Below are 115,343 nucleotides of genomic sequence, written 5' to 3'. Positions count from 1 at the left end.
CCCGGACCTGGCCGTGGCGGCTTTCGACGCCCTGTCCGAGGGTGTCGTGGTGCAAGCGGCGACGGGCGAGATCGTCGCCTGCAACCCGGCGGCGGAGAGGATCCTCGGCCTCACCCGCGACCAGATGGCCGGTCGCACCTCGCTCGATCCCGGGTGGAGGTCCATCAGAGAGAACGGTTCTCCGTTTCCGGGCGAGGCCCACCCCGCGATGGAGACGCTCCGGACCGGCGCGGCCCTTCGGGACGTGGTCATGGGGGTCCACAGGCCGGACGGGACGCTCCGGTGGATCTCGATCAGCTCGACACCGATTCCAGGAGCGGCCGGGAGGCCCGTCGCGGCGGTCGTGACGTTCGTGGACATCACGGACCGGGCCCGGGAGAAGCAGGTCCTCGCGGAGGAGAACGAGATTTTCCGCAGGAGCTACGTGAACAGCGGCGAGGCGATCTTCCTGACCGATCCGGGAGGCGACATCATCGCCGCCAACCCGGCGGCGTGCCGGATGCTCGGGCGGACCGAGGAGGAGATCCGCCGGATCGGGCGCGCGGGCGTGGTGGACAGGACAGATCCGCGCCTTCCCGAGGCTCTCGCCGAACGGGAACGAACCGGAGAATTCCGGGGAGAGCTGAACTGCGTCAGGGCCGACGGTTCCGTCTTCGCGGGAGGCGTGACTTCGGTTCACTTTCTCGACCCCTCGGGGGGGAGACGAACCAGCACGAGCATCCGCGACCTCACGGAGCAGAAGGCGGCGGAAGCGGCCCTCCTCGCATCCCGCGAGGCATTGCGCAAGAGCGAAGAGACCTATCGCGGCCTCTTCGACGCCATGCTGAACGGGTTCGCCTATTGCCGGATGCTCTTCGACGGCGATCGGCCCGTCGACTGGGTCTACCTGAACGTCAACCGGGCATTCGAGGCGCAGACGGGCCTCGTCGGCGTGGCGGGCCGCCGGGTGTCCGAAGTGATTCCGGGGATCCGGGAGACCAGCCCGGACCTCTTCGAGGTCTACGGCCGGGTTGCCCTGACGGGCAGGCCCGAAAAGCTGGAGACCTACGTGAAAGGGGTCGAGGACTGGTATTCCATCGCGGTCTACAGCCCGGAACGGGAGCACTTCGTCGCGGTCTTCGACGTCATCACCGAACGGAAGGCGGCCGAACGGGCGGTCCAGGAAGCGAACGAGCTGCTGGAGCTGCGCATCGCGCAGAGGACCGCCGAGCTCCGGGAGGCGACGTCCTACAACCGGTCCCTGATCGAAGCGGGCATCGACCCGCTGATGACGATCGGCCGGGAAGGACGGATCCTCGACGTGAACGAAGCCACGGTCCGCGCAACGGGCGTCCCTCGCGAAGACCTCGTCGGGAGCGATTTTCTGGACTACTTCACCGAGCCGGAGCGGGCGAGGGAGGGGTATTCGCAGGTGTTCCGCGAGGGGACCGTCCGGGACTTCGAGCTCCAGCTCAGGCACCGCAGCGGCAGGACGACGCCGGTGGAGGTCAATGCTTCCGTCTATCGCGACCCCGACGGGAAGGTCCTTGGAGGGGTCGCTGCCGCCCGGGACATCTCGGCCCGGAAGCAGTTCGAGGCCAGGCTCGGGGAGGCGAACCGGGAGCTGGAGGCGTTCTCGTATTCGGTCTCGCACGAGCTCCGGGCCCCCCTGCGGGCGATCGACGGGTTCTCGGCCCTGATCGGCGAGGCGCATGTAGGCCAGCTGGACGAGGAGGGGCGGCGGCTCTTCGAGCGGATGAGGTGGAACGCCCAGAGGATGGGGCAGCTGATCGACGACCTCCTCACCTTCGCCAGGACGGGGCGGACCGACCTCGTGTTCCAGGCGGAGGACATGGCGCACGCCGCGAGAACGGCGTTCGTCCAGGTCGTGCCGGAATCCGGGGCTCGCTCCCGGATTTCCTTCTCGGTGGGCCGCCTGCCGGAGGCTTTCGGGGACGCCGCGCTCCTCAGGAGGGTCTGGGAGAACCTCCTCTCGAACGCGGTGAAGTTCTCCTCGACCCGGGACCGGCCCGAGATCCGGGTCGAGGGACGCGTCGAACGGAACGAAGCGGTCTACTGCGTGCGGGACAACGGGGTCGGGTTCGACATGGAGCACGCCGGCAAGCTGTTCGGGGTCTTCCACCGCCTGCACCGCACGAACGAGTTCGAGGGGACCGGCGTCGGTCTCGCCCTCGTCCGCCGGATCGTCCTCCGCCACGGAGGGCGCGTGTGGGCCGAGGGAGAGCTGGACCAGGGCGCGACGTTCTCCTTCGCGCTGCCCGTCAGGGGCGCGTAGTCGGGGCTCTATTTCCCCGGCCGTCTCCCGATCGCCAGGAGGTTGTTCCCGCGCGCCGCGGCCTCGACGGGCATGCAGAGCTCCGTTTCCAGCGGGACGAGCCGCCGGAGGAGCCGGGGGTCGTCGAGGAACGCGGGGAGATCCTCTCCGGGCCCCTCGGGGTGGACGGAGACGGGAAAGCCGTGGACGGTCACATCCCGGCATCCGGCCCCTTCCAGGCAGCGGCGCGCGACGGACGGCGTGAAGACGAGAACCTCCGGAACGCCGTCGCCGTAGCGGACGGCGCTCCGGGCCGCCAGGCGGCCGAGCTCGGAGGGGCGGCCGTCGCGCAGGCTCTTGGCCGCCGCCTGCCAGAGGTTCGGCAGGACGAGGGCGACGCGGCCCCCGGGCGCGGTGGCGTGGACGAGCCGCCTCATCAGAGCAGCCGGATCGGCGACGAGGCCCGCGACGTTGTGGAAGCAGAGGACGACGTCGAAGCGCCCGAGGCCGCGGGGAAGCGGCGCGTTGAGATCGAGCTCGAGGAGCGAGAGACGGTCGCGCGCTCCCGTGCGGGCGGCCTTGCGGCGGGCGACCTCGAGCATCCCGGGCGAGACGTCGGCGAGGAGGGCGGTCGCGCGCGGCAGCTCGCCCAGGAGGCGGAGCGCCCAGCGCCCGGTGCCGCCGCCGGCATCGAGGATGCGGAGGTCTTCACCTTCGCCGAGGCCCGCGAGGAGCGTGCGTCGCAGGAGCGCGAGGAGGACCCGGTCGGAGAAGGCCCAGTAGGGCCGGTCGGCGACGGGGTCGTAGACGGCGGCCCGCCGGTCGAAGTAGGCGCGCACCTCGGCGCTCCGGCGCGCCGGGTCGAGCTTCGGCCACGGGGCGACGCGGCGATCGTCGGAACGCATGAGGGAAGGGAGAATAGCGCCCGTCCCCCGCTGGAGCCGCAGATGAAGAGAGCGCGACCGTACGGCACGCACCCCGATGTCCCCGACCACCGCGACCTGCAGTACGCGGCGCCGCGCCACGTGCGGCGGGCGCTTCCCCGCGAGGTCGACCTGCGGTCTCTCTGCCCGCCGGTCGAGGACCAGCGCCCGCTGAACGCCTGCTCGGCGCACGCCATCGGCGCGGCCCTCTGGTTCGACGAGAAGCGGCAGGGAGAGGCGGCGCCCCTTCCGTCGCGGCTCTTCCTCTACTGGGTCGAGCGGGCGAAGGAGCACACCATCGGGACGAACGCCCCCGTCTCCCTCCGCGACGGCTACAAGGCGGCGGCGAAGAACGGGGTCTGTCCCGAGAGTCTCTGGCCGTGGAAGCCCGAGCGGTTCGCCGAGCGGCCGTCGAAGAGCTGCTTCAGCGAGGCGAGGAAGAGGCGGGCCGTTGCCTATCACCGGATCCCGCGCGACCTCGACCACCTCCGTGGCTGCCTCGCGGAGGGGTTCCCGTTCACCCTGGGCATCTCCGTCCACGAGAGCTTCGAGAGCCGCGCGGTCCGCGAGACGGGGCGGGTCCCGATACCGACGCGCGGCGAGAAGACGCTCGGCGGCCACGCCGTCCTCGTCGTCGGGTACGACGATCGGAGTTGCCGATTCCTGGTGCGCAACTCGTGGGGGCGTCGCTGGGGGGACAAGGGCTACTTCACGCTTCCCTGGGCCTACCTCCTGCATCCGGACCTCGCCTGGGACTTCTGGACGGTGCGGCGCGTTCTCTGACGGCGCCGCGATAACATCCGGGGTTCGATGGCGCTGACGGCCGGCGAGAAACTCGGACCCTACGAGATCCTGGCCAGGATCGGGGCGGGAGGCATGGGCGAGGTCTGGAGCGCCCGCGACACCCGCCTCGGCCGCGACGTCGCCATCAAGATCCTGACGAGGACCGGCTCCTCCGACGCCGACCGGATCCGGCGGTTCGAGGTCGAGATGAAGGCGGTGGGGCGGCTGAGCCACCCCAACGTCCTCGCGGTCTACGATGTCGGGAGCCACGAGGGCGTCCCCTATCTCGTCTCCGAGCTCCTCGACGGAGAGACGCTCCGGGACCGGCTCGACCGCGGTCCGCTGCCGATCAAGGCCGTCGCCTCGACGGCGGTCGAGATCGCGCAGGGCCTGGCGGCCGCGCACACCGCCGGGGTCATCCACCGCGACCTGAAGCCCGAGAACGTCTTCCTGACCCGCGACGGCAGGGTGAAGCTCCTGGACTTCGGCCTCGCCAAGCTCGTGGAGCCGCGGGAGCCGATCACCTTCGAGGGCCTCGGGGAGGCCGAGACCGCCGCCCGCCTCACGGTCTCCGGCATCGTCGTCGGGACGGTGCGATACATGTCGCCGGAGCAGATTCGCGGCGCTCCGATCGACCACCGCTCCGACGTCTTCGCCTTCGGGGCGCTCCTCTACGAAATGCTGACGGGGCAGGTGGCCTTCCGCAGGCCGTCGGCGATCGAGTCGCTCAGCGCGACGCTCGCCGAGGACCCGCTCAGCCGGCTCGAGGATCCCTCGCCGATTCCGGAGGAGATCGAGCCGATCCTGAAGCGCTGCCTCGAGAAGAGCCCCGAGGACCGGTTCCAGTCGGCGGCGGATCTCGCGTTCCAGCTTCGCGAGTACGCGGAGGGCTTCTCGCGGCCGTCGAGCGTTCGGCGGCGCCCGCGCCTCGGAGCCCGGGCGCGCGTCGTCCGGGCCGCCGTGGCCGCGGCCCTGGCTCTCGCCGCGCTCGGCGTCGCCGGGCTCGCCTGGCGCGCGGGTCACGGCTCGGCGGGGCCGGGAGTTCCGTCCTACAAGCAGCTCACGTTCCGCCGGGGGCTCGTCCTGTCGGCGCGCTTCTCGACGGACGGCAGGACGATCGTCTACGGGGCGGGCTGGGACGGCGAGCCTTTCCGCCTTCACTCGATGCGCACCGAGAGCCCCGAGTCGCGCCCGCTCGACCTGCCGCCCAGGGGACGTCCTCTCCGTGTCGTCGACGGGAGAGCTCGCGATCTCGCTCGACAGGAAGTTCACCTACGGTTTCCAGACGGGTGGAATCCTCGCGCGCGTTCCACTCGTGGGAGGCGCGCCGCGGAGGATCCTCACCGACGTGGAGGACGCCGATTTTTCCCCGGACGGCCGGAACCTCGCGGTGAGCCGCGTGGTCGAGGGCCGGTACCGCCTCGAGTACCCGATCGAGAAGATCCTGCACCAGGCCGCGGGATGGATCAGCAACGTCCGTGTCTCGCCCGACGGGAGCCGCGTCGCTTTCATCGACCACCCGATCGCCGGCGACGACCGGGGCGCGATCTGCGTCGTGGACAGGACGGGGAAAGTGGACGTCCTCTCGAAGGACTGGGCGAGCGCGCTCGGCCTCGACTGGGCTCCCGGCGGCGACGAGGTCTGGTTCACGGCGACGGAGGTCTCTCCGAACAGCGCCCTCTGGGCCGTCGACCTGAAGGGTGAACGGCGCCTCATCGCGCGAAGCCCGGGCCGCCTCGCCCTGCACGACGTGAGCCCCTCCGGCGAGCTCCTGATGACGGAAGGGCGCGTGCGGCTCGGCATGGGGCTCGGTACGTCGGACCGTCGCGTCGGACGGGACCTTTCCTGGCTCGACGCGACCGTCGTCTCGGACCTCTCGCGCGACGGGAAGACGGTCCTCTTCGGCGAGCAGGGGGCCGGTGGCGGCGTCGGCACCTACTCGGTCTACACGCGGAACGCGGACGGCGCCGCCGCGGCGCGTCTCGGAGAGGGGACTGCGGGTCCGCTTTCGCCCGACGGCCAGTGGGCCGTCGCGATCGTTCCCTCGACGCCGCCGAGCCTCACGCTCCTGCCGACGGGCCCCGGGCAGGTGAAGACGCTCGAGCGCGGTCCGATCGTCAGCTACCAGGCGGTGGCGTTCTTCCCGGACGGCGAGAGGCTCCTCGTCGCCGCGAACGAGGAAGGCAAGCCGGTGCGGCTCTACGTGCAGAGCATCGAGTCGGGTGCGCCGCGCGCCGTTTCGGGCGCGGGCTTCCGCATCACGCCGAGCAGCGATGCCGTTTCCCCCGACGGAAGAGTCGCCGCGGTCCTCGACGCGAACGACAGGGTCGTTCTCTTCCCGCTCGACGGCGCGGACCCGTCGCTCGCCGAGGGGCTCGAGCCCGGGGACGTCCCCATGCGCTGGAGCCTCGACGGACGGTCGCTCTACGTCTTCCGCTTCGACGAGCTGCCCGCGCGGATCCGCAGGGTGGACCTCGACACGCGCCGTCGCGAGGTGATCGCGGAGATCACGCCAGCCGACCCCGCCGGCGTCGAGTCGTTCGTCGCCGCGCAGGTGACGCCGGACGGTCGCTCCTGGGCGTACAGCTACTTCCAGTACCGCGCCGACCTGTACCTCGTCACCGGCCTGAAGTAGGGGGACGGAGGCGCGCGGCGCGGGGTGCCGCGCGGAGCCGGCCCCGAAATGGACCGGCTCCCGCGCGACGGGCGATCAGATCAGCCCGACGTCCTTCTTCTTGGCGACGGCCTTCTTCGGGGCGGCCTTCTTCGGAGCGGCCTTCTTGACCGCCTTCTTCGCCGGGGCCTTCTTGGCGGCGGCCTTCGGGGCCACGGCCTTCTTGACGGCCTTGACGACCTTCTTCACGGCCTTCTTCACGGACTTCTTCGCTGCCTTCTTCGTTGCCATCGGAACTCCTTGCTGTAGTCCGCCCTCGAGGACGGGGGTTCAGGTAATGGCCAGCTTCCCGCGACGATTCACGGAGAAGCGGGCCGAAAAGAGCCTGTCGTGCGCGTGCGTTGTTTCGGTCGCGGCCGGAGACTTCTGCCTCTCGCGCGCGCGGAGTGTACGAAACGTCACCGCATCATTGTGAACGGGAATCGTGATTCCGTCACCTTTCTTCTCTCCCATCGCGTTCGCGACACGGAAGAAGTGATCGAGCGCACGGCCCTCGGGAGAGTAGGTCCCGAGCGAAACGGCGAGCGCGAGATGCCTCTCGCCGTCGCGGAGGAGGAGGCGATCTGTGACGAGCGTGTCGAGCGCGGTGGCGACCTCTTCGCGCGTGGAGCCGCATGCAGAGCGGCCCGCGTCCACCAGAGCGCGTAGGGTCGCCGACGCGTCGCACGCCTCGTGCAGCACGCGCGCGAGGCCGCGGAGGACGGTGAGCGGGCGGCGCGCGACGGGGCGCAGGTCCCACACGAGGAGCGCGTCGCCGGCCGGGACGCTGAAGAGAGAGCTCGTCCTCTGGGCACGCTTCCATCGCGCCACCTCGCGAAGAAGCGGCGCGACGTACGCGCCTGCGTCCCCGTGGCCGCGGGCCCGAAACGAGAAGGAGTACGCGAGGTTCGCCACGGCCTCGGGTCCGAGCGGATAGACGGCGGCAGTGGACGGCATCGGCGTGACGTCGAGGAAGCCGAGCCGGTCTGCGTCGTCGAAACCGGGGCTGAAGCGGTCGAGCCTGAGGCCCGAGACGCCCGAGGGCCCAGCGAGGTGGGAGAGGAGCGGAACGAGGCGCGCCATCCGCGCGTATTCCTCCGGCGCCTCGTCGGGAAAGCCCCAGAGGAGGTTCCAGTAGGGCGTGACGCCGAGCTCGCGGCACCACTTCAGGAGCTGGACGTTCTGGAAGGCGGTGACGCCCTTCCTCATCAGCTTCAGCACCGCGTCGCTGAGGCTCTCGATGCCGGGCTGGATCCGCGTGACGCCCGCCGCGGCGAGGAGGCGGACCTGGCTCTTCTTCAGGCTCGACTTCGTCTCCCAGAAGACGGGCGAGGGCGGAGGAGACTTCGCGAGCTCGGGGAGGAGGCTCTCGAAGTAGCGCGCGTCGAGGATGTTGTCGACGACCTGCAGGTCGCTCCGGGGGTGCCGCGCGACGAGAGCGCGGAGCTCGCCGAGCGCGCGGTCGGGGGACTTGCTCCGGAAGGCCATGGTCGTTCCGTTGAGGCCGCAGAACGTGCAGTGGCTCTTCTCGCCCCACGAGCAGCCGCGCGCCGTCTCCAGGAAGAGGCCCGGCGTCCACTTCCCGGCGAAGCGGCTCCGCGCGAACTGGTCGAAGTAGTCCGCGTCGTCGGGGACCGGCAGGTCGTCCATCCGCGTCACCGATGGCGCGTTCGGGAATCGGCCCTGGGCGAATCGCGCGGCGACGTTCGCCCGCGTCGTGACACCGGGGAGATCGTCGAACGAGCGCGCGGCGAGCACGCGGCGGACGAGCTCGGGGAAGACGAGGTCGCCCTCTCCCGAGACGGCCGCGTCGACGAACGGGAAGCTCCTCACGGTCTCGGCCCCCATCACCCCCTCGCAGTTCGCGCCGCCGAAGACGACGACGGTGCCGGGGGCGACGTCCGCGATGCGCCGGGCCAGGGCGAGCGAAGCGGCGTGCTGCTGGAAGACGCTCGTGAAGCCGACGAGCCGCGGCCGACGCGCCAGGACCTCGGAGAGACACCGCTCGACGAACCCGGCGGCCCGGGTCCGCGCGCGGCGAAGCCCCGCGACGAAGGAGGCGGGAACGGGCCGCGCGAGCTCGCGCGCGCCCCAGCAGGCGCGGCCGAGGAGGACCTCGCGCTCCCACCGCTCGTCCGCGGCGGGGTCGGGCCCGAAGAGCGCCTCGCGGAAGACCCACTCGCCCGCGAGCTCGCGGATCGACCGGGTGCCGTCGGTGGCGATCTTCGTGTAGAGCCTCTCGCCGAGGAGCTCGGCGAAGGCGAGCGTGAAGTAGAGGACTCCCACGGACGTGCCGCCCGGCGCCAGCGACGCTTTCAGCAGGGACAGACCGAGAGACGGCGACATCTCGGGGCCGAACGGCATCGAGACGAGGAGGACGTCGGTTGCGTCCGCAGGTGGCGGGCTCGGGCGCTTTCGGATGAGGCCGCGAGCGTGCCGGGCCCGGAGGCGGACGTCAAGGCGCCCGCCCGACGGGCGTCCGCCCGGAACCGCTTGAACGATCGTCGTCGCGGAGGCGCTCCGGGCGTCAGAGAGGGCCGAGGGCGACGTCGCGGACGATCGCGATCATCCCGGCGAGCGCGTCGGCTCCGGGTCGCGTCCCGCCGGCGGTCAGCCGAAGGGTCGCCTCCTTCAGCGCGCCGTCCTCGACCTCCGGATTGCCGAGGAGCTCGACGAGCGCGGCGACCGGAGCCGGGAATCCGCCCCGCACCGCGTCGTCGAGCGTCCTCGAGGCCGACTTCGGCGCCCCCGACCCGGAGAGGCCGACGAGCGACGCCTGGAAGGACGCGATCGCGGGCTCGGGCACGAGACGCCACGTCGCGAGCCTCCGGGCCGCGGCGGCGAGGCCGACGAGCATCTCCTCGCCAGCGGGTGCCGGGTCGGGGCCGAGGGCGGCGAGGCCGGCCGCCTCCTGCCGGAAGACGCTGCCCGAGGTCTCGCCGGCGATGAGGTGCGAAGAGAGCGACCGCAGCCGGACGGCGACCCAGCGCACGAGGACCGCGTCGGCCGGCAGCTCCCCGGGGGCGTTTCCGGTGACGAGCGCCAGGGTGCGGGCCGGGAGCGGAAGGACGGCGAGGTGATGGGCGAGCGTCGCGCGGTCGGCCGGCCTTCCGGGAACGGCGAGCTTTCGCGAGCCGATGGCGAACGCCGGCGCGGCGACGGTGGTGGAGGGGGAGGGCAGCGAGAGGACGCTCACGTGAGGCTCCTGTGGACAGGGCCGTTCCGCCGTCCCGAGCGCGGGGGAAGGGACCGCCGCCGCGGGAATGTTACGCGGATTCTGCGTTGCAGCAAGCGCATCCCTCCCGGCGCCGTTACGATTCGCACCCGATGACTTCCGCCCCCCCGGCTCCCCCGGCCGCCGTCCGTCTCGCCGTCGGGAGCGTCACGTTCTTCCTGTTCGCCGCCAACACCGTCGTCCTCTGCTCCGTCCTGTACCTCGTGGCGCTCCTCAGGCTCGCGGTGCCGGTCGCCTCCTGGCGGCGCCGCGTCTCGCGGCTCCTCGTCGCCATCGGCGAAGCCTGGATCGCGGTCAACACCTTCTTCCTTCGCCTCACGCAGCCGACGGTCTACGACGTCCGGGGTCTCGAGGGGCTGCGCCGCGACGTTTCGTACCTCGTCGTGTCGAACCACCAGTCGTGGGTCGACATTCCGGTCCTGCAGGGGGTGTTCCTGAGGAGGCTTCCATTCCTGCGCTTCTTCCTCAAGCAGCAGCTGATCCGGGTGCCGGTGCTCGGCCTGGCCTGGCGGGCGCTCGACTTCCCGTTCATGAAGCGGCACCCGCGCGAGGCGCTCGAGAAGAACCCCGCCCTGAGATTCGAGGACCTCGAGGCGACGCGCCGCGCGTGCGAGAAGTTCCGCCACGCCCCGGCCGCGATCCTGAACTTCATCGAGGGCACGCGCTTCACGCCGGCCAAGCACGCCCGGGGCGGCGCGGAGTACCGACACCTCCTCTCGCCGAAGGCGGGCGGGCTCGCCTTCGCGGCGAGCGCCATGGGGGAGCAGCTGAAGGGGCTCGTCGACGTGACGATCGTCTACCCGCACGGGTCGCCGACCTTCTGGGACGCGATCTCCCGCGGCCTTCCCGAGGTGGTCGTCCGGGTGCGCGAGCGGCCGATTCCCGTCGCGTGGTTCACGGGCGACTACGCGGACGACGCCGCGTTCCGCGAGGGGGTCCAGGCGTGGGTGAGAAGGCTCTTCCGGGAAAAGGACGAGGAAATCGCCTCGATCCTCGCCTCCCGGGCCCCCGCCGCCGGCCCGCCCGCACGCTGACGGGCGGCCTGCATTAGACTTCGGCCGCGTTGAAGACGGATTCCGGCGAGTCCACGGGCTCGCACCCCCCATCGCCTTCGCCCTCCGGGGCATACGAAGCCGTCTCGGCCGGCACGGAGAAGACCCACCTTCCGGCGGCCCCGCAGGGGAAGTACCTCGCCATTCTCACCGTCGGCGCCCTCGGGGTCGTTTTCGGCGACATCGGGACGAGCCCCCTCTACGCTCTTCGCGAGTGCTTCACGGGCCACCATCCGATTCCGCCGTCGCCCGCGAACGTCCTCGGCATCCTCTCCCTGATCTTCTGGGCGCTCGTCCTGACGATCTCGATCAAGTACCTCGGCATCGTCCTCAGGGCCGACAACCGGGGGGAGGGCGGCATCCTCGCCCTCATGGCGCTCCTCAAACCGCCGTCGGGATCGGGCGCCTCGCGCCACGTCGTCCTCGTCGCCCTCGGTCTCTTCGGGGCGGCGCTCCTCTACGGCGACAGCATCATCACGCCGGCCATCACGGTCCTCTCGGCCGTCGAGGGGCTCGAGATCGTCACGCCCGCGTTCAAGCCCTACATCCAGCCGATCGTCGTCGTCATCCTCATCGTCCTCTTCCTCATCCAGAAGAAGGGGACAGCGGGTGTCGGCGCCGTCTTCGGCCCGGTCATGGTTCTCTGGTTCATCGTCCTGGCCGTCCTCGGCGTCGTCCACATCTTCGACGCGCCACGGGTCGTGGCGGCCGTGAACCCGGCCTACGGCTTCCGTTTCTTCGTCGAGAACGGGATGACCGGCTTTCTCCTGCTCGGGTCGGTCTTCCTCGTCGTCACCGGCGGCGAGGCGCTCTACGCCGACATGGGCCACTTCGGGGCGAAGCCGATCCGCGTCGGGTGGTTCGCGTTCGTCCTCCCGTCGCTCCTCCTCAACTACTTCGGCCAGGGAGCGCTCCTCCTGACGAACCCGGCCGCCGCCGCGAATCCGCTCTTCGGCCTCGCGCCGAAGTGGGGCCTGCTGCCGCTCGTCCTGCTCGCGACGGCGGCCTCCGTCATCGCCTCGCAGGCCGTGATCTCGGGCGCCTTCTCGCTGACGCGACAGGCGATCCAGCTCGGCTACATGCCGCGCCTGAGGATCGACCACACCTCCGAGAAGGAGATCGGGCAGATCTACCTCCCCTCGATCAACTGGGCGCTGGCCCTTTCCTGCATCTGGCTCGTCCTCTCGTTCCGGACCTCGGGCGCCCTCGCGGCCGCGTACGGCGTCGCCGTGACGACGACGATGGGGATCACGACGGTTCTCCTGTACGTCTACGCCCGCGAGACGTGGAAGGTCTCCCGCGCCGTCGCGGCGCCGATCGCCGCCGCGCTCCTCGTCGTGGACCTCGCGTTCTTCGGCGCGAACATCGTGAAGATCGGGCACGGCGGCTGGGTCCCTCTCGCCATCGCCTTCTTCGTCTACACGGTCATGACGACCTGGAAGAAGGGCCGGATCATCCTCGCGGACCGCCTGCGGGAGGCCTCGCTCCCGGTCGACGTCTTCCTTCAGGACGTCGAGAAGAGGTCGCCGACGCGCGTGAGGGGGACCGCGGTCTTCATGGACCGGACCCCGGAAGGAATTCCGCCGCCGCTCCTGCACAACCTCAAGCACAACAAGATCCTCCACGACAGGATCGTCTTCCTGACCGTCGTCACCGACGAGGTGCCGCGGCTGAAGGAGAAGGAGCGGAGCCGGGTGCAGTTCCTCGGGCCGTGCTTCTGGCGCGTCACGCTCCACTACGGCTTCATGGAGAACCCCGACGTGCCGCGGGCGCTGCGCAAGCTCAAGCTCGACGGCAAGGGGTTCGAGCCGATGGAGACGACGTTCTTCCTCGGCCGCGAGACCCTCATCGCGAGCAAGCGCCCCGGGATGGCCCTGTGGCGCGAGCACGTCTTCGCCTGGATGGCCCGCTCCGAGGGCCGCGCGACGGCGTTCTTCAACATCCCGCCGGGGCGCGTCGTCGAGCTGGGCCTCCAGGTCGAGCTCTGACGCTCCGGCGTCAGCGCAGCTCCTCCCGCCGCCTCTTCGCCTCCTTCTCGTCGACCCTCCAGAGGAGGACGAGCCCCGCGACGAAGAGGACGGCCACCGAGAGGATGGCCGGTCGCGACGTCCCCGTCGCCTGCCGCACGGTCGCGAAGAGGAACGTGCCGAGGATCCCGGCGAGCTTGTTGAAGACGGAGAAGAAGCCGAAGAGCTCCGCCGACGCCTCCCGCGGGATCATGGCGGCGAAGAGAGATCGGGACAGCGCCTGCACGGCACCGAGGACGAGGCCGGCGAGCGCGGCGAGGCCGACGAACCCCGCCGGCGTCGTCAGGACGTAGGCCCACGCCACGGCCACGAGCCAGAGGGAGACCGCCAGCAGGAGGACGCGTTTCGTTCCCCAGATCCCGGCGAGCCGGGCGAAGACGAGGGCGCCCACCATCGCGAGGAGCTGGATGCCGAGGAGCGTTCCCATCATGAGCGGCATCCCGACGCCGACCTCCTCCGTGCCGTAGAGGGAGGCCATCTTGATGACGGTCTGGACACCGTCGTTGTAGAGGATGAAAGCGAGGAGGAAGAGCAGGACCGGCTTCACCTTCGCCACCCTCCGCGTGGTGGCGAGCGTGTCGGCGACACCTTCCCGAACGGCCCGAAGCACGCCCGGGCGCGTGCCGCCGTGTTCCGGCTCCTCCAGCCCGAGGAACGTGATTGCCCCGAAACCGGCCCACCAGAGTCCCGCCGAGGAGAGCGCGACCCGCGCGGCCGCCTCGGCCGAGAGGCCCCACCGGGCGTGCGTCGCCATCAGGACGAGCGCCAGGACGAAGTGGAGCGAGCCCCCGACGTACCCCACGGCGAACCCGCGCGCCGAGAGGCGGTCGAGCTCTTCGTCCTTCGCCAGGTGCGGCAGGAAGGAGTCGTAGAAGACGTTCGCCGAGACGAACGCGAACTGCGACAGGGCGTAGATCAGAAGGGTCGTGAAGACGTCCCCCGCCCCGCAGAGGCCGAGGAGCGCCGTGAGCAGGCCCCCGGCGATCCCGAACGCCGAAAGCAGGGCCCGCCGCGCCCCGAGCCGGTCGGCGATCGCGCCCAGGATCGGCGCGGTGAGGAAGACCGCGAGCGTCGACGCGCTGTTGACGTATCCCCAGAGCACGGTGGCGTCGAGCCGCATCCCCAGGACCTCGACGCCCCCCTTCGGCACGACCGTGCCCGCGAAGTAGACGGGCAACACCGCGACCGCGACCGTCATCGCCCAGGCCGAGTTGGCCCAGTCGTACGCGAGCCACGCCCGCACCTGCCGCCGGTCCGACGCCATGGCGCGGGAGTCTGCCACGGGGCCCGTGAAGGAAAGGGCCGGCCCTTTCGGACCGGCCCTCGGGTTCCGTTGTTTCAGCCGCTCGGGCGGCCCGTCCTCCCGTCAGGTCCCCGCGAACTGGACGCCCTCGAAGACGAGGGTCGGGGTCTTCATGGAGGAGTAGGGGTAGGGGTCGTTGCCCACGGCGGCGAGCTTCTTCCAGAGGTCGAGGTGGTTGCCTGCGATGTTCATCTCGCCGACGGGCTCGGCGATCCTGCCGCCGCGGACGCGGAAGCCCTGGACGCCGAGGGAGAAGTCGCCGGTGAGGCCGTTGGAGTTGCCGCCGAGGAAGCCGGTGACGAGGATGCCGTCCTTCATCGCGGCGAGGAGGGCCGCCTGGTCCTTGTCGCCGAGGGTCCAGACGAGGTTCGACGGCCCGGCGGTGGTCGGGGCCATCTGGAGCTTCTTCCCGTAGTAGGTGTCGATGAAGTAGGTCTTCAGGACGCCGGCCTCGAGGACCGGCATCCGCTTCGCGGCGATCCCCTCGCCGTCGAAGAGGCGCGAGCCGAACCCCTTGGGGACGAGAGGGTCGTCGACGAGGGTGAGGAGGGGGCTCGCGATCGGCTGGCCGAGCTTGCCCTCGAGGAACGAGCGCTTCTGCTGGAGGGCGCCGCCCGAGAGGGGGCCGAGGAGGTAGGAGGGAAGGCGGCCCGCCGCGCGGTTCTCGATGGCCATCGTCAGCACCGCCGACTCGCCCTTCTTCGCTCCGAGGCGGGAGATGGCGCGCTCTGCGGCCTCGCGGCCGACCTGGTCGGCCTTCGGGACCTCCGCGACGAACCGCGAGCCGCCGTAGGCGTAGTCCTCCGGCTTGCGGCCGTCGGGGTCCTTCACGCTCACCTCGGCCGAGATGAAGAACGACGTGTCGCGCCGCGCGCCGGAGAAGCCGTTCGAGGTGACGCGCCAGGTCTCGGCGAGCGTGTCGCTGAAGTTCGAGGTGACGGAGAGGATCGCTTCGGCCCCCTTGACGGAGCGGGCCGCGGCCTCGATCTCCTTCGCGACGGACCGCCGCTGCTCGGGGGTCACCGTGGAGTACTTCGGGTCCTCGAGCAGGAGGTCGACCTTCGCCTGGCCCTCGTAGAGCTTCGGGTCGGGCAGGGCCCGGAAGGGGTCCTTCGCGAGGGCCCGGGTCAGGACGACGGAGTCGCCGATGAACGTGTCGAGCGCCTCGGGACGGAGGTCGCTCGTCGAGACGCTCGAGTAGCGGCCGTCGACGTAGAGCGAGAGGCCGAGTCCGCGGGTCGTCGCCTCGTCGATCTGCTCCAGCTTCCCGTCGCGCCACTTCACGTTGACCTCGCGGACGCGGTAGGTGCGCGCGGAGGCCTCCTGCGCCCCCTTGCCGAGCGCGGTCTTCACGGCGGCGTGGGCGGCGGCGAGCATGTCCTGCTGTGCCATGGTGCTCACCTCACGCCTTCCCGCGTCCGCCGACGGTGATCGACGCGACGCGCACGGTGGGAATGCCCTGCGACACCGGGACCGACTGGCCGTCCTTGCCGCACGTCCAGCCCCCCTCGTCGACGGCGAGGTCGTCGGCGACCATGTCGATCTTCTCGAGGACCTTCGGGCCGTTGCCGATGATGTTGACGTCCTTGATCGGGGTCGTCAGCTTGCCGTCCTCGATGAGGAACCCGTTCTTGACGTAGAAGGTGAAGTCTCCCGCGCCGATCTGGACCTGCCCGTTCGTGAAGTTCGTGCAGTAGATCCCCTTCTTCACCGAAGCGATGATCTCGTCCTTCTTGTGCGGGCCCGGGAGCATGTAGGTCGCGCGCATGCGCGGCAGGGGCGCGTAGCGGTAGCTCTCGCGGCGTCCGTTGCCGGTCGGCTTGACCTTGTAGTGCCTGGCGGAGATCGCGTCGTGGAGGTAGGTCGTGAGGATGCCGTTCTCCACGAGCATCGTCTTGCCGACCGGGTTCCCCTCGTCGTCGACGTTGATGGCCCCTCGGGCGGCGGGCAGCGTCCCCTCGTCGACGATGTTCACGAACTTCGCGGCGACCGGCTTGCCGATCCGGTCGGAGAAGATGGAGACCCCCTTGCGGTTGAAGTCGGCCTCCATGCCGTGGCCGATCGCCTCGTGGAGGAGGATCCCCGACGCTCCGGCGGCGAGGACGACCGGCATCTCTCCGGCCGGCGGGGTGACGGCGTCGAAGAGGACGACCGTTCTGGAGACCGCCTCCTTCACCATGCGGTCGAGCCTCTCGGGCGAGTAGAAGCCGATGTCGGCGCGTCCGGCGACGTTGTAGCCGTTCGTCTCCTTCTTGCCGTCCTGCTCGGCGACACAAGAAAGGTACAGTCGCGTCATCGGCTGCAGGTCCTCGACGATCCGTCCGTTCGAGTCGGCGATCAGGATGGCGCCCGCCTCGTCGCCGAAGCTGACGTTCACCTTGCGGATCCGCTTGTCGGCCGCGAGGACCTTCTCGTTGAGGCCGGAGAGGAGCGGCAGCTTCTGCTGCGGGCGCACGTCTTCCCAGCGGGTCTTCACGGGATAGCGGGCGGGGAGGGCGGCACCCACCTTCAGCCCCTTCGGACCGGCCTTCGCCGGTCCGTCGGCGATCGCGGCGGCCGTCTTCGCGGCCTGGACGAGCGCTTCGAGGGTGAGGTCTTCGGTGTAGGCGTACCCGGTCTGGTCCCCCTTGACGGCGCGGACGCCGACACCGAGCTCGACCGAGGTGGAGGCCCTGTTCACCTCGCCGTCCTCGAGCCCGAGGCCGTTGGCGACGCGGTGCTGGAAGAAGAGGTCGGCGTAGTCGGCCCCGCGGGACAGCGCGGCGGAGAGGCCGTCGCGGAGCATCTTCTCCGTCACGCCGAAGCGGGCGAAGTAGCCGATGCCCTCGGTGGGGCCGACGGCCGCCGCGGCCGCCGAGGAGAGGTGGAAGAGTGCGTCGGGCAGGGCGGCCCCGGCGAGTGTCGCCGCCCCGAGACCGATCAGCTTTCGTCTCGACATTCCGGGATTGTCAGTCATCCGGCAAGTCCTCCTCGATCCAGAGTGTGACAGGCCGCCACAGAAGCGCTTCACGACGTCCCGCGACGCTCCTCCGGCTACGCGGCATCGGAAGGAAGGTTTCAATCAGGACCCTTTCGAGCCCTGTTCTGCGACTTCATCCCATCTGCCGCGGAACGTGGTAGCGTCCCTTTCAACCTCCTCCGGCGTTGCCGGATCACACCCTCCACCCTCCGACGAGACCCACCTGCAGTCCCGGGTCGAACCCGGATACCCGTTTTCCCCGCCAGGGCGGGGAATCCATTGCGAGAGGCCTGAGAGATGACGATCCGACCCGTGCTCCGCATCGCCCTTGCGGCGTTCCTCGGTACAGCCACACTCGCCGCCGCCGAAACGACCTACCTGCCGGGCGCGGCGGAGGTGACGGGTCTCGCGGGCGCCCGCTTCTCCTCCACGCTCGAGGTCTCGAACCCGGGCGACACCGGGACGATTGTCGCCATCGGGCTCGTCGCCATGGCCGGGAAGGTCGCGCCCGCCCCGGTGACGCGGACGCTCGCGGCGGGCGAGAGCCTGAGGATTCCGGAAGCGCTGAAAACGCTGTTCGGCCTGACCGGCGACGCGGCGGGCACGCTGACGGTGACGTCGGACGAGCCGCTCCTGGCGAACCTCTCCACGCGCAACGTGGCGGCGCCAGAGGGTGCCTACGGACTCGGGCTGCTCCCCGTGCCGGCGTCGGACCTCCTCGGTTCCGGCGAGACGGGGCACTCGATCTGGGTCAGCCAGTCGGCCGACCCGGCCACCGGCTACCGCACGAACCTCTCCGTCACGCTCGCCGATCCCGGCACCGTCGTCGAGGTCCGCATCTTCGACGCCGAGGGCCGCGTGGCCGGAACCGTGACCGTGACGGCCGCGACGCCGGAGGTCTGGCAGCAGCCGGCGACGGCGCTGATCGGGGCCGGGACCGACCTGCCGGTCGGCCGGGCGGAGTTCGCGGTGAAGGCGGGCCGGGCGACGGCGTACGCCGTCGTGAACGACAACGTCACGTCCGACGCGATCGCGCTCCAGGCCGAGCGGGTCGTTCCCGGGGCGTCCGACAGGCTCATCTCCGGCGCGGCCCTCTCCCCGGGCCACCTCGGCTCGTTCTGGAGCACCGACCTGCGGCTCTTCAACCCCGGCTCGGCGGCCCTCGACGCGACGATCCAGTCCGTCGGCGCCTCTCGCGCGGCGAGCGCCGTCGTGCCGCTTCCGGCCAAAGGTGTCGTCGAGGTGGCGAGGGTGCTCGCCCTTCTCGGCCTCCCGGAGGGGACCGCGTGCGCCCTGCGCGTGACGGGGAGTGATGCGCTCCTCGTCGCCGCGCGGACGAACAACGTCGACCCCGCGGGCGTGAGAAAGGGGACCTTCTCGGCCCAGCAGTTCGTCACGTCGTGGCCGTCCGGGCTCCTCGGCGCGGGTGGCGTCGGGTTCTTCAACGGCATCGACCAGACGTTGAACGTCCCCGGAGCCCGCACCAACCTCACGATCGTGGGCGGTCCGGACGGCGCCGCCGGAGAGCTCGTCCTGCGCGACGCCGCGGGGGTCGAGCACGGCCGGACCGGCTTCCTGCGCGGCCCGGGAGAGTGGGGCCAGCTGGGCGTGGCGGACTGGTTCGCGACGGCGGAAGGCGCTGGAGCGCGCGTCGGCGGGCTCGCCCCGGCGACGGTCCCGGAGAACGCGCGGATCGACGTCTCCGTCGCGACCGGCGCTCTCGACGCCTTCGTCAGCCGCATCGACAACGGCTCGGGGGACGCGGTCACGCGTCCCGTCGCACAGCCGGGAGGGGGCGACTGCTCGAAGGTCGCCGTGACCGCCTTCGGCGCGGCGCCGCAGCCGGTCCAGCCCGGCGTCGAGACGACTTTCTCCTGGACGATCGACGTCGACCCGCCGACGGCCCAGCTGACGTCCCAGTCGATTCGTTTCGACGGGGAGCCCGAGGTCGAGCTCGACGAGGACGTCCGGTCGTATTCGCGCAGCTTCGCCTCGTCCGGAGCCCGGTCGGCGACCCTCGTCATTCGCAAGGGGAGCTGCGTGAAGACGCGTGCGCTGTCCTTTTTCGTCTGCGGCCCGCTGAGTCTCGAGCCGTCCGCGCTTCCGGACGGCGTCGCCTTCGCGGTCTACCCGTTCCGGACGCTGACGGCTCCGGGCGCGACCGCACCGACGACCTTCACGATCGTGGCGGGAGCGCTCCCCGAGGGGCTGACGCTCTCGGCGGAAGGAGAGATCTCCGGCAGCGCGGAAGGGGCCGGCCTCTTCGCCTTCACGGCGAAGGCGGTCGACGCGAACGGCTGCACCGGCACGCGCGATTACACGATTCGCGTCTTCTGCCCCACGCTCCGCATCGCTCCCCCCAGCCTCCCGGCCGGCACGGTCGCGGCGCCTTACCCGCCGGTGCGGCTCACCGTCGCGGGAGGGTCGGGCGCGGGCACCTGGAGCGCCACGGGTCTGCCTCCGGGCCTCGCCCTGTCGACGGGCGGACAGCTCGCCGGAACGCCGACGGCGGCGGGGAGCTACGCCGTCTCCGTTCGGTTCAGCGACTCCTCGGGCTGCGAGGGGACGGCCACGTACACGATCCTCGTCTGCAATACCCTCGTCGTCACCCCGGGAACGCTTCCAGCGGGGACGGCCGGCTCGGCCTACGGGCCGATCGGCTTCACTGCCGCGGGGGCGACGGGCGGCGCGACCTGGGCCGTGACCTCGGGCGTCCTCCCGGCGGGCGTCACGCTCGACGCGGGCACCGGAGTCCTCTCGGGGACCCCGACCGTCGTCGGGACGTTCCCGTTCACCGTCACCGCCACGGACACGCTCGGCTGCAGCGGCAGTGTCGCGGTGACGCTCGTCGTGAGCTGCCCGGTGATCACGGTGAACCCGGCCGCGCTCGCCGCGGCCTTCGAGGACACGCCGTACACGGTCACCCTGACGCAGACCGGCGGGAACGCCGGGACGACTTTCTCCATCGCGAGCGGAACGCTCCCGACGGGCCTCACGCTCAACCCGGCCACCGGAGTCCTCGCCGGCGCCGTCGCCGTTCCGGGCGACACCACGTTCACGGTTCGGGCGACCGACCCCGTGACCGCCTGCTTCGGTGAGCGCACCTACACGCTCACCGTGACGCCCGTGAACGACGCGCCGTCGTTCGTGAAGGGGCCCGACGTCGCCATCCTCGAGGACTCCGGCCCCTACACCGCAGGCTGGGCGACGGCGATCTCGGCCGGACCGGTCGACGAGGCGGGTCAGGTCCTCACGTTCAACGTGACGGGTAACACGAACCCGGCGCTCTTCTCGGTCGCGCCGACCGTCTCGCCGGCCGGCGTCATCGGCTTCACCCCCGCGGCGAACGCGAGCGGGGCGGCGACGATCACGCTCACGCTGTCCGACGACGGGGGGACGGCCAACGGAGGCGTCGACACGTCGGCCGCCCAGACGTTCGTCATCACGGTCACCGACGTCAACGACGCGCCCTCGTTCACGAAGGGCCCGGACCTGACGGTGAACGAGGACTCGGGCGCGCAGACGGTCAACCCGTGGGCGACGGGCCTTTCGACCGGCCCGGCTCCGGAGGCGGGCCAGGCCCTCACCTTCAATGTCACCGGGAACACGAACACGGCCCTCTTCTCGACAGCTCCCACGGTTTCGCCGGCGGGAGCCCTCTCGTTCACGCCGGCCGCGGACGCGAACGGCACGGCGACGATCACGCTGACCCTCTCCGACGACGGCGGGACGGCCAGTGGCGGCGTCGACACCTCGGCAGCCCAGACCTTCGTCATCAACGTGACGGCCGTGAACGACGCGCCTTCCTTCACCAAGGGCGCGGACGTGACGGTCCTCGAGGACTCCGCCGCGCACACGACCGCCACGTGGGCCACGGCAATCCTGACCGGGCCGGCCGACGAGTCGGCCCAGACCGTCTCCTTCGCAGTCACCGGGAACACGAACGCGGCGCTCTTCGCGGTCGCTCCCGCGGTTTCGCCGGCGGGCGCGCTCTCCTTCACGCCGGCGGCGAATGCCTCGGGCACGGCGACGATCACCCTCACGTTGTCGGACGACGGCGGGACGGCGGACGGCGGCATCGACACCTCGGCGGCGCAGACCTTCGTCATCAACGTGACCGACGTGAACGACGCCCCGTCGTTCACCAAGGGGGCGGACCAGACCGTCCTCGAGGATTCCGGCGCCCAGACGGTCAACCCGTGGGCCACGGCGATCTCGCCCGGTCCCGGGTCCGAGTCGGGGCAGACGGTCTCCTTCAACGTCACCGGGAACACGAACGCCGGCCTCTTCTCGGCAGGGCCGTCGATCTCGCCGGCGGGCGTCCTGACCTACACGCCGGCCGCCAATGCGAACGGGACGGCGACGATCACCCTCACGATCTCGGACAACGGCGGGACGGCCGACGGCGGAGTGAACGTCTCGGCGGCGCAGACCTTCGTCATCAACGTCACGGCCGTGAACGACGTCCCCGCCTTCACGAAGGGCCCGGACCAGACGGTCTTCGACAACGCCCCCGCGCAGACGGTGCCGGGCTGGGCCACGGCGATCTCGAAGGGGCCGGCAGACGAGTCGGGGCAGACGGTCACGTTCAACGTCACAGGGAACACGAACCCGTCCCTCTTCGCGGCCGGCCCGGCCGTCGACGCGACCGGAACGCTGACCTACACGCCGACTCCGTCGAGCGGGGGCACGGCGACGATCACGATCACCCTGAGCGACAACGGAGGGACGGCGAACGGCGGCGTCGACACGTCGGCGGCGCAGACCTTCACGATCACGTTCAACCACGTCAACGTCGCGCCGTCCTTCACGAAGGGGGCGGACCAGGCTGCTTTCGAGGACGCGGGCGCCCAGACGGTGGCCGGCTGGGCGACGGCGATCTCGCCCGGGCCGCCGGTCGAGTCGGGGCAGACGGTCACGTTCAACGTCACGGGGAACACGAACGCGGCGCTCTTCGCGGCCGGGCCGGCGATCTCGCCGACGGGCGTCCTGACCTACACGCCGGCGGCGAACGCGAACGGGACGGCGACGATCACGATCACGCTCTCGGACAGCGGCGGGACGGCCAACGGCGGCGCGGACACTTCGGCCCCGCAGACCTTCGTCATCGCCGTGACGGCGGTGAACGACGTCCCGTCCTTCGCCAAGGGATCCGACGTGACGGTCCTCGAGGACTCCGGCGCTCACACGACCGCCACGTGGGCGACTGCCATCCTGCCGGGACCTGCGGACGAGTCGGGGCAGACGGTCTCGTTCGGCGTCACGGGGAACACCAATGCAGCGCTGTTCACCGTCGCCCCGGCGGTGTCGCCGACGGGCGTCCTGACCTTCACGCCGGCCCCGAACGCCTCGGGCACGGCGACGATCACGTTGACCCTCTCCGACAGCGGCGGAACGGCCAACGGCGGCGTCGACACCTCGGCGGCTCAGATCTTCGTCGTCACGGTCACCGACGTGAACGACGCCCCGTCGTTCACGAAGGGGACGGACCAGGCCGTTCTCGAGGATGCGGGCGCCCAGACGGTGGCCGGCTGGGCGACGGCGATCTCGCCCGGGCCGCCGGCCGAGTCGGGGCAGACCGTCGTCTTCAGCGTCACGAACAACACGAACGCGGCGCTCTTCTCGGCCGGGCCGGCGATCTCCGCGGCGGGCGTCCTCACCTACACGCCGGCGCTGAACGCGAACGGCACGGCGACGATCACGATCACGCTCCAGGACAACGGCGGGACGGCGAACGGCGGTATCGACACGTCGCCGACGCAGAGCTTCGTCATCTCGGTCACGGCGGTGAACGATCCGCCGGTGGCCACCGTCCGCGCGAACCTTCCGGCGCAGGCCGGTATCCCCATAACGTACCCGGCCGGAACGCTCGGCGGCACGGACGTCGCGAACGAGGTGGCTGCCGGCTCGGTCGTCTCCATCGTCACGACCCCGGACACGCTGTGCACGGGTTGCCAGTTGACGATCAACGCGGACGGGAGCTTCGTATTCACGCCACCGCCGTTCGCGGCCGGCACGACGGTGAGCTTCTCCTACCACGTCGCGGACACCGGGTTCCCTGGCCCCGGCGTCAGCGGCGCCGCGGCCACCGTCTCCTTCGCCGTGGCGGGACCGGCGATCTACTTCGTGAAGAACCCGGCCGTGGGGTCTGCGAACTGCACTCTGGGGAACGAGTGCAGCCTCACCGCGGCGCTGACGGCGATCGGCGCCTCGACGAACGCCCGGATCTTCATCGGGGACGCCAGCACGCACTCCCCGGGCGTCGGTGTCGTCCTGAACTCCGGCGGCTGGATCATCGGCCAGGGAGTGCCGGGCGCCAGCTTCGACGCGCTCTTCGGGATCTCTCTGCCCGCGCAGGGGGTTCTCGCGACGCGCCCGCCCATCAACCAGGCGCGTCCCACGGTCAGCGGCGCGCCGGCCACGGTGACGGCCCATGCGAGCTCCGCCATCCGTGGCTTCAACCTGAACGTCAGCGGCGGAGGCAACAAGGGGATCACCGCGAACGGCCGGAGCGGGGTCGTCGTCAGCGACGTGAACGTGACCTCGGCCGCCGGGGACGCCATCGACCTCGCGAACACGAGCGCCAGCTTCGACAACATCGTCGTCGTCGCGACGTCGGGTTCGGGCTTCAAGGCGACCGGCGGAGGGACGGTCACGGTCACGGGGTCCGCGAGCACGATCACGACGACGACGGGCACGGCCCTCCACGTCGCGAACACGACGATCGGAGCGGGCAACCTGGTGTTCCGGAGCATCTCGTCGAACGGCGGGTCGAGCACCGGGATCATCCTCGACACGACCGGCTCGGGCGGCGGCCTGAAGGTCACGGGGACGGGAAGCGCCGGATCGGGAGGGACGATCGCGAACAAGACCGGGACGGACGGGCAGACCGCGACCGGAATCGGCATCTTCCTGAACGCCACGTCGAACGTCTCCCTCGAGCGGATGCAGCTGAACGGATTCGGCAACTTCGCGATCCGCGGCTTCGACGTCGCCGGCCTCGCGATGACGAACGTCGTCGTGAGCGGGACGAACGGGAACAGCGCGGCGGAGAACGAGGGCTCGGTCGTCTTCGGCGCCGAGGTCGGAGAGACCGGAGGCGCGCGGAACGGCCTGACCGGGACCGTCACCATCACGAGTTGCGAGATCAGCGGCGGCCACGAGGACAACCTCAAGATCCGGAACCAGTCCGGGACCCTCACCCAGCTGACGATGACCTCCACGACGATCCGCGACAACACGACGGTCTCGCCCGGCAACAACGGCGTCCTCTTCCAGGCGGACGGGACGGCGGTCATGAACGTCGACGTCGTCGGCGGGAGCTTCCTGAGGAACCGCGCGAACGGGATCCAGGTGATCACGAACGGCGGCGGGACGATGGACTTCTCGACGACCGGCGGGACGTTTACCGACAACAACATCGGGGTCAACGCCGCGCACAACTCGACGGGGACCTTCCTCTTCGCCATCGGGAACGGGACCTACTCGGCGCCGACGAAACCGGGGACCGCCTCGCCGATCAACGTCAACCTCGCGAGCCAGGCGACCGGGGCCATGACCGGCACGGTCTCGGGGAACACCATCACGAACGCGAACTCGACGACGGGCCCGGGCATCCGCGTCACCACGAACGGCTCCAACGGGACGGCCCTGACGATCCAGGTCGAGGGCAACGACGTTTCGCAGATCGGGAACCGGGGCATCGAGATGATCAACCGCGACGGGAACTCCGTACTCAACGCGACGGTGCGCAGCAACACCGTGACCCTGACGAGCCCGCTCGCGGCCGACGGGATCCGGATCGACGCGGGCGCGACGTCGGGCCCGCCCGCCGACAGCGGGACCGTCTGCGCGGACGTCGCGCAGAACACGTCGACCACGGTCGGCGGGGTCTTCGGGATCCGCGTCCGCCAGAGGTTCTCGACGACGTACCGGCTCGAGTCCTACGGCGGGTCGGCAACCGACATGACCGCGGTCCAGACCTTCCTTTCGAACCAGAACAACAGCGCCAGCGTCCTCGCGGACTTCGCCGGGAGCGGCTTCCAGAACTCTGGCGCCTGCCCGGCCCCCTGACACAGGAGACGACAATGGCCGAACCCTTCCTCTCCGAAATCCGGCTCATGAGCTTCGTGTTCGCCCCCAGGGGGTGGGCCCTCTGCAACGGCCAGCTCCTTCCGATCAACGAGAACCAGGCACTTTTTTCACTCCTCGGGACGACGTACGGCGGGGACGGCCGCGTGAACTTCGCCCTCCCGGACCTGCGCGGCCGGACCCCGATCCACGTCGGGAGCGGGCACACGCTCGGGGAAAGAGGGGGCGAGCAGGCCCACACCCTCTCGATCGCCGAGCTGCCGACCCACGTCCACGTCGCGCAGGCGACGACCCTCGAGGGCGACACGCCGCTCCCCGTCGGCAACGTCCTCGCGGACTCGCCGAGCCAGCTCTACGCGGCGGCCTCGGGCCTGACGGCGCTCGGGGCCAGTACGGTCACGAACACAGGGGGGAGCCAGGCTCACCTGAACATGCAGCCCTTCCTGACGCTCAGCTTCTGCATCGCGCTGCAGGGCATCTTCCCGAGCCAGAACTGAGGAGACGCGGATGGCACAACCCTATGTCGGCGAGATCCGGATGTTCGCGGGGAACTTCGCCCCCGCGGGCTGGCAGTTCTGCGAAGGCCAGCTCCTGCCGGTCTCCGAGAACGAAACGCTCTTCAACCTCATCGGAACGACGTACGGGGGCGACGGGCAGTCGACCTTCGCCCTGCCCGACCTGCGCGGCCGGATTCCGATCCACCAGGGCAACAGCTTCATCCTCGCGGAATCGGGGGGAGCCGAGGAGATCACCCTGACGGTGAACCAGATCCCCGCGCACTCCCACGCCTTTCTCGCCTCGACGAACGTCGCGAACTCGAGCTCGCCGGCCGGGGCCCTGCCGGCGCAGTCGGCCGCGGCGGACCTCTACATCGAGGATACGGCGTCGGCGAGCCTCAGCGCTTCGTCCGTGACGTCCGTCGGCGGAAGCCAGCCCCACACGAACTTCCAGCCCTACCTCTGCGTCGACTTCATCATCAGCCTCTTCGGGATCTTCCCGTCCCCGACCTGATCCGGGAGAGAAGGAGCCGCTCATGGCAGACCCGTTCGTCGCCGAGATCCGGATCTTTCCGTTCAACTTCGCCCCGAGGGGCTGGGCCTGGTGTGACGGCCAGATCCTCCCCCTCTCCCAGAACACGGCCCTCTTCTCGCTCCTCGGGACGACGTACGGCGGGAACGGCAAGAGCAACTTCGCCCTGCCGGACCTGCAGGGGCGCGCCCCGATGCACCCGGGCCAGGGACCGGGTCTCTCGCTCCACGACCTCGGGGAGACGGGCGGGAGCGAGACGGTCACGCTTCTCGAGAGCGAGATCCCCGCCCACGCGCACAGCCTCAGGGCGGCCACGGACATCGCGGACCTCCAGACGCCGTCGGCGGCACGAGTCCTCGCGCGGTCCCAGAACGCGAACGCCTACCGGAACACGAGCCAGAATCTGACGCCGCTCGCTCCCGAGGCCCTGACCCCCGCGGGCGGCGACCAGCCGCACAACAACCTTCAGCCCTACCTCACGTTCTACTTCAACATCGCCCTGCAGGGCGTCTTCCCGCCGCGGACGTGACGGGGGCGTGACGGGCGTGGAGGCGGCGTTGAGCGAGGGAGCTCCGAAGACGGCGGCAGGCGGCGCGCGCGAGGTCTCCCTCCGCCCCGCGACGCCCGCAGACCGCGACCTCCTCTTTCGCGTCTACGCCTCGACCCGCGAGGAGGAGCTGGCGCCCGTGCCGTGGCCTGCCGAGGCGAAGGAAGCGTTCCTCCGCCAGCAGTTCGACGCGCAGGACGCCTGGTGGAGGACGCACTACGTCGGAGCGACGTTCGAGGTGGCCGTCGTCGACGGCCGCGACGCCGGGCGGCTCTACCTCTGGGAAGGGCCGTCCGAGATCCGGATCGTCGACGTCGCGCTCCTTCCCGAGGCGCGCGGCGGCGGCGCCGGGAGGAGGCTGATCCGCGACGTGCAGCGCCGCGCGATGGCCGCGGGGAAGTCCGTCACGATCCACGTCGAGCGGATGAACCCCGCGCTCGCCCTGTACGAGAGGCTCGGGTTCCGCCTCGTCGAGGACAAAGGGGTCTACCTCTTCCTCTCGTGGAGCGGCGATGCGGTCAGTTGAAGACCGCCTCGTAGCGCATCCGGCCGTCCATCGGGCCGATCGGCACGAGAAAGATGGCGAGCACGCCGAGAACGGGGTGCGCGAGGTCCCAGGTCCGTTGCGGCAGGACGGGATGGAGCGGGCCGAGGAAGAGCAGGGAGAACGGCTCCGTGCGCAGGTCCGGAACGTCGGGCCGGGGCGCGCGCGTGCCGGAGGATGCGACGGAGGCGAGAGTCAGCCCGAGGGTTCCGTCGGTGAACGTGATCTCGAAGACCGTCCCGACGTGGGGCGTGTACGTGGCCGGGGTGGGCGATTCGGGCAAGGGAACCTCCGCGAGCGGGAAGGATGCCCGCGCGGGGACCGTTCGACAAGACCGTGGGGGCACCCGGCTCGCTGCGACGGCATGGATGCGGCGCCGGCGCGCGCCGCGTGAGGAGTGACATGGACATCACACGGAAGTCGTTTCTCTCGGCCGCCACGTACGGCCTCGCCGGCCTGGCCTTTCTCCGTGCGGAGGTGTTGTCGGCCCGGCCCGTCGGCCAGGAGGAGGGGGCCGTCGACCTGCGGCGCTCCGTTGGCGAGACGTTCCGCGCCCGAAGCTCGAGCGGCACGCTCGTGGCGCTCCGGCTCGAGCGCGTGGACGAACTGCGTTCGAACGCGACCGTGGAACAGTTCCGACTGGTCTTCTCGGGGGACGAGGGGTTCGCGCTGAACGAAGGGACCTGGCGGCTGGTGACGGCGGACGGACGTCGCGCCGGCGACGTGTTCCTCGTCCCGGCGGGATCGAACGCCGCGGGAGCCCCCCTCTACCGTGCCGACTTCTGCCTGCTCGCGAGCCTCGCGCCCGCGAACCCTCCGCGCTGACGGCGCCTCAGAACGGGCGGACCGCGAAGACCGAACCGTCCTCGAGGAGGACGGTGAGCCCGCGGTCGGCCCCGGGGGCGAGGTCGACGATCGCAGGCACGGCGGCCCCTTCCTCCTTGCCGAGGAGGAGCCCGAGGGCGAGTCGGGAGAGCGCGACGAGCGGGGTCCCGTCCGCGAGGAAACGCGCGAGGACCGTCCCCTCGGGCGCGCCGGAGACCGCCGAGACCCACAGCGTTCCCTCGCCGTCGAAGCGGCACGCGGACGGGGCGTCGAGAGCGTCGCTCCCCGGGCCCTTCCTCGCGGAGAAGGGTGCAGGGCCGCTCGCCCCCGACACGGCGACGCGGCGACCGACCCCATCGGCCACGACGGCATGGACGACGCCGCGCGCGTCCGCGTCGAACGAGACGACCTCGGCCCCTTCCGGGCCCAGGGCCCGAGCTGGTCCTGCCTTGGCCTCGTCGAATGCGAGGACGGCGTTGCCGGAGGCCGCGCGCAGGACGTGCTTTCCGTCGATCCGGAGCGTCTTCACGGGTCGGCCCGCGTCGAGCGTCGCGGGCCGCGGACGGCCGGGCCTGTGGACCTGGATGATCCGGTCTCCCGTGGACACGAAGAGGTCGCCGTTCCTGCGGCGCAGGGCGATGCCCGTCGGGGGGGGCGAGGGGCGGGCGGCCTCGGCCGGAGACGCCGCGGCCGACGCGTTGGCCGCCGACAGGCGCAGGACGCGCCCGACGCCTCCGGTCGCCACGTAGAGCCGCCCGTATCGGTCCGTGTCGAGGGCCACGGGCTGGACGGCCCCGGCGACGGCGAAGCTCGGTTCGACGGCGAGCCCCCGGACCGCTCCGAGAAGGGTCGCCAGGGCGACCTCGTGGCCGAGGGGGACCGGGGCGACCTCGAACGAAAGGCGCGGCGTCGTCTCCCCGGCGAGGAGCTCGCCGAAAAGGAGAGGCTCTTCGAGGGAGACGGCGACCGGCGTCGCGGTGTGGGGCTCCGTCGCTCCCGCAGGCGTGGTCAGGGCCGATTCGAAGTCCAGCGCCAGACCCGCGAGGAGGACACCCGTGTCGTTCCTGAGCCGGGCTTCCCCTCGAAGCCGGGCCCCCTCGACGGCGAGTCGGGACAGCTCGAGACGAAGAGTGCCCTTCGCGCCGGGGACTCGGAGGAGGAACGGGCCGGAGGCGAGCAGCTCGCCGCTTCCCTCGAGGGTGACCGCGAACGCGAGACCGGGTGCGGGAACCGGAGGGGTCGCCGCCGCGCGCGTCGCGCCCGCGGCCGTCGAAGGCCCGAAGACGTGAGCCAGGGCGAGGAGCACGGCGAGCCGGTTCACGAGCCGATGGTAGCCGCCCCCGCGTCCCTGACGTGGGATGATCTCGGTCCCACCGCGATGACGACCCCTCATCAGGAGAGTCTCCCCATGAAGCAGATTCCGACGGACCTCGTTCCGGCCTTCCTCCTCGCCTGCGCGCTCGCCGCCGTCCTCGTTCCGCGGGGCGCCTCCGCAGAAAGCCGGCTCGCCTATCCGCCGACGAGGGCCGTCGACGTGAAGGACGTCCTGCACGGGGTGACGGTCCCCGATCCGTACCGCTGGCTCGAGGACGCCTCCTCCCCCGAGGTGAAATCGTGGATGGCGGCGCAGGACGACCTCGCCCGCGGGGAGCTCGGAAGGCTCCCGGTTCGCGGCAAGCTCCTCGCGCGGCTGAAGGAGCTGGCCTACCTCGATTCCGTCTCCGCTCCGATCCGGCGAGGCGCATTCACCTTCCTCCAGAGGCGCTACGCGACGAGGGAGAAGTCGGTCGTCACCTGGAAGGACGGCAAGAGCGGCGAGGAGAAGGTCCTCTTCGACCCGAACACCTGGTCGAAGGACGGGAGCGCCTCCCTCGGCGACTGGCAGCCCACCTGGGACGGCACCCGCGTCGCCTACCAGGTGAAGGCGAACAACTCCGACGAGGCGACGCTGCGGGTCGTCGAGGTGGAGACGGGGAAGGTCTCGGAGGTCGACGTCATCGAGGGGGGCAAGTACGCGAGCGCCTCCTGGACGCCCGACGGGAGCGGCTTCTACTACACCTGGCTCCCGACCGACCCGAAGATCCCGGTCGACGAGCGGCCCGGCTACCAGGAGGTCCGCTTCCACCGGCTCGGGGAGGACCCGAACACGGACCGGGTCGTTCACGGACGTCTCGGCGACCCGACGGCGTTCGTCTCCGCGTCCCTCTCGCGCGACGGGCGCTGGCTCGTCCTCTCCGTCCAGCACGGGTGGTCGTCGACCGACGTGTCCTTCCGCGACCTGTCGGACCCGAAGCAGGCGGACCGGTGGACCCCGCTCGTCGTCGGGACGGCGGCGCACTGGAGCGTCGAGGCCTTTCGCGACCGGTTCTACGTGATGACGGACGACGGCGCCCCGCGGGGGCGTGTCTACGAGGTCGACCCCGCGAGGCCCGCCCGGAAAGCCTGGCGCGAGGTCGTCCCCCAGCGCCCCGACGCGACGATCGCGGGAGTGGCGGTCCTCGGGGGCCGGCTGGCCCTGAACTACCTGAAGGACGCCTCCTCGCTCCTGGAGGTCCGCGAGCTGGACGGCACGTTCGTCCGCGAGATGAAGCTGGCCGGCCTCGGGACCGTCGGGGGGCCGTCGGGCCTGGCCGACGACGACGAGGCGTTCTTCACGTTCGAGTCGTACACGACGCCGCGCGAGATCTACTCGATGTCGATGAAGAACGGGCGGCTCGGTGTCTTCGCGAAGCTGAAGGTCCCGGTCGACCCCAGTCCCTACGTCGTCGAGCAGGTCTCCTTTCCGTCGAAGGACGGGACGAAGGTGTCCATGTTCCTCGTCCACCGCAGGGACCTGAAGCGGGACGGGAAGTCCCGCGCGATCCTGTACGGCTACGGCGGCTTCCAGGTGAGCGAGACGCCGTACTTCTCCGCGATGCTCTACCCCTGGCTCGAGGCCGGCGGCGTCTGGGCCGCCGTGAACCTCCGGGGTGGAGGCGAGTACGGCGAGGAGTGGCACAGGGACGGGATGCTCCTGAAGAAGCAGAACACCTTCGACGACTTCCTCGCCGCAGCCCGCTGGCTCTCGACGGAGAAGGTGACGAGCCCCGACCGTCTCGCGATCTACGGGGGCTCGAACGGCGGCCTCCTCGTGGGCGCGGCGATGACGCAGGACCCGAAGCCCTTCTCGGCGGTCCTCTGCGCGGTACCGCTCCTCGACATGGTCCGCTACCACCTCTTCGGGTCCGGCCGGACCTGGATCAGCGAGTACGGTTCGGCGGAGGACCCGAGGCAGTTCGAGGCCCTGCACGCCTACTCGCCCTACCACGCCGTGAAGAAGGGGACCGCCTACCCCGCGACGCTCCTCCTCTCGGCCGACAGCGACGACCGCGTCGACCCGATGCACGCGCGCAAGTTCGCGGCCGCGCTGCAGGCGGCGACGACGGGCGGGCCCGTCCTCCTGCGCATCGAGCGCAACGCCGGCCACGGCGGCGCCGACATGGTGAAGGCGTCCGTCGAGGCCCGCGCCGACGAGTACGCCTTCGTCCTCGCCCACACGAAAGGGAACTGAAACATCATGAGCACGCGCTCCACCCTCCTCGCCCTCGCTGTCGCCGTCTCCCTCGCCGCTGGGGGAACCGTCTCCGCCGAGGAGAAGGTCCCTGCGAAGGCCCCGTCCGGAGTCCGGTCCGCTGCCACGAAGCCCGGCAAGGCGGACGCGGATGCGGACAGGAAGAAGGAGCCGTTCTCGGCCGAGACGTTCGCCGGACTGACCCTGCGCGACCTCGGACCGGCCATCACCTCGGGGCGCATCGGCGACCTCGCCGTCGACCCGCTGCGCAAGGGCACCTACTACGTCGCCGTCGCCTCGGGCGGCGTCTGGAAGACGACGAACTGGGGGACGACCTTCGAGCCGGTCTTCGACTTCGAGGGCTCTTTCTCCATCGGCTGCGTGACGCTCGACCCGACGAATCCGCTCGTCGTCTGGGTCGGTACGGGCGAGAACAACAGCCAGCGCAGCGTCGGCTACGGCGACGGCGTCTACCGCTCGCGCGACGGCGGCAAGACGTGGGAGAAGGTCGGACTCGAGGCCTCCGAGCACGTCGGGAAGATCCTCGTCCACCCGAAGGACGGGAAGACCGTCTACGTCGCCGCGCAGGGGCCGCTCTGGGCCGACGGCGGCGACCGCGGTCTCTACAAGACGACGGACGGCGGCAAGACCTGGAAGGCCGTCCTGACGATCTCGCCGAAGACGGGCGTCAGCGACGTCTGGATGGACCCGCGCGACCCCGAGGTCCTCTACGCGGCGGCCTACCAGCGCCGGCGGCACGTCTTCACGCTCATCAACGGCGGACCGGAGAGCGGCATCCACAAGTCGACGGACGGCGGGGCGACCTGGACGAAGCTGTCGAACGGCCTCCCGAAGGGGGACGTCGGCCGGATCGGCCTCGCGATCCCGCCGGCCGCGCCCGACACGGTCTACGCCCTCGTCGAGGCCCGCGGCAAGGACGGCGGCTTCTACCGCTCGCTCGACGCCGGGATGAGCTGGGAGAAGCGCGCCGACTACGGCTCCGGCTCGCCGCAGTACTACCAGGAGCTCGTCCCCGACCCGAAGAACGCCGACCGCGTCTACTCGATGGACGTCTACATGAAGGTGACGGACGACGGCGGGAAGACGTGGCGCAACGCCGGCGAGAAGGCCAAGCACGTCGACAACCACGCCCTCTGGATCGACCCGGAGAACCCCGACCACCTCCTGAACGGCAACGACGGCGGCATCTACGAGACGTGGGACCGCTGCGCGACGTGGCAGTTCAAGGCGAACCTTCCCGTCACCCAGTTCTACCGCGTCGCCGTCGACGACGCGAAACCCTTCTACAACGTCTACGGCGGAACGCAGGACAACTTCACGCTCGGCGGCCCCTCGCGGACCGACAACGCTCACGGCATCCGGAACGAGGACTGGTTCGTCACGCAGCAGGGGGACGGCTTCTTCGCGGCCATCGAGCCGGGGAACCCGGACATCGTCTACTCCGAGGCGCAGCACGGCGCCCTCGTGAGGTTCGACCGCAGGACGGGCGAGCAGGTCGACATCCAGCCGCAGGCCGGGCCCGGCGAGGCGCCTCTGCGCTGGAACTGGGACTCGCCCCTCCTCATCTCGCCCCACGCGCCGACGCGCCTCTGGTTCGCGGCGCAGCGCGTCTTCCGGAGCGACGACCGCGGCAACAGCTGGAAGGCGGTCAGCCCCGACCTGACGCGGCAGGTCGACCGGAACCGGCTGCCCGTCATGGGGCGCGTCTGGAGCGTCGACGCGGTCGCCAAGAACACCTCGACGTCGTTCTGGGGGAACATCGTCTCCCTCGCCGAGAGCCCGAAGAAGGCCGACCTCGTCTACGCGGGGACCGACGACGGTCTCGTCCAGGTGACCGAGGACGGAGGCGGGAGCTGGCGGAAAGTCGCGGCCTTCCCCGGCGTTCCCGAGATGACCTACGTCGCCGACCTCGCCCCCTCGCCGCACGAGGCGGATTCCGTCTACGCGGCGTTCGACAACCACAAGCGGGGCGACTTCAAGCCCTACGTCCTGAAGAGCGCGGACCGCGGCAGGACCTGGGTTCCCATCTCGGGCGACCTCCCGGCGCGCGGGACGGTCTACACGGTGGCCGAGGACCCGAAGAAGCCCGGCCTCCTCTACTGCGGCACCGAGTTCGGCCTCTTCTTCACGCACGACGGCGGGAAGAAGTGGATCCAGCTCAAGGGCGGCATGCCGGTGATCAACGTCCGCGACCTCGCCATCCAGGAGCGCGAGGACGCGCTCGTCGCCGCGACGTTCGGGCGCGGCTTCCGGGTCCTCGACGACCTGGCGCCGCTGCGCCTCGCGACGCCCGAGACGCTCGCGAGAGAGGCGGTCCTCTTCCCGGTGCGCGACGCGTGGGCCTTCGTTCCGCGCGTGCCGTACGGCCTCAAGGGGAAGGCGTTCCTGGGCGAGTCGTTCTACGCAGCCGACAACCCGCCGTACGGCGCGGTCTTCACGACGTACCTGAAGGAAGACCTGAAGAGCCGGAAGAAGGCGCGCCAGGAGGCCGAGAAGGAGAAGGCGAAGAAGGGCGAGGACGTCCTCTACCCGACGTGGGACGCCCTGCGCGCCGAGGACCGCGAGGAGGAGCCGACGCTCCTCCTGACCGTCTCCGACGACACGGGCAACGTCGTGCGCCGGCTGACCGCCCCCGCGAAGGCGGGCTTTGCGCGCGTCGCCTGGGACCTGCGTCACCCGGCGCCGAACCCGACGGAGCTGAAGGAGCGGGAGGAGAGCCCCTGGAGCCCCGGCCCGCGCGGCCCGATGGTCGCGCCGGGGACCTATCGCGTGTCGCTCGCGAAGAGGGTCGACGGTGTCGTCACGGCGCTCGGCGAGCCGCAGCCCTTCGCGGTCGTGCCGCTCGGGGCCTCTTCGCTCGGGCCCGTCGACCGGGCCGCGGTCCTGGCGTTCTCGAAGAAGACGGCCCGCGTCCACCGCGCGGCTCTCGGCGCCGTCGAGGCGGCGAAGGAGGCGACGTCGCGTGTCGATCACCTGTCGAAGGCGCTCCTCGACACACCGTCCGCCGGCACCGAGCTCCTCGCCGAGGTGAAGAGGCTCGGCGTCGTTCTCGCCGACCTCGACGTCGCCCTGAACGGCGATCCGACTCTCGCCAGGCGCAGCGAGCCGGCGCTCCCGGGCCTCGTCGACCGCGTGCAGAACGTCGTCTACGGGCACTGGTCGACGACGACGGCGCCGACGGCGACGCAGGAGCGCGAGGTCGAGACCTCCGCAAGGGAGCTGGAGACGGCGCTCGCGACGCTCCGGTCCGTCGTGAAGGACCTCTCGGCCCTCGAGGCGAAGGCCGAGGCGCTCGGCGCGCCCTGGACACCCGGGAGGATTCCGGAGCTGAGGTAGAAAAAAGGGGGGGCCTCGCACGAGGCCCCCGCGGAGGATGGAGAGGCAGGAGAGGCTCTCTGAATCCCTCCTTGGTCTCAGGGAGAAGTTGGGGCCGGCTCGTCCCGCGGGAAACGCCCACGGGACGAAGCGACCGAAAAGCGGGACGAAGAGGGCGGTCTCACCGGACCGCCCCTTCGACGTCCGGGCGCGGCCCGCCCGACGAGGCCTCGGCGACGAGAGCGCGCTCCGTGGAGACCGCGAGCAATCGCCTGGCGACGGTCCAGTCGATCGTCGGCGTCCAGCAGGGTGACGCGACGGGCGAGACCGTCCCGTCGGGGTCGGCCCGGTAGATCGCCCAGCGGCTGATTGCATAGACGGGCATGCGGATGCGGCGGGCCACGTCGCGATCGCGTACCGAAGGGCGAGGGTTCTCCGAAGCGGGGTGGGTGTGAAGGAGCGCGGCGGCGCCCGCGGGCAGCGGCCGCTTCCAGGCGTGACTCTTCCTCTGGCTGGCGGGCGGCCACGGGAGGAGCGTCTCGCGGCCGTCAGGCCCCCTCACGAGCCACGCGGCCGTCTCGATCTCGCCGAGGCCGGCGCCCGCCGCCGCGAGGAGCGCGACGTAGAAGACGTCCCGTGACGGCCTCTCCGCGCTCGCGTCGGGCGCGAGGAGAAGCGCGGCGGTGAGGAGTGCGCCGGGTGAGCTTCTCATGATGAAGGAAAGCTGCGGTGTCCCCGATCCGGCTTCCACCCCCCGGGGACGAAGCGGGCTTTCCCGAAGATGAAGCCGGCGGTGTGGCGCGTCGCCCTCTCGCGTCCAGCTCGTACGGCGGGACGGGGCGCCTCCGGCCGTCGTGACGAGCGCCCGGTTTCCGGGTTTCGTCCCGCGAATCGGGGCTTTCGGCCCCTTTCTCTTTCGCCGCGGGCGTTCCGGCCCGAAGGTTTGGGAGTCCTTCTCCGGGTCCCTGCCCGGGAAGGCGGGAGATGAGCATGCGTTTCTTCGAACGGCCTCGACCACCGTGCACCCGATGCCCCGCCGAGCGAGAGGCGCGAGGCGGTGTCCCGGCCCCGTCCCGGTGGACGGGGTTTCGATATCGATCGGATTTCATCGTCCGGCCCGGAGGAATCGCGGCCGGACAGGCTGGAGGAACGTGTATGAACAGATACGGGAAATGGCTCGTCCTGCTCGTCCTGCCGATTCTCGTCGGGACGCTCGCCCAGGCGCAGGGCCTGCCGACCGGAACCCTGAACGGGCGGGTCTCCGAGACCGAGGGTCTCGTTCTGCCCGGAGTGACCGTCACGGCGAAGTCGCCGGCGCTCCAGGGGACCCGCACCGCGGTCACGAACGTGAACGGTGACTTCGCCATCCCGAACCTGCCCCCGGGCGACTACGTCGTCTCGTTCGTGATGCCGGGCTTCCAGCCCGTGACGCGCAACGTCAAGGTCTCGGCGAGCCAGCAGGTCGCCGTGAACACGAAGCTCTCCATCTCGTCGGTCGCCGCCGAGGCGACGGTCGTCGCCCAGAGCGAGTCGGTCTCACAGACGGCCCAGGCCGCCACGACCTTCTCCGCCGAGACGACGAAGAAGCTCCCGGTCGCCCGGACGCTGCTCGCATCGGTCGTCCTGAGCCCCGGCGTCAACGCGAACGGGCCGAGCGCCGCCGTCACGGTCTCGGGCGCCCAGTCGTTCGACAACGTCATGACGATCAACGGGGTGAACATCCAGGACAACCTCCGGGGAACCCCGAACAACCTCTTCATCGAGGACGCCATCCAGGAGACGACGACGATGACGTCGGGCGTCTCGGCGGAGTACGGCCGGTTCACGGGAGGCGTCATCAACGCGGTGACGAAGCAGGGCGGGAACGCCTTCAGCGGGTCCGTCCGCGTGAACCTGAACAACGACGACTGGCAGTCGCAGTCGCCGATCCCGGTCGTCTACGCCGACACGGTCTCGCCGACCTACGAGGCCACGCTCGGCGGACCGATCTGGAAGGACCGTGCCTGGTTCTTCGCCGCGGGGCGATACAACGAGAACGAGTTCTCGGGCCAGACGGCGGCCCCGACGAACATCTCCTTCCCGCGCACCAACACCGACACCCGGTACGAGGCGAAGCTGACGATCACCCCCTTCCAGAACCACACCCTCACCGGTTCGTACACGAACAGCACGCTCGAGCAGGACGGCTACTACTTCACGACCCTGCCGCTCCTCGACCTCGAACCGATCCACACGCGTCAGCTTCCGAACGACCTCCTCTCCCTGAACTACAACGGCGTCCTCACGTCGAACCTCTTCGTGGAGGCGCAGTACTCCAACAAGAACTTCAAGTTCGAGAACTCTGGGAGCCGCGTCAACGAGCTGATCGGTGGCACGGCGGTCCTGATCCAGGACCAGGGGCTGGCCCAGATGTACGCCCCCCTCTTCTGCGCCGTCTGCCCCGGCGCGGGTGAAGAGCGCAACAACGACAACTACCTCCTCAAGGGCACGTGGTTCCTCTCCACGAAGAGCCTCGGCTCGCACAACATCGCCTTCGGGTACGACAACTTCGGCAGCCAGCGCCTGTCCAACAACTGGCAGTCCGGGAGCTCCTGGCTCCTCTACCCGTCCTCCGTCCAGTACAGCGGCGGAGCCCTGTACCCCGTGATCGACTCGAGCTCCTACCTCGTCTTCGCGCCGATCCCGTCGATCAGCCAGGGGAGCGACATCCGGACGAACTCGCTCTTCGTGAACGACTCGTGGCGGCTCAACGACCGCTTCTCGTTCAACATCGGCCTCCGGTGGGACAAGAACGACGCCACCGACGCCGCCGGCATGACGACGGCCAAGGACAGCGCGTTCAGCCCCCGGCTCTCGGCGAGCTACGACGTGAAGGGAGACGGGAAGCTGCGCGTCTCGGCGAGCTACGCCCGCTACGTGGGGCAGGTCCAGGAAGGCTTCGCCGGGAGCGGCGCCACCGGGGCGGGTGCGCCGGCCTCGTACTACTACTACTGGACGGGCGCTCCGATCAACGACGGCGCGACCGGACCGTACGTCACGACCGACCAGGTCCTCCGGACGATGTTCGGGGCGCTCGGAGTCACCGGCCTGAACCAGTTCCCGAACGTCCCCGCCGACACGGCGTCCGTTCCGGGCGTGAACCTCCTGATCCGCGACAGCCTCGACTCGCCCTATGCCGACGAGTTCGTCCTCGGCGTCGGCGGGTCCTTCGGGCCGAACCTCGTCTACCGGGTCGACGGCGTCCACCGCAAGTTCACGAACTTCTACTCGACCCGGCGCGACACGTCGACGGGCCAGGTGGAGGACTCGGTCGGGAACGTCTACGACCTCGGCCTCTACGAGAACTCGACCGAGCCGGAGCGCGAGTACACGGGCCTGCACTCCTCCGTCGGGTGGCGCATGGAAGGCCTCAACCTCTCCGCGAACTGGACCTGGTCCCGGATGCGCGGGAACTTCGTCGGCGAGAACGCCGGCAGCGGTCCGCTCGCCGCGACCTTCGACAACTACCCGGAGTACTTCGACGTCGCGTGGAACGCGCCCCGCGGCGACCTCTCGCAGGACCAGCGCCACCGCGTCCGTCTCCTGGCGAGCTACGACTTCCGGCTCGGGATGCTCGGGATCACGCCGGGCCTCGTCCAGTCCTACGACAGCGGGACGCCGTACGGCGCCGTCGGCAACGTCAACAGCGGAGCCTACGTGACGAACCCCGGCTACTCGGCGCCCCCGGCCACCGTTCAGTACTACTTCACGTCGCGCGACGCCTACCGCACGGACGACGTGTGGGCCACGAACCTCTCGCTCAACCTGAGCGCGAACATCGGGCCGGTCGAGGTCTTCGTCCAGCCGCAGATCCTGAACCTCTTCAACAACGACGCCGTCATGTACCCGAACACGTCGGTGTCCGTGGGGACCGGAGCGACGCCGAACGCGGCGGGTCTCGTCCGCTTCGACCCCTTCACGACGACCCCGGTCGAGTGCCCCCAGACCGCATCCGCGGCCGAGTGCCGGGCGATGGGAGCGAACTGGAAGAAGGGCGCCAACTTCGGCCGGCCCACGACGGGCGCGGCGAACGCCTTCTCCCGCTCGGGCTCCTTCCAGGGAACGCGTCTCTGGTTCGTGTCGATGGGAGTCCGCTTCTAGTCCGGCGACCTCTCCCGTGATCTCCCGGCGCCCCCCGGCCTTCGGGCAGGGGGGCGCCTTCGTTCGTCGGACCGCCGGGTCAGGACTCGAGCGGGACGGCCTGCTCCCCGGCGGGACCGCCGGGGAGGACGCGCCCTTCGGCGCCGGGGACCGTCGGCCTGCGGAACGACTTCAGGGCCCAGCGGTAGGTCGCGCTCAGGGTGAGCTTCGTCCCGTCGCGGAGCGCGACGACGTAGTCGCCGTTGAACCACGGCTCCAGCTCCTTCACCCGCTCGATGTTGACGATCGTGGAGCGGTGGATCCGCAGGAAGCGCCGGCCGTCGAGCTTGCCCTCGATCCCCTGCATCGTGTCGTGGTAGGCGTGGGTGGCTTTCCCGACGTGGAGGAGCACGTTGTTGCGCGCGGCCTCGACCCAGTCGATGTCGGCGACCCTCACGAAGAAGCTCCGGCCGTCCTGCCGGACGAGGAGCCAGACCGGGTACGAGCGCAGGGCCCGCAGCTCGTCGACGAGGGTGGAGAGGCTCTCGAGCGCCTCTCCCGCCTGGCGGTCCCTGAGGCGCGCGCGCACCCGCTCGAGGGTGGCGTGGAGGCGCTCCTGCCCGAACGGCTTGAGGATGTAGTCGAGGGCGTGGACGTCGAACGCGCGAACGGCGTACTGGTCGAACGCGGAGACGAAGACGAGGGCGGGAAGCTCGCGCGGGCCCAGCGTCTCGAGGACGCCGAAGCCGTCGAGACCCGGCATCTGGACATCCAGGAAGACGACGTCCGGTCTGGTTTCCTGGATCGCGAGGACGGCCCGAAAGCCGTCCTCCGCCTCGCCGACGACCTCGACGCCGTCCTCGCGGGACAGGAGATTGCGCAGCCACTCGCGGGCGAGCGGCTCATCGTCGACGACGAGCGTGCGGATTCTCATGGCGGACTCCGATCGCGAGTTCACTTGGGACCGGATACGCGAAGCCCGTGCCCGGGGTTTCGGAGAAGGGGGCGCCGGGATGAGGATCGGGACGAATGGTCCCGCTCAGTGCTCCTCGGGGACGGCGTGCGAACGGCCGTCGGGGCTCTCGGCACGGGGCTCAGGGGGGAGCGGAGGCTTGCGGAGCGCCTTCAGTACCGAGCGGTAGGAGGCGCTCAGCGTCAGCTTCGTGCCGTCGCGCAGGGTGACGGCGTAGTCGCCGTTGAACCAGGGCTCGAGCTCCTTCACCCGCTCGATGTTCACGATCGTGGAGCGGTGGATCCGCAGGAAGCGGCGTCTGTCGAGCCGGGACTCGATCCCCTGCATCGTGTCGTGGTAGGTGTGCGCGGCCTTGCCGACGTGGAGGACGACGTTGTTGCGGGACGCCTCGACCCAGTCGATGTCGGCGGACTTCACGAAGAAGCTCCTTCCGTCCTCGCGGACGAGGAGCCAGAGAGGCGCCGCGCGCAGGGAGCGGAGCTCTTCGACGAGCGACGAGAGGCTCTCGATCGCGTCGCCCGCGGCCGCCGTCCGGAGGCGGGCGCGGATGCGCTCGAGCGTGGCCCGGAGCCTCTCCTGCCCGAACGGCTTCAGGATGTAGTCGAGGGCGTGCACGTCGAAGGCGCGCAGGGCGTACTGGTCGTAGGCGGTGACGAAGACGAGCGCAGGGACATCCCGCGGACCGAGCATCTCGAGGACGCCGAACCCGTCGAGGCCCGGCATCTGCACGTCCAGGAAGACGACGTCGGGCTTCAAGTCCTGGATCGCGACGACCGCGCGAAACCCGTCCCCGACCTCGCCGACGACCTCGACGTCGGGCTCGAGAGAGAGGAGGTTTCGAAGCCACTCGCGGGCGAGCGGTTCGTCGTCCGCGACCAGGGTCCGAAGTCTCATGGCGTCCTTTTCCGCGTGGCGGTCTCCTCCGGATACGCACCGAACAGGCCGCGGGTTTCGCCCGGGCGGGCGAAGGGAACGAGCAGGAGCGCCCGGAAGCCGTGCTCGCCCGCCGGGCCGGTCTCGAGCGAGGCCGCGTCCCCGCAGAGCTGCACGAGCCGGTTGCGCGCGTTCGAGAGGCCGACGCCGTCCGAGGGAGGGAGAGCCCCCCCGTCGGCGCCGGGGGCCTCGTCGCGAACCTCGACGGCCAGGGAAGGCCCGTCGCGCCACGCCGACACGGCGAGGGTCCCGGGTCCCGGGCACCTCGAGATGCCGTGCTTGACGGCGTTCTCGACGAGCGGCTGGAGGACGAAGGTCGGCACAGCGGCGCCGAGGGCCTCCTCGGTGACGTCGAAGGTCACGGTGAGCCGGTCCCGGAATCGGGTCTTCTCGATCTCGAGGTATCTCTTCAGGAAGTCGATCTCGCTCGAGAGCGGGGCGACGTGCGTCGCGTCGCTGGCGAGGCTCGCCCTGAGGAGGTCTCCGAGCTGAACGAGAGTCCGGGCCGCGGCCGCCGGATCGAGCCGGATCAGCGGCAGGATTCCGTTGAGCGTGTTGAACAGGAAGTGCGGGTGCAGCTGGGTCCTCAGCGCCGCGAGGCGGGCTTCCGCCAGCTGCGCCTCGAGGCGCGCCGATCGCAGCTCGGAGGCGCGGGCTCGCCGCGCCAGATCGAGGACGAGGAGGACCGACGCGAGGAGGAGGTAAGTGCCCGCCTCCGCGGGGAGCTCGCGCACGAGGCGGGAGGACAGGGCACCGGGCGCGAGGGTCCCTTCGAAGCGGACGCGCGAGAGAAGGGGCTGCGCGAGGACGACGACGAGGCCGGCGGTCGCCGCCGCGGCGGAGAGATGCACGGCAACGGCGACGAACGGCCTGCGGGAGAGAGGATGCCGCCGGTAGAGGAGGAGGATCGCCGGCGTCAGGAGCGCCCAGACCGTGGAGCGGACGAGCGAGGGGACGTAGAAGGCCACCGCGGAGGCGGCCGCCGGGGGTCTCCCGGCGATCGACCGCAGGTGCTCCTGGGAGCCGTAATAGAGGCCGGTGGCCAGCCAGAAGCCCGCGGCGAGCAGGGCGAACCGGACGGGCCGGTCGAGCAGGGGGGCCGATCGCGCGTGGAAGGGCCCCGCGGCCGAGGGCGCCCGGGCGGGGGCCCCGCCGGCGTGCGGCGCCGGTTCGGGAGCCGGGGAGGGCGGGACGGGCAGGTGTGGAAACCGAAGCAGGGCGTCGAGGTCTCCCGACGCGCTCCACGTCACCTGCACGGAATGCCGCGGGCCGAAGGCGCGCTCGAGCCGCTGCCTGGCGGCGGAGATCGCGGCGTCGTCGACCACGAACGACCCGGCGCCGGAAGAGGTGGGCGCCGAGCTCCGGACCCGGAGGACGACGTCCCCGCTCTCCATTCGGCCCGTCACCTCGAGGAAGGCCGCTCCGGGCCGCCGGAAGACGCCCGCCGCCAGCGCGGCCTCGACGAAGGGCTTCAGGACGAGCGCGGGGACCGCGGCGTCGAGGACACCGGGCGCGACGTCGATGAGGACCGACAGGCGGTCGGAGACGCGCATCTCCTCCAGGACGAGGAAGCAGCGGATGTACTCGGCCTCGTCGCGGACGGGGACGAGGCCGGACGCGCCGCGGCGGAACCCGAGCCTGAGAAGCGTGCCGAGGCGGACCACGGCGTCGCAGGCCGCGTCCGGGCGCGTCGCGACGAGCGGCAGGAGCGCGTTCAGCGTGTTGAAGAGGAAGTGGGGGTCCACGCGGACCCGCAGCGCCTCCAGGTGCGCCGCCGTCAGCTCGCGGCCGAGCGCGACCGCCGCCAGGCCGCGCCGCCTCTCGCGCCGGAAGAGCGCGAGCGCGGCCGCGGAGCAGACGAGGAGCGCGTAGATGAAGAGGATGTCGTGCAGGTTGTAGCGAAACGTCCGGCCGGTCCTGAGGAACACCGCCTCGAACGATTCGAGCGGTCGCACCGTGACGTGGAGGCCGATCTGCATGACGAGGACGGCCACGCCGCCGAGCGCGAAGGCCGTGGCCGCGTGCCAGAGGGCGGCGCGAAGCACCGTCCCCCTGCGGAAGGGGTGCCGTTCGAGGACGTGGAGGAGGATGGGCGCGAGCGCGGCGTACGAGACGTGGGCGAGGACGTTCGAGGCGGCGAGGATCCTGCGCGAGGAGAGCGTGACGCCCGTGGCGAGGAGGATCTCGGCGACGCCGAACAACGTCAGGACCAGAAGCACCCCGCAGAGCGTGACCCAGGCCATCCGGGGATGGTCGAGCCACGCGAGGAAGCGCTTTCCCCCGGTACCAGGTCCTCTCTCCGGGTGTCGGTCCACGTCATCTCCCCGGCGCGGACGCCTCAGGGGAGGAGTCTGGCGTCAGGGCGTGGCCGCGGGACCAGATACGGGACGAAAGGCACGATTCGGAGGACGAGAGGCCCGAAACGAAGGACGGATTGGTGAGCCCCTCGGGTGCCGCCCTGTTCCCTTGACCCCTTCAGGCGCCTCGGAGCCGGTTCCCGACCTTGCGCAGGGCGCCGGTCAGGAGCTGGGCTTCGCGCGGCGTGAGCCGGGCGCGCAGCAGCGGGGAGAAGAGCTCGAGGAGAACGGCGTCGTCGTCGCGTCCGAGGAATCCCGACGCGGAGAGGGTGGCCGCCAGCTCCTCGCGGAGCCGACGCAGGGAGGAGGCCCCGGCCGGGGCCGGGACCGCGGAAGCTCCGGCACGCGGCGCAGCGCCCCCGGCCGCCAGGAGCGCGAGGGAGCTCGCCACGGCCTGCGCCAGGTTCAGGACCGGGAAGCCAGGGCGCGTGGGGATGGCGAGCCGCCCCGCGGCGCGGCGCACCTCCTCCGTCGTCAGGCCCGAACGCTCGGGGCCGAAGGCGAGGACGACGCGGCCCTCCCGCGCCGCCCGTCGCGCCGACGCCCAGGTCCAGGCGGGAGGGAGGCCCCGGACGTTCCTCCCCCGAAGCGACGAGAGCGCCAGGAGCGCGGAGGTCCCCTCCTCGGCCTCGTCCCACGAGCTGAGTCGAGGTGCCGTTTCGAGGAGGTCCTCGGCTCCGGAAGCGAAGGCCCGGGCGTCCTCGTGGGCGGCGTCGGTCCGCGGCTCCAGGAGGAGTAGCCCCGCGCCGAACGCCTTGCAGGCGCGTGCGGCCGAGCCGAGGTTCCCGGGGCTGTGGGTCCGCGCGAGGAGGACGTCGACGCTCACGCCTGCATCATCTTCCAAAGGAGAGGGCGGCTCGTCCAGAATGCCCGCCATGGCACGTGAAAGAACCGAAGGGGAGCAGAAGGCGGTCGAGACGATTCTCAGGGCCCTCGCCCACAACCTCCAACGCCTCCAGGAAGAGGCGGAAATGCAGGCGCTCAGGGGCGAGGTCGACGCCGGCGTGCAGAAGGGCCTCGCGATGGCCCTGCGCGAGACGAACAACATGCTCCCGCGGCGCAAGAGGGTGAAGTGAGCGGAGCGGGCGGGCCATGAGCGAGGTGACGAGGAAGATCGACGCGGCGGTTGCGGATCCGGACGTCCCCCACGCCGGGGGCGTGGAGGAGCTCGTCCCGCTCGACCCGGACCACCCGGGCTTCAAGGACGAGGTCTACCGGGCGCGGCGTAACGCCATCGCGCGCCTCGCTCTCGAGTACCGTGAAGGGGACCCGCTGCCGCACGCGGAATACACCGGGGAGGAGCACGCCGTCTGGCGGACGGTCTGGGCGCACCTCGCCCCGCTCCACGAGAAAGCCGCGTGCCGGGAATGGAAGGAGAGCTCCGCCGCGCTCGCGCTCGATCGCGAGCGGGTGCCGCAGCTGGCCGAGGTGAACGCGTCGCTGAAGCGGGGAGCGGGCTTCCGGATGCTCCCGGTGGCCGGCCTCGTCTCGGGTCGGATGTTCCTCGGAATGATGGGAAAGGGGGTCTTCCTCTCGACCCAGTACATGAGGCACCACTCCGTGCCGCTCTACACGCCGGAGCCCGACGTCGTCCACGAGCTCGTGGGGCACGCCGCGAGCCTGTTCCACCCCGGGATCGTGAAGCTCTCCCGCCGCTTCGGCGAGGCGGCGTGGCGCGTCGACGACGCCGCGCTGAAGCGTCTCGAGTACCTCTACTGGTACACGCTCGAGTTCGGCCTCGTGGAGGAGGACGGAGTGCGCAAGGCGGTCGGGGCGGGGCTCCTGTCGTCGTTCGGCGAGCTCGGGGACTTCGAGACGCACGCAGAGATCCGGCCGCTCGACTGCGACGAGGCGGCGTCGATCCCCTACGACCCGACGAGGTACCAGAAGGTCCTCTTCGTCTCGCCCTCCTTCGAGCGGATGGTGGAGGACGTCTCCACCTGGCTCGAGCGGCAGTGACGCCCGCGATGCCGCGCCTGATCGACCTCTCGCCGCCGCTCTCGTCGCGCCTCGCCGTCTGGCCGGGGGACGTGGCGTTCTCGAGGGCCGTGACGTCTCACCCGGACGGGACGACGTTCTCCTCGATCGCCACGACGCTCCACGTCGGCTCCCACGCCGACGCCCCGCTCCACATGGTGCCCGGGGCGCCGTCGATCGACGCGGTCGCGCTCGAGACCTGGATCGGCCCGTGCCAGGTCGTCGAGGCGCGCGTCGGGCCGCGAGGGCGCGTCCGTCTCGAAGACCTCGCCGCGCCTCCGGCGGCGCCGCGGCTTCTCGTGAAGACGGGGACGTTCCCCGATCGCGAGCGGTTCTCGGGCGACTTCGCGGGGCTGGCCGCGTCTCTCGCCGGGGAGCTGGCCGACCGGGGCGTCGTTCTCGTCGGAATCGACACGCCGTCCGTCGACCCGTGCGAGGACGAGACGTTCGAGGCCCATCGGGCGCTCGTGGGTGCCGGCATCGCCTGGCTCGAGGGGCTCGTTCTCGCACACGTCTCGCCGGGCCTTTACGACCTCGTCGCGCTGCCGCTCCGGATCGAGGGGGGCGACGGCTCCCCGGTGCGCGCGGTTCTCGTCGCGCCCTGAGGCTCCCGGGTCTTTCCGCCGCGACGCCGAAAAGCTGCGAAGATAAGGGGTTGGGCATGCGACGTGTCGACAGCCTGAAGCGCCAGATGCTGCGCGACGCCGTCCGGGAGAACCTGGAGGTGATCGAGGGCCGTGCCCCGGCGGGCCTTCGCAGGGGGGGGCGGTGGGCGCGGGCCGGCGTTCGCGCCGTGGCGCTGGTGGGAGTCCCCCTCGCCCTGTTCGCCTCGATCAACGCCTTCTCCGGTGGAGGGGCCTCCTCGCCGGAGGTCGTCGTCGTCCCGCAGCGGACGATCGTCCCGTCTCCGGCGGAACCCGGCCTGGAAGCCGTCTCCTGGCCCGCACCGAAGTCGATCGACCCGACGCTCTTCCACCTCGACGTGAAGACGATCGTCCTCGATGCCGGGCACGGCGGGACGGACCCCGGCGCCTTGACCGCCGACGGCCTGCCCGAGAAGGAGATCGCACTCGACGTCGCCGAGCGGTTGCGGGGCAAGCTGGGCGGCGGCCTGTTCCGCGTCGTCATGACGCGGGAGGGCGACGAGACCGTCTCGCTCCGGGAGCGCGCCCGGCGGGCCCGGGACGCGGGGGGGGACGTGCTCGTCTCGATCCACCTGAACTCGATCCCGCGCGCCGGCGAGGGCGGCATCGAGACGTACTTCCTCGGCCCGACCGACGACCCGGTGATCCGGCAGCTCGCGAGTACCGAGAATCGCTCGTCGGGCTATTCTCTTTCCGATTTCAGGGGACTTCTGGAAGGGGTCTACGTGGACGTGCGCCAGGCGGAGTCGAGAAAGCTCGCGGAGTCGGTCCAGGGCGAGCTGGTCGCCTCGCTCCGGAAGATCTCACCCGGGGTCGGGGACCGGGGCGTCAAGAGCGCCCCGTTCGTCGTCCTCATCGCTTCCGAGATGCCGGGAATCCTCGCGGAGGTCTCCTGCGTCTCGCACGCGGAGGAGGCGCGCCTCCTGCGGGACGAGGCGTTCCGGGAGACCATTGCCGATGCGCTCGCGCGGGGGGTGCGCGCCTGGGCGGACGCACGAAACCTCGCGGGAGCGGGAAGGAGCGGGAACGGATGAGCGGGAAGAAGGACGTCTTCCACGTCGGGATCGACCTCGGCACGTCGCGCAGCGCGATCGCCGCCTCGAACGGGGAGCACCACGTGGTGGAGAGCTACGTCGGCTGGCCGGTGGACATGGTCGCGCGAAAGGTCGTCAAGAAGGCGGTCCTCTTCGGGCACGAGGCTCTCGAGAACCGGCCGATGCTCGACCTCCACCGCCCGCTGGAGCGGGGCCTCATCAAGGAAGGCTCCCCCAAGGCCGAGGCGGCCGTGCGGGAGCTCCTCGCACACCTCATCGAGAGGGCGGGCGGGGCCGGCAAGACCGTCCACGCGGTCGTCGGGGTCCCGGCCGAGGCGATGCGCGTCTCGCGGCAGCACCTTCGCAACGCCGTGAAGGGGGTGGCCGACAGCCTGCTCCTCGTCTCGGAGCCCTTCGCCGTGGCCTACGGAATGGACGCGCTGCTGCACACGATGATCATCGACATCGGCGCCGGGACGAGCGACTTCTGCGTGATGAACGGCCGCTACCCGACCGACGACGACCAGCGGACCCTCACCCACGCCGGCGACTCGGTCGACGAGCAGCTCGTCCTCCAGATCCGCGCCCGCCACCCCGAGGCGAATTTCTCGATCCACATGGTGCGCGACTGGAAGGAGAAGCACAGCTTCGTCGGCGAGCCGAAGGGGCCCGTCGTCGTCGAGGCGCCGGTCCGCGGAAAGCCGACGAGCCTCGAGATCACGGCCGAGATGAGGAAGGCGTGCGAGAGCCTCGTGGGGCCGCTCTCGGAGACGATGCTCGACCTCCTTTCGCGCGTCGACCCGGAGTACCAGCAGCGCGTGAGGAACAACATCGTTCTCGCCGGGGGCGGGTCGCAGATCCCCGGGCTCGCCGCGGCCCTCGAGCGGACGCTCGAGGACGTGGGGGGCGGAAAGGTCCGGGCCGTGGAAGACCCGGTCTTCGCCGGCGCCAACGGGTCCCTGGCCATCGCGGCGGACGCCCCCGAGGGCGACTGGGAGCGCCTCGCGGGATGAGCGGAGAAGACCTCACCGCCTCGCGCGTGAGGCGCATGCTGCCGTCGGTCTCCGAGGTCCTGAAGGAGCTGACGGCCCGTGCGCCGATCGAGCCGGAGATCGCCTTCCGCGCGGCCCGGGAGATCTGCGCCGAGGAGCTGAAGCGGATCCGGGACGCGGGAGGCGAGAGCATTCCGCTGGAGGACCTCGTCCAGCGCGCCTTCCTTCGGGCGACGGGCGCCGACGCGAACACCCCCCCGGCCCCGGCGCCGCCGTCCCCGTTCGTAGCCCCGCCTCCTCCGATCCCCGGGCCGGTGGCCCACGCGCCGGTCCCGGAGGCCCCGCAGGACGTGGAGGACCCCTTCAGCGAGACGACGGGCGCCATGGACCTGCGCTGGGATCGCGACGCGCGAGAGCCTTTCACCGAGTCGGCGGTCCCCGGCGCGCCCCTCACGAGCGGGCTTCCTGAAGCATTCCAGCCGACCGAAGTGGTCCCGCCGATCTCCTTCGCGGTCGAAACGGAGCCGTATCGGGAGGAGCGCCCGGAGATGCCGGTCCCGTTCGCGCTGCCCGCCGAAGACGCCCAGGGATCCACCGGACAGGAACCGGCGCCGGCGTCGATGGTGGACGCGATGATGGAGCCGGAGCCGGAGCCGGAGCCGGCGATGCCGGCGTTTTCCACCATAGAAGGCGGCGCCCAGGACGGTCCCGGAAACGAGACCCTCGCGCGCCTGTCGCGGGAGGCGAAGGCGATCGACCTCAATGCCGTATTCCCGAAAGGCCCCGTACCCGGCGCCGTCCCGTTCGCCCTTCCGCCGACGGAGCCGGAAGAGAGCCGGGCGGAAAGCCAGGAGCCGAAGCCATTCGAGGACGACGAAGACACCGTTCTGACGATTCCGCGCACGGGCCGGTCCGGCCGGCGCGAGGATGGGGGCGGGCTGCGCGTCGGGCTCGTCCTCGGGATCGTCGCGGGTCTCGTCGCGCTGGCCGGCCTCGGCTACCTCCTCGTCGGGCTCTGGGTCGAGAGGGACGCGACGCCGCCGCCGGTGGCGGAGGCGACCTCGTCGCCCGTTCCCGGGCCGGCAGGGCCGTTCGTCGGGGTGGCCGGCGGGAGCGAAGCGCCCGCCGCCTCTCCCGTCGTCGAGGGGGCGGTCCCCGCCACGACCGAGCCTGCTGTTCCCTCTGCCCCTGCGGACCCGACGGGAACGGGTGCCGCTGCGGGGGGAGCGGTCTTCGCGACGCCGAGCCCCTCACCCGCGTCGGCGGTCGTGCCGACCGTCGTCCCCGTCCCGGTCGCGCGGATCGCCCCGACCCCCGTCCAGGGTGTCGCTCCCGCCCCGGCTCCGGTCTCGACTGCTCCGATCCCGCCGGCGTCCGCGGCGGCTCGACAGAGCCGGGACGGGCTCGTCGTGACGAAGGACCGGGCCGGGCAGCCGCAGGTCTTCTCGATCCACTTCACCTCGTACAGGGACCGTGCGTCCGCGGAGCGCGACCTGAAGCGAGTCCAGGGCCTCGTCGGGCGCGAGGGCTACGTCGCCGAGGTCGACCTCGGAGAGAAGGGCGTGTGGCAGAGGGTCATGATCGGCGCCTTCGCGACGGCCCAGGACGCCAAGGCGGTGCGCGAGGAGCTCGTGGCGAAGGGGACGCGCGACATGGGATGGGTCTATCGGGTGGTCGGGCCCGAAGGTTCCCAGCGCCGCTGAGGACGGTGCGGGTGCGGCGTCTCCCGTGACGCGCAGCCGGACGGGGCCGCAGGGCGCTACGGGTTCGTCTGCCAGAGCTCGAGCGACGTCGGCAGGACGCGAACGTCGAGCTTCAGGAGGCCGACGATCGCCTGCGCGACGTCCTCGGGGTGGATCGCTTTCGCCGCGTCCTTCAGGAAATCTCCCCGGCGGGCCATGTCGGTGGCGACGGTCGAGGGGAGGATGCAGGTGACGCGGACGTCGTACCCGCGGACGTCCTGCAGCATCGCCTCGCTCAGGCCGGCGAGGCCGAACTTGGAAGCGCAGTAGGCGGCTCCCCCGGCGAAGCCCCGGCGGGCGGCGGTCGACGCGACGTTGACGACGTGGCCCCGGCGGCGGTGCTTCATTCCGGGCAGGATCGCGCGGGCCAGGAGAAACGGCCCCCGCAGGTTCACGGCGATCGTGTGGTCGAAGACGAGGGCGTCGAGCCGGTCGACCGGGCCGTGCGTGTAGACGCCGGCGTTGTTGACGAGGACGTCGATCGGGCCGAGCTGCTGCTCGGCGGCCGCCACACAGCGCGAGACGCTTCCTTCGTCGGAGACGTCGCCCGCCAGGACGGCGCTCTTCACGCCGAGGGCGTTCACTTCCTTCTCGACGGCGACGAGGTGGGCACCCGTCAGCCCCATGAGCGCGACGTGGGCCCCTTCACGGGCGAGCGCGAGGGCGACGGCCCGGCCGATGCCGCGGCCGGCGCCGGTGACGAGGGCGACGGAATCCCTGAGCTCCATCGGATTCCTCCGCGGACGATCTTATCCGGTCGCCGGACCGCGCGACGCAAGGCCGAGGAGGCGAGGTCGTTGCGACCGGGCCTGACCTGAGCCATGCTGCCTCCAGATGGCCCGGCGGCTGAGCGCGTTCGTTTTCGTGGCCCTCGCGGCGGCCCTCGTCGTCCTGCCGGCCCGCGGACAGATGGTGGACGTGCTTCGGGTCGAACGGTTGCCGGCGAGTCTCGCCGGGACCTGGGAGTTCGCGCTCGGGGACCCGCCGGGTGGCGTCGCCGAGCTGGACGCGCTGCCGTTCCGGCCCATTCCGGTTCCCGGTACCTGGCAGAGGGGGGGCGTCCCGGGTCACGGCACCGGCTGGTATCGGGTGACGTTCGATCTGGACCCTTCACTGGCGATCGTCCCGCTCGCCTTCGCCTGCCCCCAGATCCGGGACGCGGACGAAGTGTTTCTCGACGGTCAGCCGATCGGGCGGACGGGGGAGTTTCCGCCCGACTACGACAAGGGGACCGTCGTCGAGCGGATCTACGAGCTTCCCCCGTCGAGGACGGCGATTCCCGGCCGCCACACGCTCGCGGTGAGGATCTTCAACGCGGGCCCGCGGGGAGGCGGGATCACCGGCGAGCCGCGCATCGACTCCGTCTCGAGGGCCTTCCACGGCCGGGCGTTTCGCGAAGCGCCCCGGGCCTTCCTCGCGGCGGCCTTTGCAGCGCTCGGCCTCTTCTCGCTCTTCTTCTTCCTGCGCGACCGCGGGCAGGCCGACTTCCTCTACTTCTTCCTCACGACGACGGGGACGGCCGTCTTCATCGTCTCCTGGCTCTCTTTCTGGGCGATCTCCGGGCTGCCGCTCACGTTCCTGTTCCGCGTCGGGCACGCCGGAATGTTCGCCGTCCCCGCCATGACGCTCCTCTTGTACCTGAAGTTCTTCGAGCGGCCGCTCGCGCGACGCCACGTCGCCCTCCTCTCCGCGCAGGGAGCGGGAGCCGCGGCGTGTCTCCTCTGGCCCCGTGCCGACGACCTCTACTACCTCCTCCCGCTGGCCTTCGCTCTCGGCGCGACCGCCGCTGCCGACGTCGTCACCCACCTCGCCGTCGCAGCCCGGCGGCGTGCCCCGCACGCGCGGCTCGTCCTCGCCGCGACCGTCCCGGCCGCCGCCGCGGCCGCTTTCGACGGCGCGGGCGTCCTGGGCCTCGGAATCGGCGGCTCGGTGGAGTTCGCGCTCTCGGGGCCGGCCAGCTTCGTCCTGATGAGCTGTTTCCTCGCCGCGATGGCCGACCGGCTGGCGCGGCTGCGCCTGGCCGCCTCGACGGACCCGCTCACCGGGCTCGCGAACCGCGCCGTACTGTTCGACCGGCTCAGCCTCGAGATCGCGCGCGCCCGCCGGCACGCGCACCCTGTGGCGCTCGGCATCCTCGATCTCGACTCCTTCAAGCTCTTCAACGACCGCTACGGCCACGTGGCCGGGGATCGCCTCCTCGTCGCCGTCAGCCGGGCTCTCCTGGAGTCGATCCGCGACACCGACCTGGCCGCCCGCTTCGGCGGGGACGAGTTCGTCGTCCTCCTCCCGGAGGCCGACGCGACCCAGGCCGTGACCTGCCTGGAGCGGATCCGGCTTCGCATCGAGCGGGCGAGGGTCGCGGGAGCGGAGGAGGGCGACACCGCGTCGGCCGGAATCTCCGTTTTCGATCCCACCGTCCGGTCGAGCGTCTCGGTTTCGGCCTGGCTGCGGCAGGCCGATGCCGCCCTCTACGCGGCGAAGGCCGCCGGGCGCAACCGCGTCCTCGTCGCGCACGGAGCCCCTCCGGCCGCCTCGTCCGTGGGCAGCTCGGAGATCCGCGCCGCACCGGTGCGGCGCGCGCCCGGCACCTCCGACTGAGGCCGAGCGTGCCGCCCGCCGACTCCCGCCCCCCCCTCGGAGACGGAGCGCGTCTCCCGCGACTCCTGCTCGACGACGGAGCGGTCCTCGCCCTCGACAAGCCCTCTGGCGTCTCGATGGCGACCTCGAGCCGGCCCGGCAGGTCCGAGCCGGACGTCGTGGCCCGTCTCCTCGAGGCGTGCGGTCTCGCGGTCCCGCAGGTCCTTCCGCTCCTCGTCCACCGGCTCGACGAGGGAACGTCGGGCGTCGTCCTGCTCGCCAGGGACGCCGCGACGCACCGGCACCTCTCGAAGGCCTTCCAGGAGCGCGCTGCACGCAAGACGTACCGCGCGCTCGTCTGGGGGCACCCCGTTCCCTCGCGGGGCCTCGCCGACGCGCCGCTCGGGCGCGACCCCAGGGATGGCCGAAAGATGGCGGTGCGTGAAGGCGGAAAGCCGGCGGTCACCCGATGGACGACGCTGCGGCGCTACCCGTCGGTCGCCGACCTCGAGCTGACGCCGGAGACGGGGAGGACCCATCAGATCCGCGTCCACCTCGCGGCGAAGGGCCACCCGATCGTCGGCGACGACTTCTACGGAGGAGGGACCCGGTGGCGCGGGGTGCGCGATCCGGTCGCGCGCGGCGCCTTCGCCGCGGTCGCGCACCCGCTGCTTCACGCCGCCCGCGTCGTCGTCGCCTCACTGGGCCTGGACGTCGAGGCGCCGCTTCCCGCCGAGTACTCCGGGCTCCTGGCGCTCCTGGCGGGCTGAGACCGAACGCGGGCCGCTGCGGCTACTCGTACCGGAGCGCCTCGATCGGGTCGATCGAGGCGGCGCGCAGGGCAGGGTAGAAGCCCGAGAGGAGGCCGACGGCGCCGGAGACCCCGGTCGAGAGGAGAAGCGACCAGGCGGTGACGACGGTCGGCCAGCCCGCGGAGGCTGCGACGATTTTCGCGATCGCAACGCCCAGGACCACGCCGAGGATTCCTCCGAGGGCGCTCAGGGTGAACGCCTCGACGACGAACTGGACGAGGACGTCCCTGCGCCGCGCTCCGATCGCGCGCCGGATCCCGATCTCGCGCGTCCGCTCCAGGACCGTGGCGAGCATGATGTTCATGATCCCGATGCCGCCGACGAGAAGCGAGATCCCGGCGATGCACCCCATGACGACGTTGAAGAGCCGCTGAGTTCTCTGGCTCTGCGCGAGGAGCGCCTCCGGGACGACGATCTCGAAGTCGGCCGCGCCGCCGTGGAGGCGGTCGAGGAGGGCGGACGCGAGCCGTGCGGCCTCGGACGGAGACGTCCCGTCCTCGAGCTTCACGACGAGCTCGGAGAGGGGCGACTCGAGAGGGTCGCGGTCCAGCTTGCGAAGAACCGTCGTGTAGGGGACGAGGATCTCGTGGGCGGTGGAGCCGACGGGGACCCCCTGGAACGAGTCGCCACCGGACCCTGAGGGCTCGAGGACCCCGACGACGGTGAACCAGACGTCGTTCACCTTCAGCTCACGGCCGAGGGCGGGCTCCCAGCCGAAGAGGTCCCGCCGCGCGCCGTCGCCGAGGACGCAGACCTGGGCGTGGCGCTCCTCGTCCGCCTTCGCCAGGAACCGCCCGGCGGCCAGCGGGAGGGAGACGAGGTCGGCGTGCCGGAAGGAGACGCCGGAGACTTTCGCCTCGCTCTTCCCGCCGCGAGCCCTCACGCTCCAGGGATTCACCTTCACGCGCGGGCCGGTGAAGGCGACCCCGGGAACCGCCTCCTCGATCCCCGCCGCGTCCCTGAGGGACACGCCGATCGACTTCTTCCGGACTTCCTGCAGCTCGTCGGTCCGGTACTCCTTCGCCCTCACGAGGAGGTTCGAGATTCCCATTCGGCGGATCATCTCGAGCGCCTGGCGCTCGGCGCCCGCGCCGATGGAGAGCATCGCGATGACCGCGCCGACGCCGAAGATCATCCCGAGCATCGTCAGGATCGAGCGGAGCTTGTGGGCGGCGAGGCTCTCGAGGGCCCGCAGCAGCGATTCACGGAAGCTCACGAGCCTCCTCCGACGGGGCCGGCGGCCGCCGGCGGCGACGCCGGGGCCTCCGGGCGCGCCTCCGGGTCGACGAGGGCGATGACGTCCCCTTCCGCCAGTCCAGAGGCGACGGCGACCCGCCCGAGGGCGGAGGTGCCGAGCGTGACCGGCACGGCGGAGAGCTTTCCGCGCACGCGCCGGAAGACGACGGTCTTTCCTCCCCGCTCGAAGACCGCGTGACGCGGGACGACCAGCGCGTCCTTCTCGCTGCCCAGGTCGAGGATCGCGACGACGCGCTCTCCCGGCTTCATCCGGGCGGGGTCGGTCGAGGCGAGCGAGAGGACGGCGCCGAAGTACTGGATCGGGACGTTTCTGAGGCGCGGACGGGCCAGGGCGTCGACCGACGTCACCGTCGCCGCGACGGGCGCCCCGGTGTGAGCCTCCTGAGCGATGGTCGCGGCGCGACCGGGAGCGAGCCCCCCGGCGTCGGCCTCGAGGACCCAGATCTCGGCCTCGAGCTTCGTCAGGTCCGGGATCTCCGCGAGCGTCTGCCCGCTCCAGACGACCTGTCCGACCTGGGGCAGGTCTCCGCGCCAGTTCCGCTTCAGAACCGCGATGCCGTCGTGAGGGGCCTTCAGCTCGAGGGCCGCCAGCTCGCGCTCGGCCTTGTCGATCTTCAGCTGCGCCTTCCTGCCGTCGAGGGCCGTCAGCTCGCCACTCGTCTTCGCGAGTCCCTCGCGTTCGCGTCGGGAGGCGACCGCGTGGCGCTCCTTCTGCGTCGCGAGGCCCACGTCGATGTCCGCCTCGATGATCTCGTGCCGGGAGAAGAGCTCGGGGTCGCGGCTCTGGAACGTCTCGGCCGTCGTGCGCTCGCGGCGCGCCTGCTCCTCATCACGCCAGAGGTTCGCGACGAGCGCCCCCGATTCGGCATCGTTCTTCTCTCCCAGACGATCTGCGGTGGCCCTTTCCGCCCGGCCGTCGGCGAGGAGCTTCACGGTCTGCGAGGGGTCCAGCCTGACGACGACGTCACCCGTCTTGACGGCGGTCCCGTCCTCGATCATCCAGCCGACCTTGAGGCTCACGTCGTTGCCGGGGACGCGTACGGGCGTGGCCTCCACCGCCTTCAGGATGCCCTCGGCCCGGACGGTCCGGCCGAGCGAGGCCTTCTTCACGACGAAAAGCGGCACGGCGGCCTCCGTGCCCGGGCGCAGGGCGGCGGCACCGAGGGCGAGGGCGACAAGGCCCCCGACGGCGAGGCCCGCGAGGAGCCGGCGCTTCACGAGGAAGCTTCCTTCGGCGAGGACGGCGCGACCCTGAGGATGGCGGAGCCCTCGGCGAGGCCCGAGCGGATCTCGACCCACTCGTCGTTTCGGCGGCCGACGGTGACCTGGACCCGGCGGGCGCCGCTCCCCTTCGGGACCCAGACGAACGGGCCCGCTTCGGTCGGGACGACGGCGTCGGACGGGACGACGAGGGCGCGTGGGACTCGTCCCGTCTCGACGCGGCCCCGGATCCGCATCCCGGGCTTCATCTTCTCGGGATCGACCTTCTCCAGGGCGACGGAAAGCCGCGCGACCTTCAGGGGCACCTGGGGCGAGGCGCGCTGGACCGTCCGCTGGACCGTGCGGATCCTCCCGCGGAACTCGGTATCCGGGTGCGCATCGAGCCGGAGCGAGACGGCGGCCCCTTCCGCGACGAGCCCGGCGTCGGCCTCGTCCACGTCGCCCTGGACTCCGAGGCGGGCGAGGTCGGGGACCTCCAGGACCTTTTCGCCGAACCAGCAGCCGTCCCCGACCTTCTTCTTTTCGCCGTTCCAGTTCGGAACGTGGAGGACCGTGCCGGCCCGAGGGGAGAGGATCGTCATCCTCTCGATCGTGACCGCGAGCTCTCCGGCACGAAGCGCGGCCCGGCGCCGTCTCCCCTCGAGGATCGACAGCTCGGCCCGGGCGGCGCGCTCGGCGGCCTCGAGACGCCGGTTCACCGACGCGACCTCGGCCGAGGCGAGGTCGCGGTCGAATCGTGACTTCCGGAGCTCGTTCGCGCCTGCGACCTCCGCCGGCACGTCGACCTTCAGCGTGGCCTTCGCGTGTCGTGCCTGGGCCTGGGCTCGCTGCAGCTCGAGGTCGCCGCGAGAGAGGGCGAGGCCGCGCCTGCGCCGCTCGATCTCCTTGCCAGCGGACTCGGACTCGGCCTTCTTCTCTTCGAGCTGCTGCCTCAGATTCGTCGTGTCGAAGCCGAGGACCGGCTGGCCCTTCTTCACCGGCACCCCCTCGGGGGCGAGGAAGGAGATCCGGTAGTCCCAGACCTCGGGGAGCTTCACGGGGCCGATCGCCTCGGCGTCGAGGGCGGCGAGCTCGCCCTTGAGCTCGACCGTCAGGACGAGGTCTCGCCTTTCGGCCTTCGACCGGCGGGCGGCCGTGAGGTCGGGAGCGGCGAAGGGGGTCGGACGGGCCTGGGAAGGGGCGGTCGCGCCGCCGGGAGGGACCTCGGCGCGAACGGACATTCCCGGGCGGAGACCCGAGAGATCGCCGCCCGTCACCTCGACGAGGACGCGGAAGGCCATGCGGGGCGATCCGCGGCCGACCGGCTGGGCGACCGGGGCGATCGACGCGACCCGGGCCGGAAGGCGGCGATCCGGGAAGGTGTCGGGTACGACGGCGGCCCTGTCCCCGACGCGGATGCGTCCGTCGTCGACGTCGAAGAGGAGGGCTTCGACCCGGAGCGCATCGAGGTCTGGAATGCGCGCGAGGGTCATCCCGGGCCAGAGCGTGTCGCCCGTCAGGAGCTTCTTGCGCTCCCTCGGGTTCTCTCCCACGACGAAGACCCCGTCCTTGGGGGCTCGCAGCGTGAGCGCAGCGACGCCCGTCTCCAGCTTGTCGCGCTCGCTCCGGGCCCGTTCGAGGGCGATGAGCTTCGCGGCGCGGTCGGCCGACGCAGCCGTCCGGTAGGACGCGAGGTCCTCCGCGGCCTTGGCGAGCTCGGTCTCGGCCCGCTTCAGCGCGAGCTGCTTCTCCTCGTGGTCCCGGCGCGACCGGAGCTGGGCCGGGATCTCCGCGTCGATGCGGGCCTTCTCGACGTCGGTGCGGCGCGCGAGGACCGCCTGCTCCTTCGCGAGCGTCGTCCCTTCGCGGTCGGCGTCGAACCGGACGAGCTCGGTCTCGGCCTCTACGGCGGCGATCCGCTTCTGCTCGAGGTCCGACGTCAGCCCGGTGGCGTCGAACTCCGCGACCCTGTCGCCCTGCTTCACCACGGCCCCGTCCTCGGCGAGGAACCGGAGCTGGAGGGCCCAGAGGGGGGTCTCCGGCACGAAGAGGTCGGCCGAGCGGACCGCGGCGAGCTCTCCCGTCAGGAGGAGGCGATCGACCGGCGGGCTCGCTGGCGGAGCGGCCGGGGCGCCCCGGGCAGCGGACGCCTTCCGGCACCCGGGAAAAACGCTCGCGGCGGCCAGCAGGAGAACCGCCGCGAGCGCAAGCCGGGAGAGGTCGGCGCGTTTCACGTCTCGGAGGTTTATACGGGACAGGGCCCCGCAGCGTTGCGCCGCTCCGGTACGATTGCCCGGATGAGAGAACGCGCTGCAGGGCTCCTCCTCCACCCGACGTCCCTTCCGGGCCGCTACGGCATCGGCGACCTCGGGCCGGAGTGCGACGCCTTCCTCGACTGGGCGGCCTCGGCCGGGCAGACCGTCTGGCAGGTCCTGCCGCTCGGGCCGACGGGCTACGGGAACTCGCCTTACGGCACGCTCTCGGCCTTCGCGGGCAACCCGATGCTCCTCTCGCCCGAGCTTCTCGTCGCCGACGGGCTCCTCCCGGGCTCGGCGCTCGAGCACGTTCCGGGCTTTCCGGAGCACCAGGTCGACTTCGAGCGGGTGTTCGCGTGGAAGGACGGGCTTCTGCGCGAGGCGTGGAGGCGCTTCCGCGCCGACGGGCCCGGCCACCTGAGGGCCGAGCTCCAGGGGTTCGGCGAGGCGCCGGCCCAGAAGTACTGGCTGCCCGACTGGGCCCTCTTCATGGCGCTGAAGGCGCGATACGGCGGAGCGGCGTTCCGGGAGTGGCCCGAGGAGCTGCGCCGCCGCGAGCCCGCGGCCCTGGCGCGCGCCGAGCGCGAGCTGGCCGACGACGTCGCCTGGCACGTCTTCCTGCAGTTCCTCTTCTTCCGGCAGTGGGACCGCGTAAAGGAGGCGGCGCACGCACGGGGGATCCGGGTCCTCGGCGACATCCCGATCTACGTCTCTCCCGACAGCGCCGACGTCTGGTCGCACCCCGAGATCTTCGAGCTGGACGAGGCGGGCGACCCGGTGCGCGTGGCGGGGGTCCCGCCCGACTACTTCAGCAAGACGGGGCAGCTCTGGGGGAACCCGCTCTACCGCTGGGACGTCCTCGAGCGGGACGGCTTCCGCTGGTGGGTCGAACGCCTCCGGGCGAACCTGCGCCTGACGGAGCTCCTCCGGCTCGACCACTTCCGCGGGTTCGCGGGCTACTGGGCCGTGGCGGCGGGGGAGGAAACGGCCATCGGCGGGATCTGGGAGCCGGGGCCGGGACGGAAGCTCTTCGACGCCCTCTCGGCCGAGCTCGGAGAGCTCGACCTCGTCGCGGAGGACCTCGGTGAGATCACGCCCGACGTGACGGCGCTCGTCCAGGATCTCGACCTCCCGGGAATGAAGATCCTCCAGTTCGCCTTCGACGGGAACGACCAGGACTACCAGCCGCACAACCACGTTCCGAACGGCGTCGTCTACACCGGGACCCACGACAACGACACGACGCGGGGCTGGTGGGAGAAGGTCGACGACGCGACCCGCCACCGCGTCCGGGCCTACCTCGGCGGCGACGGCACCGACCCGATCGGCCTCCTCGTCCGGGCGGCCTACGCCTCCGTGGCCTTCCTCGCCGTCCTCCCCGTGCAGGACGTCTTCGGACTCGGGAGCGAGGCGCGGATGAACACGCCGGGACAGGGGGCGGACAACTGGGGCTGGCGGGCGCGCGCGTGGGACTTCAACGCCGATCGCGCCGGCTGGCTGCGCGAGCTGGCAACGCTGACGGGGCGCTTCCGGCCGCGGGAGAACGAGAGCGGAAGCGAGAACGGAAACGGCGATCGGGGCTGACGCGCGGCGCTTCAGCCCCCGCCCGCGCCGCTCCCGCCGCCTCCGTCCCGGGGGACCTCGCCCGCTCCCTCGATCCGCTTCCGCGCCCGCGACCGCACGGAGGGCCTCTTCTTCGCCCGCAGGCGGGTCTGCAGCCGGAAGTGCTCGACCGCCCGCCCGGGCTTGACGTCGTCTCCCCACCTCTTGCGCAGGTCGTGGAGGTGCCGCGCCGTGAAGAGGTAGAGGTCGGCCTCGGTCCTCCCCGCGAAGTCGGCGAGGATGCCGCTGGCCCGGATCGTCCTCGTCATCGGCGCGAACAGCGTCTCGTACCAGGACCGGACCGCCTCTTCCCAGGAGACGTCGCGCGCGAGGTCGAGCCCGAGGAAGTAGCGGTGGACCGCGACGTGGTCGAGCATCTCGGCGTAGTCGCCCGGGTGCGTCACGCGGAACTCGTCGGGCGACGAGGGGACGAGGCCGGTCGTCTCGAGGAAGTCGCCGAGCCCCTCCTTCTGCAGGACGTCCTCGGGAGAGGCGTCGGCGGAAAGCGGGACGGGAGTGAGGAACTCCAGGACGTGCGCCTCGATCGACGGTGCTCCGAGGGAGCGCGCCACCGAGATCCGGTGGTGGCCGTCGACCGCGAAGTAGGCGTCGCCCACCTGGTAGAGCTCGACGAGAGGGAATCCCGCCGCCCCGACGGCGAGGTCGCGGACGTCTTCCCAGCGCTCCCGCAGCGACTCGGACCTGGGGAGGAACGCCCGGTTGAACTCTCCGCGCCGGCCGAACGTCCCGACGATCTGCCCGAGAGGGACGTCCCGGGTCCCCCGGTCGACGACGCGCCGGAGCTTCAGCCGGTCGCGGACGTCCTCGAACGGCAGGAGGTCCCGCGGCCTCTGGCGGACGAGGGCCAGGAGGTCCTGCATGACGGCGCCGAGCCGCGCGGCGTCGAAGCCGCTCACGAGGCCCCCCGTTCGATATCCTTCCCCCGGGCCGTGGCCCGGAGGTCTCCATGCGTTCTCTTCGACTCCTGCTCGCTCTCCCGATGGCCCTGGCGGCGCTCACCTGCGGGCACCGGTCGACGGCCGAGCGCGACACCGTACCGGTTCCGGCACGGTCCCAGGCAACCGCGTGGAACCACGCCTGGGCGCACGGCGCCGTGTTCTACGAGGTCTTCGTCAGGAGCTTCCAGGACTCGGACGGGGACGGAAAAGGCGACATCAACGGACTGATCTCCCGCCTCGATTTCCTCAACGACGGCAAGCCGGAGACGACGACGGACCTGGGCGTCGACGCCCTCTGGCTCATGCCGGTCTTCGAGTCCCCCAGCTATCACGGCTACGACACCACCGACTACGGAAGAATCAACCCGGACTATGGCACGAACGCCGACTTCCTGAGGCTCCTCGACGAGGCGCACCGGCGAGGGATCCGGGTCATCGTCGACTTCGTCGTCAACCACAGCGGTTCCGGGCACCCGTGGTTCGTCTCCGCCGCCTCGTCGCCGGAGTCGCCCACTCGGGACTTCTACGTCTGGAGCCCGACGGACCCGGGCTGGAAGCAGCCGTGGGGCGGCAACACCGGGACCTGGCATCGCAGCGGTGACGCGTACTACTACGGGGTCTTCTGGGGTGGCATGCCCGACCTCAACTGGCGCTCTCCGGCGCTTCGCGAGGAGGTGAAGAAGCTCGCCTCCCTCTGGCTCGAGCGGGGCGTCGACGGCTTCCGCCTCGACGCGACGCGGTATCTCGTCGAGACCGGCGGCGGTCCGGGGCAGGCCGACACGCCCGAGACGCACGCGGCACTGAAGGAGCTCTCCGCGCACGTGCGGCGGGTCAAGCCCGGGGCGCTCCTCGTCGGCGAGAACTGGGCCGACACGAAGGTCATCGCGAGCTACTACGGCGCTCCTTCCGTTCCCGGCGGGGACGAGCTGCCGGCGAGCTTCAACTTCCCGCTGTCCGACCGGATCCTGCGCGCCGTGGCGGAGGGCAACTCCACGCTGATCGCCGGCAAGCTCGACGAGGTTCAGAAGGTCTATCCGAAGGGCGTCCTCGACGCGCCCTTCCTGACGAACCACGACCAGGTCCGCCTCGCCACGCAGCTCGGGAGAAACCCGGGCCGTCTCCGCAACGCGGCGGCGATCCTCCTGACGCTCCCGGGCGCGCCGTTCCTCTACTACGGCGAGGAGGTCGGGATCGAGAACGGCCCGACCGGCGGCGACGAGTCGAAGCGGACGCCGATGCCGTGGGACGCGACCCCCGGCGGGGGATTCACGACGGGGGCGCCGTGGTTCGGATTCGCTCCCGGCCGCGAGGCGGCGAACGTCGCGTCGCAGTCCGGCGATCCGGCCTCGCTCTTCTCTCACTACCGGAACCTGATCCGGGCGCGGAAGGCGGCCCCGGCGCTCGCGAAGGGAGAGCTCGTCCTGCTCTCCCCGGTGACGGGTGCGTCGTCCGCCCTGGCCTTCCTCCGCCAGAGCCCAGAGGAGACCGTCCTCGTCGTTCACAACCTCTCGGACGGATTCGTCTCGGCGGGGCCGTACGCGGTGGAGGGGACCTCGTTCGAGAGGGTCTTCGCGGACGGTGCCGCCGGTGATCCGAGCGGAGGTCCGGGGGCTGTCAGGGTGAATCTCCTCGCTCGCGGGACGGGAATCTGGCGGGTGCGATGAAGGGACTGAGAGAGACTGTGCGCGCATGGCGCGCATCGTCATCGGCGTCGGGAACGACCTTCGCGGGGACGACGCGGCTGGCTGGGAAACGGTCCGCCGCCTCGCCCCCTCTCCTTCCCTCGTCCTTCACGAGCACGGAGGCGACGCTCCCGGCCTGATCGGGCTCTGGGGTCCCGACGACGACGTCGTGGTCGTCGACGCCGTCGTCTCGAGCGACCCGTCAGGCACGATCGTCGAAACCGACGCCGTCGCCGCGTCGCTCCCCGCCCACCTGAACTGGGCGACGACGCACGGCGCGGGAGTGGCCGAGGGGATCGAGCTCGCGCGGGCGCTCGGCCTGCTTCCCCGGAGCCTCGTCGTCGTGGGGATCTCGGCCAGGCAGTTCGAGCTCGGGGCGCCGATGTCCGCGGAAGTCGAGCGGGCCGTCCAGGACGTCGTCCGCAAGCTCTCGGAGTGAGAAAGGGGCTAACCTTCTCTTCGGGCAGACGGGGTCCTGTGAGCGGCAATCCCGCGGAGGTGCGCAGATGACCGACCTTCAGCTGACCTGGTTCCTCCTGGTTGGCGTTCTCTTCGTCGGTCATTCGATTCTCGACGGGATCGACTGCGGCGTCGGAACGCTGCTGCTGGGGCCCGGGAGAAGCGAGGAGGAACGGCGCCGCGCTCTCGGCTCCATCGGTCCCGCGACGTTCGGGAACGAGTTCTGGCTCGTCGCCGGAGCGGCGGCTCTCTTCACGGCGTTTCCGCCGGTACGAACGACCGTGCTCGCGGCCTTCGCGCCGCTCCTGGCGGCATTCGTCGTCGTCCTCGTCCTGCGCGCCGCGGCCCTCGGTTCGGGGCGGGCTTCCGAGGACGCCGAGCGGCCGAAGTCCCGGGACGTCGCGTTCGGCGTCCTGAGTGTTCTCGCCGCGTTCTTCCCCGGGCTCATTCTGGGCAACGTCCTTCGCGGCCTGCCTCTCGACGCGCAGGGGGGCTACGCCGGCTCACCCGGAGGTTTCCTGAACCCCTTCGCTCTCGTCCTCGGACTCGACGTCGTCGTGCTCTTCGCGTTGCAGGGCGCCTGCTGGCTGAACCTGCGGGCAGGTTCCGAGCCCGGGGAGCGCTCGCAGGACAGGGTGCTGAAGGCCTGGGTGGCCGTCGTGGCCGTGCACGGGGTCGCGGGGGTCCTTTCCCTCTGGGCGGCTCCGCACCTCTGGAAACCCTACCACCACCCCCTCACGTGGATCGCCCCGGTGGTCATGCTGGTTTCTCTCGTCGCCTTGCCTTTCCTCGTGAAGGGCGGGCTCGCAAGAGAGGCTCTCCTCGCGTCGTCGACGGTCCTCGCCGCGCTCTGGGCGATCGTCGGACAGGGGCTCTACCCCCGCCTCATCCCGGCGCTCGGCGAGGTCGGCCACAGCCTGACCATCGCGAATTCGGCCGCGACACCGACCGTTCTCACGTCCCTGCTCCTCATCCTGATCGCGGCGCTCACCCTCGTCGCCGGCTACAGCGTCTTCGTCTTCGTACGGTTTCGGCGTCCCGCGAGCTGAGGCCGGTCCCGGATTCCCGGTCCCTCTCCCCGGTCAGTCCTCCCTCGCCGACCCCTTACGCCGGGCGAGCTTCCTGAGTGCGGCGAGCCCCTCGCGATCCCAGCGGCCCTCTTCGTCCTTGGGGGTCTCGAGGATCTTCGGGACGTCGGCGAAGGCGGGCTCGGTCATCAGGTTCGCGAAGCCCTTCTCGCCGATGGCGCCGTGGCCGATCCGCTCGTGGCGGTCGACGCGGCAGCCGCGCTCCTTCTTCGAGTCGTTCGCGTGGATGACCTTGACGAGGTCGAGGCTGCAGGCGGCGTCGAGGGCATCCAGCGTCGCGCGCCAGCCGTCCTTCGAGACGACGTCGTAGCCGGCGGCGTGGACGTGGCAGGTGTCGAAGCAGAGGGCGAGGCGGGCGCGGCTGTCGGCGCGCGCGAGGATCGCTGCGAGGTGGGCGAAGTCGTGGCCGAGGCAGGCACCCTGCCCGGCGGCCGTCTCGAGGAGGACGGTGGTCTTCGAGGAGGGCGTCTTCGCCGCCGCTTCGTCGAGGCCGCGGGCGATCCGGTCGAGCCCCGCCTCCTCGCCATCGCCCCCGTGGGAGCCGGGATGGAGGACGAGGAAGGGGATGCCGTGCGCGTCGCATCGATGGATCTCGTCGACGAGCGCCTCGGCGGAGCGGGCGCGGACGACGGGGTCGGGGGAGGCGAGGTTGATGAGGTAGGCCGAGTGGGAGACGAGGGGAGCCAGGCCCGCCTTCGTCGCGGCATCCCGAAAGGCTGCGGCCTCGCCCGGGTCGACGGGCTTGCCGGCCCACTGGTTCGAGTTCTTCGTGAAGACCTGGAGGGTCCGGCAGCCGGCCTCGACGGCCCGGTCCACGGCGCGGGCGAGACCGCCCGCCGCGCTCATGTGGGCGCCTACGAGGGGTCCGGCGCCCGTGGTGCGCTTCGTCATGCGTCCCTCGACCGGGAGAGGCCCTTCTTGCGGAAGTGCTTCGTCAGGTTCTTCGAGAGGGCGACCTGCTTGGCGTAATTGAGGCTGAAGACGGCCGCGGGAAACCCGCTGGCGAAAAGGGGAACGGACATGAGCGAGAAGAAGATGTGCTGCGCCTTCTCGCGGGGCGTGTACTCGGGGTTCTTCAGGTCGGAGACCTGCCGGTAGTGCTTTCCGATGCTCCGGTAGACGTCTCCGAGGACCTTCGTGAAGCCCATCTCCGAGCCCCAGGAGAGGCACTCGCCGCGCCGGACCGATGCGAGGAACTCCTGCCAGGTCCGGCCGGGGGCCATCGTGAAGACCGACGCGACGGGGGGGTAGGTGTGGGCGTCCGAGCCCCCCACGAGGGCGAGGCTGCCCCTCTTCTCCTTTGCCACGATCATCAGGTCCTCTACGAGAGCGTTGTGCTGGTAGGCCATCGAGCCGTTCTTCACCTCGAAGACGTCGAAGAGCGTGAGCATCGTCTCGAAGAAGACCTCGGGGGCCTGGCGCATCCGGTACGACTGGAAGAGGTGATTGGCGGAGTAGAGGAGGTTCTCGGCCCGGAGATAGTCGACGAGCTCGAAGATGCTCCGGCGCTTCCGGTCTATGACGGCGTGCTGCTGCCGGGTGAGGTCGAAGACGTTGACGTGGATCCGGTGGCCGGTCTTCGGAAACCAGGTCTCCACCTCGACCGAGACGAAGAAGTCGTCGAGATCGGGATGACGGTCCTGGAACCTCAGGCACCCCTCGACCGTGTCGTGGTCGGAGAAGGTGACGAAGTCCATCCCCCGGGCCTTGGCCAGGCGGTAGACCTCGTCCGGGTCGTTGTAGGAATCGTGACTGTTGGCCGCCTTGAAGTACTTGAAGATGGACGCGTTGGTGTGGACGTGGAGGTCGGCCCTCGAAAGCGGGAGGGCGGGCGCCGCCGCCGGCTTGTGGGGCTTCGTTCCCCGGGAGTGTTCGGGCATGGAGACGGAGTCTCCCCGGCGGGGGAGCCGGGGTCAAGGCACGGCCCCTGCTAGAGTCCGGCGGAATGAGTGGCGTACTGGCACGGATCCTCTACGCCCTCCTCCTCGCCGGGATCCTCGGGGTGGCGGCCTGGATTTCGTTTTCCCGGTTCGTACTCGGCAAGGCGGAGGAGGTCCCCGACCTGACCGGGCGGTCGGTGGACGAAGCGACCGCACTCGCGGCCGAGCGGGGCCTGCGTGTCGTCGTGGACCGGTCGCAGGAGGCGTTCGACGAGGAGATCGCCGTCCACCGCATCCGGGGGCAGAGTCCCGCCGTCGGAATGGCCGTCAAGGCGGGACAGGACCTTCGGGTCTTCCTTTCCCTGGGGCCCGAGATCGTCCGGTCCCCCGACCTCGCGGGCCTGACGGCCCGGACGGCGGCGCTCGCTCTCGCGCGGGAGGGACTGAGGGAGGGGGCCGTATCGGCCATCCGCCTCCCCGGACCCCCTGGTGTCGTGGCGCAGGGAGTCGTCGCGGGCGCTTCCACCGAGCCCGACACACCGGTCGACGTCCTCGTGAACCGAGGGCCGGCGGACGTTCTCTACGTCATGCCGGATCTGATCGGGCGCGACTTCGAGAAGGTCCGCCTGGCTTTCGAGGCGCGAGGGTTCCGCCTTGGCGGCGTCCGGGAGCAGCCCTACGAGGGGGCCGCCGCCGGGACGATCCTGAGGCAGTTCCCGCTCGCGGGATCCGCCGTCGGCCTCAGGGATACCCTATCCTTCGTCGTCGCCTCGCCCGAGCCGCAGCCGGGCTGAATCCGGAGAAACGAATGTTCCAGAGAACCCTTCCCGTCACCGCCCTCCGCGCCGTCCTCGCCCTCGCCATCCTGGGCGGCGCGGCGTGCTCGACCACGGACCCTTCGAGCGTGACCCGCGAGCTCCTGACGATGTCGAAGGAGGAGGCGTATGCGCGCGGAGAGGCGCTGGTTGCAAAACGCAAGTACGAGGTCGGACGGCAGTACCTCCGTTTCGTGGCGGAGAACTACGCGAACGACGCTCTCGGCAAGCAGGCCGCACTGAGGCTGGCGGACTCGTTCTTCGAGGAGAAATCGGTCCTCGGCTACGTGGAAGCCCAGGGGCGATTCAAGGACTTCCGGAGCAGGTACCCCTCGCACCCTCGCTCCGACTACGCCCTCTTCCGGCTCGCCCAGGTGTCGGACCGGCAGTCCGAGAAGCCCGACCGGGACCAGGCGAATACCCGGCTCGCCGCCCAGAGCTACCGCGAGCTTCTCCAGAACTACCCGGTGTCGCCCTACGCGACCGAGGCCCGGGCGCGCTACAAGGCGATGCTCGACCTCCTCGCCGAGCACGAGTTCCTCGTCGCCAGGTACTATTTCAAGCGGAGCGCCTGGCAGGCCTCGCGCAAGCGCTTCGAGGGGCTCTTCGCCGCGTTCCCCGAGTACTCCAAAATGGACAAGGCTCTCTACTGGGCCGGGATCACGGAACGCAAGCTCGGCCGGGAGGAGGACGCACGGGCACTGTTCGACCGCCTCCGTCGGGACTTCCCGGAGAGCGGCTTCCTCCGGAAGCTCCCGAGGCCCGTGGCCCCTCCCGCAGCAGCCACGGCGGCGGCAGGGCTTTGAGAAACGGCGTCCTTGCGGTAACTTAGTGCCGAAAGTCCGGAAGAATCGAGCCGAGGCCGTCGGGCGCGGTCGCACCGTGGCGTCCTCGAGGAGGTCGGAGCCGTGAAGCGTACGTTTCTCGCCCCCGCGATGGTCGCCCTTTCCGCAGTCGTGCTCTCTCTCCCGGTCGCCGGTGCCGGTACCCGGCGGCTCCCGGAGGCGGCCCCCCTGCCCGTTCCACAGGAGGCCGTCGAAGAGCCGGCGGTGATCGAGGAGCTGTCGGCCGACCGCAGTACGAGGTCTCAGCCTTTCCCGGTCGGGTTCGAGGACGACATCTACTGCGCGGGCTGGATCGGTGTGGAGAACGAGCCCGTGACCGGCCAGATTGCTGCCGCCGAGTACGAGGACAGTCGCCACATGTTCGGGGTGGGAGACATCATCTACTCCGACGTCGGCGCGCGCGAGGGCCTGATGGCCGGCCAGGAGTTCCAGGTGATCCGCCCGGGCCACGAGGTCTACCGCGTGGATTCGTACACCGACACGATCGGCCGCTTCTACCACACGCCGGCCCGCCTGAAGGTCGTCTGCGTGCAGGACACGACGGCGATCCTCGAGATCACCGAATCGTGCGAGCCGTCCTACATCGGCGACCTGCTGATTCCGTTCGAGCCGATCCCGATCCCTCTCGTGAGGTCGAGCGCGCCTCTCACCCAGTGCGACCGGCCGTCCGGGAAGATCACCGGCCACATCGTCGAGGTCAAGGACCGCGCGACGCCCGTCGGGGCCGACTCCGTCGTCTTCCTCGACCTCGGAGAGCAGGACGGCCTGTACCCGGGAGACTTCCTGACGATCTACCGCACGCGAAACGACAGCGGGACGATCCGCACGCTGCTCGGGGAGGCCGCCGTGCTCTGGACGAAGGGCCGGACCTGTGTCGCGAAGGTCACGTCGATGGTCGACTACATGGGCCGCGGCGACTTCGTCGAGCTGAAGTAGCGCGAAACGCCGCGGGTGGGTGACCGGCGACCGCCGCGGCGTTCCTCTCCGCGCCTCCCCGTGATAGGTTCCTTTCCCTTTCGCCCCCCAGGGGGGGGCTCACTTCGACGCGGAGGATGAGGTCACAGTGACGCTCGACGGACAGCTACAGCGGATCATCGACGAGCTCGTATCCAAGGGAATCCCGCTCGAGACCGCGAGAAAAGAATTCGAGAGGAAGTACGTCGTGACGGCGGTGACGCGCGCCTCGGGGAACATGGGCGCGGCGGCGAGGTCCCTCGGCATCCACCGCAACACGCTCCGCGCGAAGATCTCGCTCCTGAGGCTGAAGGGCCCCCTCAAACGCCGCGACCACGCGTAAGAGATCTGGGGAAACCCGGACCGCCGGGTTTCCCCAGGCCCCCGGGCCGCCCCCCCCCCCCGGGGCCCGGCGCCCGGGCCGGCGCCCCCCCCCCCCGGGGGGGGCGCCCCGCCCCCCCCCCCCCCCCCCCCCCCCCCCCCCCCGCGCGGCGCGCCCGCGCCCCCCCCGCCCCCGGGGCGGGCCCCCCCCCCCCCCCCCCCCCCCCCCCGCCCCCGCGCGGCCCCCCCCCCCCCCCCCCCCCCCCCCCCCCCCCCCCCCCCCGGGCCCCCCCCCCCCCCGCGGCCCCGCGCCCCCCCCCCCCCCCCCCCCCCCCCCCCCGGGGGCCCTCCCCCCCCCCCCCCGGCCCCCCAGGCCGGCGCTCGTCGCGCCGGCCCGCGTGTCCCCGGCGAGACGGGGATCAGGCCATCATCCTGAGCCGCGCGATGCGGGTCTCCAGCGGCGGATGCGTCGAGAAGAAGCGCATCAGGCCTCGCGGGTGGCCGGAGATCTTGAGCGTCTGGACAGCGACGTGGCGGTCCGCCGGGTCGACGACGCCGACCGTTCGCTGCAGGCCCTCGAGGGCCGCGATCATCCGGTCCCGGCCCGCGAGCTGCGCTCCGCCGGAGTCGGCGCGGAACTCGCGGAGCCGCGAGAACCAGGCGACGACGACGGAACCGAGGATCGAGAAGGCGATGTCGAACACGAGCGTCGCGACGAAATAGACGAGGTGGGAGACCCCCCCGCCCTCCTCGTCGCGGCGGAAGAGCTGGGCGACGAAGAACGCCACGACGCGGGCGAGGAACATCGTGAACGCGTTCACGACGCCCTGGATGAGCGTCATCGTCACCATGTCGCCGTTGGCCACGTGGGCGATCTCGTGCCCGAGGACCCCTTCCACCTCGTCGCGGCGCATGCGCCGCAGTAGCCCGGTGGAGACGGCGACGAGCGCCCGGTTCTTCGTCGGACCCGTAGCGAAGGCGTTCACCTCCTCGGAGTCGTAGACGCCGACCTGGGGCATCGTCCTGAGGCCCGCGGCCTGGGCCAGACGGTGGACCGTGGAGACGAGCTCCTGTGCGGCCGGGTCGGGTGTGCCCGGGTCGACGAGCTTGACGCCCATGCCCCATTTCGCCATGACCCGCGAGAGGCCCAGCGATATGAACGCTCCGCCGAAGCCCCACACGAGACAGAAGACGGCGAGCGATCCCAGGTCGAGCCCGCGTGCCGTGAGGTAGGGGCGGACGCCGAGGACGCCCAGGACGACCGAGATCGTCGTGACGACGAGAACGTTGACGGCAAGGAAGAGGAACACGCGCTTGGCGATCTTCATGACGGATTCACTCCCGTTCGACGGTGTGCGAGGCGCTCCGCGGAACTCCGGTCGGGCCGCGTCGCGGCCACGGTCGTCCTGAAAACGCGGAAGGGGGGGCCGCTATTCCGCGCGCCCGGAGCGGCCGGGGGTCACTTGGGCGAGGAGGGCGTGTTCCCGGAGCCGGTTCCCGCCGGGGGGTCCTTCTTCTCGGAGTCCTGGCCGCCGTCCTTCACCGCCTGCTTGAAATTGCGGATGCCCTCGCCGATCCCCTTCCCGAGCTGCGGGAGCTTCCCGACGCCGAAGAGCAGGACGATGATGGCGAGGATGATGAGGAGTTCCGGGATTCCGAGGTTGGGCAAGAGGGGCCTCCTGAGGGTCGGGATGATACCCCGTCAGCCGGGGAGGAACGCCAGGAGCGGCCGGTAGGGGCCGTCGGGACGCGTCCAGAGGCGGACCGCACGAGCAGCGGCATCCCGGTGGGGGCGGTACACCTCGCGGTCGAGCGCGAGCATCTTCTCGAACGTGCCGAGGACCTTCCAGGCCCTCTGGAGAAGGACGGATTCCGCGTACGCGTCGCCGTGGGCCGGGGCGAGGGCCCCCGCCCGCTCGAAGCGGAGGGACACGGCGTCGTAGTCGGGAGGGCCGAACCGGAGGTCCTGAAAATCGATGACGGCGAGGGCGCCGTCGGCGGTCCGCATCAGGTTGTTGGCGTGGAAGTCACGGTGGGTCGGCACCGGATCGCCCACGAGAGCCGGATCCGCCGCATCGCGGGCGAGCCGTCCGGCGAGCTCCTCCCAGAGGGCCGAGCGGTCCGGCGGGAGTGGCGCGCGGCCGTCCCGCTCGAGGGCCCAGCGTCGGGTGTGGGCCAGCTCGGCCCCGAAAAAGGCCGCGTCGAAGGGCGGGTTGAGCCCCGCAGCGCTCCTGGCGATCTGGCGAAGGGGCACGAGAAGCTCCTCGGCCTCGTCGAGCAGGCGCTCGCGCTCCTCGGCACCGGCCTCCAGGATCTGGCCGGCGAGGTCACGGTCCCCGAGGTCCTCGACGAGGGCGACGCCCGAGGCGGGATCGTCGTCGAGGAGGGCCGGAACGCGGACCCCGGCGCTTGCAAGGGCTGCGCCGATGACGCGCCAGCGATCCTGCGCCGGCGAGGCCGGAGCCGGGTACAGGACGAGGACGACGGGAGCCCCGCCCTTCGAAGAGAGGCGGAAATAACGCCTCTGGCCCACGTCTCCCGCGAGCGACAGGGCCGGTCCGGCCGGGGGAAGTCCGAAACGGGAGCGCGCGGCGGCGATCCGCACGCTCTCCTCGGCGGGGGACGGGAGCGTCACGCCTTGTCGGGGGTCTGCTCGACGAGCTCGACCTTCAGGATTTTCTGGTACGCGCGGGGCTTCCCGCCGCTGCGCGGGTCGGACGTGTCGGCATTCGACTCGGTGACGATCCGGTCGACGACGTCCATCCCCTTCACGACCTCGCCGAAGACGGTGTACTGCCGGTCCAGGAACGGCGAGTCCTTCACGACGATGAAGAACTGGGACGACGCCGAGTCGGGGTCGCTCGCGCGGGCCATCGAGAGGACGCCCCGCTTGTGGCTCGTGTCGTTGAACTCGGCCTTGACGTTCAGGGGCTTGCCGGCCTTGTCGGTGTTGCCGCCGGTTCCGAAGAGAGCGTCCTTGGAGGGGTCCTTCGTGAAGGGGTCGCCCCCCTGGACCATGAAGTCGGGGATCACGCGATGGAAGAGCGTCCCGTCGTAGAAGCCGGCGGCAGCGAGGTCGACGAAGTTCTTCACGTGGCCGGGGGCCTTTTCGTTGAAGAACCGGATCGTCACGTCTCCCTGGGAGGTCTTCAGGACCGCGAGGGTCTTCGCGTAGTCGCGGGGCTTGGACGACACCTTTTTCTCCTTCTTCTTCGGGGCGGCCTTCTTCTGCTGGGCGGCGGCGGCCTCGGCCGGGACGCTGAATGCCCCCGCGAGCGCGAGACCCATCCAGAGGGCGAAGGCGAAACGGACGTGTCGATTCGCGAGCACGGGGACCTCCTTCTCCATCCGGCGCGATTCGCCGGTGCCGCCTTGTTCCGGCAGCCGGGCGGCCGGATGATACCTTCGGCGGAGCCGCCATGAAGATCGCCGACACGTTCCTCGCCCTCGTGAAGCGCGCCTCCACGGACCTCGACGTCGAACGGATCAGCGAGGACGTCCGGGTCTTCGCGCTGCGCCACGAGGGGCTCCCCACCCGGCGCAAGGCCCTGTTGATGGTCGACGCGACCGCGCGCAAGGCAGCCCTCGTCGGCGCGGCCTCGAGCGCACCCCCCGGCTGGGCGGCCGCCGTCGCGACCGCGCCCGAGCTGGCGGCGCTCATCGTCCTGCAGAGCCGGATGATCGTGGGGCTGCACCTTCTCTACGGCGGGGAGCTCGAACCGGAGGAGCGGGCGCTGGAGATCGTCGCCGGCCTCGCGTCCGGCGCGGGCCTCTCGGTGGGGCGCCGGCTCACGGTGAGGCTCGCCGAGGAGCTCGCGAAGAAGCTCGCCGCGAGGGCCCTCGGCCGCTCCTTCGCGCACTTCGTACCGCTCCTCGGTGTCGTGGCGTCGGCGGCCCTCAACTACGGCGTCGTGCAGGCGGTGGGCCGGGCGGTCGTCGCCCGCGTGGAGCGCAGGTGGGGCCCGCCGGAGATCCCGGGCAGCGGACCGGTTCTCGACGCCGCGGGGCGGATCGCTTGACGCGCGGCCTCGCGCCGGCGGACGTCGTCGTCGCCGGCGGCGGTATCGCGGCGGCGGCCCTCGCCCTGGACCTCGCCCGGCGGGACCTGACGGTCGACCTTCTGGCCGGCATCCGGGCCGGGCTTCCGTCGGCGCCCGGGGGCCCGGTGGCGGCCCAGGCGACGGTGGAGGCCGTGCCCGAGGCGCTCGCCGACCTCGCGCTCCTCTCCCGGCACCTCTTCTCCGACTGGCTCTCGGCCCTGGAGGAGGAAACGGGACTGCCCTGCGAATACGACGAGCGCGGCGCGATGACCGTGGCCCTCGACGACGCCGAGGAAGTCCTCCTGGACCGCGCCCTCGATGCACAGCGGTCCCGGGGGATCCACTTCGAGGTGCTCGAGCCCGACGAGGCGCGTGGGCGGGAGCCCGCGCTCGCGGCGTCGGTCCAGGCCGCGTTCTCCTTTCCGCGCGACGGCGTGGCGAGGGCCGGTCGGGTGGGGCGGGCCGTCGTGCTGGCGGCGCGCGCCGCGGGCGTGAGGGTCCACGAGGGGAACGCCGCGCTGGGGGTGACCCTTTCGGCCGGGCGGGTCTCCGGCCTCGAGACGGCGGCCGGGCACCTCCCGGCCGAGTCCGTCGTTCTCGCGGACCGGGCGGGGCCGGGCCGGGTGGGTGGAACCGCGCACGTCCGGTTCGCCGGCTTCGTGCGGCCGTGGCTGCGGCTGGACGCCACGCGCGATCCCGATCGGCCGACGCGGCTCCTGCGTTCGCGGGGGGTCTCCCTGGTCCCCCGTCGCGACGGCTCGATCCTCGCGCTGGGACGGCCGGAGCCGCTCCCCGGAGCGGGATGTCCGGGCGCGGGCTCGCTGGCGGCGCTCCTGACGGAGGTCCAGCGCCTCGTCCCGGCATCCTCGGGCTGGACGTTCGTCGAGACGGGGGCGGGCCGCGAGTTTTCGGCGCCCGATCGACTTCCCGTCGTCGGCGAGACGTCCACTCCCGGCCTCTTCGTGGTGGCGGGCTGGGGGCCGGACGAGCTGCTCCTGACGCCTGCGGCGGCAGCCGTGGCGGCCGACCTCGTCACGGGGCAGACCCCTCCCCTGGCGGCGGCTCCGTTCTCGCCAGGTCGAATGGGAGCCTGACGGGGGCGGAATGGTATTCTGCCAGGCTATATATTCGAGACGGCGGGCGACTCTTGGGAGGCGCGCCCCGTGCCGCTCTTGATGGAGGACCCGAGATGATGCGTGAGGCTTTCTATTCGGCGGTGCGGGGAACCGCGGACGTCGCCTGGAGGGGGTTCCAGTGGGCCAACCGGAAGGTGCCGGCCCGCTCCTTCCAGCCGGCGTGGTCGCCCGAGCCGCTGCCGAAAAGCCACGAGCGCAGCAAGCCGCCGCTCGGCTTCCCGAGGAGAACCGATTCCCTCTGCCCGGTCTGCACGCGCGAGGTGCGCGACGCCATCGTGAAGGGCCAGGAAGACCTGCGCGCCCTGATCGACGGCCACCCGGGCGAGATCCCGGCCGACATCGTCCAGCGAGGGCAGGAGATCTGGATGGTCAAGACGTGCCCGAAGCACGGCACGTTCGAGGACCTGATGTCGAGTGACATCGACTTCTACCGCCGGCTCGAGGGGAACTTCTTCGGGCGGGACGTGAAGATCGGCAAGGACAAGCTCCACGAGCACGGCTCGTCGTCGATCCGCTACGGCCGCGGCGCGGTCCTCACCGTCGACCTGACGAATCGCTGCAACATGATGTGCAACCCCTGCTTCATGGACGCCAACCAGGTCGGCTACGTCCACGAGCTGACCTGGGACGACCTGAAGCAGATCCTCGACAACGCGGTCTCCATCAAGCCGAAGAGGCAGGTCTCGGTCCAGTTCTCCGGCGGCGAGCCGACCCTCTCTCCCTACTTTCTGCAGGCGATCCGCTACTCGAAGGAGATCGGCTACTTCGCCGCCCAGTGCGCCTCCAACGGTATCCGCTTCGCGCAGGAGCCGGAGTTCGCGAAGGCGGCGGCCGAAGCGGGTCTGCGCCTCGTCTACCTCCAGTTCGACGGGGTGGGGAACGAGCACAACCAGCACCGGGGCGTCGACAACCTCTACGACGTCAAGCTGCGCGCCCTCGAGAACCTCAAGGCCGCCGGCGTCGACGTGACGCTCGTCATCACGATCGTCAACTCGGTCAACAACGGCCAGGTCGGCGACATCATCCGGTTCGCGATCAAGAACATCGACAAGATCAACGCCCTCTCGTTCCAGCCCGTCTCCTTCACGGGCCGCGACGAGGAGATCGACGACGAGACGCGGAAGAAGCAGCGCTACACGCTCTCGCACCTGGCCAGCGACGTGAAGACCCAGGCCGGGCTCGGCGAGCCGATGCGCGACTGGTTCCCGCTCTCGGCTTCGGGTCCGTTCTCCGACCTGCGCGACCTCCTCGGCGGCCTCGAGGCCGAGTGGGGCTCGCTGAAGTGCGGCTGCCACCCGAACTGCGGCATCGCGACGATGGTCCTCGTCCACGAGAAGACGGGCGACGCGGTCCCGGTCACCCAGCTCCTCGACGTCGACCAGCTCCTGCGCGACCTGACCGTCATCACGGACGCGGCGCGCGGGCGCTTCCTCACGGTCCTGCAGGCGGCCCTCGCCACGGCGCGCAACATCCGGCCCGCGGGCGTGCCGAGGAACCTCGGTGTCCTCGAGACGCTGAAGATCATGGACGGCCACACCGGCAAGTCGATGGGGATCGCGAAGGAGGGGCGCTACCCGTGGCGCGTCCTCCTCGTGGCCGGAATGTGGTTCCAGGACCTCTTCAACTACGACTTCCGCCGCACCGAGATGTGCATCATCCCGTACGGCACGCAGCTCGGCGAGATCTCCTTCTGCGCCTACAACACGGGCGCCGGGTGGAGGCAGATCATCGAGGAGATGCACCAGACGGCCACGCTCGCCGACTGGTACCGCGACAAGGGGCGGCACCCGATCTACGCCGGGGGCAAGGCGGTTCCTCTGCCGACGTACCGGCCAAAGCCAGCGACCGCGCCGGAAGAGCTGCCCCAGGCCGCGAAGCTGGGCGTCGGGATGGCCTTGCCGTCGTTCGGGACGGCTGCGGGCAAGTAGGGCTTCAGGAAGGTGGGCGGGGCGAAACGTCCCGCCCACCCGGGCGCCGGAGACCGCGCCATCGGCGCCGGTCGAACGCCCGGGTCCGTCTGCTCAGGGTCTCCAGGTCACCGAGTTCCTCGGCCCCTCCCACACCGTCACCTCCTCGAGGCGCGCTCCGTCCTTCAGGTGGCCGGAAGCGCGGATCTCGTCCGCCACCCAGAGGGCGACGTTCTCGGCGCTCGGGTTCTTCCCGTCGAACGGCGGCACGGAGTTGATGTCGCGGTCGTGGAGGCGCGCGGCGAGCTCCCGCACGAGCCGCTCGGTCGGAACGAAGTCGACGGAGAGGTCGTACGCGCCGAGCGCGTCGGTCCCGAGGGCGACCTCGATCTTCCAGGAGTGGCCGTGGACGGGCTCCGGCCCGCCCACGTAGTCGCGCAGGTGGTGGGCGGCCTCGAAGGTCGCATGGCAGCGGATGGTGAAGGGCATGACGAGATGCTACGCGGCCCGGGGACGGGGGGGCGGGAGATCTCGAAGCCCGCGCCGAAAGGTGCAGCGCGAGGCATCAGGGTACGAAGCAGCCCGAGCCGCCCCGCGAAAGGAAGACCGTCCTCGAAGCGCTTCCCCGGGCGGGTCAGGGAGCGACTCTCCGCCAGCTCGTCCGATCGTCGAGGATCTCGACGATCTCCGTATGGGTCTGAAGAAACTGGTAGATAGCCGTCCCTCGAATCGAGGGGTCCTCGGTGTCGCGGAAGAGGATCATCGTCCCGGGCGCGCTGGCAATCGCTTCGACGACACGGCCGTCGGCACCCTCCTTGTTCACGCAGTCCCAGAGGTACGTGTTCACGTAGACCCCCCCTGGCAGCGCCGTCCGGCTCCTGACGTAGAGCGTGTCGTAGGGAACGTTGAAGAGGACGAGGGAATCCCCCGGAGACCCTCCGGGCCACGATCGCGTCGAACTCGCGTCCGATCTCGTCGTTCCAGAACCTCGTCGGCGCACCGACCTGCGAGAGGGCGAGCGGTCCTGCGCCGAAGAACGCGACGCCCGCGGAGACGACGACGAGCGCCGCGGCGACGCTCGTCGTCGCGAGCGTCAGGACCGGACCCGGCCGAGCCCGCCGTCGGGCGAACGTGACTCGCAGCACGCGGAACGCCCGGACGGTAGCGAGAGTCGCGAGGCCCAGGGTCGCCGACAGGTGAAGGAGGTCGGCCCTCGGGTAGCTCATCCCGAAACAGCCGACGACGAGCCACGGAAGAGGGGACCGAAGCCGGCCGCGGCGCGGGAGGGACATGCGCGCGAGGAGGAGGGCGGGAACCCCGAGCAACGGTGCGACGGCTTCATGGAGGACCTCGAGGCTGATCGGATTCAGGTTGTCCTTCGCCCTTCCCATCTGGATCGGGACGAGGAGCGTCCAGCGGACGTGCTCGACGGTCCCGAAGACCGCCGCCCATCCGGCCGCGAAGACACCGTAGGGGGCGCAGATCGCGATTGCGAGCAGCGCGACCGTCCCGGGCGAGCGCCAGCGGCTCCTCAGGAGGACCCACGCGAGGGCGGCGAGGGAGACCCACGCTGAGGTCTGCTTCACGAGGACCGCGAGCCCGAGGAGGATGCCGCCGGCGACGAGGTCGGTCCTGCGCCCCCGGCGCTCGAAGCGCTCGAGGAGGAGGACGCCGCCGAGGAGGATGGGCGCCATGAATGGATCGGGCCAGAGGGCCGGACCGTCGAAGTAGACGATGCCGAGGGCGAGCAGAGGGACCGCTGCCACCGCCGCGATGACCGGCTCTCGAGCCGCCCGTCCCGGCCTGTTCCCGAGGACGACGAGAGCCGCCGTCGAGGCGAGGGATAGCCCCACGAGCGAGGCGAAGAGGATTGGTCCGAAGCCGACGAGCGCGCCCCCCGCGGCCGTGATGAGGATCAGGAGCGGCGTGTGTGGAAAGAAGATCTGGTCGTAGAGGCGCCCCCGTGGGCGAAGTAGGCCGGCGCGGCGATCTCCGGCCAGGCACGCCTCGAGGCAGGGCGACCGACGCGAGCGGCGCGAGGCGACGACGCCGGAGCGCATCCGGCGCAGAAGGCCGGCCGCCGCGCTTCATCCGCCGCCCACAGCGGCATGCGGCGCGGCCGCCGGGCCGGGCAGGCCGGAGGACCGTCTCCTCGCGGACGACGCGGATGACGTGCTGGTCCTCGGGGGCGAGGCCCCACGTCGTCTCGATGAAGCGTTTCGGCGTCGTGGCGCCCTCTCCCGCGAGGAGGAGGCGCTGCGTCATCTCGTCTCCGTTCGGCATCGTGAAGCGGTAGACGGCCTCGGTCGCGGCCTTGCCGAGGGAGCGCGCGCCGGCGGGCAGCTCGGTCCAGCCGAGGAGCCGCATCCCGGGAGGAAGGCGTTCGTTGACGGCGGCGAGGAACTCCGGTGCGAGGGTGTCGACGACGTCGAGGTCGAAGAGCTCGTGCCGCGACTCCTGGCCGAGCGGGAGCGCCGGCCCCATCGACAGCCGCAGGTGCGGGTTGAAGCCCTCCGTGTAGCGGACGGGGACGCGCGCGGCCCGCAGCGCCCGCTCGAGGATGTCCATGACGTTGCGGTGCGAGAGGTAGCGGGCGTCGCCGAGCTTCTCGAAGGAGACGCGCCACGTCTTGGCGATCGCCGCGCTCTCGCTCGCGCCTCCGCGGTGCCTCCGCCGCTCGCGGAGCGGCAGGAGGTCGGGCGTCGCCTTCATCCGGTAGGCCGCCCCCTTCGCCTTGTCGGCGTACGCCGAGCCGCGCCCCTCGTCCCGTGCGTCGGCGACGCCGCTCGCGACGCCGGCGGCAGGAAGGGGCCGCCGGGGCCACGGCCGCGGAGCCCCGGGACCCGGGGTTCCAGGCCGCGACGGCAGCGCAAAGGAGAACGTCTCGGGCATGCCGCTCGCGAGGACGGTGTCCTCGCCGTTGCCGGGCACGCCGCAGGCATAACAGTGTCCCCACTTGCAGTCGTCGGTCGCCATCTCCTGGAGGGCCTTCTTCCACTCGACGACCAGGAAGGGCTTGCGGATCGAGGCGTCGACGACGTCCCAGGGGAGCGTCTCCTTCAGGTCCTTCTCGCGGAGGTGGCGCGCCTTCGGGATCCCCGCGGCCTCGAGCGCCTCGGTCCAGCGCTGCCAGGAGAAGTGCTCCGACCAGCCGTCGAACTTGCCGCCCCTCTTCCAGACCTCGAGGAGGGCCTTCGACATCCGCCGGTCGCCGAGCGAGAGCATGGCCTCGATCTCGGCCTCCTTCGGCTCGTGCCACTTCAGCTTCGCTCCCCGGACGGGGCGGAACTTCTCTCTCAGGTAGGCGAGCTTCTCCGTCAGCGCATCGACGCCGTCGAACGCGGACCACTGGAACGGCGTGAAGCTCTTCGGGACGTAGGAGCCGATGGAGACGTGGACCGTTGCCCGAACGCCCTTCTTCCGCCCTTCTGCGAGGATGTTCGCCACGAGCGTCACGAGGTCGTCGAGGTCGGCGGTCGTCTCGGAGGGGAGGCCGATCATCGTGTAGACCTTGATGAGGTCCCATCCACGCTCGAAGGCGACGCCCGCGGCCTTCACCATGTCGTCGTTCGTGAACGTCTTGTTGATGACGCGCCGGAGACGGTCGGAGCCGGTCTCGGGGGCGAACGTGAAGCCCGACTTCCTCACCTCCGAGACGGCGTCGGCGAGAGCGACCGAGAACGCCTCGGCGCGCAGCGACGGGAGCGAGATGGAGACCTTCGTCTTCGCGAGCTCCGGCGCGAGGCACGCGACGAGCGGCTCGATCTGCGAGTAGTCGGCCGAGGAGAGGGAGAGGAGGCCGACCTCGGACCAGCCCGCCTCGTCGATGAACGCCTTCGTCATCCGGGCGACGTCGGCGGGGTCGAGCTCGCGCACCGGGCGGTACCAGTAGCCCGCCTGGCAGAAGCGGCACCCCTGCGTGCAGCCGCGCATGATCTCGAGGCCGAGGCGGTCCTGGACGATGTCGACGGACGGGACCATCGGCTTGTCGGGGTAGACCGCCGGGTCGAGCTTCTCGACCCAGACCCGCTTGGCCCGCTCGGGGACTCCGGGCGCGTTCGCGACGTACGAGACGACGCGGTCGCCGCCGCCGTCCACTCCGTCGTAGGTCACGTCGTAGAGGGATGGAACGTAGATGCCGGGGCAGGCCGCGAAGGCGAGGAGCCTTTCGCGGCGCGGCAGGCGCCGGGTCGCCTTCACCGCGTCGAGGAAGACGCCGAGCGCTTCCTCGGCGTCGCCGATCAGGAAGACGTCGAAGAAGTCGGCCACCGGCTCGGGGTTCGCGACGCACGGCCCGCCGCCGATGACGACCGGATCGCCGTCTGAGCGGTCGGCCGCCAGGACGGGAATCCCCGCGAGGTCGAGCATGTTCGGCACGTTGGTGTAGTTCAGCTCGCTCTGCAGGGAAAAGCCGACGACGTCGAAATCGCGCACGGGGGCGCACGACTCGATGGAAAAGAGCGGGATCGCCTCCCGCCGCATCACCTCCTCGAGGTCGACCCACGGCGCGTAGCTGCGCTCGCAGGCGAAGCCCTCCCGGCGGTTCACGATCTCGTAGAGGATCTTCGTACCGGTGTGGCTCATCCCGATCTCGTAGGCGTCGGGGAAGGCGAGGCAGAGCGTGAGCTCGGAGGCGGCGAGGTCCTTGCGGACGACGTTGCGTTCCAGGCCGAGGTAGCGCCCGGGGCGCTCCACGCGAAGAAGGAAGGGCTCGAGTCGGGGGCGGAGGGAGTCGAAACGCATGAAGGACCTTTCCGAAAACCACGCAGTTTAGTCCGGGGGGAGCCTTTGCCCTCGCCGCGGCCCGGATCGATCGACGGATTCGCGTATCAGGCCCCTTCCCCGGGGGAGCTTCGTCCGGCCGCACCCGCGGTGCCCAGGGGAGAAGCCAGCCAGGACCGCTCATCGCGGAATCCGCAATAATGGCCGTCCCTCGTGAACGACCCGTCGACGATCGCCATCGCGGGTGCCGGCCCCGCCGGACTCTCCGCTGCGACCCTCCTCGCGCGGGCCGGGCGGAGGGTCGTCGTCCACGAGAAGAACGCCACGGTCGGGGCCCGCTTCGTCGGCGACCTGCAGGTCATCGAGGACGCGTCGGACCGCCAGGAGAACGTTCCGGCCATGTTCGCGCGGCTCGGGCTTCCGCCGCCCGCCTGGGTCCCGGCGACGAGGGCCGAGTTCTTCGACGCGAAGATGCGGCGCTTCGAGATCGCCTCGAAGGAGCCGTATGCCTGGTTCGTCACGCGGGGCCCCGGCGAGGGGACGCTCGACACGACGCTCCTGGCCGGAGCGCTCGGGGCCGGGGCCGAGGTCCGGTTCCGCTCGCGGCTCGAGCCGGCCTCCGCCGACCTCGTGGCGATCGGGCCGCAGACGCCCGACGGCCTCGCCCGCGAGCGGGCGTTCGAGACCGACGGGACCACCCGCGTCCGCGTCCTCTACGACCCCTCGGTCGCTCCCGGCGGCTACGCGTATCTCTTCACGATCGGCGGTCGCGGGACGTTCGGCTGCGCGATCGTTCGCGACCTCGGCGGGATCGACCGGTACTTCGAGAAGGCGAAGGAGAAGCTGCTCTCCGTCGACGCGGTCCCGATGGAGGGAAGCCGCGACGCCTACTCCTTCATGAACTTCGCGCTCGCTCCCGAGCCGTGCCGGGACGGACGCCCGGCGGCGGGCGAGGCGGGGGCGTTCCAGGACTACCTCTTCGGCCTCGGGATGCGCTACGCCATCTCCTCCGGCGCCCTCGCGGCCGAGGCGCTCCTGACGGGAGGCGACTTCCCGGCCCTGGCGCGGGAGAGGTTCGGGCGCCGGCAGCGCGTCTCGCTCGTGAACCGGTTCCTCTACGAGGCGGGAGGCGCCTTCGGCCTCTCGCTCTTCGCGCGCCTGGCGACGCACGTGGACTTCCGTTCGGTCCTCGCCGCGTTCTACCGGCCCGGCCCCGTCCGCCTCGCGCTGGCGCCGCTCGTCGCCGCGCTCTGGCGCAATCGCGGTCGCTGCGCGCACCGGCTTCCCCCGCACTGGTGCCGCGCGCGGGAGCGCGAGATCCGCGCCCCCGAGCTCGGGAGGATCGGGTGAGCGCGGCGCCGGCCGGTCGGGGCGTTTCCGACCTCTCGTCGGCCCACCGCGCGAACCGCAAGCTCACGCACCAGGCCGGCGCCAACTTCTCCGTCGGCTTCCGCTTCCTTCCGAAGCAGCGGCGGCAGGCCGTCTACGCGGCCTACGCCTGGTGCCGCGCCGCCGACGACGCCGTCGACGAGGGAGACCCGGCGGGCGCGCCGGAGCGCCTCGACGCGTGGGCGAGGGAGCTCGACGCCGTCTACGGGGGAAGTCCGTCGAGCCCGGCGGGGATCGCTCTCGCCGAGGCGCTGCCGCGGTTTCCCATACCGAAGGGAGCGTTCGAGGGGCTCCTCGCGGGCTGCCGCCAGGACCTGGTGACGTCGCGTTACGCGACGTTCGATGAGCTCCTCGGCTACTGCGACCTCGTGGCGTCCACGATCTCGACGATCTCCCTCGCGATCTTCGGCGGTCTCGGAGACGAGCGCGCCGAGGCGCGGGGCCGGGAGCTGGCGACGGCGCTGCAGCTGACGAACATCGTGCGCGACGTCGGCGAGGACGTCGCGCGCGGCCGCGTCTATCTCCCTCTCGAGGACCTCGACCGCTTCGGCGCGCGGGAGGAGGACCTCCTCGCGCTGCGGGCGACCCCCGCCCTCGGCGAGGTCGTCCGCTACGAGGCGCGGCGCGCGATCGGTTTCTTCCGCGCGGCCGAGCCGGTGAAGGAGCTCGTCGACCGTGACTGCCGCTTCGCCGTCACGATGATGGGCGGCATCTACGCGGAGGTCGCGCGGGACGTGCTCGCGCACCCGCTCGACACGCTGCGGCGCCGCATCGCGCTCTCCACGCCGCGCAAGGTGCGCGCCGTCCTCGTGCGACTCCTCGACCGGCGCTTCGACCGCGTCTCCGACTGACCCGTCCCGATTGACGCGCGCCTCCGGCGGGAACTAGAGTCGCGGCGATGGCTCTGGACGAGAGGACCCGCGCCGCGCTCCGCGAGCTGGGGAACGCCCTGAACGAGGCGGTCTCCTCCTCGTCGCGCGTCCACGAGATCCTGCAGCGGATCCGCGAGGAGGGAAACGAGGCGTATCTCGTCCTCGACGCCACCGTCGCGCTCGAGAAGCGCGGGCACAGGGCACAGGCCGCGCTCCCGTCCATCCGCCGTGGGGGCGTGCCGGCCCGGCGCGAGGAGACCGAGAGCGCCGGCTTCAAGATCGACGTGAAGGACCTCCACTTCCTCCGCTCGGTCGGGATCGACCCGACGCGCGCGCCCCGCGCGCCCCGGGGCCGACGCCGTCCGGGGAACACGGTCACGCTCCGCTCGACCGTCGCGAAACGGACCTGAGCGCCCGTGCGTTCCGCACACCGCGAGCCCAGAGGCACGCCTGCCGCGCCTTTCTCTTGAAGACACCCCTCCTCGGCCTGTCCCTCCCCCAGCTCGCGCAGGCGATCGCCCCCGTCGCGCCCCAGCGTTTTCGCGCCGCGCAGGTGATGCGATGGATGATCGAGCGCCGCGCCGACGGCTTCGCCGCGATGACGGACCTGCCGACGGCCGCCCGCGCCGCGCTCGAGGAGCGCTTCACGGTCGGGCTCCCGGAGGTCGAGGCGCGGACGCCGTCCGAGGACGGTGCGGAGAAGTTCCTCTTCCGCCTCGCGGACGGCGCGAAGGTGGAGGCGGTCTACATTCCCGCGCCGCGCCGCCGGGCCTCGGCGGGGGGCGAGCGCGTCACCGTCTGCGTCTCCTCGCAGGCGGGCTGCGCGGTGAACTGCGCGTTCTGCGTGACGGGGCGGCTCGGTGCGGGGCGGAACCTGACGGCCGGGGAGATCCTCGGCCAGTACATCGTCATCGCGCGCGAGAAGGCCTTCGGCCCGCGCGAGGCCAACGTCGTCTTCATGGGAATGGGCGAGCCGCTCCTGAATCTGGCGAACGTCTCCGGGGCCCTGGACCTCCTCGAGTCCGAGGTCTCGCCGAGGAGGACGACCGTTTCGACGGCGGGCGTCGTTCCCGGCATACGCGAGCTGGCCCGGAGGGAGCGCCGGCCGAACCTCGCGGTGTCGCTCACGGCCGCCGGGAACGCCCTTCGGACGCAGCTGATGCCGATCAACGCGCAGTGGCCGGTCGAGGAGCTCTTCGCGGCGCTCGAGGATTGGCCTCTCGAGCCGGGCCGCCGGATCACCTTCGAGGTCGTCCTGATCGCCGGCGTGAACGACTCTCCCGCCGAGGCGCGCGCGCTCGCCCGCCTCGTGAAGCGCGTCCCGTCGAAGGTGAACCTCATCCCGCTCAACGAGTCTGCCGAGTGGCTGCCCGGCCTCTCCCGCCCGTCGCGGGAGTCCGTCGACGCGTTCGGGAGCCTCCTCGCCTCGTCGGGCGTCGACGTCACCGTCCGCTGGTCGAAGGGGCTCGGCGCGGCGGCAGCGTGCGGCCAGCTGAAAGGACGGGAAGCACCCGGTCGGCTGCTGCGCATTCCGTCGCCGTCCGTGCGATCCTGAGGCGACTTCGGAACCAGGAGGCCCCATGTCCCTCGTGCCCCGTACGATCCTCGCCACCGCCCTCGCGCTGTCTCTCTTCGCGACACAGGCCCTCGCCCAGCAGGCCGCACCCGCGCCCATGCCCCCGCCCGCGGCGACCCCCGCGCCACCGACGCCCTCCGAGGTCGCCCGCGGTGCGGGGAAGAAGCTCGACGCGTTCCAGGCGAAGGAGGCCCGGGCGGCCCTGGAGCCTCTCGTCTCCCAGGCCGCGGCGAACGCCGACGTCGCGATCGCCCTCGGGCGCCTCCTCGAGCAGGAGCGGAAGTACGACGAGTCGGCGGCCGTGCTGCGCAAGGCCGCCCAGGCCGCTCCCGCCGACCCGCGCGTCCCGCTCTGGCTCGGGGAGACGCTCCTCAGGGCCCGGAAGACGGGCGATGCGGACGCGTCCTTCAGGAAAGCCGCCGAGCTCGCCGCCGCGGCGGCCGCCGCCCGGCCCGACGACGCGGCTGCGTATCTCGTCCAGGGGTCGGCGCTCTCGCGTCTGCGCCGCTACGAAGAAGCGATGACGGCGCTCGGGAAGGCCCGCGAGCGCGACGGCGGAAGCCCCGAGACCCTCTACCAGATGGGTGCGACACGCGCTTTCCAGCAGAAGTGGACCGACGCCGTGGCGCTGCTCACCCAGTCGCTCGACAAGGACACGGGGATGGCGCTCGGCTACTACTACCGCGCCCTCGCGCACGAGAAGCTCGGGCGCAAGGACCTGATGGTCGTCGACCTCGACCGCTTCGTGAAGGTCGCACCGACGGCCCCCGAGGCCGAGCGGGCGCGCGCCCTTCTCGCGGCGGCCGCCCGCTGACGGGACCGCGCGGAGGGGACGTGTCGAGCGCGCCGCCCACCCAGGTTCCGTTCCCGAATCTCGTCGCGATGATGGTGCGCCGGTCGGAGAGGGTCTCCGACCTGATCTTCTCCCCGGGCCGGCCGCCGCAGGTCGAGCTCCTCGGAAAGCTCGAGCCGGTGCCGGCGCCCGGCTGGGAGATGCTGACGCCCGAGGTGACCGCGGCCATCGCCCGGCACCTCGTCGGCGACAACGCGACGGCGCAGAAGGCCCTCGTCGACGACGGCGCCGCCGACGTCGCCTACTCGATTCCGGGCTTCTCGCGCTTCCGGGTCAACGTGTTCTTCCAGCGCGGGAGCCACGCCATCGTCATGAGGGTCATCCCGGTCCGCGTGCCGACCTTCGACGAGCTGAAGCTGCCGCCGGCCCTTCGCGACATCCCGGGGCTGAAGAACGGCATCGTCCTCGTGACGGGACCGACGGGCTCGGGGAAGTCGTCGACGCTCGCGGCCGTGGTCGACCTGATCAACGACACGCACGCGGTCCACATCGTCACGATCGAGGACCCGATCGAGTTCGTCCACGGGCACAAGAAGGCGACGATCCACCAGCGGGAGCTCCACCGCGACTGTCCCAGCTTCTCCCGGGCGCTGCGCTCGGCGCTGCGGCAGGCGCCGAAGGTGATCCTCGTCGGCGAGATGCGGGACGCGGAGACGATCGAGATCGCGCTGGAGGCGTCGGAGACGGGCCACCTCGTCCTCTCGACGCTCCACACGACCGACGCGGCCAAGACCGTCGACCGGATCATCGGGGTCTTCCCGAAGAGCGAGGAGCAGGTGATCCGGACGCGCCTGGCGAGCTCGTTCCAGTTCATCGCGTCGCAGCGGCTCCTGCCGCGGGCCGACGGTACGGGACGCGTCGCCGCCATCGAGATCCTCCGCTCCAACTCGCGTACGCGCGACTACATCGAGAAGGGGGGAGGCGACAACGAGGGCAAGTCGCTCCTGGACGCGATGCGGGACGGCGGAAACGACGGGATGCAGTCGTTCGACCAGGTCATCGAGCAGCTCATCCGCAGGCGGGTCGTCACGCTCGCCACCGGCCTGTCGTACGCGACGAATCCCGGGAACCTGCGGATCGAGCTGGCGGACCTCCAGGGCCAGGCCTGAAGCGAAGCGCTCGCGGCCTTCGTGCAGCCGCGAGCGCTCCGGGGTCTCGGGGCGGGGCGGTTACTTCGCCGGGGCGTCCTGCTTCACGAACTCGAGGTCGAGCTGGATCGTCACGTCGTCGCCGACGACGAGGCCGCCGCCGTCGAGGTTCTTGCTCCAGTTCACGCCGAAGTCCTTCCGGTTGATCTTCCCGGTCGCGCTCGCGCCGACGACGGTCTTCCCCCACGGGTTCTTCACGGGCGCCGTGTACTCGACGTCGAGGACGACCGGCTTCGTCACGCCGCGGAGCGTCAGGTTCCCCGCGACCTTCGCCGTCGTGGCGGAGGACTTCTCGACCTTCGTCGAGGTGAACGTCATCTGGGGGAACTTCGCGGCGTCGAAGAAGTCGGCCGTGCGAAGGTGTTCGTCGCGCTTGGCGTCGCGCGTGTCGACGGAAGCGACCTCGATCGTCGCGGAGATCTTTGCGGTGGTCGGATCGGCCGGGCTCCCGTCGACGCTCGCCGTGAACTTGCCGAAGGCTCCTTTCACGTTCGAGACCATCATGTGACGGACGGAGAAGCCGACGGTCGAGTGGGACGCGTCGATGGTCCAGGACTCGGCGAGGGCGGAGAAGCTCGTCAGGCCGAGGACGGCGGCGAGGGCTACGGACAGCAGGTTCTTCTTCATCTAATCCTCCTGGGTCTCTTTCGGGGCGAACCCCGGTGCGTTGCGATTCGACGTCCTTACGCCCGGAACGTCCGGACGGATCGGTCGATCGGTTGCAATCGACGGGCCACGCCCCATTCCGCCGGGAACAGGCCAGGACCGATCAGTCGGAGAAGGCGCGCCTCTCGAAACGAGAGGTTTTCAGAAGGCGTTGCCGAATCCGAAGTAGACCCTGTACGCCGGGTCGCCGGGCCGGCGGTCGAGAGGAACGGCGCCGTCGAGCCTCAGGACGCCGATGGGCGTGAGCGCCCTGAGGCCCAGCCCGAGCGAGGTCGCGAGGCCTTGCCCGAAGTCGCTCGACGAGGCCCAGACCTGGCCCACGTCGAAGAAGCCGACGCCGACGAGCATCGGGTGGAGGGGGACGCGCAGCTCCTCGTTGAGGACGAGAAGAGTCGAGCCCCCGGTCGGGAAGAGCCCGCCGCCGAGGTCTTCGCGGGGCCCGAGGCTCTCGGTCGGGTATCCCCGTACCGAATAGGAGCCGCCGGCGTAAAACCGGACGTCCGGGATCAGGACCTGCCCCTGGAAGGCTTTCGCGAACCCGAGCCGCAGCGACTGGGCCCAGACGACGGGGCCCGCTCCGAGGCCGAAGAGCGGACGGAAATAGCTGGCCTGCCCGTAGGCGCGGGCGTACGAGAAGCTCGACCCGAGCCAGTCGCCGCTCGTCTCGAGGTCGAGGGTCGCGAGGAGACCCCGGGTTCCGAGGAGGGGGTCCTCCCGGTTGTCCCAGACGAGCCCGCCGCCGACGTACGGGTACTCGATGGTCACGTCGAGAGGAAAGAAGGGGTCGTCCTCGAAAATACGGGACGTCCGGTACCTCCCGTACAGCCGGGCGGAGAGACCTTCGGAGAGGGTTCGCGAGAGCTGCAGGGAGGCCTCGCTCGTGTCGGTCTGCCGGTCGCTGAAAAGGCCCTCGCGGAACGTCCGGCGCCATTCGTACCACCCTTCGACACCGACCCCGAGGAGCCCCTCGGGAAGACCCCCGAACGCCCGGACGGCCCTGTCGTCGGGATCGTAGAGGCCGCGCAACCCGAGCGTGACGCCGCGACCGAGGACGTTGCGGTCGACGGCATCGACGACGGCGGCGAGCCCGGAGTCGCTCTCCCAGCGGACGCCGTAGCCGAACGAGAACGGCGGGCGTTCTTCGGCCGCGAGAACGACGTCGACGCCGCCGCCCGGGCGCGGGACGCTCGAGGCCTTCACGCTCTCGAAGAGGCCCAGGGCGAAGACGTCCGCCTGCGCGCGGGCGAGGTCGTCCTGCCGGAAGACGCCCCCGGGCTCGAGCCCGGCGGCGCGCTGGGCCCAGCGCGCGCTCGTGCGTGAGAGCCCCTCGACGGAAACCGTCCCGACGCGCTCGGCGGGGCCGGCCTCGACGGTGAAGACGGCGGCGATGCGGGGCGGGTCCTCGGGCGTGGCGGGGGAGAGCTCCACCCGAACGCGGGCCTCTGCAAAACCGCGCTCGCGAAGACCGTCCTCCATGGCGAGGGCCGAGAGCGAAGCCTTGTCGGCGTCGGCCGGCTCTCCCGGGGAGAGCAGCACTCGCCGCACGAGGTCGCGGGCCTCCTCGTCCCCAACGCCGCGGACTTCCACGGAGTCGACCAGGGACGGAAGGGAAGGGTCCAGGTCGACGGTCAGGGTCCCGCCGTCCTCGGAGAGATCCCGCCGGACGAGGGCGCCGTTGGGATAACCGAGGGCGCGCAATGCCTGCACGAGCCGTCCGTCCGCGCTCGGGAGGCTTGCCGCCAGCTCCACGCGGGCCAGGGGTGTGCCGAAGCGCCGGGCGAGCGAAACCGCCTCCGCAGGGGAGACGCCCGTGAAGGAGATCCGGGCGATGTCGACCCGTCGGCCGGCCGACACGGCGACGACGACGCGACGGCCTCCCGGCGCGTCGGTGGCGCTTGCCTCCGTCCGTGGGTCGAGGTGCCCGAGGGCGCGCAGAGCGCGGCGCGCCTCGAGGCTCATCTCCTCGAGCGCGGACGTCTCGAGGATCCCGGTGCGATAGAGGCCGGCAACGGCGCGGCGCGATGCGGCCGGCAGCGGATCGCCCTCGAACTCCACGACGACCCGCGGGCCGGGGTCGAGGGACGCCTCGACGTCGACCCGCCCCGCCTTACGCGACGGAACGGTTCTCAGGAACACCTGGGCCTCGGGCCAGCCCTTCCCGCGAAGCCAGGCCTCGGCGTCGATCTGGGCGTCGAAGAGGGCGTCGCGCGTCGCCGGCGCGCCGCGCGTGAGGCCGAGCGACGCGAGGAAGCCGCGCCGGGGAATGCCGTCCGGAGTCGAGGCCCGTACCGCGCCGAGGAGCGGCGCGTCGGGGTCGGCGCCTCGTGCGCGCGTTCCCCCGAGCTCGATGCGCTGCTGCAGCGTGCCGCCCCAGCTCCCGTCGTCGTCGGTGAAGAGCTGGAAGCCGACCGGAGGGAGCCTCCTGAGACGGTGCACGTCGACGACCCACGTCTGCCTCTGCGCGTTTCGGAGGTCGAAGGACGCCGCGAGCGTCACGTTCCGCGAGAACTCCCGCGAGAGCGTGAGCCGCGCGGTCGGGTCGGTCTCGCCGAGGACGAACACGGGGCGCGCCGAGACGGCGACCTGGCCGAGGGCCTGGCCGAGCGTCGACGCGAGGCGCGCGCTGTAGTAGCCCGCGAGGCCCCAGGCCAGCCTTGCGGCGGCATCCGCCTCTCCGCGTGCGCCGGTCCCTCCCTGCCGGAAGGACTCGAGCGTCGACTCGAAGACGTCGCCGCTCGCGCGGCGGGCGACGACGCTGTCGTCCTGGAGCGAGGAGGTCGTGACGAAATCGAGACGCGGATCGGTGGCGGGGTTCCCGGTGTAGGTGATGACGCCCTTGTCGACGCGGAAGGCCTGACCGTAGGCGAAGACCAGACCGTTCTTCCCGACGTCGATCCGGCCGCGGACGACCGGCCGCCGGGCGGTGCCCGTGACCTCGAGCCGGCTCCAGGAGGCGGACAGGTCGGCCACGTTGTTGCGGATCCTCACCCCGGAGGCGGTCTCGATGCCGATGTCGAGCGCGAGCGTGTCGAGGAGGGATTTCTCGGTCCCGGTCGCCTCGGGAGGAGCGAGGACGCGCGCGAGGATCTCGCGGTCGAGGTCGATGTCCCTCTCGAGAAGCCCGCGGTCGAGCGTGACGGTCCCGGAGATCCTCCTCGCGTCCTCGATCACGTCGAACGTCAGCTCGCCCGAGAGGGTCGCGGCGAGGCCGTAGGCGAGGCGGTACCGCACGTCGGCGAAGAGGGCCGTCAGCGTCGTCCCGCCGCCCCGGTACCAGCCGCCCGAGAGGAGGAGCGGACCGCCGTTGAGGAGCGCCTCGCCGCGGGTGAGCGAAGCCGTTCCGGGCGTCAGGTCGGCCTCCAGGAGCGGGTCCCGGATCTCGGTCGGCCAGGCCAGCGGCCACGAGAAGCGCGAGCCCTTGCCGTCGAGGAAGACGCGCCCCTCCAGCGCGTCCGGCGGTCCCGCCACTTTGGCCTCGAGCGCGATCTCGCCCGAGGCCGCTCCCCCCGCCAGGAAAGGGGTGAGGAGCGCCGCGTCGGCCCGGCCGCCGGCCGTCACGGCGACGTGCGACACGAGCCCCGCGAGGGCCGCGCCAGGGCGTGCGCCGGGCACGAGGTCGGCCGAGGCGGAGAGGAGGAACGACGTCCGCTCCCCGTCGACGGTGACCGGCTCGAGAGAGAGCCGGCCGCCCTCGAGGGTGACGCGCGCCGTGCTGGGAACGGCGAGCCGGCCCGCGGGCGTCTCCAGGGACGCGCCTTCGAGCTCGACCGTCGCGGTGCCGCCGAACGGATCCGCCAGGGGGATCGTCGCGAAGACGCGAAGGTTGCCGGAAACGGGGACGACGTCGGTGCCCGCCGGAAGGGACGCCGCGAGAGCGCAGGAGTCGAAGCCCGGCGCATCTAACGTCAGCTCGAGCGGTCCCTCGGGAAGGCCCGGCGGGAGATGGGAGGCCACGGCGGGAACGTCGCGCAGGGCACCGAGCGGGAGGCGCGCGGAGAGGGCCGCTTCGAGACCCGGCCGGCCTGCACGCGGAACGTCGAGCGCGAGGACACCGTCGCGCAGGAGGGCGTGCGCCTCGGCCGAGAGCTCCCCCGCGGAAACGAAGGCGTCGAGGTCGGCGTCGCGGAAGGCTTCCGTGAGGGAAACGCGCCCTGAGGCCTCGAGGTGGGCGAGGCCGGACCCGGCCCCGGGCACCTCCGGGCTGGTGGCGGCGAGATCGACGATCCGCAGCTCCCGGCCATCGGCCTCGAGCGTGGCGTGGAGCGCCTCGAGGAAGGGCAGCTCCTCGGCGAGACAGAGGCCGGCTGCGTCGAGGGTGACGCGAACGTCCCGCTGTTTCGGACCCAGCGTGAACGTGGCGTCGGCCGATGCGAGCCCGGTCGCGCCGGGACGGACGGTGCCGATCGAGAGGCCGGATGCCGAGACGGTCCCTTCGACCCGGCGGCGGCCGGCGTCGGCGACCGCGCGGAACGACAGCGAGCCCCCCCGTGCCGGGTCGAATGCCCCTTCGGCGTCCAGCCGCAGCGCGCGCAGTGGTCCCGTGCCCTCGACGTCGAGCCGGATTCCTCCTCCGAGGTCGACTCCTTCCGGAGCCGCGACCACGAGCGAGGGGAAGAGCACGTGCAGCTCGGCCCAGGCCTCGGCGAGGTCGGGTGCGAAGACGCGGAGCCGTCCGTCGGCGAGACGGCCCGACGCGAGGCCCGCGAGGGTCGGCGCCCGGAGGCTTCCCTCCGCGCGTCGCTCGCCGGGAGAGTCGGGGAGGAACGTCGCTGCCAGGTCGAGCGTGGTCACGCCGCGGGACTCGAGGCGGCCCTTGACCGTCGCGAGGGACTTTCCAGCGCGGGAGAGCGACAGCTCGGTGTCGACCGAGAGCGGGAGCGGGTCGCCCCGCCCGTGCCTCGCCGTCGCAGTGCCGTCGAGCTCGGTGTCGGCGATGCCCCAGCGGGTCCGCGTCGCCTCGTCGGCGATCCCGTCGAGAAGTCCGTCGGGGAGGCGCGCGGCCCGGAGCGTCCAGGTCCCGGCGCCCTCGTCGAGATCGAATCGACCCTCTCCCTCGATGCGCCCGCCGGGCTGCAGATCCGTCCGTGCCGCCTCGACGAAGAGAGTCTGGTCCTCGAAACGCGCCTTCACGGTCACCGTCTCGAGGGCGACGTAGGGGGTCTTCACGTCCTTCCCGTCGACGGCCAGGGTGGCCGAGAGCGCGGAGCGGCTCCCGCCGAGATCCGCCACGAGGTGAAGCGTTCCCGTGGTCCCCAGCTCGGGTGCGACCTTCGCGGTCTCTGCGCTCACCTCGGCGTGGAGGGCGATCGGCGCCTCGGAGGAGAGGCCTGCTCCGCCCCAGGCCGACGCGGTGAAACCCTCGCCCGCGAGGTGGAGCGCCGTGAGCCCGATCTCTCCGGCAGCGCTCAGCGAGAGCACGACGTTTCCGGCCGCCGTGAGCCGGAGCGGTCCCGGTCGATCGACGACGACGGCGGGGAGGTCCCCCTGCAGGCTGAGCGTGCCGCCGTGGAGGTTTCCCTTCAGCCCCGCGTTCTCGAGCCTCGCTTCCAGCGCCACCTCCCGAAGAGAGGCCGGGAGCGGCCCGGACACGAACGACGCGATTTCCACGCGGATGTGGTCTATCTCGGCCGTGGAGAGAAACGTCAGGTCTCTCGCGGACGCGCCCCGCGACGCAGGGAGCGGCGCCGAGAGGTCGATGCGGACCCCTTCGGCGACCAGGTGCCGCACGTGGAGGCGCCGGCGGAACCCCTCGCCCACGTCGATCTGGATCTCGGCCTCTTCGGCCGTCAGGAACGGACGCGCCCCGAGGACTGCTGCGCCGACGCCGCGGAGGACCAGGCGCCCCCGCAGGGGGTCCATCTCCACCGTTCGTGCGTAGAGGGCGAGACCGGTCGCATCCTCGGCCCGCCTCAGCGCCGTCGCGAGGAGGCGGGCCTGCACACCGGGTCGGTAGAGGAGGAAGAGGAGCGCCGCGGGGGATAGGAGCGCGACGACGACGAGCGCCTTGATCGTGGCGCGCCGGGCGCGGGACCGGGGAGAGTGGATGCCGCGCGCCATCCTTCGATTCTAGGGTCTCGATCCGGCGGGGATCCGGGCGCCGCGCGGCCCTAGAATCACCGGCGGCTCGGGGAGGACGAAGTGATGCCGGAGAGGAACAGGGGCGGCGCGGTCCGAAGGATGGCGAGGGCGGCGGTCGCGGTGGCGCTCTTCGCGATCGCGGGTCGGGGATCGGCCGCCGAGACGTGGCTCTACCCCGTCCTCCCGCAGAGCGTGATGAAGGCTGCTCCTCCGGCGCGCCGGGGGGCCCGCCCGGCCCGCCCGGCCGTCGCGGCGACCCCGCTGCCGTTCCCGACCACCCTGTCGGGAGAGAGCTCCTTCGTCGAGCTGACGACGGGAGCGCGCTTCCCGGAGCCCGGGAGCGCGGTTTCCCCCGAGAGGATCGACCGGTCGTTCGTGAGGCTCGGCGCGGGGCGGCCCATGCCGCTCACCTCCGCGAAAGCCGACGGCCCCGTGACGCGACTCGAGGCGACCTGGGCGGGGCAGGGCCTCGCGACGCTCGGAATCCTGCTGGCGCCCGAGGCGCGGACGGTGGAGGCCGCGGAGTTCGAGGCGTTCCTGCGAGATGCGGGAGCGACGGCCGCGATCGCCGAACGGACGAAGAAGAAAGAGACGAAGAAAGCCGCGAGGATCGTCGCGGTGGAGGGCGCCCGCGCGTTCGCGGGAGTCCTTGCGCCACCGCGCTCGGCCTCGCCCGCCGACCCGGCCGCCGGAACGGACGAGCCCCTCGGTCTCCCGCTCGAGATCGTCGCGAGGGTTCCGCCTCTTCCTCTCCGCGCAGGGACGACCCTGCCGGTTTCGGTCTTCCTCGACGGGAAGCCCGCGCCGGGAGCCGTCGTCAGGGCCTGGGCGCCGGGGAAGGAGACGCCGGCGGTCGTGGAGGCCGACGCGCACGGCGTCGTCTCGCTCCCTCTCGAGAACGAAGGGCGCCTCCTCCTCGCCACGGCCGCCGTCCGCCGCACGGGGAAGGCCGACCGCGCCCGGGGCGAGGCCTGGAAGAAAGCGGACTGGGAGGTGCAGCAGTCCACGCTCGCGCTCCTCGTCCTGCCGCGGGCGCCCGCGCCGTCGCCCGCGCCGGGGAAAGCCCCGACGAAGAAGTCCGCCGCCCCGAAGCCGAAGCCGCGCTGAGGCGCGTCCGCCTTCCTGCTCAGCGTCGGGCAGAGACTCCGCGCGCGAGCCGCGCGACCCCGTCGCGGAACGTCTCCCCGGGCGGCAGGAGCGAGACGACGAGGAACGCCTCCCGCGGGAAGTCGAAGAAATAGCCGGGGTGGACGAGGAGGTCCTCCTCGTCGAGGAGGCGGAGGACGAGCGCCTCCTCGGGCTCGATCGCAGGAAGCCTCAGGACGGCGGACCAGCCGGCGGACAGCGGCGAGACCGTCGTCTCGGAACCCCCCGAAAAGGCCTGGGTCAGCGCGGCGTGGTTTGAAAGGAGACGGGTGCGCAGGGCGCGGACCGCCTCGTCGCCCCACGCCAGGAGTCCCGGGAGCGCGAGCTGGACGGGCGTGGCGACGGAGAGGTACGCATCGGCGATCCAGGCGAGCCGCTCGAGCGCCTCGGAGAGGATCGGGGCGGGCCCGTTCGCCAGGATCCACCCGAGCTTCAGCTGCGGCAGGGCGGCGGACTTCGAGAGGCCGCCGAGGGAGAAGACGAGCGCCTGGCCCGCCGTTCCCTCATCCGCCGCGGCGACGTGCACGTCGCCGGCTCGGTCCTCGAAGCGGAAGTCGAGGAAGACCTCGTCGGAGACGATCGCGAATCCACGCCGCGCGGCGAGCGACGCGAGCGCTCCGAGCTCGGCGCGGGAGACGGACGTGCCGGTGGGGTTGTTCGGGTTCACGACGACCACCGCGGCGACCCGTCGCCCGGCCGCGACGACCCGGTCGGCCGCCTCCTCGACGAGGCTCGCGTGGACGGCCCAGCGATCCTCGGCGGGAAGGCGGTAGCGGACGAGCTCGACCCCCTCGAGCGCGGCGAGGGCGTCGAGGAGCGGGTAGCTCGGAGCCGGCACGAGGACGGCGTCTCCCGGCGCGGCGAGGAGCTTGAAGAGCCAGCCGTAGGCCTCGCTCGACGACGCCGTGAGGACGATCCGCTCCGGATCGGCCGCGACACCCCGGTTCGCGTAGTACCCCGAGACCGCCTTCCGCGCGGAGAGGAGGCCGCACGGATCGGGCGAGTAGAGCCCTCCCCGCGGGTCAGCGAGAAGGGCCAGGGCGGGCGAGGCGCCGACGTCGAGCCCCGCCGTCGTCGGATTCGTGGCCGTCAGGTCGAGGACCGGCCGGGGGTGTGTACCGAGCGCCCTCGTCAGCCGGTTCCAGGCGCCGGGCGGAGGGGTTCTCGTCGAGAACATCCCGCGGAGGTTACCCTCGCCGGTCCCTCCGGAGGGCGCGGGTAAACTCTCGCGCCATGGGATCCATCGCCCCGACGATCACCCCCGGCCTCCTCGCCGAGCACAAGCTCACCCCGGAGGAGTACGACCGGATCCTCGCGGCCCTGGGCCGCGAGCCCAACCTCGTCGAGCTCGGCATCTTCTCGGCCCTCTGGAGCGAGCACTGCTCCTACAAGTCGTCGAAGGTCTTCCTCCGCGACCTCCCGACGACGGGAAAGCGCGTCGTCCAGGGACCGGGCGAGAACGCGGGGGCGGTCGACATCGGCGACGGCCTCGCGGTGGTCTTCAAGATGGAGTCGCACAACCACCCCTCCTTCATCGAGCCCTACCAGGGGGCGGCGACGGGGGTCGGCGGCATCCTGCGCGACATCTTCACGATGGGGGCGCGGCCCATCGCCGTCCTCGACCCGCTCTTCTTCGGTGATCCGGGCGCGCCGCGGATGCACGGCCTCATCGACGGCGTCGTCCGCGGTGTCGGCGGCTACGGCAACTGCATCGGCATCCCGACCGTCGGCGGGTCGACGTTCTTCCACCCGACGTACAACGGGAACATCCTCGTGAACGTGATGGCGGTCGGCCTCGTCCGCCACGACAGGATCTTCAAGGCGAAAGCCTCGGGGGTCGGCAACCCGGTCCTCTACGCCGGCTCGAAGACGGGCCGCGACGGCATCCACGGCGCTTCGATGGCGTCCGACGTCTTCGACGACGAAAAGGCCAAACGCCGCCCCACGGTCCAGGTCGGGGACCCGTTCGCCGAGAAGCTCCTCCTGGAGGCGGTCCTCGAGGTGCTCGAGGGCGACGCCGTCGTCGCCATCCAGGACATGGGGGCTGCGGGTCTCACGTCGTCCTCCTTCGAGATGTGCGCGCGCGGCGACGTCGGCATGCGCCTCGACCTCGACCGGGTCCCGATGCGCGAGGCCGGAATGACGCCCTACGAGCTGATGCTCTCCGAGTCGCAGGAGCGGATGCTCCTCGTCACGAAGAAGGGGCGCGAGCGCGAAGTCATCGAGGTCTTCGAGAAGTGGGGCCTCGACGTCGCCGAGATCGGCGAGGTGACGGGGGAGCCGCGCATGGTCCTCCACTGGCACGGCGAGGTCGCGGCCGACCTGCCCGTGGCGCCGCTCGTCGACGACGCGCCCGTCTACCGCCGTCCCTGGACGCTCGCCGAGCCGCTCGCGCCGATGGAGGGCGCGGTCGACCTCTATGGCGCACCCGACGAGAGGACGGCCCTGCTCGTCCTCCTCGCCTCTCCGAACCTCTGCAGCAAGGCCTGGATCTGGCGACAGTACGACCGGAGCGTGAGGACGAACACGGTGTGCGGACCGCCGGGAGACGCGGCCGTCCTGCGCGTGAAGGGAACGAAAAAGGGGCTGGCGCTCACGGCCGACGTCAACCCGCGCTACTGCTTCGCCGACCCGATGCGCGGCGCCGCGCACGCCGTGGCCGAGGCGGCCCTGAACGTCGCCTGCACGGGCGCGCGGCCGCTCGCCGTCACCGACTGCCTCAACTTCGGCAACCCCGAGCGGCCGGAGATCATGGGCCAGCTCGCCGCGGCGGTGAAGGGGCTCTCCCTCGCCTGCCGTGCGCTCGAGACGCCGGTCGTCTCGGGCAACGTCTCGCTCTACAACGAGACCGACGGCGAGTCGATCCTCCCGACGCCCACCGTCGGGATGGTGGGCCTCCTCGAGGACGTCGCGCGCGCGGTGCCGCACGCCTTCGCCGCCGAGCACGACGTGGTGGCCCTCTTCGGCGAGACCCGCGACGAGCTGGGGCGCAGCGAGTACCTCGCCACCGTCCTCGGCCGCGACGAGGGTCCCTGCCCCCGTCTCGACCTCCTCGGCGTCCGCTCCCTCGTCGACCTCCTGTGCGACCTGGCGACCGACGGGCTCCTCTCCTCGGCGCACGACGTCTCCGAAGGCGGCCTCGGCGTCGCGCTCGCCGAGGCGTGCATCCCGAACGGGCTCGGAGCCGACCTGAACGTCGAGACGGCGCTCCTGCCGACGGTCTACCTCTTCTCCCAGTCCACGCCGCGCGTCGTCGTCTCCTTCCCTCCGGGCAACGAGAAGATCGTGCTCGAGGCGGCCCGGCGGCACGGGGTCCCGACGGCCTTCCTCGGGCGCGTGACGAAAGACGTCCTCCGGGTGAGCGTGAGCGGGAATGCCGTCCTCGACGTTTCCGTTTCGACTCTCAGGCAGGCCTCCGAGGAGGCCTTCGAGAGAATGATGGAGACGACCGCATGAAGATACCCCGCCTCGCCCTCGCCGCCCTCGTTGCTGCAACGACGCTCGCCCTCGCGGTCCCCGCGCCGGCAGAGAAGCCCGAGGCGCCGAAGATCGGCGCCGCCGCCCCCGACTTCACCCTCCCGCCGGCCGCCGGCGGAGCGCCCGTGGCCCTGAAGGACCTCCTGGGCAAGAGCAAGGCCGTGGTCGTCATCTTCGACGCGACGAAGTGCCCCTACGCCATCGGCTACAAGGGGCGCGTTGCGGACATGGGGAAGGAGTACGCCGGCAAGGGCATCACGTTCGTCACGATCAACAGCAACAAGACGGAGCCCGCGGCCGAGGTCGCCGAGGACGCGAAGAAGAACGGCTTCGCGTTCCCGGTCCTGAAGGACGAGGGGAACAAGGTCGCCGACCTCTACGACGCCCGGAAGACGCCCGAGATCTACGTCCTCGACCCGAAGGGGACGCTCCTCTACCGGGGGCGGATCGACGAGACGCACGAGGACCCGAAGAACGTGAAGTCGCCCGACCTCAGGAACGCCCTCGAGGCGATCCTCGCGGGCAAGCCCGTCCCCGCGGCCGAGACGAAGGCCTTCGGCTGCTCGATCAAGCGCGTCTGAGGTGAACCCTTCGCGGACCCCCGCGCGCGCGAGGAGGGCGGCCGCCGCCTTCCTCGCCGCGCTTTCCCTCGCGGCGCTCCTCGTCGAGGCGGCGCCCGCCACCGCCGAACCGGTGAAGCTCCTGAAGCCGGAGGACTACCAGAGCCGGATCGTGGCGGGGCGCAAGGGGCGGGTCCTCCTCGTCAACTTCTGGGCCACCTGGTGCGAGCCGTGCCGCGAGGAGATGCCGCACCTCGTCGCGGCGGCGAAGAGGTTCCCCGCCAAGGACCTCGCCGTCGTCCTCGTCTCCCTCGACTCGCAGAAGACGGGGCCGACGCAGGTGCCGAAGTTCCTCAAGGAGAAGAAGGTCCCGTTCGTCTCCTGGCTCGCGAAGACGCGCGACCCGCAGGATTTCATCGATACCGTCGACCCGACGTGGGACGGCTCGCTGCCATACACCCTGGTCTACGGGCGCGATGGAAGGATCGCGACCCGCCTCCCGGGCCTGCAGACCGAGGCCTCGTTCACGGAGGCGATCCGGAAGGCCACCGGCGCGAAGTGAGGCGCCGCCCGCTTCTCGACGCCCTCTTCCTCGACCGCGACGGGACCCTCATCGCCGAGCGGGGCTTCCTCGCCGACCCGAAGGGCGTCCGCCTCGCGCCGGGCGCGTCGGCGCTCCTGGCGCGATTCGCGGCGGAAGGGACCAGGCTCTTCGTCGTGACGAACCAGTCGGGCGTCGCACGCGGGCTGACCCGCTGGGACGAGGTGAACGCGGTGAACGCCGAGGTGGCGAGGAGGCTGGCGGACCGCGGCGTCCCGATCGCCGGCTGGCTCGTCTGCCCGCACCACCCCGAGGGGAAAGTGAAGGAGTACGCGGTCTCGTGCCGCTGCCGCAAGCCGGGGACCCTCCTCCACAGGCGCGCGCTGCGTCGGCACTCCCTCTCGGCCGCGCGGTCCGCCGTCGTCGGGGACAAGTGGGACGACGTCGGCGCCGGGCTCACGCTCGGCGCCTTCGCCGTCCACCTCCTCTCCGGGCACGGGCGCGAGCAGCGCGCGGCGGTGCGGGAGAAGGGCGGGGGGCGTGTGATCCTCGCCGGGGGGCTCGCCGACGGCCTCCGGAAGCTGAGGGCCGCGGCCCAGGAGAGGGGACGATGACGAGGCGCCCGCGCGAGACCGTGACGACCTACCCCATCGCGACACGATCGTTCAAGGTGAAGACCGCCGACTTCGCGGCGCCTCCGTCGACGAGCGGCTCCTTCGAAGACTTCTGGAACGGCCTGCCGAAGATCCTCGCCGCCGAGTCGCTCCGGAAGGTCGCCGCCGCCATTCACGCCGCGAAGGGGAAGGGCAAGCCGGTCGTCCTCGCCTTCGGGGCCCACGTCCTGAAGACGGGGCTGGGGCCGGTCCTGATCGACCTCGTCGAGCGCGGGTTCGTGACCGCCCTCGCCACGAACGGCGCCAGCGGCATTCACGACTTCGAGGTCGCCTTCCACGGCAGGACGTCCGAGGACGTCGGCGCCGTCCTCGAGACGGGCGAGTTCGGGATGAGCCGCGAGACGGGCGAGGGGATCTTCCGCGCGCTGCGCGCCGGGCGGAAGAAGGGCGTCGGCTACGGCCGCGCGCTCGGCGAGGCGATCCTCCGCGGCCGCCTCCCGTACCGCCACCTCTCCCTCTTCGCCGCGGCGGCGAAGGCGGACGTCCCCCTCACCGTCCACGTCGCGCTCGGGACCGACACGCTCGTCCAGCACCCGGGCATGGACGGCGCGCTCGTCGGCGAGATGTCGGTCCGCGACTTCACGACGATCCGGCGGGTCATCGCCGGGCTCGGCGGCGGTGGGGTATGGATCAACGCCGGCTCGGCCGTCATCATGCCGGAGGTCTTCCTGAAGGCTCTCTCGATGGCCCGCAACCTGGGGAACGACGTGAGGGACTTCACGACCGTCGACCTCGACATGATCCGACACTACCGCCCGCACGAGAACGTCCTGAAGCGCCCCGTCCTCTCGGGCGGCGCCTCGTACGCGATCACCGGCCACCACGAGATCCTCCTGCCGCTCCTGGCGCAGGCTCTCGTCCTGGGGTTGGAGGAGGGGAAATGACCCCGACCTCGACGAGGAGCGGACGATGACCCCGCGCGCGCCGCCCCCGCCCCCCCCCCCCCCCCCCCGCCCCCCCCCCCCCCCCCCCCGCCCCCCCGAGCTGGCGGCGCTGGCCGCCGCCGCGCCGAGCGTGAAGGCGGTCGTCGCGGGCGACCTGATGCTCGACGAGACGTGGTTCGGGGACGTCTCTCGCGTCGCACCCGAGGCGCCGGTCCCGCTCCTGGCGCTCGCGTCGATGTCCCGCCGCGCCGGTGGGGCCGGGAACGTCGTCGAGAATCTCTCGGCGCTCGGAGCGCGGACGGTGGCGCTCGGCGCCGTGGGTCCCGAGGAGGAAGGGGAGTGGCTCAGCCGCCACCTCGGATCCCTCCCGGGAGGCGAGGGGCGCGTCGTCGTCGACCCGCTCCGGACGACGCCCGTCAAGCGGCGGATGGTGGCCGACGGCCGCCAGCTCCTTCGCGTCGACCAGGAGCTCCCGGCGGTTCTCTCGGCCGCGGCCGAGGAGGAGCTCGTCGCCGCGGGCCTCGCGGCGCTCGCGTCGGCCGACGTCCTGCTCCTCTCCGACTACTCGAAGGGAACCCTCACGCCGCGCGTCATGGCGGCGCTCCTCGGGGAGGCGCGCCGCCTCGGCATTCCCGCGCTCGTCGACCCGAAGGGCAAGGACTATTCCCGCTACCGCGGCGCCACCTGCATCACGCCGAACCGCAAGGAGCTCGAGACGGTGACGGGGGAGAGCGCCCGGGACCTCGGGACGGTCGCGCGGCTCGCGTCGCGCCTGAGGGACGACCTCGGCCTCGACGCGATCCTCGTCAAGCTCTCGGAAGAAGGAATGCTCCTCCTGCCGAAGGGGGGCGAGCCCCTTCGCATCGTGGCGCGTGCACGGGAGGTCTTCGACGTCACCGGCGCCGGCGACACCGTCCTCGCCACGCTCGGCGTCGCGCTCGGCGCGGGGCTCCCTCTCGCCGACGCGGCCGACGTCGCCAACCGTGCCGCCGGCGTCGTCGTCGGCCGGACGGGAACGGCTTCGGTCCGCTGGGCAGACCTCCTCGACGGCCTCACGTCCTCTCCCGCCGAGAAGCTCCTCGAACGGGGCCACGTCGCGGCCGTCGCACAGATGCTCCGGCGCGCGCACAAGCGGGTCGTCTTCACGAACGGCTGCTTCGACCTCCTCCACCCCGGTCACGTCACGCTCCTCGGCGCGGCGAAGAAGCTCGGCGACGTCCTCGTCGTCGGCCTCAACAGCGACGCTTCGGTGAAGCGCCTCAAGGGGCCCGAGCGGCCGATCCTGACGGAGACGGACCGGGCGCAGGTCCTCGGCGGCCTCGACGCCGTCGATTTCGTCGTCCTCTTCGAGGAAGACACGCCCGAGGCGCTCATCGGAGAGATCCGGCCCCAGGTCCTCGTCAAGGGGGGCGACTACACCGAGGAAGGCGTCGTCGGCGCCGCCTTCGTCCGCTCCTACGGCGGCGAGGTCGCGCTCGTCCCGCTCCTTCCCGGCCGCTCGACGACCTCCATGGTGACGAGGATGACGAAGATGAAGGAGACCTCGTGATCGACGCGCACCTTTCGGCCCTCGCGGCGACCGCGCAGGCGGCGCGCGGCTCGATGACGCCCACGCTCGAGGCGGCGTGCGCCGCCGTCGCTGTGGCGATCCGTACGGGAAACAAGGTCCTCGCCTTCGGCAACGGCGGCAGCGCCACGCAGGCGCAGCACTTCGCCGCCGAGCTCGTCGTCCGCTACAAGGAGGACCGGCCTGGCCTCCCGTCGATCGCCCTCACGTGCGACGGGGCGATCCTCACCGCCTGCGCGAACGACTACGCGTACGACTACGTCTTCGCCCGGCAGGTCGAGGCGCTCGGCCGGCCCGGCGACGTCGCGCTCGGCCTCTCCACCTCGGGCACCAGCCCGAACGTCGTCAAGGCGCTCGAGGCCGCCCGCGCGCGAGGCCTGGTCACGATCCTCGTCACCGGCTCCCGCGGCGCCGCCGAGGCCGCAAAGTGGGATCACGGCCTCGTCGTTCCCTCCGCCGAGACCGCCCACGTCCAGGAAGTCACCCTCGCCGTCCTCCACCTCCTCTGCAAGGCGGCGGAGGACGGGGTCAGGTCTTGATTTTCTATTCTACGGCTTGCTCGTAGAGTGTAGTTACGTAGACCAGCCCCCAGGCTCGTGCCTCTAGATCTTGAGGGCGAAGCCTTCCCTCTTCGCGACGTAGACGGCGCAGGAGGCGTCGCCGACGACGTTCGGGACGGTGCGGGCCATGTCGAGGAGGCGGTCGACGCCGATGATGACCGCGATCCCTTCTGCGGGGACCCCGACGGAGGTGAGGACGAGGACGAGGAGCGGGATGGAGCCGCCCGGTACGCCCGCGGCGCCGACCGCCGTGAGGACGGCGAGGAGGATCACGAAGAGCTGCTGCCCGAGCGAGAGGTGGACCCCGAAGACCTGGGCGAGGAAGACGCAGGTGATCCCCTCGAAGAGAGCCGTCCCGTTCATGTTCATGGTGGCGCCGAGCGGGAGGACGAAGCCGGCGATCTGGGGCGGCACGCCCAGGTCGCGCTCGGAGACCTCGATCGTGGTCGGGAGCGTCGCCGCCGAAGAGCTCGTCGAGAAGGCCGTGATCATCACGGGGCGCATCTTCTTCAGGAAGGCCCACGGCGAGACGCCCGCGAAGAACTTCAGGAGGACCGGATAGACGCCCAGGATGAGGAGCGTCAGACCGAACAGGACCGTCCCGACGAAGAACAGGAGTTGCCGGAGGATGTCGAAGCCGAAGCGCGAGGTGACCGAGAAGATGAGGCCGAAGACGCCGAACGGCGCGATCTTCAGGGCCATGCCGATGATGACCACGGTGACGTCGGCGAGCCCCTCGAGGAGCTTCATCCAGAGCCCGTTCTTCTCGGGCGCGAGCTTCGTGACGCCGATGCCGAAGAGGAGGGCGAAGAAGATGACCGGGAGCATGTCGCCCCTCGCCGCGGCGTCGACGGGGTTGCGCGGCACGATGTTGACGAGGAGCGAAGGCCCGAACTCGGCCTTGCCGGCGGACTCCATCTTCGAGGCCGCCTCGCCGCGATAGGTCTCCAGGAGCCTCTCGCGCGTCCCGGCCGGGAGCCCCTCGCCGGGCTTCAGGACGTTGACGAGGACGAGACCGATCGCCACCGAGAACGCGGTGACGGTGAAGAAGTAGCCCATCGTCCGGCCACCCACCCGCCCGAGCCGTTTCAGGTCGCCGAGGCTCGCGACGCCGAGAGCCAGGGAGCTGAAGACGAGCGGGATGACGACCATGAAGAGCATCCGGAGAAAGATCTGCCCGACCGGCACGAAGACCCACCGGTTCGCGGCCTCCACGGCGTCGGGGACGCGCGGCACCAGGTAGAGGTTCGCGCCGATGCCGCAGACCGCGCCGAGGAGGAGGCCGAGGAGGATGCGGTTCGACAGGGCGCCCTCGGAGGGAGCCGTGGAAGGCGTTGCACCGTCGGTGGATGTCATGGCGTGGAAGGATGCCATCCCGGCGAGGCTGGCGGGCCAGTGCTTTTCTGATATCCTCCGCCGTCCGAATGAGCGCGGTGAGAGTAGCTCAGTCGGTAGAGCGCCGGATTGTGGTTCCGGTGGTCGCGGGTTCGATCCCCGTCTCTCACCCCAATTTCACCGCTCTTTCGCATACGCGCCCGTAGCTCAGCCCGGATAGAGCGTTAGACTCCGGATCTAAAGGTCCCGCGTTCGAATCGCGGCGGGCGCACCACCCACGAGATCAGGCCGCCTTCGGGCGGCCTTTTTTCGTCGAGCGGCGGAGGGACCCGGGGACCGACCGTCCGGGCGGCGCCGGAGTGCTACGGGGCGGCCTTGTGCGCGTGGACCTTCGCGAGGAGAGCGGGATCCCACGCTCCCGTGTGGCACTTTCCGCAGAAGGCCGCGCCCGGCTCGACGAGTCCGGCCGCCTTCGCCTTCGCCGGATCCTTCATCACCGCCAGCGACTTGTACTCGCTTCCGGGGCCGTGGCAGCTCTCGCAGTCCAGGGCGGGCTTGCGCCTGGCGTGGCCCGAGTCGGCCCAGGAGGTGTACTGCAGCTTGTGGCAGAGCTTGCACTTCTCGGCCCCGATGCGCGCGAGGCCGGCTTTCCCCGGTGTCACCGCGACTTCGCCGCCCGGGTCGGCGATTCCGGGAGCCGGCCTCGCCGCCGCGGGAGCCGGCGCCGCAGGGGCCGCCTGGGGAGCTGCAGGTGGGGGAGTCGGGGCCGGGGTAGCGGGAGGAGGGGCAGGGGCCGCGGCGGCTTCTGCAGCCTTCGGTGCCTGGCCCGCCGTCGGCGTCCTCGGACCGGTCTCGGCCGGTCTCGGCGGGGCGCTCCGGGGCGGACGCTCCGGCGCGCCGGGCCGCGCGGCGGCCTCCGGGCTTGCCGCCGGCTGGGGCGCAGCGTCGACAGGAGCCGGCTCGGAGGGCGCTGCGACCTGCGGGGCGGCGTCCGCAGCGGCCTCGGAGGGAGGAGGAGCCGTCTCCCGCGCCGGGGGTGGGGCTTCCTCGCGAGCCTTGCACGCGAAGAGAAGGCTGGAGGTGCATGCGAGCAGGACGACCGCGGCCCACGGCTTCCTCATTGCGAAACCTCCTTCGATCCAGGGTGAGCGCACGACGAGCTTAACCCCGGGATCTCGAACGATTCACGGGCGTCGGCCTGCCACGTGATCCGAAACGGCCGGTGGCGCCGGGACAGGCCGTCGGGATGCGCCGGCTCGCCGTCTGCTCTACCATCCGGACGGCCAATGACCATCCCGCTCAGAAAGCCCGCGCCCTTCGTCCTGCTGGCGCTCTTCGTCGTGGCCGCCCTGATGCCTGCGGCGATCGCCGCGTGGGGACGCGACTACTGGCGGCCCGACGAACCCGACTACGCCCAGCACACGCGCGAGATGGTGCAGCGCGGCGACTACGTGGTTCCGTACCAGAACGGCGTCCCCTTCCCCGAGAAGCCGATCCTGACCTACTGGGCGGCCGCCGCGACGACGCCGTTCACCGGGGGCGACCTCACGCCGTTCGGAAGCCGCGTTCCCTCGCTCGTCGGGACGATCCTCCTCGTCCTCGTCGCCGTGAAGGCCGCGGCCTGGCTCGGGGCCCCGCGCGACCGGTGGCTCGCCGGGGCGGCGATCGCCGTCGCGCCGCTCACCTTCTGGCAGGCGCAGTTCCTCCAGATGGACGCCCTCTTCTCGGGGCTCCTCGCCGGGGCTCTCCTGGTCCAGCTCCGGCTCGAGAACGACGACGCGCCGCGGCCCTGGCTGGCGTTCGGCGGGCACGTCCTCCTCGGCCTCGCCGTCCTGACGAAGGGGCCGCTCGCGATCGCGATCTCCGTCCTCGTGGCGGGAGTGTCGGTCGCCGCGACCCGCTCGCTGCGTCCTGTTCGGGTTCTCTACCCCGTGCGTGCCGCGATCGTCGTGGCGCTCGTCGCGGCCCCCTGGTACGTCCTCGCCATCCGCCGCTTCGGGTGGGACTACGCGTACGAGCTCCTCATCCGGCACAACCTCGTGCGGTTCGCCGCGGCCTGGGACCACATCCACCCCTTCTGGTACTACGCGGTCGAGAAGGTCTGGGTCGACTTCTTCCCCTGGACCCTCCCCGCGGTCGTGGCCATCGTCGTCCTCTGGAGGCGGGGAGAGCTCGCCGCGAACCCGCGTCTCGCGTCGGTGCTCCGGGCCGTCGGAGCCGTCTTCGTCCTCCTCTCCATCTCGCGATCGAAGCAGGGCAAGTACCTCCTCTTCCTCTACCCGTTCGTCGCCGCCGTCCTCGCGCTCTTCGTGGCGCGCATGAGAGGCGGAGGACGATGCGGCGCATCGGGCCCGGCGGGCCGTGCGGGCAATCCTGGCGGTCCTCGCGATCGTTCTCGTCCTGGCGGCCGCCGCCCCTCTACCCGGTCGCGGCGAGGAAGGTGCCCTCCGACGCGCACCTCGTCCCGTGGATCGCCGTACCGCTCGGCCTCGGAGCCGTCGTGGCGCTCGTCGTCCTCGCCCGGCGGCGGCGGGAGATCGCGGGGGCGGCGTTCGCGCTCGCCGCCGGGCTCTGGCTCGCGGAGGCGGCGCTCGGGGCGAAGGGCTTCCCTGCCTTGAACGTACGCAAGACCGCCCGTCCGCTCTACGAGAGGCTGCGCCCGCACGTGTCGGCCGGCGAGCCCCTGGCCTACGCGAGCAACCGGTTCCGGTGCTACGCCCTCGTCGTCCTCGACCGCAGGGTCGAGTGGGTGAAGACGCCCGAGGCCCTCCTGGCGTGGCTCGGGAAGAACCCGGGCGGCTGGGTCGTGACCGGCAAGAGCGAGTTCGACACGTGGCTCGCGGACGAGCCCGCCCTGAGAGCGCTCGCGCTGCGCGACAGCCATCCCGAAGGGAGCGACACCGGTCTCGTCTACAGGCTGCCTCAGCCGGGTGAGTGAGGTCCGGCCCGGCGTGACGGCTGCCGGATCGAGCAGGTCTATCCTCCCGGAATGACCCGAGAGCAGCCCTCGTCCCTCCGCCTCCTCGCCCTCCACGCGTTTCCTCTCGACGGCCGCATGTGGGGCCTCGTGAAGGCGGCCGCCGCGGCGGGCCAGCTCGGGGCGGGTGTCGCCGTGACGGCGCCCGACTTCCGTGGTCGAGGCGGTTCGGGCCGAACGGCCGAACCCGTTCACGCGATGTCCCTTCTCGCCCGGGACGTCCTCGAAGGGCTGCCCGGCGACGAGCCGTTCGTCGTGATGGGGCTCTCGATGGGGGGCTACGTCGCGCTCGAGCTCCTCGCGCGGCTCGACGCCAGCCTGCGTGCGCGGCTGCGGGGGCTCGTCCTCTGCGACTCGCGTGCAAACGCCGACGACGACGCCGGGAAGGCGAAGCGCGCGGACTCGGCCGCCGCGATCGAGAAGGACGGCATGGAGCCCCTCCTTTCGAAGATGCTCCCGCAGTTCCTCGTCCCCGAGTCGCGCGGGGGCGCGCTCGAGCAGCTGGTCCGGACCATGTTCCTCGCGACGCCGCCGGCGACGGCGGCCGCGGACCAGCGGGGGATGGCCGGAAGGGTCGACCGTTTCGACGTCCTCAGGACGCTGGCCGTTCCGTTCCTGGCTGCCGTCGGCGACGACGACGAGCTGACGCCGCCGTCGGCCTCCGAGCAGATGGTGGATGCTGCGGTGAACGCGCCGTGGGTCGAGCTCCTGACGCTGCCGGGAGCCCACCTGGCCCCGCTCGAGCACCCCGAGGAGTTCCTCCCGAAGCTGCGCGCCTTCCTCGATCGCTGCCGCGGCTGGATCCGTGCCGGCGGGCCGGAAGGCAGGAGTGCCCGCCTATGATCCGCGCGTGTTTCGAAGGACGACGGCCCTCGGCCTCCTCGCGGTCGTGCTCCTCGCAGCGGGCGTCGCGGAGGGGCTGGAGCCCGGCAAGCGCCTTTCCCAGTACGGCCTCGACGTCTGGCAGCAGGAACAGGGGCTGCCGCAGAACACGGTCCAGGCGGTCCTGCGCGGCCGGGACGGCTATCTCTGGGTCGGCACCCAGGAGGGGCTCGTCCGGTTCGACGGGGCGCGCTTCACGACCTACGACCGGCGCAACACGCCCGAGCTGAAGCACAACTCGATCATCTCCCTCGCCGAGGGGCCCGACGGGACGCTCTGGGCGGGCACGAACGGCGGCGGGATCCTCTGCCGCCGCCGCGACGGAACGTTCGCGTCGATCGGCAGCGCCGAGGGCCTCGGCAGCCTCGTCGTCTGGTCGATCGTGTTCGACGCGGCGGGGGACGCCTGGATCGGCGGAGACGGGAACGGAGTCCAACGGCTCTCGGGCGGCCGGGTCGTGCAGCGGATCGGGATTGGAGAGGGCCTTCCGATCGGGCACGTACGGGTGCTCGCGTTCGATCCGTCCGGTGCCCTCTGGGTCAGGACGACGGGCAAGGGGGCGGCGGTCGTTCGGAGCGGACGCGTCGAGCGGGTCGTCGGCGAGGAGGTCCTCGGATCGGGCCTGGTCCGGGCCTGGCGCCCGACACGGACGGCGGCGTCTGGGTCGCCACGTCCGGAGGGGGCCTCACCCTCGTCAAGGGCGACGTCGACGCCGTACCGGGAGAGGACCGGCTTTCCCTCCAACCAGGTCACCTCGGTCCACGTCGACGCGGGAGGAACGGTCTGGTTCGGGACGTGGGGGTGCCGGGGTCGGCCGGCTGAAGGACGGCGTCGCGGAAGTCATCAGGACGCGCGAGGGCCTCTCGAACGACCAGGTCTGGGCCGTCACCACGGACGACGAGGGAGCCTCTGGATCGGCACGTGGGTCGGCGGCCTCAACCGGCTCCGCGACGGGAAATTCCTGACCTACACGACGCGCGAGGGGCTGACGAACGACAACGTGCGCGCGCTCTGCGAGGGGCGCGACGGCTCGGTCTGGATCGCCACCGCGGGGGAGGCCTGAACCGGCTGAAGGAGGGCCGTGTCACCTCGTTTCGGAGGCCGACGGCCTGCCGAGCGACCACGTCTCGGCGCTCATGGAGGACCGGAACGGGACCCTCTGGGTCGGGACGAACCTGGGAGGGGCCGCGCGGTTCGCGGGCGGGCGCTTCACGCTCCTCAGTCCCGCAGAGGGCCTCCCGCACCACGACGTGCGAGCGTTCCTCGAGGACCGCGGCAGGAACGTCTGGATCGCGACGATCGGAGGAGGGCTGACGCGCGTGGCCCCGAACGGCAGCCTGAGATATTCACCGTCGCCGACGGGCTTCCGACGGGGCGCTTCGTCGCGATCGCCGAGGGAACGACGGCGCGATCTGGCTCGCCTCGTCCGGGGGCGGCGTGACGCGGCTGGCCGAGGACGGGGTCAGGTCTTCACGACGGAGAACGGGCTCTCGAGCAACCGCGTCATCGCGCTGAGGGCCGAACCGGACGGAACCGTCTGGGCCGGCACCTCAGGCGGCGGCCTGAACCGCATCCGCGGCGGGAAAGGTCGCGCAGGTCTGACGCGCGACGGGCTCTTCGACGACCTCGTCAGGTGATCCTCGACGACGGGAAGGGCTCCTTCTGGATGACCTGCAACAAGGGGGTCTTCCGGGTGTCCCGCGAGGAGCTCGACGCCGTGGCCGACGGCCGGGCCGTGAGCCTGCGGTCCGTGGCCTTCCGGGACATCCGACGGGATGCGCAACGCGAGCGCGGCGGGCGGCCAGCAGCCCGCGGGCTTCGTGGGCGCGGACGGGCGTCTCTGGTTCCCGACGTTCCGGGGCGTCGCCGTCCTTGACCCGGCGCGGATTCGGGCCTCGGGCCGCACCCGCGGGTCGCGATCGAGGACGTCTTCGTCGACGGTCGTCCGGCCGACCTCCGCTCTCCCCTCGTCCTTCCGCCCGGCACCGGGCGGGTCGAGATCCACTACACCGCCCTCACGCTCGTCTCTCCCGACAGGGTCCGCTTCCGCATCCGGCTCGACGGGCTCGAGAACCTGGCGGTCGACGTCGGGACGCGCCGTGTCGCCTACTACACGAACCTGCCGAGCGGCAGCTTCGTCTTTCGTGTCTCGGCGGCCGACGCGGCGGGCGAAGTGGGGCGAGCGTGACGGCGCTCTCTTTCCGGAAGGCCGCGCGCGTGTGGGAGACGTGGTGGTTCTGGGTCGCGCTGGCCGTCCTCGCGACGGCCGCGGCGTGGGAGTCGTGCGGTGGCGCGTGGCGCGGCACCGCGCGCAGGAGTCCCGGCTGCTCGTCCTCGTGGAGCAGCGGACCCGCAGCCTCTCCGAGGAGAAGGTTCGGGCCGAGGAGGCGCTCGCGAAGGCCGAGGAGGCGAGGGCCGATGCCGAGCGGCACCGCGAGGTCGCCGAGCGCGCCACCGCCGAGGCCGAGGAGGCGAGCCGGACGAAGAGCCGTTTTCTGGCGAACGTCTCGCACGAGCTGCGGACGCCGCTGAACGCGATCATCGGCTACTCGGAGATGCTCTCGGAGGAGGCGTCGGAGGAAGGCTCGGCCGGCCCTCGCGAGGGACCTCGAGCGCGTCCGCACCGCGGCCTCCACCAGCTCGAGCTCGTCAGCTCGGTTCTCGACCTGCCCAAGGTCGAGGCGGGGCGCCTCGACCTCGAGCTCGCGACCTTCCCACTGGCTCTCCTCGTCGAGGAGACGACCGCGATCGTCAGGCCGCTCCTGGCGAAGAACCGCAACGCGCTGGTCGTCCGGTGCCCCGCGGAGAGGACACGATGACGTCGGACCCGCGGAAGGTGCGCCAGTGCCTCTTCAACCTCCTTTCCAACGCCTGCCGGTTCACGCAGGACGGGACGGTCGAGCTGGAGGTCCGCCGGTTCGTCGACGAAGGGCCGGTCGTGGGTCTCGTTCCGCGTCACGGACACCGGGTCGGCATTCACCCGGACGAGCTCGCGAACATCTTCGAGCCCTTCTCGCAGGCCGACCTCTCGACGGCGCGGCGGGAGGGCGGCACAGGCCTCGGTCTCGCCATCACCCGGCAGCTCTGCGAGCTGATGGGGGGGCGGGTCACCGTGGAGAGTGATCCCGGAACCGGCTCGACGTTCGAGATCCGTCTTCCGGCGGACGTGCCCGCCTGAGGCGCCGCTTCAGGGGGCCGCGGAGAGCGTGACGGCGACGCGCCGGGCCTCGCCGTCGCGCTGGACGAGCAGGACGAGCGTCTCCCCGGGTTTCCTCTCCTCGAGGGCGGTGATCAGGTCGTCGGCCGACCTGACCTCCCCGCTGCCCGCCCGGGTCACGATGTCGCCGAGGACGAGCGCTCCGGTCTCGTCGCGCGTCGTCCCGCGCAGCCCTGCCCGCTGCGGCGCCCGTCCCGGCGCCACCGACAGGACGAGCGCGCCCTCGATGCCGAGACGGGCGGCGACGGCGTCGTCGGCCAGCGTGACGCCGAGCTGCGGGCGGATGACGCGCCCGTGCTGGATCAGCTGCGGGACGATCTGGTTCACGGTATCGACCGGGACCGCGAGCCGATGCCGGCGCTCGACCCGCTCGTCGACGCGATAGCCGTGTTCACGCCGATGAGGCGGCCCGCGCTGTCGAGCAGCGGTCCCCGGAGTTCCCGGGTTGATGGCGGCGTCGGTCTGGATGACGCCCTCGATCTGCCGTCCCGTCACCGACTCCGATCGATCGCCCGAGGGCGCTCACGACACCGGTCGAGAGCGACTGGTCGAGGCCGAACGGGTTGCCGATGGCGAAGACCTTCTGCCCGACGAGGAGGTCTTTCGAGGTGCCGACGAGGATCGGCGTGAGCACCTTGCCGGTCGGGAAGACGCGCAGTACGGCGAGGTCGCGGTCGGGAGCGGCTCCAACGAACGAGAAGCCATCAGGTCGAGCCGTCGGAGAGGGTCACGCGGGCGGAGAGGCCCCTGGATGACGTGGAAGTTCGTGACGACGTGGCCGGCCGCGTCCCAGACGAAGCCCGAACCTTCGCCCCGGGAATCTCGGCCATCCGGAAGAGGCCGGCCCGGCTGCGGGCGAGGCTCGTGATGAAGACGACCGAGGGCTCGCCTCGCGAAAGAGGGCGATCGTCGCCTTCTCGTCCGCTGCGAGGTCGCCCCGCGCCGTCACCGGTCTCGGCTCGGGCTCCGGAGCGGCGTGCTGCGGGCGGCGGCAGGAAGGGGAGAAGCACCGAGAAGAGCAGGGTGAGGCCGTCCGCCGGGAGGGCCGGGGCCATCGGGAGCGCCCTGTCGTCGTGGTCCATCGGAGCCTCGGCTGGCGAGTATAGGGCGCGCTCCGTCACCGTGACGCCAGAGTAAGATCGACGGAGATCTCGAAGTGTGCCCCTGCGAGGGCGATGGAGCATCTCTGGAAGGCCGATGAACGCGGAAGCCTCACGTCCTCTTGCGCCCGGTACCCTCGTGGGCCGGTACCGGATCCTCTCCTCCGTCGGGAGTGGTGCGATGGGAGAGGTCTACCGCGCGGAGGACACGTCGCTCGGCCGGATCGTGGCGCTGAAGACCCTGCCCGGAGACCTCGTCGGCACGCCCGACCGGCGCGCGCGGTTCGAGAACGAGGGCGGATCATGGCCTCCTCTCGCACCCCAACCTCGTCCACGTCTACGACGTCGGCGAGCACGAGCGGGTCCCGTATCTCGTCCAGGAGTTCGTCGGAGGCCGAGACGCTCGAGGACGATGCTCCTCTCGGGCCCGGTCGCCGCCCCCAGGGCGGCGCGCTGGATCGCACAGGCCGCGGAGGGACTGGTCGCCGCCCACGGGCGGGGGTCCTCCCACCGCGACATCCGTCGAACCTGATGGTTGGCCGGGACGGAAAGAATCCGCGTTCTCGACTTCGGCCTCGCGAAAGTCAGTCCGTACCGGAGGACCGGCGACGGAGCCAGCCGTCGCTCACGACCGACAGGATCTCGTCGTCGGCACGGCGCAGTACATGTCCCCGAGCAGGCGAGCGGGAAGAAGGTCGACGCGCGCAGCGACATCTTTCTCCCTCGGCATCGTCTTCTACGAGCTCCTGGCCGGGAAAGCTCCCCTTCGAAGGGGCAGCGGTCGACGTCATGTACGCCATCCTCCACCTCAGGCACCCGCCGATTCAAAGCTTCAGAAGCGGCGTCGTCGAGGTTCGCCGAAGTCGCGGACCGGGCCCTCACGGGGGTTAGCCCAGCTTGATTCGCCTCGATGCGCGAGATAGCCGCCGCGATCGAGGCGGTGCTGGCACCACCAGGGGCTGGGAGCTCGGCGCAGCCGCACCCGCCCGCACCGCGTACCCGCGCGGTTCCCGACGATGTCAGCGCCCCCTCGAGCGTTGCCGGCCCCGGAAGCCATGAACGGCGGGACTCGCTCTTCGCCGTGGGGGCGTGCCTCCTCGCACGGCCGTCGCCGGTGCGTCGTTCCTCCTGGTTTCGGTCGGGGCGGGGGCCAGGTCTTCCAGGGAGGGCCGCCCCTCCAGACCGAAGTCCAGCTGACCTCATCCGCCGGCCTCGACGTCTTTCCCGCCTTCTCGCCCGACGGCAGAGCCCTGGCCTACGCGTCCGACCGGTCGGACGGATTCGGGAATCTACCGCCGGCCCCTGGCATCGGGAAGCCGTGAGATCAGCTCACGACGGCCGGCCGGCAGAACCTCACTCCCGGCTTCCGGTCGCCCGACGGCGAGACGATCCCCTACCACGTCCCGAGCGTCGGCGGCGTGTGGCTCGTGCCGCCCTCGGTGGCGTGCCGCGCCCGTGACGACGTTCGGCTCGCGTCCCTCGTTCTCGCCCGACGGCAAGGCCCTCGTCTTCGGAGTCAGGGTCGGTGGGGTCGACTTCGCGGCGAACTCGCTCGGCGCGCTCCCCCTCCGTCCTCCTGGATCGGCCCCCCTCGACGGTTCGCCGCCGCGCCTTGCCCTGACGCAGGTGGGGCGCCCGAGCGGCAGGCACGGCGCAGCAGCCTGGTCGCCCGACGGCAAGCTGGATCCGCCCTTCGCCAGCTACAACCGCACGTCCTCCGAGATCTGGGCCCGTCGGCGTGGACGGCTCAGGGGCCGGCGAAGGTGACGAAAGACGGGCGAATGCTACGACCCGGTATACCGGGGGCTGACGGCGGCGCCGTCCTCTTCCCGTGCTGGTCGGAAAACTGGAGCGTCAGGTCTACCGGCGCAGGTCGCGACACAGACAGGGGAAGGCCCTCCGCGCTCCGGAGGAGATCGCGACGTTCGGTGTCGCGGGGCTCGGCTGGGTCAAGCAGCTGGCGGTCTCGCGCGACGGCACCCAAGCTCGCCTACGCCAGCCTCGCGATGGCCAGCAACATCCCCAAATTGCCTCGACGCGCGGGGAGAGGCGCGGCCCAGGATCGGCCGTGACGCGCGAGACAGGGCGGAACTCCCCGTCAGCCGTCTCGAACGACGGCAAGCAGATCGCGCTCTCCCGGCGCTGGAGGCCCGGCGCGAACCAGGACATCTGGATCGTCAGCGCCGACGGCGGAGACGGCGTTCAGACGACCGATCCCTCCGACGACGACTACCCGCACTGGTTCGGCGGAGACCGCCGGCTCGGGTTCATGTCGCTCCGGCGCGGCCACCGCGCCTTCTTCTCCCTCGACCTCGCGACGGGGCGGCGGGAGGACGTGGTCGCCGACACCGGCCGGGGCACGACGCGATGCGCATCTCGCCGGACGGCACGAAGGTCGCGTTCCACTCCAGCCGCGGAGGACGACGCTGAACGTCTGGGTCGCCGAGCTCCCGGCGGGACGCCGCGGCAGATCACCTCCGACACCGAGCTCGCCGCGTTCCCGTGCTGGGCTCCCGACGGCACGACGCTCGCCTTCGAGGCCAAGCGCGAAGAGGACGTCCACGTCTTCACGGTTCCCGCCACCGGCGAGACGCCAGTCCAGCTGACCCGCGGGCCGGGGCAGAGCTGGCCCTACTCGTTCTCGCCGGACGGCTCGAAGATCGCCTTCGCCGGCCTGCGCGACGGCATCTGGAACGTGGGATGGGTCTCCCGCGACGGGAAGACGGATCGCACGCAAACGGCGAATCGCCGCCTCAATACCTACACGTCCGCTTCACCGCCTGGTCGCCGACCGGCGACGCCATCTACTACAGGCTCGCCGAGACGACCGGGAACATATGGCTCGTCGAGATGTCACGTCGAAGGGCGGCCAGGAGAAGAGGCCGGAGGCAAGCCGTGAGCAGAGACGATCGCCACGCGGATCATCCGGGAGATCCCGAGCCACCGGGTCTACGAGACGTGATGGTCTTCGCGTTCCTCGACATCGCGCCCTCGCGCCAGGTCACACGCTCGTCGTCCCGCAGGAGCCGGCGGCCACGCTCGACGCGCTTTCCGAGGAGTCGGCGGCGGCCATAGAACAGGTCCTTCCGCGCATCGCCCGCGCCGTGATGGCCGCGACCGGCACGCGCGCGACTGCAACGTCCTCCCAGAACAACGGCGCCTGCACAGGGCAGTGCCGCACGTCCACTTACGTCATCCCGAGGCCCGACGCCAGGCACAGGCTCGGCATCGACTGGCCGAGCGGCCCGGCTCGACGCGGACGAGGGAAGCGGATGGCCACCGCGGATGGCCGCCCGGCTGGCGGAAGGCTGACGGCGGCGACCGGTCAGGGCGCAGGGGCCTCGGCGAGCCGCCGCACGACGTCGCGGGCGAGGCCGCCGAGACCTCGTCGTAGACTACGTCGAGGACCTCCGTCTGGGTCGGGGCTCGCCCGCCGGCTCGTCGGAAG

The 115,343-nt window shown here is 71.3% G+C and carries 92 protein-coding genes, 2 tRNA genes and 1 pseudogene (1 of these 95 running past the window's edge); 61 read left to right on the top strand and 34 right to left on the bottom strand.

Translation table 11 applies throughout. From position 1 onward, the window contains the following. Nucleotides 1–2,275 carry the 3' portion of a PAS domain S-box protein gene (locus IPN03_17765; protein ID MBK9375512.1) on the top strand. 98 nt of this gene lie to the left of the window's left edge, so the window shows 2,275 of its 2,373 coding nt (coding positions 99–2,373); its start codon lies beyond the left edge, outside the window; its stop codon occupies nt 2,273–2,275. A gap of 8 nt (nt 2,276–2,283) precedes the next feature. Here IPN03_17765 and IPN03_17760 read toward each other — a convergent pair whose 3' ends face one another. Beyond that, nucleotides 2,284–3,159 (bottom strand): class I SAM-dependent methyltransferase, encoded by an 876-nt coding sequence (locus IPN03_17760; GenBank protein ID MBK9375511.1) that lies wholly within the window; start codon nt 3,157–3,159, stop codon nt 2,284–2,286. A gap of 42 nt (nt 3,160–3,201) precedes the next feature. On the opposite strand from IPN03_17760, the gene IPN03_17755 reads away from it, so the two are divergent. Then, complete coding sequence (locus tag IPN03_17755) at nt 3,202–3,960, top strand: C1 family peptidase (GenBank protein MBK9375510.1); 759 nt, start codon at nt 3,202–3,204, stop codon at nt 3,958–3,960. Nucleotides 3,961–3,987: 27 nt separating this feature from the next. After that, complete coding sequence (locus IPN03_17750) at nt 3,988–5,664, top strand: serine/threonine protein kinase (GenBank protein ID MBK9375509.1); 1,677 nt, start codon at nt 3,988–3,990, stop codon at nt 5,662–5,664. Nucleotides 5,665–6,670: 1,006 nt separating this feature from the next. Here IPN03_17750 and IPN03_17745 read toward each other — a convergent pair. The 3 genes from IPN03_17745 to IPN03_17735 form a co-directional block, all read right to left on the bottom strand. Next, on the bottom strand, nt 6,671–6,865 hold the full coding sequence (locus IPN03_17745) for a hypothetical protein (protein MBK9375508.1): 195 nt from the start codon (nt 6,863–6,865) through the stop codon (nt 6,671–6,673). 39 nt (nt 6,866–6,904) lie between these two features. Next, entirely contained in the window at nt 6,905–8,977 is a 2,073-nt protein-coding gene (locus IPN03_17740; protein ID MBK9375507.1) for a RiPP maturation radical SAM C-methyltransferase, read from the bottom strand. Nucleotides 8,978–9,140: 163 nt separating this feature from the next. Continuing rightward, entirely contained in the window at nt 9,141–9,809 is a 669-nt protein-coding gene (locus IPN03_17735; GenBank protein MBK9375506.1) for a hypothetical protein, read from the bottom strand. 131 nt (nt 9,810–9,940) lie between these two features. On the opposite strand from IPN03_17735, the gene IPN03_17730 reads away from it, so the two are divergent. After that, on the top strand, nt 9,941–10,882 hold the full coding sequence (locus IPN03_17730) for an acyltransferase (protein ID MBK9375505.1): 942 nt from the start codon (nt 9,941–9,943) through the stop codon (nt 10,880–10,882). A 29-nt stretch (nt 10,883–10,911) separates the two neighbouring features. Beyond that, the gene (locus tag IPN03_17725; GenBank protein MBK9375504.1) at nt 10,912–12,888 is read left to right on the top strand and encodes a potassium transporter Kup; all 1,977 of its coding nucleotides are present in this window, start codon (nt 10,912–10,914) and stop codon (nt 12,886–12,888) included. Between the two features lie 10 nt (nt 12,889–12,898). Here the strand turns inward: IPN03_17725 and IPN03_17720 are convergent, their stop codons facing one another. The 3 genes from IPN03_17720 to IPN03_17710 form a co-directional block, all read right to left on the bottom strand. Further along, a complete protein-coding gene (locus tag IPN03_17720) occupies nt 12,899–14,191 on the bottom strand; it encodes an MFS transporter (protein ID MBK9375503.1) in 1,293 nt (430 codons plus the stop codon). Nucleotides 14,192–14,293: 102 nt separating this feature from the next. Beyond that, entirely contained in the window at nt 14,294–15,607 is a 1,314-nt protein-coding gene (locus tag IPN03_17715) for a TldD/PmbA family protein (GenBank protein ID MBK9375502.1), read from the bottom strand. Nucleotides 15,608–15,632: 25 nt separating this feature from the next. Further along, nucleotides 15,633–17,168 (bottom strand): TldD/PmbA family protein, encoded by a 1,536-nt coding sequence (locus tag IPN03_17710; GenBank protein ID MBK9375501.1) that lies wholly within the window; start codon nt 17,166–17,168, stop codon nt 15,633–15,635. Nucleotides 17,169–17,486: 318 nt separating this feature from the next. Between IPN03_17710 and IPN03_17705 the strand changes: the two genes are divergently transcribed. The 5 genes from IPN03_17705 to IPN03_17685 are packed head-to-tail and all read left to right on the top strand — an operon-like array spanning nt 17,487 to nt 27,382. After that, entirely contained in the window at nt 17,487–25,262 is a 7,776-nt protein-coding gene (locus IPN03_17705) for a putative Ig domain-containing protein (GenBank protein ID MBK9375500.1), read from the top strand. Between the two features lie 14 nt (nt 25,263–25,276). Beyond that, nucleotides 25,277–25,777 carry a phage tail protein gene (locus tag IPN03_17700; protein ID MBK9375499.1) on the top strand — a complete coding sequence of 167 codons (501 nt, stop codon included), beginning with the start codon at nt 25,277–25,279 and terminating at the stop codon, nt 25,775–25,777. 10 nt (nt 25,778–25,787) lie between these two features. Beyond that, entirely contained in the window at nt 25,788–26,291 is a 504-nt protein-coding gene (locus tag IPN03_17695; protein ID MBK9375498.1) for a phage tail protein, read from the top strand. A 22-nt stretch (nt 26,292–26,313) separates the two neighbouring features. After that, complete coding sequence (locus IPN03_17690) at nt 26,314–26,838, top strand: phage tail protein (protein MBK9375497.1); 525 nt, start codon at nt 26,314–26,316, stop codon at nt 26,836–26,838. A 28-nt stretch (nt 26,839–26,866) separates the two neighbouring features. After that, complete coding sequence (locus IPN03_17685) at nt 26,867–27,382, top strand: GNAT family N-acetyltransferase (protein MBK9375496.1); 516 nt, start codon at nt 26,867–26,869, stop codon at nt 27,380–27,382. Here IPN03_17685 and IPN03_17680 read toward each other — a convergent pair. Next, complete coding sequence (locus IPN03_17680; protein MBK9375495.1) at nt 27,375–27,683, bottom strand: hypothetical protein; 309 nt, start codon at nt 27,681–27,683, stop codon at nt 27,375–27,377. The genes IPN03_17685 and IPN03_17680 overlap by 8 nt on opposite strands. A 119-nt stretch (nt 27,684–27,802) precedes the next feature. On the opposite strand from IPN03_17680, the gene IPN03_17675 reads away from it, so the two are divergent. Beyond that, nucleotides 27,803–28,225, top strand: coding sequence for a hypothetical protein (locus tag IPN03_17675; protein MBK9375494.1), 423 nt, complete (start codon nt 27,803–27,805; stop codon nt 28,223–28,225). Nucleotides 28,226–28,232: 7 nt separating this feature from the next. Here the strand turns inward: IPN03_17675 and IPN03_17670 are convergent, their stop codons facing one another. After that, nucleotides 28,233–29,546, bottom strand: a complete 1,314-nt coding sequence (locus IPN03_17670; GenBank protein MBK9375493.1) for a hypothetical protein — start codon at nt 29,544–29,546, stop codon at nt 28,233–28,235. A gap of 87 nt (nt 29,547–29,633) precedes the next feature. Here IPN03_17670 and IPN03_17665 point away from each other — a divergent pair, with 87 nt between their 5' ends. After that, nucleotides 29,634–31,775 (top strand): S9 family peptidase, encoded by a 2,142-nt coding sequence (locus tag IPN03_17665; GenBank protein MBK9375492.1) that lies wholly within the window; start codon nt 29,634–29,636, stop codon nt 31,773–31,775. A gap of 6 nt (nt 31,776–31,781) precedes the next feature. Continuing rightward, a complete protein-coding gene (locus tag IPN03_17660; GenBank protein MBK9375491.1) occupies nt 31,782–35,132 on the top strand; it encodes a glycosyl hydrolase in 3,351 nt (1,116 codons plus the stop codon). Nucleotides 35,133–35,292: 160 nt separating this feature from the next. Here IPN03_17660 and IPN03_17655 read toward each other — a convergent pair whose 3' ends face one another. Beyond that, a complete protein-coding gene (locus IPN03_17655; protein ID MBK9375490.1) occupies nt 35,293–35,823 on the bottom strand; it encodes a hypothetical protein in 531 nt (176 codons plus the stop codon). Nucleotides 35,824–36,266: 443 nt separating this feature from the next. Here IPN03_17655 and IPN03_17650 point away from each other — a divergent pair, with 443 nt between their 5' ends. Beyond that, nucleotides 36,267–39,251, top strand: a complete 2,985-nt coding sequence (locus IPN03_17650) for a TonB-dependent receptor (protein ID MBK9375489.1) — start codon at nt 36,267–36,269, stop codon at nt 39,249–39,251. 79 nt (nt 39,252–39,330) lie between these two features. Here IPN03_17650 and IPN03_17645 read toward each other — a convergent pair whose 3' ends face one another. The 4 genes from IPN03_17645 to IPN03_17630 all read right to left on the bottom strand — a co-directional run bounded on the left by IPN03_17645 (nt 39,331) and on the right by IPN03_17630 (nt 44,319). Next, the gene (locus IPN03_17645) at nt 39,331–40,164 is read right to left on the bottom strand and encodes a response regulator transcription factor (GenBank protein MBK9375488.1); all 834 of its coding nucleotides are present in this window, start codon (nt 40,162–40,164) and stop codon (nt 39,331–39,333) included. Between the two features lie 105 nt (nt 40,165–40,269). After that, nucleotides 40,270–41,097, bottom strand: a complete 828-nt coding sequence (locus tag IPN03_17640; protein MBK9375487.1) for a response regulator transcription factor — start codon at nt 41,095–41,097, stop codon at nt 40,270–40,272. After that, on the bottom strand, nt 41,094–43,451 hold the full coding sequence (locus IPN03_17635) for a histidine kinase (protein ID MBK9375486.1): 2,358 nt from the start codon (nt 43,449–43,451) through the stop codon (nt 41,094–41,096). The genes IPN03_17640 and IPN03_17635 overlap by 4 nt, the downstream gene beginning before the upstream one ends. A gap of 160 nt (nt 43,452–43,611) precedes the next feature. After that, the gene (locus tag IPN03_17630) at nt 43,612–44,319 is read right to left on the bottom strand and encodes an RNA methyltransferase (GenBank protein MBK9375485.1); all 708 of its coding nucleotides are present in this window, start codon (nt 44,317–44,319) and stop codon (nt 43,612–43,614) included. A 49-nt stretch (nt 44,320–44,368) separates the two neighbouring features. On the opposite strand from IPN03_17630, the gene IPN03_17625 reads away from it, so the two are divergent. The 6 genes from IPN03_17625 to IPN03_17600 are packed head-to-tail and all read left to right on the top strand — an operon-like array spanning nt 44,369 to nt 49,843. After that, nucleotides 44,369–44,569 carry a hypothetical protein gene (locus IPN03_17625; GenBank protein ID MBK9375484.1) on the top strand — a complete coding sequence of 67 codons (201 nt, stop codon included), beginning with the start codon at nt 44,369–44,371 and terminating at the stop codon, nt 44,567–44,569. 16 nt (nt 44,570–44,585) lie between these two features. Then, the gene (locus IPN03_17620; GenBank protein MBK9375483.1) at nt 44,586–45,452 is read left to right on the top strand and encodes a phenylalanine 4-monooxygenase; all 867 of its coding nucleotides are present in this window, start codon (nt 44,586–44,588) and stop codon (nt 45,450–45,452) included. A gap of 8 nt (nt 45,453–45,460) precedes the next feature. Next, nucleotides 45,461–46,075, top strand: a complete 615-nt coding sequence (locus IPN03_17615; GenBank protein MBK9375482.1) for a cyclase family protein — start codon at nt 45,461–45,463, stop codon at nt 46,073–46,075. 56 nt (nt 46,076–46,131) lie between these two features. Next, the gene (locus IPN03_17610) at nt 46,132–47,148 is read left to right on the top strand and encodes an N-acetylmuramoyl-L-alanine amidase (GenBank protein MBK9375481.1); all 1,017 of its coding nucleotides are present in this window, start codon (nt 46,132–46,134) and stop codon (nt 47,146–47,148) included. Further along, a complete protein-coding gene (locus IPN03_17605) occupies nt 47,145–48,161 on the top strand; it encodes a rod shape-determining protein (GenBank protein MBK9375480.1) in 1,017 nt (338 codons plus the stop codon). The genes IPN03_17610 and IPN03_17605 overlap by 4 nt, the downstream gene beginning before the upstream one ends. Continuing rightward, complete coding sequence (locus IPN03_17600; GenBank protein ID MBK9375479.1) at nt 48,158–49,843, top strand: SPOR domain-containing protein; 1,686 nt, start codon at nt 48,158–48,160, stop codon at nt 49,841–49,843. Before IPN03_17605 ends, IPN03_17600 begins: the two co-directional genes overlap by 4 nt. Nucleotides 49,844–49,899: 56 nt before the next feature. Here IPN03_17600 and IPN03_17595 read toward each other — a convergent pair whose 3' ends face one another. Next, nucleotides 49,900–50,610 (bottom strand): SDR family NAD(P)-dependent oxidoreductase, encoded by a 711-nt coding sequence (locus IPN03_17595; GenBank protein ID MBK9375478.1) that lies wholly within the window; start codon nt 50,608–50,610, stop codon nt 49,900–49,902. A gap of 106 nt (nt 50,611–50,716) precedes the next feature. Here IPN03_17595 and IPN03_17590 point away from each other — a divergent pair, with 106 nt between their 5' ends. Both IPN03_17590 and IPN03_17585 read left to right on the top strand, forming a co-directional pair. Then, entirely contained in the window at nt 50,717–52,480 is a 1,764-nt protein-coding gene (locus IPN03_17590; GenBank protein MBK9375477.1) for a diguanylate cyclase, read from the top strand. A gap of 8 nt (nt 52,481–52,488) precedes the next feature. Beyond that, the gene (locus tag IPN03_17585; GenBank protein ID MBK9375476.1) at nt 52,489–53,229 is read left to right on the top strand and encodes an RluA family pseudouridine synthase; all 741 of its coding nucleotides are present in this window, start codon (nt 52,489–52,491) and stop codon (nt 53,227–53,229) included. 22 nt (nt 53,230–53,251) lie between these two features. On the opposite strand, the gene IPN03_17580 is transcribed toward IPN03_17585, so the two are convergent. From IPN03_17580 to IPN03_17570, 3 genes are read right to left on the bottom strand one after another with little or no spacing between them, the layout of a single operon-like run. Then, on the bottom strand, nt 53,252–54,487 hold the full coding sequence (locus tag IPN03_17580; GenBank protein MBK9375475.1) for an ABC transporter permease: 1,236 nt from the start codon (nt 54,485–54,487) through the stop codon (nt 53,252–53,254). Beyond that, on the bottom strand, nt 54,484–55,746 hold the full coding sequence (locus tag IPN03_17575) for an HlyD family efflux transporter periplasmic adaptor subunit (protein ID MBK9375474.1): 1,263 nt from the start codon (nt 55,744–55,746) through the stop codon (nt 54,484–54,486). Before IPN03_17575 ends, IPN03_17580 begins: the two co-directional genes overlap by 4 nt. Beyond that, nucleotides 55,743–57,962 (bottom strand): efflux RND transporter periplasmic adaptor subunit, encoded by a 2,220-nt coding sequence (locus IPN03_17570; GenBank protein ID MBK9375473.1) that lies wholly within the window; start codon nt 57,960–57,962, stop codon nt 55,743–55,745. Before IPN03_17570 ends, IPN03_17575 begins: the two co-directional genes overlap by 4 nt. Nucleotides 57,963–58,025: 63 nt before the next feature. Between IPN03_17570 and malQ the strand changes: the two genes are divergently transcribed. After that, nucleotides 58,026–59,567 carry a 4-alpha-glucanotransferase gene (malQ, locus tag IPN03_17565; protein ID MBK9375472.1) on the top strand — a complete coding sequence of 514 codons (1,542 nt, stop codon included), beginning with the start codon at nt 58,026–58,028 and terminating at the stop codon, nt 59,565–59,567. Between the two features lie 11 nt (nt 59,568–59,578). Here the strand turns inward: malQ and IPN03_17560 are convergent, their stop codons facing one another. After that, nucleotides 59,579–60,502, bottom strand: coding sequence for a hypothetical protein (locus tag IPN03_17560; protein ID MBK9375471.1), 924 nt, complete (start codon nt 60,500–60,502; stop codon nt 59,579–59,581). A gap of 50 nt (nt 60,503–60,552) precedes the next feature. On the opposite strand from IPN03_17560, the gene IPN03_17555 reads away from it, so the two are divergent. From IPN03_17555 to IPN03_17545, 3 genes are all read left to right on the top strand, one after another. Continuing rightward, a complete protein-coding gene (locus IPN03_17555) occupies nt 60,553–62,208 on the top strand; it encodes an alpha-amylase (protein MBK9375470.1) in 1,656 nt (551 codons plus the stop codon). A gap of 25 nt (nt 62,209–62,233) precedes the next feature. Then, complete coding sequence (locus IPN03_17550) at nt 62,234–62,665, top strand: hydrogenase maturation protease (protein ID MBK9375469.1); 432 nt, start codon at nt 62,234–62,236, stop codon at nt 62,663–62,665. A 67-nt stretch (nt 62,666–62,732) separates the two neighbouring features. Then, entirely contained in the window at nt 62,733–63,734 is a 1,002-nt protein-coding gene (locus tag IPN03_17545) for a cytochrome d ubiquinol oxidase subunit II (protein MBK9375468.1), read from the top strand. Between the two features lie 33 nt (nt 63,735–63,767). On the opposite strand, the gene IPN03_17540 is transcribed toward IPN03_17545, so the two are convergent. Both IPN03_17540 and IPN03_17535 read right to left on the bottom strand, forming a co-directional pair. Further along, the gene (locus tag IPN03_17540) at nt 63,768–64,664 is read right to left on the bottom strand and encodes a deoxyribonuclease IV (GenBank protein ID MBK9375467.1); all 897 of its coding nucleotides are present in this window, start codon (nt 64,662–64,664) and stop codon (nt 63,768–63,770) included. Further along, nucleotides 64,661–65,653, bottom strand: a complete 993-nt coding sequence (locus IPN03_17535; GenBank protein MBK9375466.1) for a hypothetical protein — start codon at nt 65,651–65,653, stop codon at nt 64,661–64,663. The genes IPN03_17540 and IPN03_17535 overlap by 4 nt, the downstream gene beginning before the upstream one ends. A gap of 65 nt (nt 65,654–65,718) precedes the next feature. On the opposite strand from IPN03_17535, the gene IPN03_17530 reads away from it, so the two are divergent. The 4 genes from IPN03_17530 to IPN03_17515 all read left to right on the top strand — a co-directional run bounded on the left by IPN03_17530 (nt 65,719) and on the right by IPN03_17515 (nt 68,610). Continuing rightward, nucleotides 65,719–66,447: a PASTA domain-containing protein gene (locus IPN03_17530; protein ID MBK9375465.1), complete on the top strand. Its 729-nt coding sequence runs from the start codon at nt 65,719–65,721 to the stop codon at nt 66,445–66,447. Between the two features lie 14 nt (nt 66,448–66,461). Further along, entirely contained in the window at nt 66,462–67,274 is an 813-nt protein-coding gene (gene bamD / locus IPN03_17525) for an outer membrane protein assembly factor BamD (GenBank protein MBK9375464.1), read from the top strand. Nucleotides 67,275–67,376: 102 nt separating this feature from the next. Then, complete coding sequence (locus IPN03_17520; GenBank protein ID MBK9375463.1) at nt 67,377–68,249, top strand: hypothetical protein; 873 nt, start codon at nt 67,377–67,379, stop codon at nt 68,247–68,249. Between the two features lie 127 nt (nt 68,250–68,376). Further along, nucleotides 68,377–68,610, top strand: a complete 234-nt coding sequence (locus IPN03_17515) for a hypothetical protein (protein ID MBK9375462.1) — start codon at nt 68,377–68,379, stop codon at nt 68,608–68,610. A 397-nt stretch (nt 68,611–69,007) separates the two neighbouring features. On the opposite strand, the gene htpX is transcribed toward IPN03_17515, so the two are convergent. The 4 genes from htpX to IPN03_17495 form a co-directional block, all read right to left on the bottom strand. Further along, complete coding sequence (gene htpX / locus IPN03_17510; protein MBK9375461.1) at nt 69,008–69,916, bottom strand: protease HtpX; 909 nt, start codon at nt 69,914–69,916, stop codon at nt 69,008–69,010. A 131-nt stretch (nt 69,917–70,047) separates the two neighbouring features. Continuing rightward, complete coding sequence (tatA, locus tag IPN03_17505) at nt 70,048–70,257, bottom strand: twin-arginine translocase TatA/TatE family subunit (protein MBK9375460.1); 210 nt, start codon at nt 70,255–70,257, stop codon at nt 70,048–70,050. Nucleotides 70,258–70,290: 33 nt separating this feature from the next. Next, nucleotides 70,291–71,223, bottom strand: coding sequence for a phosphotransferase (locus tag IPN03_17500; protein ID MBK9375459.1), 933 nt, complete (start codon nt 71,221–71,223; stop codon nt 70,291–70,293). After that, the gene (locus IPN03_17495) at nt 71,220–71,876 is read right to left on the bottom strand and encodes a peptidylprolyl isomerase (protein MBK9375458.1); all 657 of its coding nucleotides are present in this window, start codon (nt 71,874–71,876) and stop codon (nt 71,220–71,222) included. Before IPN03_17495 ends, IPN03_17500 begins: the two co-directional genes overlap by 4 nt. 131 nt (nt 71,877–72,007) lie before the next feature. Here IPN03_17495 and IPN03_17490 point away from each other — a divergent pair, with 131 nt between their 5' ends. The 3 genes from IPN03_17490 (at nt 72,008) to IPN03_17480 (ending at nt 75,692) form a co-directional block, all read left to right on the top strand. Next, nucleotides 72,008–72,607, top strand: coding sequence for a hypothetical protein (locus tag IPN03_17490; protein MBK9375457.1), 600 nt, complete (start codon nt 72,008–72,010; stop codon nt 72,605–72,607). Continuing rightward, the gene (locus tag IPN03_17485) at nt 72,604–73,722 is read left to right on the top strand and encodes an FAD-dependent oxidoreductase (GenBank protein ID MBK9375456.1); all 1,119 of its coding nucleotides are present in this window, start codon (nt 72,604–72,606) and stop codon (nt 73,720–73,722) included. Before IPN03_17490 ends, IPN03_17485 begins: the two co-directional genes overlap by 4 nt. A gap of 95 nt (nt 73,723–73,817) precedes the next feature. Then, nucleotides 73,818–75,692, top strand: a complete 1,875-nt coding sequence (locus tag IPN03_17480; GenBank protein ID MBK9375455.1) for a radical SAM protein — start codon at nt 73,818–73,820, stop codon at nt 75,690–75,692. Nucleotides 75,693–75,785: 93 nt separating this feature from the next. On the opposite strand, the gene IPN03_17475 is transcribed toward IPN03_17480, so the two are convergent. The 3 genes from IPN03_17475 to IPN03_17465 all read right to left on the bottom strand — a co-directional run bounded on the left by IPN03_17475 (nt 75,786) and on the right by IPN03_17465 (nt 80,414). Next, nucleotides 75,786–76,160, bottom strand: a complete 375-nt coding sequence (locus tag IPN03_17475; GenBank protein MBK9375454.1) for a 6-carboxytetrahydropterin synthase — start codon at nt 76,158–76,160, stop codon at nt 75,786–75,788. A gap of 145 nt (nt 76,161–76,305) precedes the next feature. Continuing rightward, on the bottom strand, nt 76,306–76,518 hold the full coding sequence (locus IPN03_17470; protein MBK9375453.1) for a hypothetical protein: 213 nt from the start codon (nt 76,516–76,518) through the stop codon (nt 76,306–76,308). Nucleotides 76,519–77,009: 491 nt separating this feature from the next. Continuing rightward, nucleotides 77,010–80,414 (bottom strand): TIGR03960 family B12-binding radical SAM protein, encoded by a 3,405-nt coding sequence (locus tag IPN03_17465; GenBank protein ID MBK9375452.1) that lies wholly within the window; start codon nt 80,412–80,414, stop codon nt 77,010–77,012. A 192-nt stretch (nt 80,415–80,606) separates the two neighbouring features. Here IPN03_17465 and IPN03_17460 point away from each other — a divergent pair, with 192 nt between their 5' ends. From IPN03_17460 to IPN03_17435, 6 genes are all read left to right on the top strand, one after another. Then, nucleotides 80,607–81,743 (top strand): NAD(P)-binding protein, encoded by a 1,137-nt coding sequence (locus IPN03_17460; protein MBK9375451.1) that lies wholly within the window; start codon nt 80,607–80,609, stop codon nt 81,741–81,743. Then, entirely contained in the window at nt 81,740–82,633 is an 894-nt protein-coding gene (locus IPN03_17455; GenBank protein ID MBK9375450.1) for a phytoene/squalene synthase family protein, read from the top strand. Before IPN03_17460 ends, IPN03_17455 begins: the two co-directional genes overlap by 4 nt. Before the next feature lie 47 nt (nt 82,634–82,680). Then, on the top strand, nt 82,681–83,064 hold the full coding sequence (locus IPN03_17450; protein ID MBK9375449.1) for a hypothetical protein: 384 nt from the start codon (nt 82,681–82,683) through the stop codon (nt 83,062–83,064). A 56-nt stretch (nt 83,065–83,120) separates the two neighbouring features. Further along, nucleotides 83,121–84,209 carry a 23S rRNA (adenine(2503)-C(2))-methyltransferase RlmN gene (gene rlmN, locus IPN03_17445; GenBank protein ID MBK9375448.1) on the top strand — a complete coding sequence of 363 codons (1,089 nt, stop codon included), beginning with the start codon at nt 83,121–83,123 and terminating at the stop codon, nt 84,207–84,209. A 25-nt stretch (nt 84,210–84,234) separates the two neighbouring features. Further along, entirely contained in the window at nt 84,235–85,044 is an 810-nt protein-coding gene (locus IPN03_17440) for a hypothetical protein (GenBank protein MBK9375447.1), read from the top strand. 68 nt (nt 85,045–85,112) lie between these two features. Then, nucleotides 85,113–86,192: a PilT/PilU family type 4a pilus ATPase gene (locus IPN03_17435; protein ID MBK9375446.1), complete on the top strand. Its 1,080-nt coding sequence runs from the start codon at nt 85,113–85,115 to the stop codon at nt 86,190–86,192. 60 nt (nt 86,193–86,252) lie between these two features. On the opposite strand, the gene IPN03_17430 is transcribed toward IPN03_17435, so the two are convergent. Continuing rightward, complete coding sequence (locus tag IPN03_17430) at nt 86,253–86,858, bottom strand: polyisoprenoid-binding protein (protein MBK9375445.1); 606 nt, start codon at nt 86,856–86,858, stop codon at nt 86,253–86,255. A 180-nt stretch (nt 86,859–87,038) separates the two neighbouring features. Continuing rightward, nucleotides 87,039–92,954 (bottom strand): translocation/assembly module TamB domain-containing protein, encoded by a 5,916-nt coding sequence (locus IPN03_17425; GenBank protein MBK9375444.1) that lies wholly within the window; start codon nt 92,952–92,954, stop codon nt 87,039–87,041. A gap of 84 nt (nt 92,955–93,038) precedes the next feature. Between IPN03_17425 and IPN03_17420 the strand changes: the two genes are divergently transcribed. Further along, nucleotides 93,039–94,082, top strand: a complete 1,044-nt coding sequence (locus IPN03_17420) for a DUF4198 domain-containing protein (protein ID MBK9375443.1) — start codon at nt 93,039–93,041, stop codon at nt 94,080–94,082. Between the two features lie 19 nt (nt 94,083–94,101). Here IPN03_17420 and IPN03_17415 read toward each other — a convergent pair whose 3' ends face one another. Further along, a complete protein-coding gene (locus tag IPN03_17415; GenBank protein MBK9375442.1) occupies nt 94,102–95,298 on the bottom strand; it encodes a pyridoxal phosphate-dependent aminotransferase in 1,197 nt (398 codons plus the stop codon). Nucleotides 95,299–95,354: 56 nt separating this feature from the next. Between IPN03_17415 and purL the strand changes: the two genes are divergently transcribed. From purL to IPN03_17380, 7 genes are read left to right on the top strand one after another with little or no spacing between them, the layout of a single operon-like run. Further along, nucleotides 95,355–97,577: a phosphoribosylformylglycinamidine synthase subunit PurL gene (gene purL, locus IPN03_17410; GenBank protein ID MBK9375441.1), complete on the top strand. Its 2,223-nt coding sequence runs from the start codon at nt 95,355–95,357 to the stop codon at nt 97,575–97,577. Beyond that, entirely contained in the window at nt 97,574–98,179 is a 606-nt protein-coding gene (locus IPN03_17405; protein ID MBK9375440.1) for a thioredoxin family protein, read from the top strand. The genes purL and IPN03_17405 overlap by 4 nt, the downstream gene beginning before the upstream one ends. A 1-nt stretch (nt 98,180) precedes the next feature. Continuing rightward, a complete protein-coding gene (locus IPN03_17400; GenBank protein ID MBK9375439.1) occupies nt 98,181–98,720 on the top strand; it encodes a TlpA family protein disulfide reductase in 540 nt (179 codons plus the stop codon). Continuing rightward, nucleotides 98,717–99,313 carry an HAD-IIIA family hydrolase gene (locus IPN03_17395; GenBank protein MBK9375438.1) on the top strand — a complete coding sequence of 199 codons (597 nt, stop codon included), beginning with the start codon at nt 98,717–98,719 and terminating at the stop codon, nt 99,311–99,313. Before IPN03_17400 ends, IPN03_17395 begins: the two co-directional genes overlap by 4 nt. After that, on the top strand, nt 99,310–100,257 hold the full coding sequence (locus IPN03_17390; protein ID MBK9375437.1) for a hypothetical protein: 948 nt from the start codon (nt 99,310–99,312) through the stop codon (nt 100,255–100,257). Before IPN03_17395 ends, IPN03_17390 begins: the two co-directional genes overlap by 4 nt. A 25-nt stretch (nt 100,258–100,282) precedes the next feature. Beyond that, on the top strand, nt 100,283–101,806 hold the full coding sequence (rfaE2, locus tag IPN03_17385; protein MBK9375436.1) for a D-glycero-beta-D-manno-heptose 1-phosphate adenylyltransferase: 1,524 nt from the start codon (nt 100,283–100,285) through the stop codon (nt 101,804–101,806). 53 nt (nt 101,807–101,859) lie between these two features. After that, nucleotides 101,860–102,363 (top strand): SIS domain-containing protein, encoded by a 504-nt coding sequence (locus IPN03_17380; protein ID MBK9375435.1) that lies wholly within the window; start codon nt 101,860–101,862, stop codon nt 102,361–102,363. A gap of 63 nt (nt 102,364–102,426) precedes the next feature. Here IPN03_17380 and IPN03_17375 read toward each other — a convergent pair whose 3' ends face one another. Next, nucleotides 102,427–103,740 carry a dicarboxylate/amino acid:cation symporter gene (locus IPN03_17375; GenBank protein MBK9375434.1) on the bottom strand — a complete coding sequence of 438 codons (1,314 nt, stop codon included), beginning with the start codon at nt 103,738–103,740 and terminating at the stop codon, nt 102,427–102,429. Between the two features lie 77 nt (nt 103,741–103,817). On the opposite strand from IPN03_17375, the gene IPN03_17370 reads away from it, so the two are divergent. Beyond that, nucleotides 103,818–103,893: transfer RNA gene (locus IPN03_17370), tRNA-His, on the top strand. 22 nt (nt 103,894–103,915) lie between these two features. Continuing rightward, a tRNA-Arg gene (locus tag IPN03_17365) sits at nt 103,916–103,993 on the top strand. An 88-nt stretch (nt 103,994–104,081) separates the two neighbouring features. Here IPN03_17365 and IPN03_17360 read toward each other — a convergent pair. Further along, nucleotides 104,082–104,840 (bottom strand): hypothetical protein, encoded by a 759-nt coding sequence (locus IPN03_17360; GenBank protein ID MBK9375433.1) that lies wholly within the window; start codon nt 104,838–104,840, stop codon nt 104,082–104,084. 165 nt (nt 104,841–105,005) lie between these two features. Between IPN03_17360 and IPN03_17355 the strand changes: the two genes are divergently transcribed. The 9 genes from IPN03_17355 to IPN03_17315 all read left to right on the top strand — a co-directional run bounded on the left by IPN03_17355 (nt 105,006) and on the right by IPN03_17315 (nt 110,756). Continuing rightward, nucleotides 105,006–106,337, top strand: a complete 1,332-nt coding sequence (locus tag IPN03_17355) for a hypothetical protein (GenBank protein MBK9375432.1) — start codon at nt 105,006–105,008, stop codon at nt 106,335–106,337. Then, a complete protein-coding gene (locus IPN03_17350; GenBank protein MBK9375431.1) occupies nt 106,334–106,657 on the top strand; it encodes a hypothetical protein in 324 nt (107 codons plus the stop codon). Before IPN03_17355 ends, IPN03_17350 begins: the two co-directional genes overlap by 4 nt. A 51-nt stretch (nt 106,658–106,708) precedes the next feature. After that, nucleotides 106,709–107,539 carry an alpha/beta fold hydrolase gene (locus IPN03_17345; GenBank protein ID MBK9375430.1) on the top strand — a complete coding sequence of 277 codons (831 nt, stop codon included), beginning with the start codon at nt 106,709–106,711 and terminating at the stop codon, nt 107,537–107,539. A gap of 7 nt (nt 107,540–107,546) precedes the next feature. After that, nucleotides 107,547–108,641, top strand: a complete 1,095-nt coding sequence (locus tag IPN03_17340) for a hypothetical protein (protein MBK9375429.1) — start codon at nt 107,547–107,549, stop codon at nt 108,639–108,641. Between the two features lie 73 nt (nt 108,642–108,714). Continuing rightward, nucleotides 108,715–109,215, top strand: a complete 501-nt coding sequence (locus IPN03_17335) for a hypothetical protein (protein MBK9375428.1) — start codon at nt 108,715–108,717, stop codon at nt 109,213–109,215. Beyond that, the gene (locus IPN03_17330; GenBank protein MBK9375427.1) at nt 109,212–109,454 is read left to right on the top strand and encodes a hypothetical protein; all 243 of its coding nucleotides are present in this window, start codon (nt 109,212–109,214) and stop codon (nt 109,452–109,454) included. Before IPN03_17335 ends, IPN03_17330 begins: the two co-directional genes overlap by 4 nt. Before the next feature lie 42 nt (nt 109,455–109,496). Then, nucleotides 109,497–109,766: a hypothetical protein gene (locus tag IPN03_17325; GenBank protein MBK9375426.1), complete on the top strand. Its 270-nt coding sequence runs from the start codon at nt 109,497–109,499 to the stop codon at nt 109,764–109,766. Next, a complete protein-coding gene (locus tag IPN03_17320; GenBank protein ID MBK9375425.1) occupies nt 109,678–110,397 on the top strand; it encodes a hypothetical protein in 720 nt (239 codons plus the stop codon). Before IPN03_17325 ends, IPN03_17320 begins: the two co-directional genes overlap by 89 nt. Continuing rightward, entirely contained in the window at nt 110,394–110,756 is a 363-nt protein-coding gene (locus tag IPN03_17315) for a hypothetical protein (GenBank protein MBK9375424.1), read from the top strand. Before IPN03_17320 ends, IPN03_17315 begins: the two co-directional genes overlap by 4 nt. A 9-nt stretch (nt 110,757–110,765) precedes the next feature. Here the strand turns inward: IPN03_17315 and IPN03_17310 are convergent. Further along, nucleotides 110,766–111,877 (bottom strand): annotated as a pseudogene (locus IPN03_17310) (trypsin-like peptidase domain-containing protein). Between the two features lie 1,073 nt (nt 111,878–112,950). On the opposite strand from IPN03_17310, the gene IPN03_17305 reads away from it, so the two are divergent. The 3 genes from IPN03_17305 to IPN03_17295 all read left to right on the top strand — a co-directional run bounded on the left by IPN03_17305 (nt 112,951) and on the right by IPN03_17295 (nt 114,794). Continuing rightward, nucleotides 112,951–113,217 carry a PD40 domain-containing protein gene (locus tag IPN03_17305; protein ID MBK9375423.1) on the top strand — a complete coding sequence of 89 codons (267 nt, stop codon included), beginning with the start codon at nt 112,951–112,953 and terminating at the stop codon, nt 113,215–113,217. Nucleotides 113,218–113,350: 133 nt separating this feature from the next. Next, nucleotides 113,351–113,662, top strand: a complete 312-nt coding sequence (locus tag IPN03_17300) for a PD40 domain-containing protein (protein ID MBK9375422.1) — start codon at nt 113,351–113,353, stop codon at nt 113,660–113,662. Nucleotides 113,663–113,963: 301 nt separating this feature from the next. Beyond that, the gene (locus IPN03_17295; protein MBK9375421.1) at nt 113,964–114,794 is read left to right on the top strand and encodes a PD40 domain-containing protein; all 831 of its coding nucleotides are present in this window, start codon (nt 113,964–113,966) and stop codon (nt 114,792–114,794) included. The last annotated feature ends 549 nt before the right edge of the window (nt 114,795–115,343 follow it).

This window comes from Holophagales bacterium, assembly GCA_016719485.1.
In the GTDB taxonomy this organism is placed as follows: domain Bacteria; phylum Acidobacteriota; class Thermoanaerobaculia; order UBA5066; family UBA5066; genus UBA5066.
Note: the sequence above shows the minus strand (reverse complement) of the source record. Positions and strands in the feature narration are given on the sequence as shown.

Coding starts and splice junctions, on each gene's coding strand:
- IPN03_17760 (MBK9375511.1), bottom strand. CDS start 3,159: ATGCGTTCCGACGATCGCCGCGTCGCCCCGTGGCCGAAGCTCGACCCG.
- IPN03_17755 (MBK9375510.1), top strand. CDS start 3,202: ATGAAGAGAGCGCGACCGTACGGCACGCACCCCGATGTCCCCGACCAC.
- IPN03_17750 (MBK9375509.1), top strand. CDS start 3,988: ATGGCGCTGACGGCCGGCGAGAAACTCGGACCCTACGAGATCCTGGCC.
- IPN03_17745 (MBK9375508.1), bottom strand. CDS start 6,865: ATGGCAACGAAGAAGGCAGCGAAGAAGTCCGTGAAGAAGGCCGTGAAG.
- IPN03_17740 (MBK9375507.1), bottom strand. CDS start 8,977: ATGCCGTTCGGCCCCGAGATGTCGCCGTCTCTCGGTCTGTCCCTGCTG.
- IPN03_17730 (MBK9375505.1), top strand. CDS start 9,941: ATGACTTCCGCCCCCCCGGCTCCCCCGGCCGCCGTCCGTCTCGCCGTC.
- IPN03_17720 (MBK9375503.1), bottom strand. CDS start 14,191: ATGGCGTCGGACCGGCGGCAGGTGCGGGCGTGGCTCGCGTACGACTGG.
- IPN03_17715 (MBK9375502.1), bottom strand. CDS start 15,607: ATGCTCGCCGCCGCCCACGCCGCCGTGAAGACCGCGCTCGGCAAGGGG.
- IPN03_17710 (MBK9375501.1), bottom strand. CDS start 17,168: ATGTCGAGACGAAAGCTGATCGGTCTCGGGGCGGCGACACTCGCCGGG.
- IPN03_17705 (MBK9375500.1), top strand. CDS start 17,487: ATGACGATCCGACCCGTGCTCCGCATCGCCCTTGCGGCGTTCCTCGGT.
- IPN03_17700 (MBK9375499.1), top strand. CDS start 25,277: ATGGCCGAACCCTTCCTCTCCGAAATCCGGCTCATGAGCTTCGTGTTC.
- IPN03_17695 (MBK9375498.1), top strand. CDS start 25,788: ATGGCACAACCCTATGTCGGCGAGATCCGGATGTTCGCGGGGAACTTC.
- IPN03_17690 (MBK9375497.1), top strand. CDS start 26,314: ATGGCAGACCCGTTCGTCGCCGAGATCCGGATCTTTCCGTTCAACTTC.
- IPN03_17675 (MBK9375494.1), top strand. CDS start 27,803: ATGGACATCACACGGAAGTCGTTTCTCTCGGCCGCCACGTACGGCCTC.
- IPN03_17665 (MBK9375492.1), top strand. CDS start 29,634: ATGAAGCAGATTCCGACGGACCTCGTTCCGGCCTTCCTCCTCGCCTGC.
- IPN03_17660 (MBK9375491.1), top strand. CDS start 31,782: ATGAGCACGCGCTCCACCCTCCTCGCCCTCGCTGTCGCCGTCTCCCTC.
- IPN03_17655 (MBK9375490.1), bottom strand. CDS start 35,823: ATGAGAAGCTCACCCGGCGCACTCCTCACCGCCGCGCTTCTCCTCGCG.
- IPN03_17650 (MBK9375489.1), top strand. CDS start 36,267: ATGAACAGATACGGGAAATGGCTCGTCCTGCTCGTCCTGCCGATTCTC.
- IPN03_17645 (MBK9375488.1), bottom strand. CDS start 40,164: ATGAGAATCCGCACGCTCGTCGTCGACGATGAGCCGCTCGCCCGCGAG.
- IPN03_17640 (MBK9375487.1), bottom strand. CDS start 41,097: ATGAGACTTCGGACCCTGGTCGCGGACGACGAACCGCTCGCCCGCGAG.
- IPN03_17625 (MBK9375484.1), top strand. CDS start 44,369: ATGGCACGTGAAAGAACCGAAGGGGAGCAGAAGGCGGTCGAGACGATT.
- IPN03_17620 (MBK9375483.1), top strand. CDS start 44,586: ATGAGCGAGGTGACGAGGAAGATCGACGCGGCGGTTGCGGATCCGGAC.
- IPN03_17615 (MBK9375482.1), top strand. CDS start 45,461: ATGCCGCGCCTGATCGACCTCTCGCCGCCGCTCTCGTCGCGCCTCGCC.
- IPN03_17610 (MBK9375481.1), top strand. CDS start 46,132: ATGCGACGTGTCGACAGCCTGAAGCGCCAGATGCTGCGCGACGCCGTC.
- IPN03_17605 (MBK9375480.1), top strand. CDS start 47,145: ATGAGCGGGAAGAAGGACGTCTTCCACGTCGGGATCGACCTCGGCACG.
- IPN03_17600 (MBK9375479.1), top strand. CDS start 48,158: ATGAGCGGAGAAGACCTCACCGCCTCGCGCGTGAGGCGCATGCTGCCG.
- IPN03_17595 (MBK9375478.1), bottom strand. CDS start 50,610: ATGGAGCTCAGGGATTCCGTCGCCCTCGTCACCGGCGCCGGCCGCGGC.
- IPN03_17590 (MBK9375477.1), top strand. CDS start 50,717: ATGGCCCGGCGGCTGAGCGCGTTCGTTTTCGTGGCCCTCGCGGCGGCC.
- malQ (MBK9375472.1), top strand. CDS start 58,026: ATGAGAGAACGCGCTGCAGGGCTCCTCCTCCACCCGACGTCCCTTCCG.
- IPN03_17555 (MBK9375470.1), top strand. CDS start 60,553: ATGCGTTCTCTTCGACTCCTGCTCGCTCTCCCGATGGCCCTGGCGGCG.
- IPN03_17550 (MBK9375469.1), top strand. CDS start 62,234: ATGGCGCGCATCGTCATCGGCGTCGGGAACGACCTTCGCGGGGACGAC.
- IPN03_17545 (MBK9375468.1), top strand. CDS start 62,733: ATGACCGACCTTCAGCTGACCTGGTTCCTCCTGGTTGGCGTTCTCTTC.
- IPN03_17540 (MBK9375467.1), bottom strand. CDS start 64,664: ATGACGAAGCGCACCACGGGCGCCGGACCCCTCGTAGGCGCCCACATG.
- IPN03_17535 (MBK9375466.1), bottom strand. CDS start 65,653: ATGCCCGAACACTCCCGGGGAACGAAGCCCCACAAGCCGGCGGCGGCG.
- IPN03_17530 (MBK9375465.1), top strand. CDS start 65,719: ATGAGTGGCGTACTGGCACGGATCCTCTACGCCCTCCTCCTCGCCGGG.
- bamD (MBK9375464.1), top strand. CDS start 66,462: ATGTTCCAGAGAACCCTTCCCGTCACCGCCCTCCGCGCCGTCCTCGCC.
- htpX (MBK9375461.1), bottom strand. CDS start 69,916: ATGAAGATCGCCAAGCGCGTGTTCCTCTTCCTTGCCGTCAACGTTCTC.
- IPN03_17495 (MBK9375458.1), bottom strand. CDS start 71,876: ATGGGTCTCGCGCTCGCGGGGGCATTCAGCGTCCCGGCCGAGGCCGCC.
- IPN03_17490 (MBK9375457.1), top strand. CDS start 72,008: ATGAAGATCGCCGACACGTTCCTCGCCCTCGTGAAGCGCGCCTCCACG.
- IPN03_17480 (MBK9375455.1), top strand. CDS start 73,818: ATGATGCGTGAGGCTTTCTATTCGGCGGTGCGGGGAACCGCGGACGTC.
- IPN03_17475 (MBK9375454.1), bottom strand. CDS start 76,160: ATGCCCTTCACCATCCGCTGCCATGCGACCTTCGAGGCCGCCCACCAC.
- IPN03_17465 (MBK9375452.1), bottom strand. CDS start 80,414: ATGCGTTTCGACTCCCTCCGCCCCCGACTCGAGCCCTTCCTTCTTCGC.
- IPN03_17450 (MBK9375449.1), top strand. CDS start 82,681: ATGGCTCTGGACGAGAGGACCCGCGCCGCGCTCCGCGAGCTGGGGAAC.
- IPN03_17440 (MBK9375447.1), top strand. CDS start 84,235: ATGTCCCTCGTGCCCCGTACGATCCTCGCCACCGCCCTCGCGCTGTCT.
- IPN03_17435 (MBK9375446.1), top strand. CDS start 85,113: ATGATGGTGCGCCGGTCGGAGAGGGTCTCCGACCTGATCTTCTCCCCG.
- IPN03_17430 (MBK9375445.1), bottom strand. CDS start 86,858: ATGAAGAAGAACCTGCTGTCCGTAGCCCTCGCCGCCGTCCTCGGCCTG.
- IPN03_17425 (MBK9375444.1), bottom strand. CDS start 92,954: ATGGCGCGCGGCATCCACTCTCCCCGGTCCCGCGCCCGGCGCGCCACG.
- IPN03_17420 (MBK9375443.1), top strand. CDS start 93,039: ATGCCGGAGAGGAACAGGGGCGGCGCGGTCCGAAGGATGGCGAGGGCG.
- IPN03_17415 (MBK9375442.1), bottom strand. CDS start 95,298: ATGTTCTCGACGAGAACCCCTCCGCCCGGCGCCTGGAACCGGCTGACG.
- purL (MBK9375441.1), top strand. CDS start 95,355: ATGGGATCCATCGCCCCGACGATCACCCCCGGCCTCCTCGCCGAGCAC.
- IPN03_17405 (MBK9375440.1), top strand. CDS start 97,574: ATGAAGATACCCCGCCTCGCCCTCGCCGCCCTCGTTGCTGCAACGACG.
- IPN03_17390 (MBK9375437.1), top strand. CDS start 99,310: ATGACGAGGCGCCCGCGCGAGACCGTGACGACCTACCCCATCGCGACA.
- rfaE2 (MBK9375436.1), top strand. CDS start 100,283: ATGACCCCGCGCGCGCCGCCCCCGCCCCCCCCCCCCCCCCCCCGCCCC.
- IPN03_17380 (MBK9375435.1), top strand. CDS start 101,860: ATGACGCCCACGCTCGAGGCGGCGTGCGCCGCCGTCGCTGTGGCGATC.
- IPN03_17375 (MBK9375434.1), bottom strand. CDS start 103,740: ATGACATCCACCGACGGTGCAACGCCTTCCACGGCTCCCTCCGAGGGC.
- IPN03_17360 (MBK9375433.1), bottom strand. CDS start 104,840: ATGAGGAAGCCGTGGGCCGCGGTCGTCCTGCTCGCATGCACCTCCAGC.
- IPN03_17355 (MBK9375432.1), top strand. CDS start 105,006: ATGACCATCCCGCTCAGAAAGCCCGCGCCCTTCGTCCTGCTGGCGCTC.
- IPN03_17345 (MBK9375430.1), top strand. CDS start 106,709: ATGACCCGAGAGCAGCCCTCGTCCCTCCGCCTCCTCGCCCTCCACGCG.
- IPN03_17335 (MBK9375428.1), top strand. CDS start 108,715: ATGGAGGACCGGAACGGGACCCTCTGGGTCGGGACGAACCTGGGAGGG.
- IPN03_17315 (MBK9375424.1), top strand. CDS start 110,394: ATGACGTCGGACCCGCGGAAGGTGCGCCAGTGCCTCTTCAACCTCCTT.
- IPN03_17305 (MBK9375423.1), top strand. CDS start 112,951: ATGAACGGCGGGACTCGCTCTTCGCCGTGGGGGCGTGCCTCCTCGCAC.